Here is a 100,176-nt window from a genome sequence, read left to right on the forward strand (position 1 = left end):
CATGAAGGTGCTGCCCGCCCTCACCATCACCGACGAGCAGGTCGAGGAGGGGCTCGCCATCATCCGCGCGTCCGTCCGCGAGGTCCTCGGCTCCACGAGCGAGGAGCTCGCGGCCGACGAGGTGCCGCTGCCGGTGGTGGTCGGGAGCTGATCCGCTCCTCCGCAGCCTCGCTGTCACGATCTCGGCTGCTAGTGTCACTTCCACGCGACAAGTGTCAGTGTCTCGCGTCATGGTGACAGGAGCGAGACGATGCCGGAGTGGCCTCAGCACGAGAACCGCACGGTCCCCTGGCGGAGCACGGGACGACGCGGCCCGCGCGAGGATCGCGTCTTCTCAGAGGTCGCCGTGGCGCTCCCGCCCCATCTCGCCGACATCGCCGTCCCGCCGACGGCCCCGCGCGACCTCGTGCGCGCGCGGTATGAGACGGAGGAGCTCGAACGCGTGGCCGGCGACCTGTTGCAGCCGCTGGCGGGCTTCCTCATCCGGATGGAGTCCGTCGCGTCCTCGCGCATCGAGCAGGTCGAGGCCAGCACCACCGCCTTTGCCCGCGCCCTCGGAGGCGTGAAGGAGAACCCGTCGGCGATGTCCATGGTCTCCGCCGGCCGCGCCATCACCGCGCTCATCGACGCATCCGCGACATCCATCGACCTCGACGCGATCCTGCGAGCGCATGAGCTGCTGATGCAGGACGATCCCGGGGAGCGCGAGCACGCCGGGCGGGTCCGGGACGTGCAGAACTGGATCGGCGGATCGCAGCACACCCCGCGCGGGGCGCTGTACGTACCGCCACCCCCGGAGCTCGTGCAGGAGCTCCTCGTCGACCTGCTGTCGTTCGCGAACCGGGACGACGTGGATCCGATCGCCCAAGCCGCGATCGTGCACGCGCAGTTCGAGAGCATCCATCCGTTCACCGACGGGAACGGCCGGATCGGCCGCGCCCTCATCGGAGCGGTCCTCCGTCGTCGGGGGATCACGCCGAACACGGTGCTGCCGGTCGCGTCGGCCCTGGCCGCGGACACCGACCACTACTTCGGGCTGCTCACCGCCTACCGATCCGGTGACGTGCAGGCGATCATCACCGATGTGGCGCTGTGCGTCGAGGTCGCCGCACGAGAGGCCCGCGGGACGGCCCGGTCGTTCATCCTCTACTCCGACGTGTGGCGGCGGGAAGTCGGGATGCGCGCTGGCAGCGCGACGGACCAGGTGCTCGACATGCTGGTCGGCCTGCCGGTGTTCACCGCCGAGCAGCTGACCGCACGCGCCGGACTCGGGGACCGGGCTGCGTACCGGGCGATCGAGCAGCTCCAGGAGTCGGGGATCATCACCGAGGTCACGGAGCGCAAACGCGATCGCATCTACGCCGTCACGGACGTGCTGGACGAATTCGAGGATCTCGACGACCGCATCCGGTCCCGCATCACCCGGCTCCGCACGCCCGGCTGAGTCACGAACCCGCGAGCCTCGCCGCCGCGCGTCGCCTCGTGGGCGTTCGACTCAGCCCGCAGGCGAGGTGTCCTGCAGCGCGATCTCCGCGACCACGACGGCCGCCGATGTCGACATGGTCGGGTAGTAGTTCTCGCGGAGCTGCTCGGCGAAGAGGGCCATGTCCGTGCCCGGCGGCTGATGCGCGTCCTCCGGCGTGAGATCGGACAGCAGGTGACGCCGCACGGAGGTGACCCGACCGGCGAGCGGGACGGCGGTGGGGTGCTCGTCGAAGACGAACGTGGCCGGACCGACCCGCAGGTCCTCCTCGAAGCGCACGGTGGTGACCTTCTCGCCGCTGACGATCGCGTCGTGGTGCTTCCGGTGGAAGCGGATCACCTGGGCTGCTGCGTCGGGCATCCGTCGAGCCTACGGGCGGTGACGAGGGCGGGCGCCGCGAGCCGGCTCAGCCGCGCGGCCGCAGGATCCGGTAGCGGTGCTCCGGGCGGCCGGTGGATCCGTAGTTGAGCTGCACGTCGACCACGCGATCGCGGGCGAGGGCGCCGAGGTAGCGCTGCGCAGTGGCGCGGGAGACGCCCACGCGCTCGGCGATCTCGGGGGCGCTGAGCTCCTGGTCGGAGGCGGACAGCGCGTCGAGCACGGCCTGCTCCGTCGCCGGCCGCTCGCGCGTCGACACCCGGCCGGGCCGGAGGGCATGGATCGCGCGGTCGATGCCGGCCTGGTCCAGCGGACGGTCGCTCGCGAGCCCCGCGCGGAAGGCCGCGTACGCCGCGAGGCGCGCGGTGAGCAGCTCCGGCACGAACGGCTTCACCAGGTAGGAGACGGCGCCGCCGCGGAGGGCGCGGCGGACGGTGGCGGGGTCGTCGGCGGCCGTGACGAGGATCACGTCGGGTTCGATGCGGCGCACGAGGTCGACGCCGCTGCCGTCGGGCAGGTACGCGTCGAGGAGCACGAGGTCGGGGCGGGACGTGTCGAGCACCGCGAGCGCCGCCCGCACGCTGCCCGCGGTGCCGACGGCCCGGAAGCCCGGCGCCTGCTCCACGATGCCCTCGTGCAGGCGGGCGATGCGGAAGTCGTCGTCGACGATGAGGACGGTGAGGTCGTCGGTCATGCGCGGGCTCCGTCGGGGTCGGGGTCGGGGTCGGGGTCGGGGTCGGGGTCGGTCCGGGTGTCGTCGGTGGGTGCGGGGGCGGGCGGATCCTGGTCGGGCGGCTCGACCACGCCCGCGAGCCGCGCGCAGAACACCGCGCCGGCCTCCGCGTGGGGCGGCGGCCCTCCGGGATCCGCGACCCACACGTCGCCGCCGTCGCGCCGGGCGATGTCGCGCACCAGCGGCAGGCCGAATCCGAGCCCGTGCGCGGAGTCCGCTCCCCCGCGGCCGCCCGCGCCGGCGACGGATGCACCGCCCGCGGACGAGCCCTCGGACAGCAGCGCCTCCGCGGTGCCGCCCACGTCGTCCGCCCGCCGCTGGAACACGCGTCCGGCATCGGACGCCGCGAGCCCGTCGCCAGAGTCCGACACCGCGATGTGCAGGTCGGCGCCGTCGTCGAGCGCCTCCACCTCCACCCACCTGTCGGCGCGGGATCCGCGGACGGCCGCGTGCATGGCGTTGTCGACGAGGTTGCCGAGGACGGTGGTGACCTCCTCTGGCCGCACGAGGATCCCGCGGACGAGCGTGCCGGGCCCGACCCGGAGCGCCACGCCCCGCTCCTCCGCCTCCATGGCCTTCGCGCCGAGGAACGCCTGCAGGTAGGGCTCGTCGACGAGCCCCGCGTCGACCGTCGGGAACGCCACGGGCCCCTGCTCGAGCACGCCCGCGAGGTAGCTGTCGGCCTCGTCGACCCGGCCGGTCGCGACGAGGCCGCGCACGACGTGGAGGCGGTTCGCGAACTCGTGCCGCTGCACGCGCAGCGCGGTGGACATCGCGGTGACGGCGGTGAGGCGGCGGCTCATGGCCTCGATGTCCGTCTCGTCGCGCAGCACCATCACCGTGCCGAGGTCGCGTCCGTCGCGGTCGACGCGCGCGACGTCGACGAAGAGGAGCCGGTCGTCGACGACCGCGCGCAGCGACGGGGATCCGGCGGCGGCCCCGGCCTGCGCGCCCGCGACCGCGTCGCGTAGCACCGGCGCGACGCCGAGGTCGGCGAGCGTGCGGCCGACCGGATCCACGAGGCCGAGCAGCGCGGCGGCCCGCGGGTTGCAGACGGTCACCCGCCCGTCCGGGCCGATGCCGAGGACGCCCTCGCCGACGCCGGAGAGGACGGCCGCCTGGTCCTGCACGAGGCCCGCCAGCTCCGACGGCTGGAGGCCGAGGGTGAGGCGGGCGAGCCGCCGCGAGAGGATCCCGCTGGCCACCGCCCCGACGCCGAGCGCGAGCAGGGCGACGACCGCGATGGCCGCGACGTCGACGCCGATGGAGTCGCGCACCGTGGCCGCCGCGAAGCCGACGCTGACCTCGCCGACGACGCGCGCGTCGTCGCCAGGAGCGTCGTCGGGAGCGTCCGCGTCCGCCAGCGCCCGCACCGGCACCTTCGCCCGCGCGGACTCCCCGAGCGTGCCGGTGGCCCACGTCACCTCCTCGCGCCCCGCGAGCGCGACCGTCGGATCCGTGCTCACGCGCTGCCCGAGCTCGGACGCGTCCGGGTGCGCGAGCCGGAGCCCCCGGTCGTCTGTGACGACGACGAAGAGCGCGCCGGTCCGTTCGCGCACCGCCTCGGCCGTCAGCTGCACCGGCCCGTCGGCGAGAGTGGAGGCGGTGGCGACCCCGGGATCCGCGGTCTCGGCCGTGACGGCGGCCCGCAGCGCCGGATCCTCGGCGGCCGTGCGCGCGATCGCGAGCGCCGTCGCCTGCGCCTCATCGCGGTTCTCGGAGGAGCTCAGCAAGCCGTAGGCGATCGTCGCGATCCCCACCACCACGAGCACGACGAGCAGCTGGAGGACGAGGGTGCGGCGCGCGAAGTCGAGCCCCGCCCGTCGTCGCCCCGTCGCCTCTCCCACCCACTGAGAATAATGCGCAGAACGTCGTCTACGTGCACTATCGCGATGAAGCGGCACAAGCGCGACGGGACGCGGACGCCCACCTAGCGTGTGGTGTTCAGCCGGGCGTCCCGCCCACCGACGAAGGAGTCACGCGTGCTGGTATTCCTGGGCTTCGCCATGGTCCTCACCTTCATGGCCCTCATCATGACCAAGCGGCTGACGCCCATGGTCGCCCTCATCCTCGTGCCGACGATCTTCGGCCTCTTCGCGGGAGCCGGGCTCGGCATCGGCGACATGGTGATCGAGGCGCTCGGCGACCTTGCTCCCACGGCCGCGCTGCTGATGTTCGCCATCATCTACTTCGGCATCATGATCGACGTCGGCCTCTTCGACCCGCTGGTGCGCCTCATCCTCCGGCTCGCGGGCGGCGACCCGGCGAAGATCGTGCTCGGCACGGCGATCCTCGCGGCCGCGGTCTCCCTCGACGGCGACGGATCCACGACCTTCATCGTCACCACGGCGGCCATGCTGCCCATCTACCGCAAGCTCGGGATGAGCCCGGTGGTGCTCACCTGCACGGCCGGCCTCGCGAACGGCACGCTCAACATCGTCCCGTGGGGCGGCCCGACCGTCCGCGCGGCGGCGGCCCTCAAGGTCTCGCCGACCGACATCTTCGTGCCGATGATCCCGTCGCTCCTCGTGGGCATCGCGCTCGTCATGATCTTCGCCTGGACCATGGGCCTCCGCGAGCGCAGCCGCCTGGCCGCGCTCGGCGAGGCGCGGGCCGAGGGCGGCCTCGACGCCGCGGGCGGCAGCGGGTCCGGGTCCGGCACCGGCGGATCCACGGGCGGCTCGGGCTGGTGGCGCGCCGGTCGCGGTGCCCCCGCGACCCCGCGCGGCGGCCTCATCACGATGGCCCCGTCGCTCGTCCGCGCCGAGACGGCTGCCGTCTCCACGCTCGGCACGACCATGCTCGACCCCGACCGCGAGACCCTGCGCCCGCGCATGATCTGGTTCAACCTCGGCCTCACGATCGTGGTGCTCGCGCTGCTGATCATGGACCAGCTGCCCCTCGCCTACGTCTTCATGGTCGGCGCCGCCATCGCGCTGATCTTCAACTTCCGCGACCTCAAGCACCAGGGCGAGCGCATCGCGGCGCACGCGCCCAGCGTGGTCGGCGTGGTCTCGATGGTGCTGGCTGCCGGCGTCCTCATCGGCGTGCTCAACGGCACGGGCATGGTCTCGGCGATGTCCGCGTGGCTCGTCACGATCATCCCGGACGCGCTCGGCCCCGGCCTCGCGGTCATCACGGGCGTGCTCAGCATCCCGATGACCTTCTTCATGAGCAACGACGCCTTCTACTACGGCATGCTCCCGGTGCTCGCGGAGAGCGCCGCGAACTACGGCATCGACCCCGTCGAGATGGCGCGCGCGTCCATCACCGGTCAGCCCGTGCACCTGCAGAGCCCGCTCGTGCCGGCGATCCTGCTGCTCGTCTCGCTCGCGGACGTGAACCTCGGCGACCACCACCGCAAGGTGCTGTGGCGGGCGGTGCTCGTGTCGCTCGCGATGCTCGCCGTGGGCGTGCTCACGGCGGTGATCCCGATCTGATCGGGAGCGCTCCGCGAGGGGCGCGCGCACGCGGAGGCCGGGCGGCTCGGGGGAGCGCCCGGCCTCCGCGCGTGCGGCGGGTCCGCCCGTCCGACGGGAGCCGCCTGGATCCGCCCGTGCGTCCTACTGGGTGCGACGCGCCACCTGGTACCCGGCGTCGGCGTAGACGATCTCGTAGGTCGTGCCCGCCTGCGTCGCCTCGCCGTACTGGTCGGCGTTGAGGGCGCCCTGGCCGAGGCCGCCGCCGAGGCTGTCGATCACGACGTACTGCGGCGCCGGGTTGCCCGGGTTGCCGAGCCAGTAGACCTCGTGGTCGTCGACGAGGTACGACATGAGGCCGATGTCGCTGAGGACGCTCGCGCCCGCCGGCACCTGGTCGAGCGCGGCCTGCGCCTGCGCGGCCCGCGGCGCCGGCTGCCAGATGGCGGGCTTCGTCAGCTCGGCCATGGGCGAGCGGAAGAAGAGGAGGACGGCGGCGATCGCGAGCACCGGCACGGTCGCGCGCGACGCCATGGCGAGCCAGTGCTGCCGGCCCGCGCGGGCGCGCACGATGCCGTCGATCGCGGCGGCGAACACGATCGGCATGAGCACCGCGTCGTAGTGGTAGCCGGGCCCCCAGTAGGCCTCGGTCGGCGAGAGGAAGCGCCAGGCGAGCGTCGGCACCACGAGCAGCAGCAGCGGCGAGCGCAGGGCGATCAGCGCACCCGCGAGGATCAGGAAGGCCACCGTCTCGAGCTTCGGCGCGACGAAGAGCCCCGCGATGGTGCCGAAGGGATCCGCGAGCGCGCCGCCCGCGTCGAGCTTCGACGCGTAGTCCCAGCGGGCCTCGCGGTTGAAGGCCGGGAGGATCACGGTGGTCGCGAGCACGAACCACGCGACGCCCCAGCCGGCGAGCGCGACGCCGATGCGGCGGTCCATAGTGAGCGCGATGATCGCGCCGAGCACCGCGACAGTGAGGCCGAGGTCCTCCTTCACGAACACGAGCGGCACGGCCCACGCCGCGGCGGCCATCGCGCGGCGGGCGATCACGGCGTCGAGCGCGAAGGCCAGCAGCGGCAGGGCGAACGCGATCTCGTGGAACTGGAACGCGACCGCGCCCTGGATCCCCCAGCTCAGCCCGTACGCGGCCGCCACGACGATCGCGCCCCACCGGCCGACCACGCGACCGGCCATGCGCCCGACGCCGACCACCGAGATCCCGATGAGGACGGCCTGCACCACGAGCAGCGCGAACGCGTGCGGCCACACGGCGTAGACCGGGCCGAGCAGCACGAGGATCGGGTGGAAGTGGTCGCCCAGGAGGTTGAAGCCGTCGCCCTTGATGGACACGAGCGGCGCCTGGAGGCGCGAGTAGTCCTGCGCGAGCTGCGTGAAGATGCCGAGGTCCCACGACTTCACGGTGAAGCGGCGCCACTCGAGCGCCGAGTAGAGCACGTAGACGACGGTGACGAGCGCCGCGACGACGATGGAGCCGACCGTGCCGGGGACGCGGGATCCGGTGATCGGTGCGGGGACGGCCGTCGCGGGATCCGGCTCGGCGGATGCGTCGTCGGCGGCGTGGCGGCGGCGGGCCGTGTCGTTCGTGCGGGTCACGGCATCAGGGTCTCACGCGGGGCCGGGTCCGCGGCGGCGGGATCCCCGGCATCATCCGCTCAGGGCCGGTCGACCGGGGAACGCGAGAGCGCGCGGGGGATGCGGGTCGGCTCAGCGGCGCGCGCCGCCGGCACCGTCCTGGCGCTCGCGCTCGGCGGCCATGGCTGCGCGGCCGGCGTCGCGGTTCTTCACGCGGATCTGCTCCTCGCGCACCTCGGCCTGCGTCGCGCGCTCCTGCACGAGCCACTGCGGCGGGGCCTGCAGCAGCTCCTTGATCTGGGCGGTGGTGAGGGCCTCGTCGACGCCGCCGCGGGCGAGGCCGGCGATGGAGACGCCGAGCTTGCCGGCGATGACCTGGCGCGGGTGCGGGCCGTCGCGGAGCAGCGTGGCGAGCCACTCGGGCGGGTTCGCGGTCATCTCGGCGAGCTCCGCGCGGGACGGGGTCGACTCCTGGAACTCCACGGGGGTCGCCGGGAGGTGCACGCCCAGCTTCTTCGCCGCGGTCGCGGCCTTCATCGTCTGGCTGGATCCGGGGCTCGTCATGCCCCCAGGGTACCGTCGGGGCCCCGGGCGCCCTGCACTAGCCTGGATCCGACCCGCCGCCGCTCCGCGTGCCACCACCGTGCGGGCCATCGAGGGGACTCCCGTGGACGCCGACCCGACCGCCCTCCGGCACTTCGCCGCCGTCGCCGACGAGCTGCACTTCGCCCGCGCCGCGAAGGCCCTCAACGTCTCGCGCATCGCCGTGAGCCGCTCGATCCTCGACCTCGAGGCGCTCTGGGGCGTCGAGCTGTTCGTGCGCGACGACGGCCCCACGCGGCTCAGCCCCGCGGGCGAGGACCGGCTCGTCGAGGCCCGCGCCACGATCGCCGCGGACGACGCGCGCCTGGCCGAGGAGGCAGCAGCGCCGCCGCGCGGTCTCGTCGTCGCGATCGTGCCGGGCGTCACCGTCGCGAAGTGGACCCGCGCCTGGGACGAGCGCGTCGCCGACGTGCCGCTGCGGGTCGTGCCGCTCGCCGAGCCCGACGCGGCGCCCGCCCTGGTCGACGGATCCGCGGACGTCGCGTTCCTGCGCCTCCCCGTCGACGGCCGCGGCCTCACGATCGTGCCGCTCTACGGCGAGGTGCAGGTCGCGCTCCTGCCGAAGGACCACGCGCACGCCACGGCCGACGCGATCTCGATCGCCGACCTGGCGGATGACCTGCTCCTGCAGCCGGCCGAGCAGGTGCCGGGCTGGCCCGGGCGCACCGCGGGCGCGGATCCCGTGCCGATGCCCGAGGACGTCGCCGCGGCCGTCGAGCTGGTCGCCGCGGGCGTCGGCTTCGTGGTCGTGCCGCACGCGCTCGGCCGGCTGCACGCGCGCAAGGACGTCGTCGCGGTGCCCGTCCACGACCTGCCCGAGACGCGGATCGCCGTGGCCTGGCGCGAGGGCGACGCCTCCCCCGACATCGAGGAGCTCGTGGGCATCGTCCGCGGACGCACGGCCGCGAGCTCGCGTTCGCAGCGGGACGACGACGAGCGCGACCACAGGAAGCCGACAGCCGCGCAGAAGACCGCGCGCAAGGCCGCGGGGAAGCCGGGCACCGCGGGTGCCGCGGGCGCGAGGAAGCCGACCCCGAAGGGCGGCGGCAAGCGCACTCCCCCGCCGCGCGGCCAGCGGCGCGGGCGCTAGGGACACGAGCGGACGGATCCGCGGGGCGGCTCAGGCCCCGGCGCGCCCCGCCTGCAGGTCGGCGATCACGCGGCCCACGTGCTCGCCCCAGCGGCGGTACATGGAGGAGTAGCGGAACTCGCCGCCCTCGAAGTCGACCGGGCCCGCATCCGGCAGCGTCACCGACGTGACCTGCGGGAAGCGCGCGCAGACCTCGGCCTTGCGCTGCGACAGGTACATGGCGTGATCCCGGAACAGGCCCCGCACGAACGTGCCCGCCTGCACGTACTGCGACACCTGCGGCACGTCCGAGACGAGCACGATCGAGTTGTCGGCGGTCTGCTCCACGAGGTGGTCGAGCAGGTCCTCGAGGCGATGGACCCACGGCGTGATGCGGGCGAGCTCGAGCGCGTCGGCGACCCCGGGCATCACGAGCACGACGTCGTAGCGGTGCAGCTCGGTGATCTGGTGGACGGCCTCCTGCGTGGCCGTGATGTGCTGGTCGGCGAGCGGGACGGTGCGCCACTCGACGCCGCGGCCCGTGATCGCGGCGAGCGCCTTCGCCGACTGCGCAGCCACGCCCTCCGCGTGCGTGCGCAGCCCGACGCCGGATCCGCCGATGCCGCCGAGCGCGAGGACGCGGTCCGGATCCGGCCCCGGAACCACGCCGACGGGCGCGTCCGTGGGCACGGCCGCGGTCAACGGCGTGGGGATGCCGCCGCGCAGGCCGGCCGCCACGAAGGGGCGCACCGTCTGGTGCAGGAGGCGGATCGGCGGTGACATGGGCTCCAGGGGATCGCGGGGCGTCCGACCATCATGCGCCGACCGCTCGCGGACCGCGCGCAGACCAGGTCCCGACCACCCCCGTGTCGGACGCACAGCCTATCGTCGTCCACGAGCACGGCCGGGTGCTCGCGCCCCCGTCCTGACACCTGGAGCACCGATGACCCGCGAGCCCGAGCCCCTCATCCACCACCCGCACGCGCGCTACCACCAGGGCGCCTGGCGCGTGCAGGTCGCGTCGCAGCCCGTGCTCGGCTACGTCGTGCCGACCGCGCGCACGGCTGGTGCGGGTCCCGTCTTCGAGATCTACGCCGACGCGGTCGACGACTCGGGCCGCCGGGTCTGGGTCTCCACCGCGGTCACGCTCGAGGACGCCGTGGCGTGGATGCGCGAGCACGACATGGAGCTGCTCTCCTTCGCGGGCGAGCACGCGCGCCGCCGCCGAGAGCTCGCCATCGGCATGCTGCCGACGCACTACTGAGCGGGATCCGTCACCCGGCTCACGGCGCGGGCGGCGCGGGGAGCCGCCCGGTCCGCCGCGCGATGCCGGAGACCACCGGCTGCGCGAGGGCGAGCACCAGGCAGAGGGCGCCGAGCGCATCCCACGTGCCGGATGCGTGCAGCCGCGCGATGAGCTGCGTCCCGAGCAGCGGCCCCACCATCGCGGCGATGCCCCAGCTGATCCCGTAGGCCGACAGGTAGCGGCCGCGCGCGGAGGCGGGCGCGATGGCGGCGACGAGCGCGGTCGCGCGGCCCAGCAGGATCAGGTCGCCGATGCTCCAGACCACGGTCGCCGCGACGAGCCCGGGGAGGTCGGCCGCCTGCCCCACCAGCGCGAAGCCGGCGCCGAGGAGCACGAAGCCGGCCGACATCGCCGCCGTGCTCCCGAGGCGGGACACGGGACCGCGCGTCAGGAGGGGCTGTCCGAGCACGATCGTGAGGGCGGAGACGGCGAGCAGCACGCCGAGCGACGACGGGCCGATGCCCCGCTCGGTCAGCGTCAGCGGGAGGGCGACGTCGATCTGCAGGTAGAGCACCGCGAACCCGGTGCCGCTGGCGAGCATCGCGAGCAGCAGCGGGTCGCGCCACGGGCTGCGCGCGGCGGGCGCGGGCGCATCCGCCGTCGGCTCCGCGGCCACGGCGGTCGGGCGCCGCCGCAGCCCGACGAGCACGAGGGCGGCGCAGGCCAGACAGCTCACCGCGTCCGCGACGAACAGCAGGCGCAGGTCGACCCCGCCCAGGATCGCCGCGAGGACACCGGCGAGCACACCCGCCACCGCGAGCGCCGCACCGTACAGCCCGAACGCGGCCACCCGGTCGCGGTCTCCCGTCACGAGATCCGCGACGAGCGCCTGCGACGGCGGCTCGTACAGCTCGAACGCGAGGCCGAGCAGCACCGCCGCGACCGCGGCCGTCGCGACGCCCGGAGCCGCGGCCAGCATCAGCTGGAAGCAGGCGGTGAGCGTCAGGCCGATGACGATGGTGACCCGACGGCCGATGGCGTCGGCGAGGAGCCCGCCGAGGATCCGCGACGGGATCGTGGCGGCCCCGAACAGCGCGACCACGAGGCCGGCCATCGCGAGCGAGGCCCCGAGGTCGACGGTGAGCACGACCGTGAGGAACGGCAGCGTGAAGGCACCGAGCCGGTTGACGGCCCGGGCGAGGACGAGGATCCGCACCTCGGCGGGGAGGCGCCGCCAGGTCCCGACCCGGCCGCCGCCAGCCCTCGCGTCCACCCGCGCTCCCCCGCCGCCGTCGTCAGGGGTTCGTGAGCCAGTACGCGATGAGGAGCATCGTCACCACGAAGCCGGACAGGAAGTTGAGGCCGAGGAAGCGGCGCCAGCCGCGGTTCGCGTCGCCCGCGTCCTCGTCGCGGATCGACCAGAACGGCGCGGTGCTGAGGATGTACGGGATCACGAGCACGGCCGCGACGATCCCCGGGAACCCCGTGACGAGCATCGCGACCCCGGACGCCGCGTACGCGAGCACGGCGATCCGCACGGTGACGGCGCCACCGAGCACGGTCGCGATGGAGGAGATGCCGCCCTCGCGGTCGGCCACGATGTCCTGCACGGCGCCGAACGCGTGCGACGCGACCCCCCACAGGAAGAACGCGGCGAGGATCGCCCACAGCGCGGGCGTGAACACGCCACCCGCGAGCACGATGCCGTAGACCGCGGGAGAGGTGAAGTGCGTGCTCGACGTGAGCGAGTCGAGCACCGGCCGCTCCTTGAAGCGCAGGCCCTTGAGCGAGTACGCGACCACCGCGAAGACGCTCACGGCGAGCACGGCGACGCTGGCCGCGGATCCCACGGCCACGAGGTAGACGAGGAACGGCACGTTCGTGACGAGCACCGCGATGAGCACGGGCCGGTGCATGGCCCGCGCGAGCACCGCGCCCTCCACGCCGCCCTTCCGCGGGTTCCGCATGTCGGACTCGTAGTCGAAGACGTCGTTGATGCCGTACATCGCGAGGTTGTACGGGATGAGGAAGTAGATGGTGCCGAGGATCGCGGTGAGGTCGAGCTCGCGGGTGACCGTGAGGTACGCGGCCGCGAACGGGAAGGCCGTGTTCACCCACGAGAGCGGGCGCGACGAGAGCGCGATGGTGCGCAGCATCTCCGCGGCGCCCGGCCGGGCCCGCACGTCACTCATGCGCTTCGATGCCGGAGACGCTGCGGCGGCGACGCAGCAGGTACCAGACCGCGGGCAGCAGCACGAGCGCGGCGATCGCGTAGGCGAAGTCCTCGATGGGCGCGTAGCCGAGGATGAGGCCCACCAGCTTGTCGTCGTCGTAGCCGACGAGGCCCACCTTGATCATGATGTTGTCGAAGATCAGGGTCATGACGAGCACGATCACGATGGGCATCCGCCGGTACCAGTAGTACTCGGGGTAGTCGAAGCGGCTGGATCCGTAGGGCACGGCGTTCGCCTCGCGGAGCAGCAGGCGGCGGAACAGGAACCCGACGATCGCGACCGGGATCAGGAACAGCAGGTCGAGCACGAGGTAGCTCATCGGTTCGCGCGCTCCCTCGCCCGGGCGACGTGGTGGTCGGCGAGGCGGCTGAACCCGTTGACGAGGTTCATCGTGAGGTAGCAGAGCAGCGCGAGGAAGAAGACCTCCTCGAGCGGCAGCTCCGGGCCCACGAGGATCCCCGTCATGAACGGCGTCTCCCCGCGGAAGAAGATGCCCTGCGAGATGCCCGCGATGTCCCACAGCAGGAAGAACGCGACGCCGATGAGCAGGGTGCCCGCCGCCGCCGTGCGGTCGCGCCAGAAGAACAGGCGCCAGCGCCGGTCGATGAGCATCATGCAGCCGAGCGCTCCGAGCAGCAGCACCAGGTAGACGAGGCCCATCAGACCACCGGGCGGCCGACCGTGCGCACGAGCGGCACGGCTCCGGGGCCGGTCGACGTGTCGCCGCGGAGGCGCTTCACGAGGATCTCCGCGCTGATGAGGCACATGGGCAGGCCGATGCCGGGGATGGTGGATCCGCCGGCGTAGTGCAGCCCGTCGACCTTCTTGCTCGTGTTGCCGGCGCGGAACATGGCCGACTGCGTGAGCGTGTGGGCGGGACCGAGGATGGTGCCCTTCCACGAGTGCAGGTCGGCGGCGAAGTCGCCGGGACCCGAGGTGCGGCGGAGGACGATGCGCTCGGCAAGGTCGGGGATGCCGGCCCAGTCGCTGATCTGCTGGATGGCGCGGTCGGCGATCTCCTCGACGCGCGGGTCCCCGGCGCCGTCGATGCCGCCGCGGCCGATGGTCGGGTCGGCGGGGATGGGCACGAGGATGAAGACGTTCTCGTGGCCGTCTGGCGCGACGGAGCCGTCGGTGGCGCTGGGCTTGCAGACGTAGATGCTGGCGGGATCCGGCACCGAGGTCGTGCCGCCCTTGGGCGGGAAGATGCGGGAGAAGTTCTCGTCCCAGTCCTCCGTGAACAGCAGCGTGTGGTGGTGCAGCTCGGGCAGCTCGCCCTCCACGCCGAGGTACACGAGCACGGCGCCGGGGCCGGCGGTGGCCTTGTCCCAGTACGCCTGCGGGTAGGTGCGGAACGCCTCGGGGATGAGCTCGGTCTCGGTGTGGTGCAGGTCGGCGGTGGAGACGACCACGTCGGCCTGGAGCGTCTCGGTGCCGGCGGCTGTCGTGATCTGCACGCCACGTGCCCGCGCCCTGCCGGCCTTCGTCGGCTCGGTGAGGATGCGCGAGACGGGCGCGCCCGTGCGGATCTCGACGCCCTCGGCGCGCGCGACCCGCTCGATCGCGTCGATCACGGTGATGAGGCCGCCCTGCGGGTAGAGCACGCCGTCCTCGAGGTCGAGGTGGCTCATCAGGTGGTACATGCTCGGCGCGAGCTTGGGCGACGAGCCGAGGAAGACGGCCGGGTAGCCGAGGATCTGGCGGAGGCGCCGGTCCTTCACGTAGCGCGCGACGTGCGTCTCGAGCGGCGTGAGCAGCAGCTTCCCGAGCGTGCCCGTGCGGGTGACGACGTCGCGCTTCAGCAGCGGCCGGTAGTCGGCGAAGGTCGTGTAGAGGAACCGCTTCTTCGCGACCTCGTAGACGTCCTTCGCGGAGTCGAGGTAGCGGGCCATCGCGGGGCGGGATCCGGGCTCGACGCTCTCGAACAGGTCGAGGTTCGCCTCGCGGGAGTCGCGGATGTCGATGGGCTCGGGATCGCCCTCGAACAGCACGCGGTAGCCGGGGAGACGGACGAGGTCGAGCTGCTCGGCCGCGCTCGTGCCCAACAGACGGAAGAAGTGGTCGAACACCTCGGGCATGAGGTACCAGCTGGGGCCGAGGTCGAAGCGGAAGCCGTCCTTCTCCCAGGATCCGGCGCGGCCGCCGACCTCGTCGCGGCCCTCGACGAGGGTGACGCGGTAGCCGTCGCGGGCGAGGAGCGACGCGGAGGCGAGGCCGGCGATCCCGCCGCCGATCACGATGGCGGTGGGTGCGGTCATGGCGCTCTCCTGCTGCTCGGGGTCGGACGGGGCGGGCTGGGTCGGCGCGGGACGGGATGCGGGTGCCGGTCGGGCTGCGGGCGCCGGCCGGGCCGCGTGCGCGCGGGGTCCGCGGGAGCGGCGCACCAGGCGGCCGTCGACGCCGGACGGCTCGGCGCCCGACGCGGCGGCGAGCGCGATGCGGGCCTTGACGGGATCCGGCACCCGCACGCGCGTGCGCACGAGCTCGGACGCCGGGGTGTCGCGCAGGCGCACGGCGAGCTCCGCGAACAGGCCCTGCGCGAGCGCGACGGCGCGGCGGCTGGAGGCGGGGAGGTCGGGGATCACGGCGCCGGACATGCGGAGGTCGTGGTCGATGTCGTCGAGGATGCGCTCCTTGTCGGCCTCCGAGAAGGTCGCGACGTCGACGCCGGGGAAGTAGCTGCGGCCGAGCGCGCCGTGGTCGGCGGCGAGGTCGCGCAGGAAGTTGACCTTCTGGAACGCCGCGCCCAGGCGCTTGGCGCCCTCCTCGAAGCGGATCCGCTCCGGTCGCGTCGTGGCGTGGCCGACCAGGAACGCGCGCAGGCACATGAGGCCGACGACCTCGGCGGATCCGTAGACGTACTCGGTGAAGGACGCGGGCGTGTGCTCCATCCGACGCAGGTCCATGCGCATGGACGCGAAGAACGGCGCGGTCAGCTCGGCGCCGAAACCCGCGCGGCGGGCGGTGATCGCGAACGCGTGCACGACGAGGTTGGTGCTGTAGCCGCGGAGCATCGCGTCCTCGGTCTCCTGCTCCAGCGCATCCAGCAGGGCCTCGACGTGCGCGGGATCCACGCCCGCCCCGGCCGCGGCGCCGTCGACGATCTCGTCGGCCACGCGCACGAGCGCGTACACGTTCTCGATGTGCTGGCGGACGTCGGGGCCGAGCAGGCGCGACGCGAGCCCGAAGGAGGTGGAGTAGCGGCGGATCACGACCGAGGCCGTCTCCTGCGCCACGCGGTCGTACTTCTCGAGGCCCGTGGGCGCCTCGGGGGCGGCGGGCCGGCGGCCGGGCAGGCGACGCGTCATCGGATGCGCCCGAGCACGGACTCCGCGACGGGCGCGAGCTCCCGGCGGAGCGCCTCCGGCACGACCGGGTCGTCGAGGCGCGCGACGGCCGCGACCGCGAGGTCCCGCGCGACGCCCTCGGCGTAGGCGCGGGCGCCCGAGCTCTCCAGCACGGAGCGCACGAGCGCGGCCTCGCCGCGGGAGAGGTCGTCCTTGCCGACGAGCGCGCTGATCTCGCCCCACTCCGACGAGCGGACGGCGTGCGCGATGAGCACCGTGCGCTTGCCCTCGCGCAGGTCGCCGAGGTTGGTCTTGCCGGTCTCCTGCTCGTCGCCGAAGACGCCGAGCACGTCGTCGACCACCTGGTAGGCGATGCCGATGTCGCGGCCGAAGTCGCCGAGCGCCGCGACGATCTCCGGACGCGCGCCCGCGAGCACCGCGCCCGCCTGCAGCGGCGCCTCGAACGAGTAGACGGCGGTCTTCAGGCGCTCCATGCGGAGGATCTCGTCGACGCTCGGCACGTCCGCGGTGAGCGAGAACTCGACGTCGATGAGCTCGCCCGCGGCCGACGCGAACACGGCGTCGTCGAGGATCTCCATGAGGTGCGACCGCGTGAGGTCGCGCACGCCGCTCGCGTCGATCAGGCGGTAGGCGTTGACGAGGGCGAGATCCCCCGCGATGACGGCGGCCGACATGCCGCGGTGCTCGGCGAGCGGCTGGGGCAGGCCCTGCGTGGTGGCGATGTCGCGGTAGGCGCCGGAGACGTTGGGTCCGCCGCGCCTCGTGAAGTCGCGGTCGATGACGTCGTCGTGGACGATGAGCGCGGTGTGGAGCATCTCGAACGCGGCGCCGACGTGGGCCGCGGCCTTCGTGTCCTCGCCGCCGAGGCCGTCGTACGCGGCCATGACCATGCGGGGACGGAAGCGCTTGCCGCCGGCGGTGTTGGACTCGAGCGTGCGCCACAGCTTCACGTACTCGTCGCCCATGACCTCCGCGCGGACGAGCGAGCGGGCGAAGAACGCATCCAGCACGCCGTTCACATGGGCCTGCCTCGATGTGGAGACGGCAGCGAGGTTGGTGGCGTCCACGGATGAAACCTAACATCGTGGGGGTAACGGAAAGCAGGGAGCGCATGCCACAGCACACCGAGCTCGTCGTCCTCTTGGATGACGACGGCGAGACCATCGGGACGGCGCCGAAGGCGACGGTCCACACCCGCGACACCGCGCTGCACCTCGCGTTCTCGTGCCACGTCTTCGACGCGGAGGGTCGGATCCTCGTCACGCGCCGGGCGATCGGCAAGCTCACCTGGCCGGGCGTCTGGACCAACTCGTTCTGCGGCCACCCCGCACCCGACGAGGACATGCTCGAGGCCGTGCACCGCCGCGCCGAGCAGGAGCTGGGCCTGACGCTCTCGTCGGTCGAGCTCGTGCTGCCCGACTTCCGCTACCGCGCGACGGATGCCGCGGGCGTCGTCGAGAACGAGATCTGCCCCGTGTTCCGGGCGATCGCGGCCACGCCGGTGGATCCGCGGCCCGAGGAGGTCGGCGAGTACCAGTGGGTGGATCCCGAGGAGCTCATCCCCGCGGTCGCCCACACGCCGTGGGCCTTCAGCCCGTGGCTCACGCTGCAGCTGCCGCTGCTGTACCCGGAGCACGCGGCGCACGCGGGGCTCGCGGATGCGGACGCCGAGGCCGCGGTGCCCGCCGCCTGATCCGCCCGCATCCTCGGGGTCGGCACCGCACCGCTCGCTGTGGGCCACCGGCCCGAGGGCGCGGTCGTCGCCCGTAGCCTCCGCAAGTGGAATCCGAATCGGCGCGCAAGACCCGGGTCCGTCCCTTCTACGCGTCGCGGGCCGACGCCTACGACGCGATCGTGAGCACACCCGTTGAGGGCTGGATCGACGAGATCCGCGCGCATCGCGCGAGCGGCTCCCTGCTGGACGCGGGATGCGGCACCGGCCGCCATGCCGAAGCGCTTGCCCGGGCGGGATTCGAGGTCGAGCTGGCGGATGCCTCGCCGACCATCCTCGCGGTGGCGCGGACGCGCAACCCGGGGATCCGCGCGCACCTCGCGGACATCTGCACGATGGACCTGGGCCGGCGGTTCGACGTCGTCGCCTGCCGGGGCGTGCTGAACGACATGCTCGCGGATGCCGAGCGCTCCGCGGCCGTCGAGCGGCTCGCCGCCCACGTGGCGCCCGGCGGCGTGCTGGTGCTCGACGTGCGCGACCGCGACGCCACCCGCGATCGTGCAGGCAGCACGACCACATCGGAGGGCGCGCTGCCGGACGGACGCACCGTCCGGTTCCGCAGCAGCACGACCTGGGCGGATCCGCTGGTGCGCGTGACCGAGCTGCACGAGATCCTCACGCCCGGGGCGCCGACCGAGGCCGAGCCGTACGACTTCGCCATGCGTCCCTGGACGCGCCCGGAGCTCGTGGACGCGCTCGGCGCGGCGGGCCTGGTCGACGTCGCGATCGCCACGGCAGCGCATCGGCCGTCCGGCGATCGGCTGGTCGCCGTAGGACGTCGCCCGCTGACGCCGGAAGGCTGAGGGGCCCGGCCGCGATGCGCGGCCGGGCCCCTCGTCGTGGTACGGCGGGATCAGCCCCAGAAGGCGCGGATCTCGTCGGCGAGCCGCTCGCCCTGGCGGCGGCCCGCCTCGGCGGAGGCCTTCCGGGTCGAGAGCAGGAGCGAGTTCTCGCCGAACGCCGCCGTGCTCTCGGCGTCGGCCTGGATCACGAGCACGTCGGCCCGTCCGCGCAGCTGCTGCACGACGGTCGAGAGCGTCGGGCCCATGCCGCTCTGCGGGGCCTCGGGGCCGCACGCGATGACGAGGATCCGCTCGTGGTCGGCGACGACGTCGGCGTTCGTGCCGGAGCGCATGCCGCCGTCCATGTAGGGGCGGCCGTCGATGGTGACGGGCGGGAAGACGCCGGGCACGGCGCAGCTCGCGGCGGACGCGCGCACGAGGTCGGCGCCGGAGGCCTTGTCGAAGACGGTGAAGCGGCCGGTGCCGGCGTCGACGGCGGTGATGCGGAGATCCTGCTCGGGCCAGTCGCGGATGGGCAGCAGCTGGCCGATGCGCTCGACGCTCGCGGCGTCGTCCACCTCGGGGTCGTACTCCTCGAGCGCGAACTCGCCGATCTTCTGACGCGTGGGGATCTCGCCCGCGGTGCTCACGACGCCCTCGCCGATGACCTCGATCGTGCGGGAGAGGTCGCGGCTGCCCATCGGCTCCGCCATGCCGGCCACGTCGACGAAGTGCTCGTCGTAGGCGGCCTGGATGGCGCCCGCGCGCAGGTTGATCGCGACGACGGAACCGGCCGACGTGCCGACGACCGTGTCGGCCGCGCCCACGTCCACGCCCGCCGCGATGAGGCCCGAGAGGAGGCCGGTCTCCCATGCGATGCCGGCGACGCCGCCGCCGCCGAGCACCAGTCCCCGCGTCGGCGTGGTCGTGTCCCGCTCGGTGCCGGTCATGGTCCTCCTCTTCCGCGCGCCCGGAGGCACGCGTGCGCGTCGTGGTGGTGGTTGATGCGGCTCCATCATCCCCGAACACGGTGGACGCCGGCCGAGCGCGGGGTGCACGGGCGGTGGACGCGGTGAGGCTCAGCGCGCGGCGGGCGGATCCGCGACGGATGCGGACGCGACGTGGCCGGCGGGACCCGCTGCCGCCTCCCGGTAGACCTCGCGCACCTCCCCGAGGAACCGGGTCACGGCGGCGCGCTCCTCGGCGGTCAGGGCGTCGGCCGCGCGCGCGACGCCGCCGATCATGGGCATGAGCTCGGCCATGGCCCGGCCGACGGAGGCCGGCCGTGGGACCACGACGACGCGGCGGCGGTCGTGCGGGTGCGGGCGCCGGTCGACGTGGCCGACCTCGACGAGCCGGTCCACCACGAGCGTGGCCGCCGCGGTGGTGATCCCGAGGCGTCCCGCGAGCTCGGTGGGCGACAGCGATCCCTCCTGGATGAGGTGCTCCATCGCCTTCACGTCGGTGGGGTTGACCTCGAGCACACCGCCGAGCCGGCGCTCGAACCCGGCGGCGAGGCCCAGCACGTCGCGGAGGATCCGGCCGAGCTCGCCGGCCGCGCCCGCGTCCGCGGGGACGCCCGCGCCGGGGGCGGGCAGGGCCACGGCGGCCGCCGCCAGAGCGGCGGGCGCGTCCGCATGGGGGCGGGGACGGCGTCGGGGCATGAGGGCATCGTACGCTGCGGGTAGCTAAGCCACTTGACCATCAGTAGGCTGACGATCACCGCACCCCTGGAGGACCCGTGAGATCCATCGCCCGCTTCGTCAGCGCCCGCCGCACCGCCTGGATGGCGCTCGTCATCGCGGCCGCCGCCGTCGCCGCCCTGTTCGCCTTCCTGCCGAAGGGCGAGGCCGACGCCTTCCCGCCCTCCGGCCTGCCGGACTCGAGCCAGGCGAAGCAGGTGAGCGAGCTGCTCGAGCGGTTCCCGAGCGCCGACACGACCGTGGGGATCCTCGTCTTCAGCCGGGATGGCGCCGCGCTCACGGACGCCGACACCGCCGCGATCGCGCAGCGCGCCGCCGCCCTGGCCGCCGACTCGATCGCCCCGCAGGCCGTCGTCCCGCAGCTCAGCGATGACGGGCGCGCGGCGCTCGTCGCGGTGCCGCTCGACGCGTCGGAGGCCGCCGACGACGTCGCCGGGACGGCCGAGACGCTCCGCACCACGGCGGCGGACGGACTGCCGGACGGGCTCGTCGCGCAGCTCACCGGCCCGGTCGGCTTCCAGGCCGACATCTCGAACGCGTTCGCGGGCGCCGACTTCCGGCTCCTGCTCGTGACGGTGCTGGTGGTCGCGGTGCTGCTCATCGTCACGTACCGCAGCCCCGTGCTCTGGATCGTCCCGCTCGTCGTGGTCGGCGCGGCCGACGGACTCGCCCGCGTGGTCGTCACGGCGCTCGCGGATCCGCTCGGCATCACGATCGACGCCTCCATCGGCGGGATCCTCTCGGTGCTGGTCTTCGGCGCCGGCACGAACTACGCGCTGCTGCTCGTCGCGCGCTACCGCGAGGAGCTGACGCGCCAGGAGGACCGCCACGCGGCGATGCTCACGGCGGTCACGAGCGCGGGACCCGCCATAGCGGCGAGCGGCGGCACGGTCGCGCTCAGCCTGATCACGCTGCTGCTCGCCGAGCTCTCCGGCAACCGCGCGCTCGGGTTCGCGTGCGCGATCGGCGTGCTCATCGCGATCGCCGCCGCCCTGCTCGTGCTGCCCGCGGCCCTCGTGGTCTGCGGGCGCGGCCTCTTCTGGCCGTTCATCCCGCGCGCCGGGACCGACGCCGACCACGGCGGGAAGCCGGGCGTGTGGCGGCGGCTCGGCCTCGGGGTCCGGCGTCGCCCGGCGGTCGTGGCCGTCGTCGCCCTCGCCGGCGTCGGCGTGCTCGCGCTCGGCCTCGTCGGCGCGCGGGTCGGCCTCTCGCAGACGGACCAGCTTCTCGGCGACCCCGAGTCGGTCGCGGCCCAGGAGGTCGTCGACGCCTCGTTCTCCGCCGGCCTCACGGCGCAGACCGTCGTGCTCGCACCGGACGCGGTGGCCGACGACGCGGTCGCCACGGCCGAGTCCGTCCCCGGCGTCGCGGGCGCCCGGGCGGGCGAGTCGGCGGAGGGCCGCACGCGCATCGACGTGCAGCTCGACGCCGAGCCCGAGAGCGCCGCGGCCTTCGCGGCCGTGCAGGACCTCCGCGACGCCTACGCGGACGCGCCGGGCGCCGAGTCTACGACGCTCGTCGGCGGCAGCGACGCGACCGCGGCCGACACGGCCGCCTCCTCCGAGCGGGACCAGGGGCTGATCATCCCGATCATCCTGGCCATCGTGTTCGTGATCCTCGGCCTGCTCCTGCGTTCGCTGGTGGCCCCGGTGATCCTGATCGCGAGCGTGCTGGCGACGTTCTTCGCGAGCCTCGGCGCCGCGAACGTGCTGTTCCAGCAGGTGCTCGGCTTCCCCGCGTTCGACGCGAACGTGGTGCTGTTCGCGTTCCTCTTCCTGGTGGCGCTGGGCGTCGACTACAACATCTTCCTCGTCACCCGGGCGCGCGAGGAGCGGCGCCTGCACGGCACGCGCGAGGGCATGGTGCGGGCGCTCGCGTCGACCGGCGGCGTGATCACCAGCGCGGGCATCCTCCTCGCCGCGGTCTTCGCGGTGCTCGGCGTGCTGCCCGTGGTCGCGCTCACGCAGATCGGCGTCATCGTCTGCATCGGCGTGCTCCTCGACACGCTCGTGGTGCGGACGCTGCTCGTGCCGGCGCTGGTCTTCCTGCTGGGCGACCGGTTCTGGTGGCCGTCGCACCGAGGCGCGCGGCACCGTGAGACGGTGGACGCATGAGACTCGCCGAGGCGCTGATGGAACGGTCCGACCTGCAGAGGCGCATCGAGTCGTTGCGGAGCAGGATCCAGGCGTCGGCCCGGTACCAGGAGGGCGAGGATCCCGCGGAGGACGCCGCCGCGCTGCTCGCCGAGGCGGGCGAGACCGTCGACCGGCTCGCGGCGCTCGTGACGCGGATCAACCTCACCAACACGGCCGCCCGCCTCGACGACGGCACGGCCCTCACGGCGGCGCTCGCCCGGCGGGATGCGCTGCGGACGCAGCACGGGATCCTCACGGCCGCGGCCGATGCCGCCTCCGGTCGGGCAGGCGCGAGCGGCGCCGGCTACGCGCCGCGGCAGATGCGGAGCGAGCTGCGGCAGATCGCGGCGCTGCCGATCCGCGAGGTGCGCGACCGAGCCGACGACACGGCGCGCGAGCTCCGGGAGCTCGACGCCCGGATCCAGCGCGCGAACTGGGAGGTGGAGCTGGTCGAGGAGGTCGACGGGCAGGAGGTCGATGGGCAGGAGGCGTAGGGGCGAGTCGGTAGTCGTCCGGAGCGGGCACACCCCGGCGGATCAGCGGGCAACCTGATCCCCTGTGGCGCGGAGGGCAGCGCACCCGGCGAGAGCCGAGCACACGTCAGCCCCGCACCTCGCACCGGGAACGGTGCACGGGTACAGCTCACCACCACGTGCCGGTCGGACGACGAGGGCGGGTTCGGGGACCTCGCCCCCCATGATGCGGGCCCGGTGCGATGCGCGCCGGGCCCGTCGTCGTGCGATGCGCGATCCGTCGTGTCGGCGCGCGGTGTCAGCCAGCGGCCGCGCGCACCTCGGCGGCCGTCACGACGCACGCCGCGCGCGCGTTCGCGCCGCTCGACGTCTGCTCGGTGACGACGGCGCCGTCCACGAGGATCCGGCAGGTCAGGTCCCCCGCCTCGGCGCTTCCCGTGCCGACGAGGATCAGCCGCTCGTCGTCGAACTCGCTGCCGCCCGGGAGGACGACGTCGCGCGTGAACGGCAGCGGCTGATCTGCGGCCTCGTCCGCGCTGAAGACCTCGCCGAGGCGGTCGGACCACGCGGCGCTCACGGTCGGGACGGTGCCCGTCAGCTCGTAGGAGACGGTCACGTCGTCGGCGGTGGCCCCGTCGTCCGGCGACCCCGTGCCCTGCGGCTCGGGCATGGGCACCGGGCTCGCCGACGAGCGCGACTCCTCCACGGCGTCGCCGATGACCGAGGCGATGCCCACCGTGTAGACGATCGCGAGCACGATCGAGAGGATCAGCGCGACCACGCTGAGGATGAGGCCGCCGAGCGCCGTGCCCTTGGGCCGGTCCCTGAGGAGCAGGCCGATGATCCCGAGCACGATGCCGACCATCGCGAGGAACCCGGACGCGTAGTTGACGAGCGGGATGACCGACCCGACGAGCGACACGATGCCGACGATGAGCGCGGCCAGACCGACGCCGTTCGACGTCCTCCGCTCGCGCGGCGGGGTCGATTCGGGCTCGGGCGCGTAGCGGAAGGTCATGCATCGACCCTGCCAGGGAGGCGGGCGGATCCGGCCGTCGCGGGATCACGATCGCGCGACGGCCGGGCGCGCGTCAGGCGGCGAGCACCTCGGCGACCGGCGTGAGCGGCAGGTCGAGCGCCGCCGCGACGTGCGAGTTCGTCACGTGCCCGTCGTGCACGTTGAGGCCGAGGGCGAGCGCCGGATCCTCCGCGAGGGCCCGCTTCCAGCCCTTCTCGGCGAGCGCGATCACGTACGGCAGCGTCGCGTTCGTGAGCGCGCGCGTGGAGGTCTCCGGCACCGCGCCCGGCATGTTGGCGACGCAGTAGTAGACGCTGTCGTGCACCGCGAAGGTGGGGTCGTCGTGCGTGGTGGGGCGGGATCCCTCGAAGCAGCCGCCCTGGTCGATGGCGATGTCGACGAGCACGGACCCCTTCTTCATGGTCGCGACCATCGCGTCGGTCACGAGCTTCGGGGCCTGCGCGCCGGGGATGAGGACCGAGCCGATCACGAGGTCGGCGTCCTTCAGCTGCGCCGCGATCTCGTACGCCGAGGAGACGCGCGTCTGCACCTGCCCGCCGAAGCGGTTCTCGAGGTCGCGGAGGCGCGGGATGGAGAGGTCGATGATCGTGACGTCCGCGCCCATGCCGAGCGCGTTCGCGGCCGCGTGCTCGCCCGCGACGCCGCCGCCGATCACGACGACGCGCGCCTTCGGGGTGCCGGGCACGCCGCCGAGGAGGATCCCGCGCCCGCCGGCCGCGCGCATCAGGTGGTACGCGCCGACCTGGGTGGAGAGCCGGCCGGCGACCTCGCTCATCGGCTGGAGGAGCGGCAGCTGGCGGTTGGGGAGCTGCACCGTCTCGTAGGCGATGGCCGTGGTGCCGGAGGCGACGAGCGCGTCCGTGCAGGGCCGCGACGCGGCGAGGTGCAAGTACGTGAAGAGGGTCTGGCCCGGGCGCATGCGCGGGTACTCCTCGAGAATCGGCTCCTTGACCTTGAGCAGCAGGTCCGCCGCGCCCCACACCTCGTCGGCCGTCGCGACGATGGTCGCGCCCGCCTCGACGTAGTCGGCGTCGGTGATGCTGGATCCGAGCCCCGCGCCCTCCTGCACGAGCACCTCGTGGCCGCGGCGCACGAGCTCGTGCACGCCCGCGGGCGTCGCGGCGACCCGGTTCTCGTTGTTCTTGATCTCGGTGGGGATCCCGACCTTCATGCGCGTGCTCCGTCTCGTCTCCCCGCGAGGTGCGGCCGGCGGCAGCGATGCGGGAGGGCGAGACTCATGGTGGCCATCGTGCGTTTCGAGCGCGTGAAATCCGTAGGATCGTCGGCGACGGCCGCTCGATCCGCGTGATCGTGCGCCCACCAGCCGAGGAGGACCGGATGCCGACGAAGGAACTGCGGACGCCCGAGCCGCTCGACGCGATCGACCGGAAGCTCGTGGCCCTCCTCCGGGCCGACGCGCGCACCCCGAACAGCCGCCTCGCCGAGCAGGCGGGCATCGCGCCGTCGACGTGCGTGACCCGCGTGCGCGGCCTCGTGGAGCGCGGCGTGATCACCGGCTTCACCGCCACGATCGACGCGGATGCGGTGGGCGTGGGCCTGCAGGCGCTCATCAGCATCGCGATCCGCGCGGGCGCCCGCCACGAGATGGCCGCGTTCGCGTCCGAGATGCGCGAGCTCGCCGACGTCGTGCAGCTCTTCTTCCTCGGCGGATCCGAGGACTTCATCCTCCACATCGCCGTCCGCGACAGCGACCACCTCCGCGACTTCGTGCTGAAGCACCTCTCGGCGCACCCGGCGGTGGCCTCGACCCGCACGAGCGTGGTGTTCGACCACCACCATTCGGGTCCGGCGGTGGGGGATCCGGCGAGCTAGCGCGCTAGACGATCGGCGACGGCTCCGGCACATCCGCGGTAGGGCTTCCGCATCGGGCGCGGAGCTCGTCGACTATCGCCTGCTCTCGCGGGTTCACGGCCCCGTTGATGGAGGCGACGCGCTCAGCGACACCCAGGAGATCGGTGAGATCCCCTTCCTCGGCATCGATGCGACGCCACACGTCGGCTGGCTCGATCTCGACCAGCTGAGCGAGTTGTTCGTCGATGACGCCGTGGTCATCGCGGACGACCCGCACGAGGTGCTTCATGAGCAGCGCTTCATCATCAGCGATCTTCTTGTCCGCCATGATGACCAGCCAGGTCACCCAGAGAGCCAACTGAGGATGGCGGCTGCGCGCGCTCAGCCCGCCGGCCATCTCGATGACACGAGCCTCGTTCCGGAATACGGAGCGCGCGTGGCGCCCTGCGATCAAGGTCGAATAGCGGTTCAGCACCACCGCCACGGGAACGCCGATCAGCGGGATGCCGATCTTGATCACGTTGCGCTGCAGGAGGAACTTGCCGACGAACGGGAGCCCCTTGGCGGCATTGAGCACGCCCTTCGAGTAGAAGCGCTTGAGCACGGGCCGCACGAGGACAGGAACGCCCTTGGCGACGCCTTCTCGCAACGCTTCGCCGCCCTTGATCGTGAAGGCCACTCGAATGAGCTTCCAGAGGTCGGCGGGATCGGACAGATCCAGCGGGATTCGGTACAGCACGGCGACGTCGTAGGCCAAGCGCAGCTGCAGCTGAGTGAGAAACGCCACGTCGACCATCACGGTCACGATGGCGGCCGGTACGGTCGCAGGCGACGCGCCCCCGAGGGACCCGATCGTGGCGGCGATGGCTGCCGTATACGCGCTCGCCGAAAGCCCGCCCTCGAGTGCCGCATATCGCGACGCCATCTTGATGCGCTGGTCGACGATCCCGTCGGCGGGGACGCCCTGATACTTCTCCTGGAAGTACTGCCAGGTGGCCTTCTCCGTGTAGGAGCCCAAAGCGTGGGCAGCGAGCTTCTCGAACCAATTGCCGGACTTGATGTCGTCGCCACTCAGGCTTGTGACGAAGTCGCGCAGCTTGTCCTGTTCCTCCTGGACGTCGGCGCGGATCGCGGGGTCCGCGGGCTCCTCGGGGTCGAGCGCTTCGGTCGACGTATCGGCCATGACGGAGTCTCCTAGGGATCGGGTGTCCCGTCAGGCTGGCAGAGACGTGACCTCATTGATGCCCCTCGAACGGGACGGCAGCCTCAGCCGCAAGTGAGCGAGTGGCAGCCTCAGCTGTCTAGCGCGCTAGACGTCCGCACCGTCGCTCAGCGGATTCCGTGCCCCGGGTGCTCCACGTCATAGCGCTCGCGCGACTCCGCGATCCCCGCGCGCTCCGCGAGCGCCCAGTCGGCGAGGGCCTTGACGAGGTGCGTGAGCCGGCTGCCCGACGGCGTGAGCGCGTACGAGACCTGCGCGGGCACCGTCGGGAAGACCGTGCGGGTGACGAGGCCGTCGCGCTCGAGCCGCCGGAGCGTGAGCGTCAGCATGCGCTGCGAGATCCCCTCGACGGCACGCTGGAGCTCGCGGAACCGCCGCTCCCCCGACGCCAGCTCGACGACGACCATCACCGACCAGGTGTCGCCGACCCGGTCGAGCACGTCGCGGATCCCGCAGTCGGGGTGGTCCTCGCGGCCGCAGGGCTCGAGGTCGGCGGCCACCGCGGTGTGAGTGAGTGACACGGAAGTGCCTCCTTGTGAGAGATCGGGGGTCGCAGCACGCTCGGTGACGTCACCGAATCCGAACCACGAGAGGTGGATCCATGATCCTCGTCACCGGCGCCACGGGCCAGCTCGGCTCCGCCATCCTCCAGCACCTCCGCACGATGGGAACGGATGCGATCGGCAGCAGCCGCTCCGGTGCCGACGGGATGCGGCGGATCGACCTCGACGACCCCGCGACCGTCTCCTTCGCCGGCGTCGACACCCTGGTGCTCGTCTCGGCGGGCGAGGCCGAGGACGATGTCGTGACCGCGCGGCACGACGCCGCGATCACGGCGGCCGAGCGCGACGGCGTCAGCCACGTGATCTACACGAGCGTCGCGGCGGAGGGGGATCACCTCGCCTTCGCGCTCGCGCACCGCTGGACCGAGCGGCGCCTCGCCCGCACCCGCGTGCCGTCGACCGTGCTGCGGAACGGCCTGTACGCGGAGCTGTTCGGCGCGCTGCTGACCTGGCGCGGATCGCGGCTGGATTCGGCATTCGGGGACGGCGCCCTCGCGGCCGTCGCGCGCGGGGACCTCGCGGAGGCGGCGGCCGTGGTCGCCCGGGCTCCAGAAGCGCACGCGGGCCGCCGGTACGACCTCGTGGGGCCGGCGATCACGGCCGCCGAGGTGGCCGAACGCGTGGGTGTGCCGCTCGACCGTCTCGACTTCGCCGCCCGGCGCGCGTCCTACGTGGACGCCGGTCTGAAGCCGTTCCAGCCCGCGATGCTCATGTCGATCCATACGGCCGTGCGGCACGGGTTCCTCTCCGAGACGAGCGACGACCTGGCGATGCTGCTGGGCCGCGCGCCCATGGATGCGGTGCAGGTCGCGGCCGATGCGGCGTCTGCGGCGCGGCCTGCCTAGCAGCGCGACTCCGACCGAGCGACGACCACGGGCGACCCGCTGGACGGCCCGCCCGCATCCCGTGACACTGAGCGCATGCCCCTCGTCGCCGTCTCACCCCATCCGGACAGCGCATGGATCGCCTGGTCGTTCGCGCACTCCCCCGAGGCGGTGTGGGCGGCGCTCACGGAGCCGGAGGCGATCGCCCGGTGGCTCGGCGCCGTCGTGGAATGCGACGTCCGCCCCGGTGGGACGCTCGTCGTCGACCACGGCGAGGGCGTCAGATCCCGCAGCGCCGTGGTCGAGGCCGACCTGCCGCATCGACTGACGATGACATGGGACTTCCCGGACGAACCGGCGTCGCACGTGGAGATCACCCTGCGCGCGTCCGAGGATCGCACCGTGCTCGAGCTCGTGCACTCCGGGCTCGCGGAACTGGCGGAGTCCTACCGCATCGGCTGGATCACGCACCTCACCTATCTGGAGGCCGTAGCTGATGGAGTGCCGCTGCCCGCGTCGCAGTTCTGGTCGCTGCATGCGACGCTGCAGCGGGGGCTGACCGGAGGCTCTGCCGGACCCGCCCGGCCGCAGATCGTGTGCGTCTGCGGATCCATGCGCTTCCGCGACGAGATGCGGGAGGCGGCTCGCGACCTGGCCCTGGCGGGGGTGATCGTCGTAGCACCGGCCGAAGCGGACGGGTCGGTCGACGCCGATCAGAAGGCCGCGCTCGATGCCCTCCACCTCAGGAAGATCGACCTGGCGGATCGGGTGCTGGTCGTGAACCCGGGCGGTTACGTCGGGGAGTCCACGCGTCGCGAGATCGCCTACGCCCGAGCGGCGGGCAAGCCGGTCGCGTTCACCGACCCGACCTGAGCCGGCTGGAGAGGCCTACTCCCCCGACTGCCCCGCGTCGGTCACCGTCACGTCGGTGTGCACGAAGTTGAGGTGCGAGCGGGAGGCCGTGGGGCCGCGCTGGCCCTGGTAGCGGGAGGCGTACTCGCCGGATCCGTAGGGCTTCTCGGCGGGCGACGACAGGCGGAAGAAGCAGAGCTGGCCGATCTTCATCCCGGGCCAGAGCTTGATGGGCAGCGTCGCGACGTTCGACAGCTCGAGCGTGACGTGGCCGGAGAACCCGGGGTCGATGAAGCCGGCGGTGGAGTGCGTGAGGAGGCCGAGGCGGCCGAGCGAGCTCTTGCCCTCGAGGCGCGCGGCGACGTCGTCGGGCAGCGTGACCAGCTCGAACGTGGATCCGAGGACGAACTCGCCCGGGTGCAGGATGAACGGCTCCCCCGGCTTCGACTCGATGAGGCGGGTCAGCTCGGGCTGGTCTTCTGCGGGGTCGATGTAGGGGTACTTGTGGTTGTCGAACAGCCGGAAGAAGCGGTCGATGCGCACGTCGATGCTCGCGGGCTGCAGCATCCCGGGGTCGTACGGATCGAGGGCCACTCGTCCGGCGTCGAGCTCGGCGGTGATGTCACGGTCGGAGAGGAGCACGGCAGGAGCCTACCGGCGCGGGGTGGCGCCCGGCCGGACTCTTGCTAGGCTGTGGTCTCGACCCGGCCCCAGGCCGGTCGCGCGAGTGTAGTTCAATGGTAGAACTTCAGCTTCCCAAGCTGATAGCGCGGGTTCGATTCCCGTCACTCGCTCCAATACCAACACCGCGATGTTGTCGGCAACCGCCCCTCGGATTGCATTCAGCTCTTGAGGCACCCCTGAACGGGGGTTACGAATGCCCTTGCGCATTGCGTAAGGCCAGCTCAATATGAAGTATGGCCCTCTCAAATGTTTCTTTCTCAAGCACTACGTACGTTCCGATAATCAAGTCAAAAAAGGCAGAACTCGACGCTCTTTCCGGCTGCAACTCCCCTTCCCTTGTTCCTCTAATCGAAGTACTTGAACCAGTCACGGCAGCAGCTCAGGTAACCCAAGCCTGGAACCCAGACGACGTCGCCTGGGTGCAGGTTCTGAATCCCGACGGGACGGAGGACGCATATTTTGCAGCCTACGTGACCAACTTCTTCGCAGAGCTTCGATTTGCGGGCACCTACGTTCCCGTAATTACAGCGACTGAGGAGCCAGACACTTTGGCCTCAATTGCTGAAATCATGGAAATGGATGAGCGAGGTGTAGTCATCCGCATCGATGTGGAAGAGCTTATTGACGAGGGTATTGATAGCGTAGCGGATATTCTCGGCACCATCGATGCGCTAGGCACTGATCCGTCTCACGTGGATCTTGTCGTGGACGCTGGACTGCTTACCGGCACCGCGGTCGTACGAGCCGCCGTCGCCGGGCAGGCTGTTCAAAAACTACCCACAATCAGCGCCTGGAGAAACGTAGTCTTGGCGTTTTCTGCATTCCCGGCGCAACTGGGAGAAGTTGCCGCTCGCGAGACCGTCACGGCCATAGCCCGCGAGGACGCGGCCGCCTTCATCACCGTAAGACACACCATTGATCGTGATATTATATTTAGCGATTACACGGTCGGTGTCCCCACATACGGCAGCGCGCCATTCACGCCCATACCGAATATGAGATATGCTTCGGATACCGAATGGTACATCCATCGAGGCAAAGAGCGCAAAGGCCCTGCGGAGCAGTATCGGAAGTTAGCGTCCGATATCGTAGAATCAACGTACTACTCTGGCCCCGCCTACAGTCCCGGAGATAACCGGATCAGCGAGATTGCGGCAAAAACCTCCGGGCCAGGAAACGCGACGACACACCTGATGATTGCGGTGTCGCGTCACATTCACGTAGTTCTCGACCGTCTCGCCACCCTTGGCGAGCCGTGATCGCAGACGAAACGATCTTCCGCAGATCATCTCCCGTCGTTACTTCAGCAAGACGTTGCCACAGGACATCTCGAGGCTTGGAACGCAATCCCGTTGAATGACCGAGAGAGTCGAGAGCCTTAAGCGCCTCATCTCTCCAAAGCAGGCTAGCGAGGGGGACTGACTCGACTCGCGTCGTCAAAGTCGGCTTACGCACCCTCTTGTAGGAAAGACCTTCTCCCTCAATGCGACTAACAACCGACAGGCCCCAGCCGCGCCATAAGACCGCCCGTGCCGCTTTAAGATGGCGTGGAGTGATTACTAAAGTGCAGTAGTCAAAGATCTCGCTATATACTTTCATTTGCCGGGGCAGGCGAGATAGTGTATCCAAGTCGCTTTTTAATTCAAATCCTTGAAATCTTTCCCCGATCACAGCAAGGTCTATTCGACCTCGTTCTCCAAGAACAAATTCATCAACAAAGAGATGGTTGGACTGTACATTTGCATTCGCCATTTCGGACCGCACTGTAGCCCGCACGAGCTCTCGTAGCTCAGATTCCGTCACAGGTAACATAGTCCTACTAGCCTAGTTGTTTTCGATATCATTGAATTGCGTGCGTAACCCATTTACGACCCGACCGAAACGGATGCCAGAACCCGGGAACATCAACAATGGTGCTTAATTAATTAAAGTGGCGCTCTGGTGCGTAGCCAAAAAGCATGGCTGGGGAAACGGGTGGGGCAATTTTCTATTGTGTCGCGACCTAACCGCGACCTATTCTGGCGTATAGCCACACATGCCCGCCTTATAGTTTGAATGCCAACTATCAAAACATATGAATAAGATGATATTAAGCGTTCGCTCTGACCGAGCACGGTTGAAGTAACGGCCGGCTCTTTTAGCCATGTTGTCCCGAATGCTCCCGTACCACTTCAGTCAGCTGAGCCAGATCCTCCTGAGCTTTCACCAGCATGTCGTCAGCAGCCGGAAGGCAGTAGTTTTTGCCGTGCCCTTGAGAATCAAGAACGACAAGACAACCATCCCCAGGTTCGATCTGGTGAGCTTGAGCTCCCGTCTTGTGTCGCTGACAGATTCGCGGTCGGACTGCCACCTCATACGACAAGTGACTCATCACGGATTTGACTTGAGGCAAGACATGCTCCTTCGGCTGGCTGCACACATTTGACGTAGCTCTATAGAACCTTGTTCTAGCTCACATTACAGCACTGCCTGAAGCGCAAGCTAGACGTCGCTCGGTCAATTTTTTGACTGGTGGCAGGCCGTCCCAATTAAGCCCCGAGTGAGTTTGCTTCCGATCTCCCTTAGGTGGGCGGCACTGCATCTAACCGAAACATTTTCAGCATGCCTGTGCGTCAGGAAAGACTTCGATTGCAGGTGCACTAGCGAATCGCGCTACTGACCTCCGCCAACAACGACGCCATCCCCGCCTCCGCCGTCGCCGCATCCCCGTCGCGGATTGCGTGCGCCACCTGCTCATGTGTGTCCAGCGCATGCGGTCGCGGCGTCCGCGGCATCAGCCCCTGGTGCGTGCGACCGCTGAGAACCTCCGTGATCACCTCGCGGAGGGCGCAGAACATGTCGTTGCCGCTGGCCTCGAGGATCAGGTGGTGGAACTCGATGTCGGCGGCGAGGAAGTCGACGAGGGCGCCAGCCTCGCCGAGGCGGCGGAGATCCACCGCGAGCTCGGCGATGCGGGCGCGCTGAGCGGCGGTGGCGTTGCGCGCGGCCAGCGACGCGGCGACCGGCTCCACCGCGCGGCGCAGCTGGGTGAGGGAGCGGAACTGGTCCGAGCGGCCGGGGCCGGTGAGGCGCCAGCGGATGATGCGCGGGTCGTAGACGTTCCAGCGATCCGCGCCCTGCACCACGAGGCCGACGCGGCGCTTCGGCACGAGGAGCGCCATCGCCTCGAGCACGCGCACGCAGTCGCGCACCACCGTGCGGGAGACGCCGAAGCGCTGCTGGAGGTCCTCGATGGTGAGGCGGGTGCCCTTCGCGAGACGGGCGTCGACGATGTCGCGGCCGAGCTCCTCGATGATCCGCGTGGCCAGCACCGTGGCGGCGGGGACTGCGGCGACTGGAATCGAGACAGGGGCGGGAACGGGGTCCGGCGCCGATGCCGGGGTGGAGGGAGACCGCGTCGTCATGGACCTCTCCGGGTGTCGGCCGGCGGGCCGCCGACCGCTCCACCATAGGTCGGCGCGCGCCGCCCGCCGAACACCTGCCGCATGAAAGGTGTTACCTTTTCGGCACGGCGACCCGTCGCCGCCCGCATCGACCGACGAGGGAGTCCGCATGGCCGCACATCCGCGCCACGTCGTGGTGATGGGGATCTCCGGATCCGGCAAGACCACGATCGCCACCGCCCTCGCCGAGCGGCTCGGCTGGACCTTCGCGGAGGCGGACGAGTTCCACCCCGAGGCGAACATCGCGAAGATGTCGGCCGGCACGCCCCTCACCGACGGCGACCGCTGGCCATGGCTCGAGTCCATGCGTGACTGGATGGGCGGCGAGGCCCGCGCCGGACGCAGCACCGTCGTCACCTGCTCGGCCCTCAAGCGCTCGTACCGCGACCTGCTCGACAGCGCGGAGGGCGACGTGCGCTTCGTGCACCTCTCCGGCGACACCGAGCTGATCCGCGATCGGATGAAGACGCGCAGCGGCCACTTCATGCCGGCCTCACTGCTGCCGTCGCAGATCAGCACGCTCGAACCGCTCGACGCCGGCGAGCGCGGCCTCACGCTCGAGAACACCGGGACGCCCGACGAGGTCACGACCCGCATCGTCGACGAGCTCGGCCTCGTCGCGAGCTAGCGCGACCGTCCGCCACCCCGCACCACCACCGCACACCGCACGGTTCATCAACGGAGAGAACATGACCATCGAAGACTGGACGCAGACCCTCACCGCGGGTCCGCTCCTCCTGATCGCCGCGGGCGCCATCGCCGTCCTGCTGTTCCTGATCATCGCACTGCGCGTCCACGCGTTCGTGGCGCTGATCCTCGTGAGCCTCGCGACCGCGTTCGCCACCGGGATCCCGACCTCGCAGATCGTGACCGTGCTCGTCGGCAGCTTCGGCTCCACGCTCGGCACGGTCGCGCTGCTCGTCGGCCTCGGCGCGATGCTCGGCCGACTGGTCGAGACCAGCGGCGGCGCGAAGACGCTGGCCGACACCCTGATCCGCCTCTTCGGCGAGAAGCGCGCCCCCTTCGCGCTCGGCGTCGCATCGCTGCTGTTCGGGTTCCCGATCTTCTTCGACGCCGGCCTGGTCGTGATGCTGCCCATCGTCTTCTCGGTGGCCCGTCGCCTCGGCGGCGGCGTGCTCCGCTACGGCCTCCCCGCCGCCGGCGCCTTCTCGGTGATGCACATCTTCGTGCCGCCGCACCCCGGACCCGTCGCGGCGTCCGAGTTCTTCGGCGCGAACGTCGGCATCGTGATCATCGTGGGCCTCATCGCCGCGATCCCCACCTGGTACGTCACCGCCTACCTCTTCGGGCTCTGGGTCGGCAAGAAGTACGTGCTGCCGATCCCCTCGATCCTCGGCCAGGCCGACGAGCACGCCGAGTCGAACCCGCCGAAGTTCGGCACCGTGCTCTCCGTGCTGCTGCTCCCGCTGATCCTGATCTTCCTGAACACCGGCCTCAACGCCGCCTCGACCGGCGGGATCCTCCCCGAAGGCACCAGTGACGAGACCTGGTACCAGGTGCTCCGCACCATCGGCGAGACGCCCGTCGCGCTGCTGATCTCGCTGCTGTTCGCGGCGTTCCTCCTCGGCCGGCGCCGCGGGATCGACAAGAGCGCGCTCGAGAAGACGCTCGAGTCGGCGCTCGGCCCGGTCGCGTCCGTCATCCTGATCACCGGCGCCGGCGGCATGTTCGGCGGCGTCCTCCGCACCAGCGGCATCGGCGACGCCCTCGCCGACGTGCTCGGCGACCTCGGCATCCCGATCATCCTGGCGGGGTTCCTCATCGCGGCGATCCTCCGCATCGCGCAGGGATCCGCGACCGTCGCCCTCACCACCGCCGCGGGCCTCATCTCCCCGGCGATCCTGGCGGGCGACTACAACGCGTTCCAGGTCGCGGCGCTCGTCGTGGCGGTGGCGGGCGGATCCGTGGTCGCGAGCCACGTGAACGACTCCGGCTTCTGGCTCGTCGGCCGCTTCTTCGAGATGGACGTGAAGACGACCCTCAAGACCTGGACGGTGATGGAGACCACCATCGGCGTGATGGGCTTCGCGATCGCGACGGCGGTGTTCGGGGTGGCGTCGCTGGCGTAGCGACGCACATGCCGATGACACGAGGCCCGTCCCGCTCTCCGCGGGGCGGGCCTCCGTCGTCCCGTCGGGCTACTGTGCCCCCATGGACGACCAGCCCCAGACCGTGCCCGAGCTCGCCGACCGCATCGGCGTCGACCCGAAGCGGGTGCGCGCGTGGCTCCGTCGGCAAGGCTGGCGAACGCCGGGCGAGCACGGGATGCGCTGGGAGCTCGACGCCGAGCAGGTCCGCCAGGTGGAGGAGCGCTTCTCCCCGCGCTAGGTGCCGCCGTCGGTCGCCGGCTGGCACCGCGGGCACCACCACGCCCGCCGCCCGCGCTCGCTCGTGCTCCCCGGATCGTCGACGCCGAGCACGGTCGTCCCGCAGCGCAGGCACGGCCGGCCCGCGCGGCCGACGACCCAGTGCGTGCGGCCGCGGCGGGGATCGCCCGTCGTGATCTGGTACGCCGCCGGCACCGTCGCCGAGTGGCGCAGCGATCGGGCGGCGAGGTCGACGAGCGGTGGGAGGTCCACGTCTCGGACGCGCGTCGCCGGATGCACGCCGCGCAGGAAGCCGACCTCGTTGACCCACAGGTTGCCGAGGCCCGACATGGGGCGCTGGTCGAGGAGGGCGGCGCGGATCGTCTCGTCGGGCCGAGCTGCAAGGCGGGAGACGGCGAGCGCCGGATACCAGTCGTCGCGCAGCGGGTCCGGGCCGAGGTGCCCGATGACCGCGCGCTCGTCGCGGGTGGGGATCAGCTCGACCACCGGCAGGTCGATGCCCCAGAGGGTGCGGCCGTCGTCGAGGCGGAGGCGCACGCGCACCTGGTGCTGGATCCGCTCGGGCACCCGCTTGCCCGCGCCGGTGACCGTCCACGAGCCCTGCATGCGCAGGTGCGTGTGGAGGGTGGTGTCGTCGTCGAGCCGCATGAGCAGGTGCTTGCCGTGCGTGTCGAACCCGGTGATCCGCCGCCCGCCGAGCCGTGCACCCGCCCGCGCGCCGGACCGCAGCTCCCCGTCGGTGATGAGCGCGCCGCCGACCTGGCCGCGGAGGCGTGCGGCGAGGACGAAGACGGAGTCACCCTCGGGCATGGGTCGACGGTAGCGGGGGCCGCCGACAGGGGGTCAGGCGGGTCGGGTCAGGCGGGCGCGTGAGAGCGCGGGAGATCGCCGACCGTCGCCGCGTACCGCGACATGCGGCGGTGCTGGACGACCGCGAACGGCACCGTGGCGACGAGCATGACGAGGGCCACGAGGAAGAGGACGAGCAACCAGCCGGAGACGTCGCCGCGGAGCAGCGAGGGGACGAAGATCGAGACCAGCAGCAGCAGCGACTGACCCAGCTGGAACGGCTGCAGCGTGCGACTGTAGACGGCGAGGCGGGCGGCGCGCCATTCGAGCTCGGGATCGAGTTCTCGGCCCTTGCCTACGGCGCGCTGCCCGACCGCCTTGCGGTCCTCCTTGGACAGACCCGCTGTGATGGAGGATCCCGACAGCTGCGCCCCGACCGAGACGAACAGGCACGTGAGCGCCGGCGCGAGCAGCGAGAACTGGAGCACGAGGGCGACCGCCTGGGCAGTCTCCTGCGGCTCGAACCGATCGAGCAGCAGCGTCCCGCCGAGGGTGACGACGAGCGCGACCACGAACACCAGGCCGATGAGGCGCCACTTGCGCCGGGCCGTGTCCGCGGTCCAGTCGAGGTCGATCGACAGGGTCGGGGCGTCGGCGGCGAGGCGCGCGCCCAGACGGCGGACGGCGGCGGCCTGCGCGCGGAGCACCAGGATCCAGCTGGCGGCGGCAGTGGCGACGGCGGCCACCGCGAACCCGAGCACGACGAGCGGGGAGACGCCGCCGACCAGCGAGGCGACAGCGTGCACGACCACGGCGAGCGCGGTGATCCCGAGCCACACGATCACCCGCACCGGACGCCGGCGCGTCCCGGCGGATCGCTCGGGGTCCCGCCACGACTGCAGCTCCAGCAGGCCGAGCGCCGGGGCGAAGGCGAGCGCCAGGAGGCCGGCGATCAGCTGCGGGAGGACAGCGGCCGCGTCGACGTCGCCGACGACGGCTGCCTGGTACAGGCCGAAGCCGTAGAGCGTGCCGAGCCCGAGGATCAGCAACACCAGGACGATCAGCAGGGCGATCCGGGCGCCGAGGCTCCCGGCCCGCGCAGCGTCGGTCGGGGTGGATCCGGGGTCCGTGCCGTGTCCGCTCATCCCTCGAACGTATCGGCCGGACGCCACCCGCCCGTCCCGCCGCTGGCCCCCGTTCGAGCCCGGCCGCCCCTCCCCACGTGAACTCCCGCTGGATCCTCCGCGCATCCCCGCGCGCCCGCCGCCACCGCACGCGCGACGGGCCACACTCGACCCACGAACCCGAAGCCCGTCCCGACTGCCGCACGCCACCGCGGCGAAGGAGCCCCATGAAGATCACCGGCCGCACCGTCCTCATCACCGGCAGCACCTCCGGCATCGGGCGCGGGCTCGCCGAGCGGTTCCACGCCGCGGGCAACCGCGTCGTCATCGCGGGCCGCCGCCGGGAGCTGCTCGACGAGATCACCGCGCAGCACGACGGCATGGCCTCGGTCGTGCTCGACGTCGCCGACCCCGCCTCCATCACGGCCGCGCGCGACGAGCTCGCCGCGAGCCACCCCGACCTCGACGTCGTCATCACCACGGCCGGCATCATGCAGGCGGAGGACCTCCGGGATCCCGCGCACCAGGCCACCGCCGAGGCCATCGTCACGACGAACCTCCTCGGCACCATCCGCACGATCGACGCCTTCCTGCCCGGCCTGCTCGCCAGCGACGAGGCCACCCTGATGACCGTGTCGTCCGGCCTCGCCTTCGTGCCGCTGCCCGCCACGCCCACCTACTCCGCCACCAAGGCCGCCGTGCACTCGTACACGCAGAGCCTCCGCGCGCAGCTCGACGGCACGTCCGTCGAGGTGATCGAGCTGGTGCCGCCCAAGGTGCAGACCGCGCTCATGCCCGGCCAGGCCGAGGCGGCCGACGCGATGCCGCTCGAGGACTTCCTCGACGAGGTGATGGGGATCCTCCAGGCTCGCCCCGAGGACGAGGAGATCCTCGTGCAGGACGTCCACGGCCTCCGCTTCGCCGAGCGCGACTGCCGCCACGACGAGATGCTCGCACTGCTCAGCGGGCACTGATCCGCCGGGCCGACGGCCGGATCGGTCGGGCACGCACGCCCGCGCCTAGGCTCGATCCATGTCGACGACGATGCCGCCCGCCCCCGCCCGCACGCCCGACCCGGAGCCGACTGACGACCACGCCCGCCCCATCCGCTTCGGCATCGTCGGCGCCGCCGGCATCGCCGCCTCGGTCGTCCCCGACATGCTGCTGGTCCCCGGCGTCGAGGTCGTGGCCGTCCACTCCCGCACCCGCGCGAGCTCCGAGGCGCTGGCCGAGGCGCACGGCATCGCCCGGATCCACGACACCCTCGACGCGCTCCTCGCCGACCCCGAGGTGGACGCCGTCTACGTCGCCACCCCGCACACCCTCCACCGGTCGCAGGCCGAGGCCGCCCTCCGCGCCGGGAAGCACGTCGTCTGCGAGAAGCCCGCCACCACCACGGCGGAGGACACCCGCGCGCTCGTCGACCTCGCCCGCGCCGAGGGCCTGCTGTTCCTCGAGGCGCTCTGGATGGCGTTCTCCCCCGGCTGCCTCGCCGTCCACCAGGCGATCGCGGACAGTCGCATCGGGGATCCGCGCGCGATCTCCGTCGCCTTCGGATTCGTCACCGACGGGACGGGCCGACTCTGGGACCCGGAGGTCGGCGGCGGCACGCTCCTCGACATGGGCGTCTACCCGCTCGCCTTCGCGCACGGCCTGTTCGGCACGCCGTCGTCGGTGAATGCGGTCGGCACGGTGATCGACGGCGGCGTCGACACCGAGGTCGCGATCCTGCTCGGCTGGCCCGACGGCCGCCAGGCCACGCTCGCCTGCTCGCTCGTCGCGGCGCTCCCCACGGGCGCGACCGTCAGCGGCACGGCCGGCCGCATCGAGGTGGATCCGCTGTTCCTCGCCTCCCGCGCGCTCACGGTCGTGCCTGCCGACGGGGATCCGGAGCGGCAGGAGCACGCGATCGAGGGCCGCGGCTACGTCCCCATGTTCCGGGCGGCCCGGGACGCGATCCGCGCGGGTGCCGTCGAGTGCCCGGAGATGCCGCACGCGGAGTCGGTCGCCCTCGCGGAGCTGATGGACGGGATCCTCGCGGACATCGGCGCGCGCTGACCGGCGCCGGCAGGCGCACGTCCGGGGAGCCGTCAGAAGACGGTCGTTAGGGTCGATGGCGAGGCTCGCGCCTCCGCCCTGCGGCACGTCGACGGAGACGATCCGACCCGGAACGACCCCGAAGGAGAACACCATGACGCACGTCCTCGTGCTCGTCGGCAGCCTGCGCTCAGGCTCCACCAACCAGCAGATCGCCGAGGCGGCGGTGCGCCACGCCCCCGACGGCGTCACGCTCGACATCCACGCCGGCCTCGACCTGCTCCCCTTCTACAACGAGGACGTCGACGTCGAGGGATCCGTGCCCGCCGCCGCCGTGGCCTTCCGCGACGCGATCGCCGCCGCGGACGCCCTCCTCGTGGTCACCCCCGAGTACAACGGCACGATGCCCGCGGTGCTGAAGAACGCCATCGACTGGGCGTCGCGCCCCTTCGGCGCGTCCGCCCTCGCCGGGAAGCCGACCGCGGTGATCGGCAGCGCGTTCGGCCAGTACGGCGGCGTGTGGGCGCAGGACGAGGCCCGCAAGTCGCTCGGCATCGCCGGCGCGCACGTGCTCGAGGACGTCAAGATGGCCGTCCCCGAGTCGGTGATCCGCTTCGCCGAGCGCCACCCGGCGGACGACGCCGAGGTCGTGGCGCAGCTCCGCGAGGTGCTCGACGCCGTGCGCTCCTCGGCGACGGCCGCCTGAGCGCCGCACCACCGACAGGGCAGCACGCCCGCGCACGACGACGGCCGCGCCCCCGAGGGGACGCGGCCGTCGTCGTTCGAGCTCGGAGGCTACGGCTTCAGCACCACCTTGATGCAGCCGTCCTCCTTCTTCTGGAAGATCTCGTACATGTGCGCCGCCTCGCTGAGCGGCACGGAGTGCGTGACGAGGTCGAGGACGCCGAGCGGGTCGGACGGGTCCTCGACGAGGGGCAGCAGGTCCTCGATCCAGTACTGGACGTTGCACTGGCCCATGCGGATCGCGATCTGCTTGTCGAAGAGCGACTTCATGGGCAGCGGGTCGGCCTCGCCGCCGTAGACGCCCGAGATGGAGACGGTGCCGCCGCGGCGGACCGCGTCGAAGGCCGTGTGCAGAGCGGCGAGGCGGTCGACGCTCGCGACGTCCATGACCTTCTTCGCGATGCCGTCGGGCAGCAGGCCCGCGGCCTTCTGCGCGAAGGAGGCGGCGGGGCTGCCGTGCGCCTCCATGCCGACGGCCTCGACCATGGCGTCGGGCCCGCGGCCGTCGACCATCTCGCGCAGCTTGTCGGCCACGTCGTCGGTGAGGTCGAGGGTCTCGATGCCGTGGCGCTCGGCCATGGCGCGGCGCTCGGGGACGGGATCCACCGCGATGACGCGGTAGCCGAGGTGCTTGCCGATGCGGGCCGCGAACTGGCCGACCGGGCCGAGGCCCATGACCCCCAGCGTGCCGCCCTCGGGCACGTTCGCGTACTGCACGCCCTGCCAGGCGGTGGGGAGGATGTCGCTGAGGAAGAGGTAGCGCTCGTCGGGGAGCTCGGAGTTCACGACGATCGCGTTGACGTCGGCGAGCGGCATGCGGAGGCGCTCGGCCTGGCCGCCGGGGATGGATCCGTACATCTCGCTGAAGCCGTAGAGCGCGGCGCCGCTGCCCTGCGCCTTGACCTGCGTGGTCTCGCACTGCGTGAAGAGGCCGCGGTCGCACATGAAGCAGTCGTGGCACGCGATGACGAAGGGGACGACGACGCGGTCGCCGACCTTGAGCTTCGTGACGGCGCTGCCGACCTGCTCGACGACGCCCATGTTCTCGTGGCCGAGCACGTCGTCCTTCTCGAGGAACGGGCCGAAGACCTCGTAGAGGTGGAGGTCGGATCCGCAGATCGCGGTCGACGTGATGCGGATCACCGCGTCGGTGTCCTGCTCGATCACGGGGTCGGCGACCTCCTTGACCTCGACGTCGTGGATGCCCTGCCAGGTGAGTGCCTTCATCGTGCTCCTTCGTCTTCGGGCGCGGATCCTCGTGGGACGCGCGCTCCTCCACACAACGCCCTCGCGGGCTGTCCGCCAAGCGAAGGTCAGAAGTCGTCCAGGGAGCAGGGACGCCCGGGCGCGGCGGGCGGAGTGCGGCGAGCGCGAGGTCGACACGCGCTCAGACGATCCGCCCCGGGGAGTCGGTCGTCCACGACACGACCGCACCGGGGCGGATCTGAAGACCGGTGATGACGGTCCGGACTGCATAGGAGGACTCTCGACAACCCTCAAGCGCCCGAGCCCGCGACGGCCTCGTGCGGACAGTGTGCTCCCCACGCGAGGAAATGCACAGTCCCCCGTCATCACTCCCGGCGGATGCGCGGGAACGACGAGGTCAGACGTCCCAACCTCGGGCGCGCTGCACCTCGCGGAGGGCCTCGGCAGCCTCGTGATCGTCGTAGGGCAGGCGCTCCCAGCGGATGCCGGTCGGGGTGATCCAGCCGAGCTCGCCGAGCGCGATGGCGAGGTCCTCGATGTAGAGGGCGACGGCGGCGTCGGCGCCTCGGATGGTGTCGCCCGCTATGGACCAGCCGAAGTAGCCGGCCACGAAGCGGGCCTGCTCGGTGGGGCTGCGGCCCGGGCCCGCGGGTCGCACCGGAAGGGTCTCGCTCTCGGAGGACTGGACCAGATCACCCGCGTCATCGGTGCCGGTGTCCTGCATCGCGTCCCTCTCATCGGGCGACGCGCCCGCGTGGCCCGCTCTCACGATGCCAGGCGCCACGGATCCGCCCGAATGCGAAGCCGGGGGTTGACACGGGAAGGGGAGCCGGACTAACCGCGGGTACGCGGACCCACGCCGTCGTGCGGGATCAGCGCGCGTCGTCGCGCGGCTCGTCCTCGGGAGGCTCCCGCATGATGAGCAGGCCGCCGGGGCTGTTCGCCGTGGTCATGAGGGCGTCCACCCACTTGCGGTTGATGGGCGGCACGCGGCTGCCGTGGTACTTGAACACCAGCGGCAGGGAGTTGTGCATCCAGATGGTCGTGCGTCCGTCGCCCACCTCCACGTCGTCGCGCCAGGAGAAGTAGAAGTTCTCCCCGCGGCGCAGCTTCGCGCCGATGACGAGCTGCAGGTGGGCGAGAAGGCGGTCATCGAACTCCGCCGTCAGCGTCGAGTCGTACTTGAACGTCCCCATGATCGATCCCGTGTTCCCCTCATGAGCTCTCGGGCCCCGCGCCGACGGAGAGGGGGCCAGAGAGCGGCGCTGAGCTTCGGCCGTGCCCACCCACTATGCCAGCGTTGTCGGCTGGGATCGCCTCGTCCGGAAGGGGGATCCGCATGTGGTAATGGATCGCCGCTGGGGAGGGCGCCGTCGCCGACCTGCGCAGGGGTCGCGCGGATGCGGCCGGCCCGGTCGTCGCGCGCCGACGGTCGTAGGGTCGGACCATGACTGATTCGACGTACACCGCACAGCTGGTCGGCCCCGATGGCACGGAGGAGACCGAGGTCGAGCTCATCAACGGCGAGCCCGTGAAGAGCTTCGTCCGCGCCACCTCGCTCAGCGAGGAGGAGGTCGTGTGGGAGCTCGACGCCGACGCGGACGGCTACGTCTACCGTCCCGCCGGCATCCCGGGCGCCGACTACTCCTGATCCGCGGAGCCGTCGCGCTCCTCTAGCTCCAGACGATCGGCAGGCAGCAGAGCACGCTGACCGCGAGCGCACCGAGCGACGCGAGCGTCCACGGGCGGACGGGCTGGGCGAAGAGCCCGACCCTCCCGGTGCCGTGGGCGCGGATCCCCTTGATCGCGCCGATCACCTGGAGCACGATCCCCACGGCCAGGGCCGCGAGGGCCACGTACAGGAGCGCGGTGGTCGTGCCGTCGGAGATCACGCATCGACGCTACCGGCGCGGACCGTCGGCGGCTGACCCCCGTCCGGCCGGGCCGATCCGCACCCCCGCCGTAGGATCGAGGTCCCGCACGAGGTGAGGAATCCCGCATGAGCACCAGCCCGTCCACGCCCGCGACCGACACGGCCGCGATCGCCCGCATCATCGACCACACGCTCCTGAAGCCCGAGGCCACGCGCGACGAGGTCGCCGCGCTCGTCGCAGAGGCCGTCGAGCTCGGCACCTACTCCGTGTGCGTCTCGCCCTCGATGCTCCCGCTCGAGCTGCCCGCGGGATCCGACCTGAAGGTCGCCGTGGTCTGCGGCTTCCCGAGCGGCAAGCACCACAGCGAGGTCAAGGCCGCCGAGGCCGCGCTCTCGATCCGCCAGGGCGCCGACGAGGTCGACATGGTGATCGACGTGGGCGCCGCCCGCGAGGGCCGCTTCGCCGACGTCGAGGCCGACATCCGCGCCGTGCGCGACGCCGTCCCCACGCCGGCCGTGCTCAAGGTGATCATCGAGTCCGCGGCGCTCGACGACGACCAGATCGTCGCCGTCTGCCAGGCGGCCGTCGCCGCCGGGGCCGACTTCGTCAAGACCTCCACGGGCTTCCACCCCACCGGCGGCGCGACCGTCCATGCGGTCGAGCTGATGAGCCGCACGGTCGACGGCAGGGCCGGCGTCAAGGCGTCCGGCGGGATCCGCACCTACGAGACCGCCGTGCAGATGATCGAGGCCGGTGCCACGCGCCTCGGCGTCTCGGGCAGCGCGGTCGTGCTGGCGGGTCCGGTGCAGACGCCCGAGAACGGCGCGCTCGGATCGAGCGGCTACTGATGCCGGCCGATCGCCGCGCGCACCTCGCGGACCTCGGCCGCTTCATCCAGGCCTCCCCCTCCTCCTTCCACGCGGCCGAGGAGGGCGCGCGCCGCCTCGAGGCGGCGGGCTTCGCCCGACTCGACGAGCGCGACGCCTGGCCCACCGGCGCCGGCCGGCGGTTCATCGTCCGCGACGGCGCGCTCCTCGCGTGGATCCAGCCGGCCGGCGCGCACGCCATCACGCCCTTCCGCGTGCTCGGCGCCCACACCGACTCCCCCGGCTTCAAGCTGAAGCCGAAGCCCACCATCGGATCCGACGGATGGCTGCAGGCCGGCGTCGAGGTCTACGGCGGCCCGCTCCTCAACTCCTGGCTCGACCGCGACCTCGAGCTCGCCGGGCGCCTCGTGATGCGCGACGGTTCCCGCCACCTCGTCCGCACCGGCCCGCTCCTGCGCTTCCCGCAGCTCGCCGTGCACCTCGACCGCGGCGTCAACACGGACGGGCTGCGACTGGATCCGCAGCGCCACATGTCCCCGATCCTCGGCACGGGCTCCCCCGCCGACGCCGACGTCCTCGGACACCTGGCCGGGCTCGCGGGTGTCACTTCCGATGACGTGCTCGGCTACGACGTGGGCGTCGCGGACACGCAGGCGCCCGGATCCCTCGGCCTCGCGGGCGAGCTCTTCGCCGCCGGCCGCATGGACAACCTCAGCTCCGTGCACGCCGGCCTCGCCGCCCTGCTCGAGCTCGCCGCCGCCGCGGACGAGGACCCGGACGCGCCCATCGCGGTGCTCGCCGCCTTCGACCACGAGGAGGTCGGATCCGCGACCGCGTCGGGCGCCGCCGGCCCCATCCTCGAGGACGTGCTCGGCCGCGTCTCCGCCGGCCTCGGCGCCTCCTCGGAGGACCGCCGCCGTGCGTTCGCCTCCTCCTGGTGCCTCTCCGCCGACGCGGGCCACGCGGTGCACCCGAACTACCCCGACCGCCACGACCCGGCCAACCGGCCGGTGCCGAACGGGGGCCCGCTGCTGAAGATCAACGCGAACCAGCGCTACGCGACGGACGGCGTCGGCGCGCGCGAGTGGGCGCTGGCCTGCGAGCGCGCGGGCGTCCCTACCCAGGAGTTCGTCTCCAGCAACGCGGTGCCGTGCGGCTCGACCATCGGGCCGATCACGGCGACGCGGCTCGGGATCCGCACGGTCGACGTCGGGATCCCGCTGCTCTCGATGCACTCGGCTCGCGAGTTGTGCGGCGCCGACGACCCGGGGCACCTCGCCGCCGCAGCCGCCGCCTTCCTCCGCCCGGCCGCCTGACGCCCGAGCGGCACAGCGCACAGCGGCACCGCGGCACCGCGGCACCGCGACACGACACGACACGCCCGAGGGCCCGACGCGATCCGCGCCGGGCCCTCGCGTCGCGCACCGGAGGTCAGCCGCCGAACGACTCCAGCAGCGCGCGCATCTTCGTGAGCTGGTCGCCCTGGGCCGCCGCCATCGCGCCCGCCAGCTCGAGCGCCTCGGTCGACGTGCCGAGCTGCGCCTCCCCGTCGGCCAGATCGATCGCGGCCTGGTGCCGGGCGATCATCCCCTGCAGGAACAGCCGGCCGGCGTCCGTGCCGGTCGCCCGCTTGAGCACCTGCAGCTCGGAGTCGAACGCGACGTCGCTCATCGCCTCGGTGTCGGCTGCGGATGCGCCGCCGCTCGCGCCGCCGTCGGCGCTGCCGTCCTCGGATCCGCTGCCGGCCGAGACGCCGCCCGCCTCGTCGCGGTCCTCGGTGCCGGTGGCGCCGGATCCGCCCTCCTCGCCCGACCACTCCTCGGCGAGCTCCGCGAGCGTCCTGGCCTGCGGCCCCTGCTCGTCGCGGATCTGCGCGGCCAGCTCCTGCGCACCCGGCGGCAGGTCGCGCACCTGCAGCGCGGCCACGGCGAGCTCGACGGATCCCGCGGCGTGGTCGCCCATCTCCTCGGCGAAGGACAGGTCGGCGCGGTTCCAGCCCTGCGACTCCGTCTCGGAGGGAGCGGCCGCGTCGGCGCTGGGGCTGGCGGCGTCGTCGGTGGTGCGCGGCGGTGTGGAGCAGCCGGCGAGCGCTGCGGCGATGACGAGGGCGGTCGTGGCGGCGGCGATGCGGTTGCGGTATCCCATGCGACGATCCTCCTCCACGGCGCGGCGTCGGAGGGGCCGACGATAGGTTCTCCCCATGCCCGAGATCGTCGACCTGCCGCATCCCGGAGCCACCCTCGAATTCGGAGAACCCGGCAGCCCCGTGGTCGTGCTCGTCCACGACGACCACGGCCGCCTCCCCTGGCTCGACCAGTACGCGCTCGCGCTCGCCCGCGCCGGCTTCCACGTGCTCGTGCCCGACCTCTACGACGGCCGCGCCACCCTCGACGACGGCCTCGCCGCGGGCCTCGCCGCCGAGCTCGACGTCGGGTTCGCCCTCGGCACGATCCGCGACGGCATCGACTCGGCGCGCGCCCGCGGATCCCGGCACGTGGGACTCGTCGGCTTCGCGCCCGGCGGCTGGCTCGCGCTCCTCGAGGCGCAGGACGGCGGCGCCGACGCGGTCGTCGCCTACTGCGCGAGCCTCGGCCCCCAGGAGCACGGCGTCATCCCGTGCGCGGTGCTCCTCCACCTCGCCGAGCACGACGAGTGGATCGACGACCAGCGGCCCGAGGAGTTCATCGGCCGGCTCCGCGAGCACGGCACCCCCATCGCCTCGCACACCTACCCCGGCACGACCCCCGTGTTCCCCGATGCCAGCCTCCGCGACCGCTTCGACCCCGACGCCGCGGCCCTCGCCTACCGCCGTACTGAGACGTTCCTGCTCGAGCATCTCGGAAACCCGTGACCGATCAGTGTCACATCGGCACCAATCCGGTCGCTTACGCGGTACGAATGTAGGGAGCCTGGGAGAACCCCGGCTCTTCCCTACCAGTGGAGGCACCATCATGAGCTCATCCCCGAACCGCCTGCTCGGCACCGTCTTCGGCGCCGTCTACGTCCTCGTCGGCCTTCTCGGCTTCTTGTTCCCGCCGCAGAGCGGGGGCTTCTTCTCCTCCGACGGCGGCCTGCTGCTCGGGATCTTCATGGTGAACCCGTTCCACAACGTGGCCCACCTCCTCATCGGCGCGGCCCTCCTCATCGGCGGCCTCTCCAGCGTCGCGTCGGCCAAGGCCGTGAACTCCACCATCGGATTCGCGTACCTCGCCCTCGGCATCGTCGGCTTCTTCCTCGTGAACACCGACTTCAACATCCTCGCGCTCAACACCGCGGACCACTTCCTGCACCTCGGCAGCGCCGTCGTGCTGCTGATCGTGGGCCTCGGCGCCGAGAAGGGCGTGCGCAACCGCGCCGCCCGCGCCGCCTAGGCAGCGCACCCGCCGCGCCGCTGCACCGGGCGCGTCACGCAACGCATCACCAGCACCCGCACGACAGCACCACCGCACGACAGCACGCAGCACCGCACCACCCGCGGCGCCCGGGACGACGAAGGGACCAGCACGTGTCACTGCTCATCCGCCACTGGCTGGCCCTCGCCGCCCTGGGCGCCGCGCTCATCCACCTCGCCGTCGGCGCGGGATCACCGCCCGCGGCCATGGTGGCCCTCCTCCTCATCGGCCTCGCCGAGGGCGCGTGGGCCATCGCGGTCCTCCGCTCCGACCGCCTCCCGCTCCCGGGTTGGGCCGCCCTCGGCGCGCTCGTCCCGGTCGCCGGCTGGGCGCTCCTCGTGACCGCGGCGGTCGTCATGTCCGCCCCCGGCATCACGAGCGACCTGCCCGCGATCCCCATGCTCGCCGCCACCCTGCTCGACCTCGTGGTCGCCGCGGTCGTCGGCCGCCACCTGCGCTCCCGCGCCGAGTCCGAGGCCCAGGCCGCGTGCACGGCCGTCGAGGCCACGTTCCCGGCCGACGTCGCGCTCGTCGGATCCGGCGCCCCGCTCCCGTCCGCCGCCGCGTCGCCCGCCGTCGTGGCCTCCGCGCTGCCGACCGCCGCCAGCGCCGGGGACGCCTCCCCCATGGGTCCCGAGCCCGAGCGCACGGGCGGCCGCTACCTCGTCGGCGTGCTCGTGGGCGCCTTCGTCGTCGCGGGCCTCGTCACCCCGGCCCTCTCGCTCACGCGCGCCGGCGAGTTCGCCGTCCCGCACGGCCAGCACAGCTCCATCGACCTCGACGGCATCCAGGGCGAGCACTCCGGCCACTGAGCCGGCCCCCGCCAGCCATGGCCCTCGGGGTCAGCTCGCGGGCGCCACCGCCGGCGTCACGCGGATCCTGGTCGCCTCGCTCATGAACCGCCGCACGTTCTCGTCGACGATGATGTCGCCCGGGCGCAGCGGCCGCGTGAGGAACAGGCCGTCGATGTCGGTGATCCGGCTGAGCGCCACGTAGGTCTGCCCGGGGCTGAACACGCGCGCACCCAGATCCACGATCGCCCGGTCGTACGTCTTGCCCTGCGACTTGTGGATGGTGACCGCCCACGCGAGCCGCAGCGGGAACTGCGTGAAGTCGGCCACGACGTCGCGCCGCAGCTGCTTCGTCGTGGGCGAGTACGAGTACTTGTGCTTCTCCCACGTGACCGGCTCGACCTCGTGCACGACGCCGTCGAGCTCCACGTACACGTTGGTGTCGATGCGCGTGACCACGCCGACGGATCCGTTGACCCAGCGCTGGTCGACGTCGTTGCGGAGGAACATCACCTGCGCGCCGATCTTGAGGTCGAGCTTCTCGTCGGCCGGGTACGTGCGTCCGCCGAAGTCGCCCGTGACGTCGGCGGTGGCGGTGAGCGAGCGGCCGGGCAGGCGCTTGAGGGCCTCGGCGTTGATCCGGTTCACGGTGTCGTTGCGCGTGGCCAGCGTGATGGCGCCGTCGGTGGGGGCGGGACGCGCGCCCGCGGCGTTGAGGACGCCCGCGATCTCCGCCGTGACGCGACCGTGGCGCACGGCGTTGAGCATCTCCTTGAACGCCTCCTCGTGCTGCCGGTGGATCTCGGTGAGCTCGTAGATCCGCAGCTGCGCCTCCTCCCACACCTTCGCGTCGAAGAACCACATGGAGCGGTAGCGGTCGGCGAAGTAGGCGCGCTCGTCGCCGTCGCCCGGCACGGGGGCCAGCTGGTACGGATCCCCGAACAGCACGACCTGCACGCCGCCGAACGGCACGTCCTTCTTGTGGCGGGCCTGGCGGAGGCTGCGGTCGATGGCGTCGACGAGATCCGCGTTGACCATGGAGACCTCGTCGATGACGAGCGTGTCGATGGTGTTGAGGAGCTTCCGCAGCTCGCCGGTCTGCTCGATCTCCTCGTCGGCGATGACCCCGATGGGCAGCTTGAACAGCGAGTGGATGGTCTGGCCGCCGACGTTGAGCGCCGCGACGCCCGTGGGCGCGCAGATCACGATCTGCTTCTCGGTGTTCCACGACAGGTGCGTGAGGAGGGTCGACTTGCCGGTGCCTGCCCGGCCCGTGACGAAGATGTGGTCGCGCGTGCCCTCGATGGCCTGGAAGACCGCGGCCTGCTCCGGGGAGAGGGGGACCGTGCTCACGCGGGGCTCCTGGCGGGTCGAGGGTGGATGCCGCGCGGATCGACGGCGGCGGCGCGGCGCGGATGCGCACTCGAATCTACCCCGGCCCCGCGACGGGGAGGCGCGGATCCCCCGCCCGTAGGATGATCCGCATGCCGAGCCCCGCCGTCGACGCGCGCGGCGAGCTCCGTCGGGCCGTCGTCGTCTGGTCCCTCCTCGCGGCGCTCCTCGTCGGCGCGTTCCTCGGCACCGTCGCCGCGCTCAACCAGGGCACCTACAGCGCCCACGGCTTCGTGCGCTCCTACCTCGACGCGCTCGCCCGCGAGGACAGCCGCGACGCGCTCGCGACCCCCGGCGTCGTGCTGCCGGAGGACGGCAGCCGCGCCCTCCTCGACGCCCGTGCGATGTCCGGCCTCGCCGACGTGGAGCTGGTCTCGGACGAGCCCGCGGGCGGCGGCGAGCGCGCGGTCACGTACTCCTACACGCTGCCGTCGGGGCCCGGATCCACCGAGTTCCGCGTGCGCGAGACCCCCGCTGCACTCGGTCTCTTCGCGCGGTGGGAGTTCGCGACGAGCCCGGTCGCATCCGTCGACCTCGAGCTGCGGCACGCCTCCACGTTCACGGCCAACGGGGTCGCCGTCGCGGCGACTCCGGGCGGCGAGACGGCAGCGGGTGCCGGATCCACGTACCTCGTGCTCGCGCCCGCCTCCCTCGCGCTCGACCACGCGTCCGAGTACCTCCAGTCCGCGGACGCCGAGGTCGCGGTCACGGAGCCCGGCAGCGTCGTGCCGGCGCGCATCGACGCCGAGCCGACCGACGACCTCGTCGCCTCCGTGCAGTCCGAGGTCGAGGCGTACCTGACGGAGTGCACGACGCAGGCCGTGCTCTTCCCGTCGGGCTGCCCGTTCGGGAAGACGATCCGCGACCGGATCACCGCGCCGCCCGTGTGGAGCATGACGGCCATGCCGCAGATCACCCTGCAGCCGGCGAGCGACGACCCCGCGGACCTCGACTGGGTGGTGCCGTCGACCGTCGGCACCGCGCACATCCAGGTGCCCGTCCGCTCGCTCTACGACGGCAGCGTGAAGGACCTCGACGAGGACGTGCCGTTCAGCGTGGGGTGGCGCGTGAGCGTGGACGACACGTCGGGCGTGAAGATCCAGGGCCTGTAGCCGCCCACGGCACCCTCCCCCGGCGTCACGGTGCGGTGCGGGCACGGCAGGGCCAGGATCGGGACGCAACAGGGTCCGTGCGACCGCGGGGATCCGTCACCCGAGGAGCGCCCCCATGTCCGCGATCATGACCCCGTACCTGTCCTTCCGCGACCAGGCCGCCGACGCGCTCCGCTTCTACCAGGGGGTGTTCGGCGGCGAGCTCGCGATGACCACCTTCGGCGAGCAGGGCATGAGCCCGGACCCGGCGGAGGCCGACAAGGTCATGCACGGCCGGCTGGACTCGCGCGCGGGCTTCGTGCTCATGGCGTCGGACACCCCGGCGTCGATGGGCGTGCCGAGCGGATCCGCCATCACGCTCTCGCTCTCGGGCGACGACGCGGTCGTGCTCGACGGCTGGTGGGACGCGCTCACGGCTGACGGCACGATCGTGCTGCCGCTCGAGCTCGCGCCGTGGGGCGAGCGGTTCGGCATGTGCACGGACCGGTACGGGATCGACTGGATGGTGTCGATCGCGGAGGCCTCCCCGCCGGCCGCCTGATCCGGCCCGCGGGGTCCGGGGCTCAGGCCCAGCGGCCGCCGCGCGGCACGATGAGCGGCGTGTGCGAGACGGGGTCGTCGATCACCAGGCACGGGAGGCCGAAGACCTCCTCCACGAGCTCGGCCGTGACGATGTCGCGCGGGGCGCCGGAGGAGACGACGCGGCCGTCCTTCATCACGATGAGGTGGTCGGCGTAGCGGGCGGCGTGGTTGAGGTCGTGCAGCACGGCGACGATGGTGCTGCCGTCGCGATGCAGGTCGGCCAGGAGGTCGAGCAGCTCGATCTGGTGGGCGATGTCGAGGAACGTCGTCGGCTCGTCGAGGAGCAGCACGGGCGTCTGCTGCGCGAGCGCCATCGCGACCCACACCCGCTGGCGCTGGCCGCCGGACAGCTCGTCGACGTGGCGGGCCGCGAGGTCGGCGACGCCGGTGGCGGCCATGGCCTCCTGCACGGCGTCCTCGTCGGTCGGGGTCCATTGGCGGATGAGGTTCTGGTGCGGGAAGCGGCCGCGCGCCACGAGGTCGGCCACCGTGATCCCGTCGGGCGCGATGGCGCTCTGCGGGAGGAGGCCGACGATCCGCGCGACCTCCTTGGCCCGGTACGACGTCAGCGGCCGGTCGTCGAGGAGCACGCCGCCCGCGGTGGGCGCGAGCAGGCGCGACAGGGCGCGGAGCAGGGTCGACTTCCCGCACGCGTTCGGGCCGACGATCACCGTGAACGAGCGGTCGGGCACGGAGACATCGAGGTCCTCGGAGATCACCCGCCGGTCGTAGGACAGCGTGACGCCCTCGGCGCGGATGCGCGGGGCGGCGGGCGCTGCGGTGGCGGCCCGGGCGGTGTCGGTGGCGGTGTCGTCCACGGGTGGATCTCCCATCGGGTCGGGGGCGGCGGCGTCAGGCACGGCGGGATGCCTCGCGGATCAGCAGCGCGATCAGGTAGGCGCCGCCGACGACGACCGTGACGATGCCGACGGGCACCGTCCCGGGCAGCGCATGCTGGGCGGCGAAGTCGGCGGCGAGGAGCAGCAGGCCGCCCGTGAGCGCGGCCGGCGCGAGCGGCAGGCCGGCGCTCCGCGTCAGGCGGCGGGCGATCTGCGGGGCCGCGAGCGCGACGAACGCGATGGGGCCTGCGGCAGCGGTCACGATCGCCGTGAGGGCGACCCCGAGGATCAGCAGCGCCAGGCGCGTGGGCTCGGCCCGCACGCCGTGGGCTCGAGCGGCGTCGTCGCCGAGCTCGAGCTGCCGGAGCGGCGCGGACAGCAGCAGGATCGCCGGCGCGAGCAAGAGGACGGCGACGAAGGCCGGCAGCGCACGGTCCCAGCCGACGAGGGCGAGGGATCCGGCGCCCCAGATGGACGCGGCCATGGCGACCTCGGTGCCCGCCTTCAGCAGCAGGAACGTGTTGACCCCGTGCAGGACGGCCGTGACGGCGATGCCCGTGATGATCAGCCGGAACCCCTGCACGCCGCCACGGTATGCGAGCAGGTAGACGACGAGCGCCGTGCCGAGCCCGCCCGCGAGCGCGCCGACCGCCGTGGGCAGGAAGGCCGCGCCCGCCAGCGTCGTGACGATCAGCGCGCCCGTGTACGAGCCCGTCGAGAAGCCGATGATGTCCGGGGATCCGAGCGGGTTGCGCGTGAGCGACTGGAACACGGCGCCCGCGACCCCGAGCGCCGCGCCGAACGCGAGCGCGGCGAGCACGCGCGGCAGGCGCCACTCGAGGACGATGGTGGACGCGAAGGAGCCGTCGGGGAGCGCCATCGCGCGGATCACCTCGGGCACCGTGAGCGGGAAGTCGCCGGTGCCGAGCGCCACCAGCGCGAGGGCGACGGTCGCGACGGCGAGCGCCGCGCCGACGAGCACCTCGCGGCGCTGCAGGCGGATCCCCACCACGGGCAGGCGGATGGTGCCGGCCACCCCGGCGCCGGACCTGGCGGCGGCGGATCGGGTCGCGGACGGGCGGCGGCCGGCGCGGGCGGGCGCGCTCACAGCGCCGACGCCCTCTGCCGGCGGACGAGCAGGATCAGCACGGGTGCGCCCAGCACGGCCGTCACGATCCCGGCGGGCAGCTCGGCCGGCCGCAGCACGATCCGGCCCACGATGTCGGCCGCCAGCAGCAGCACCGGCGCCAGCACGATCGTGTACGCGAGGATCCAGCGCTGGTCGGGGCCGACGATCCAGCGCGCGATGTGCGGGATCATCAGCCCCACGAACGCGATCGGCCCGGCCATCGCGGTGGCGCCCCCCGCGAGCAGCGTCACGGCGACCACGGCAACGGCCCGCACCACGACGACGTTCGCCCCGAGGGAGCGCGCGAGGTCGTCGCCGAGCGCGACCGCGTCGAGGCTCCGGGCGATGAGGGCGGCGAGCAGCACGCCCGCCGCGAGGAACGGCGCGACCGGCGCGAGGGCGTCCCAGCCGCGGTCCTGCAGCGAGCCCGACTCCCACGCGCGCATCGCGCTGAAGCCCTGCGGGTCGGCCAGCAGCATCCCCGAGGTGATGCCCGCGAGCACCGCGCCGAGGGCGACGCCGGCCAGCGTGAGGCGCACCGGATCCCCGCCGCCGCGCCCCGCGGATCCCACGACGTAGACCACCACGGCCGCCACCAGCGCCCCGCCGAAGGCGAACCACAGGTAACCGCTCACGGCGGTCACGCCGAGCACGCCCGTCGCGATGGCGACCGCGAACGCCGAGCCGGCGGTGACGCCGAGGATGCCGGGATCCGCCAGCGGGTTCCGCGTGACGGCCTGGATGAGCGCGCCCGCGACCCCGAGCGCGAGGCCCGCGGCGAGGCCCGCGAGGGTGCGCGGGATGCGGAGGTCGGTGATCACGACGAGCTCGGCCGGGTCGCGCGGCCGGCCGGCGAGGGCGTCGACGACGGCGCCGAGCGGGATGTCCCGGGAGCCGATCGCGATGCTCGCGAGCGCCGCCAGCACGAGCACGCCGAGCGCCAGCAGCAGGCCCGCTGCGCGCGTCGGTCCGCTCCGCGCCCGGCCCTCTGGGGCGTCGGGAGCGGAGGCGCGCGCGAGGACCCGGAGCGACATGGCCCGATGATCCTACCGTGCCCTTAGGTTAGGCTGCCCTTGCCTGACGGGATCCACACCGGTCCGTCAGCCCGCACCCGAACACCCGAGAGGCCCCGCACCATGAGGTTCCCCACCACCGGCTCCGCGCTCGTCGCGCTCACCGTCGCGACGCTCGCCCTCACCGGATGCACCGCCTCCTCCGACCCGGGTGCCTCGGCTCCGCCCGCGTCCGGATCCGCCACCGGCGCCTTCCCCGCGACCGTCGACACCAAGTTCGGCGCGGTCACCGTGCCGAGCGAGCCGAAGCGCGTCGTCGCCCTCGGCTGGGGCGACGCGGAGACCGCGCTCGCGCTCGGCGTCCAGCCCGTCGGCGCGTCCGACTGGCTCGGCTTCGGCGCCGACGCGGACGGCGTCGGCCCGTGGGCGCAGGGCCTCTACACGCAGAAGCCGCAGATCATCGAGACGCTCGAGCCCTCATACGAGGCGATCGCGGCGCTCAAGCCCGACCTCATCCTCGACACCAAGGGCTCCGGCGACCAGGCCCGCTACGACCGCCTCTCGCAGATCGCGCCCACGATTGGCGTGCCCGAGGGCGCCGACAGCTACCTCACCGACATGGAGGACCAGGTCGACATGGTCGCCGAGGCCCTCGGCCGGGAGGACCAGGGCGACGCCCTCCTCGACGCCGTCGACCAGCGCTTCGACCAGGTCGAGGCCGCGCACCCGGACTGGAAGGGCAAGACGGCCACCGCCGCCACCAAGACCAGCGAGGGCTGGGGCGCCTACGCCGAGGGCAGCGAGCGCGTCGCGTTCCTCGAGCGCCTCGGCTTCGAGCAGAGCCCGACCATCGCGGGGATCCCCGTCAACGCCGGCGGCTTCTCCGTCGACATCTCGTCCGAGCAGCTCGACCTGCTCGACGCCGACGTGATCGTGGCGTTCCCGATCTTCATCGACAAGTCCGTCATCACCGACGACCCGCTGTGGCAGGCGATCCCCGCGGTCGCGGCCGGCCACTCCATCGTCCTCGACGGCGACGTCTCGTCGGCCTACTCGATCGGCACCACGCTCTCCACCGGCTACGCGCTCGACCAGCTCGTGCCGCTGCTGGAGACCGCCACGAGCTGATCCGGATCCGCATCTCCCCGAGGGCCCGTCGCGCACGCAGCGCGGCGGGCCCTCGGCGTCGCTACGGCCCCGCGCCTTTCGGACCTACGCGTCGAGCATCGCCGTGAGCGCCTGCCGGTAGTCCTCGAACGCGCGTCGGCCCACCGTGGTGAGCGCGAGGTAGGTCACCGGCTGCCGTCCCTCGTGCGTCTTCCGCACCTCGACGTACCCGGGGTCCTCGAGCTTCCTGAGGTGCGTCGACAGGTTGCCGGCCGTCATGTCGAGGATCTCCTGAAGCCGTGGGAAGGAGAGCGCCTCCCCCGCGTCCAGCGTCGCGAGCGACGCCACGATGCGGAGCCGGGCCTGCGCGTGGATCACGGGATCGAGGTCAGCCAAGGCGGGCTCGCAGCGAGCGGCGCGTGCGACCGGCGAGCAGGGCGGCCACGATCCCCGTCACGAGGTACGCCCCTCCGCCCACGACGGCCATCACGAGGTAGTTGCCCGGGTAACCGGCGAAGGGCGCCGCGAGCGCCGCGACCACGAGGATCGACCCGAGCAGCAGCGACGACCGCGAGTGGAACAGCGCGGCGGTCGACAGCAGCATGAGCCCGGCGACGAACGAGAAGCCCGACGTGTAGAAGATCGCGAGCAGGCGGTCCGGAGCGTCGTTGAACGCGAGGCCGATGCCGAGCACGTACACCGAGATCATCGCCACCGACCAGCTGATCCCGTAGACGCGCCCCTGCCAGCGTGCCTCGCCGGTGGTCGCGAGGCCCGGGGAGTTGCGGACGCCGAGCACGATGCCCGCGATGCTCGACAGAGCGATGAGCCCCGCGAAGATCCCGACGGCCACCGGCGACGGCAGGCTCACCGCATCCGACCCGTCGATGAGCCAGAGGGCGGTGTAGCCGAGGATCCACGCGACGCCCCAGCACACCTCCATCTTCCAGACGAACGCGGTCTGCGCGTCGACCGCGACCCGCCGCTGATCCTCCATGAGCGCGCGCATCTCGCGCGGGTCGGGCGCGGGCCCGTCGTCGTCGACCGCGTCCTGGTGCATCCTCGTGTCCATGTGCGCCTCTCCTCGGACGACCGTCGCCCGCCGGGCTCCCGCCCTCGCTACTTTGTAACGCAAAGTGCTTTGCCGTGTCAATGGGTGGCGGATGCGATCACCGGTCGGCGTCCGTCATCATCGATGAGACCGATCCTCCCCGGGTCCGGCGTCGAAGGAGACCCATGAGCACCCGCAGCGCCACCATCCCCGCGGCCGCCGGCATCGCCTGGATCGCCGCCGCCGCCGTCTACGTCGGCACCGAGGGCGTCGCCGCGTCCGCCTTCCCCGGTTACAGCTACTCGGCCAACTACATCAGCGACCTCGGCGTCCCCGACGTCGCCGTCTTCCAGGGCCGCGCCATCGACTCCCCGCTCTCCGCGGTGATGAACGCGGGCTTCATCCTGCAGGGCGTCCTCTACCTCCTGGCCGCCGTGATCGCCACCCGCGCCCTCCGCGCCGGCCCCCGCCGCACCTTCCTCGCCCTCGCCGTCGTGCACGCCGCCGGGATCACGGTGGTCGGCCTCATCCACGGCAGCGCCTCGAGCGACGCGAGCGGCATCGGCTGGATGCACGTGGTCGGCGCCGGGATGGCGATCATCGCGGGCAACGCCGCCTCGATCGTCGCCGGGCTCGGCTCCGGACGCATCGGCGCCGCACGCGCCTTCCGCGTCGCGAGCGTCACGCTGGGCGCCGTCGGCCTCCTCGCGCTCGCCCTGCTCCAGACGCTCGGCGGGTCGGACATCGACGGCATCTGGGAGCGCGGATCCGTCTACACCGTCACCGCGTGGGAGCTGATGACCGGGATCGCCGTGCTCGTCGCCGCCTCGCGCCGCCGCCGCGGGAGCCCGCGCGACTGACCGACGCCGCCCGGCGCCCGTCGCCTGCCGCCGGCGCGGATCAGCGCCGCTCGGCCGCCTGCAGCGCCTCGAGGTTGCGGTTGTACGCCTCGAGCTCGGCGTCGCCGTCGCGGTCGGCCTTGCGGTCGTAGCGCACGGAGTCCCGCTTGTCGCTCTTGCTCCACATGATGGCCGTGACGATCGCGAGGACCACCGTCGGGATCTCGCCGATGCTCCACGCGATGCCGCCGCCTGCCTGCTGGTCAGCCAGGGCCGACTCGCCCCACGGCCGCCCCATCGCGCCGAACCAGTCCGCGAGCAGCAGCCCGGTGCCGGTCATGAGCGAGAGCCCGAAGAACGCGTGGAACGCCATGGTCGCGAGCAGCAGCAGCAGGCGCATCGGGTAGGCGAGGCGCACCGGCATCGGATCCACGCCGATGAGGTTCTGCGTGAAGAGGTACCCGACGATGAGGAAGTGCACGATCATCCACTGGTGCCCGATGTGGTCGGTCGTGGCCCAGCTGAACAGCGGCGAGTAGTAGAAGACGAGGAGCGAGCCGGCGAACAGCACGGCCGCCACGATCGGGTGGCCCACGAACGACGCGAAGCGCGAGTGCACGGCCATGAGGATCCACTCGCGGCCGCCGCGGCTGCCGTCCTGCCGCTTGCGGATGGCCCGCATCGCGAGCGTGACCGGAGCGCCCGGCACGAGCAGCAGCGGGATGACCATGGCGAGCACCATGTGCGCCAGCATGTGCGAGCTGAAGAGGTACTTCTGGTAGACGTTCACGCCGCCGTTGGTGATGTAGAAGAGGCCGATCATGCCCGCGACCCAGAGGATCGAGCGGTGCAGGGGCCAGGCGTCGCCGCGCTTCCGGAGGCGGTGCACCCCGGCGAGGTAGAAGAAGATCCCGAACGCGCACAGCAGGATCCAGAGCAGGTCGAAGTTCCACTCGGTGAGGTAGCGCATGGGCGTCAGCTCGGGCGGCAGCGGCTCGCCGGTGAGGATCTGCGCGGGCGTCGGATCCGGCAGCTGCGTCGCGACGACCTGGCTCACGGGCGGCGCCGTGCGGGCGAGCGCCGCGGCCACGCCGGACGCGACGCCCATGAACGCGAGCTCGGCGGTGACGAGCCACCAGAACGGGCCGCGCGCCGCGGATCCGCGCTCCTCGAGCCGCCCGATGAGCACGCGCCGATAGGCCGCGCCGAACAGGCCGAGCGCGAGCAACGCCGCCACCTTGATCAGCACCAGCAGCCCGTACGCGGTCAGCAGCCGGTCGAGCGAGCCGACGCGGATCTCCGCGCTCACGTACCCGGACGCTGCCACGACCACGAAGCACACGAGCGCGACCGCCGAGTACCGGCGCAGCACCGGCACGAGCCGGTCGCCGTCGAGCTTCGACCGCAGCAGCACCATCGTGAGGAGGCCGCCCAGCCAGATCGCCGCGAACACGAGATGCAGCCCGAGCGCGTTGACCGCCGCGTCGTGGCCCTCGGTGCCGCCCGCGTGGCCCTGCTGCGCCATGGGCACGAGGCCGCCGACCGCGATCACGAGCACGAAGGCGATGGCGGTGTGGTTGCGCACCGCGAAGCACAGCACCGTGACGGTGGCGGCGATCAGCGTCGTCGCGAGCCAGGCCTGGCCCACGGAGATCTGCGTGAGCACCAGGCCGAGGCTCGTGCCGAACTCGGCGCTGAAGGAGAACGCGGTGCCCGAGACGCTGAGGAAGGTGAAGAACGCGGTGATCGCGGAGGCGACCGTCCAGAGGGCGGCGCCCGCGGCGGCGATGTCGAGCGCGCGGCCGTACTCGGGGCGCTGGCGCGACAGGGCGAACGCCGCGAGCAGCAGCGCGCCGATGGCCGTGGCCGCCGAGATGTTCACCATCATCTTCGCGGCGGGCAGGCCGTAGCGGACCACGGGCCCGGCGTCCTCGAGCAGCTGCGGGGCGGCGCCTCCACCGATGGCGAGGGCGGCCAGCAGGGAGAGGAACGCGACGATGAGGAGGGCGGCGGGCCCCGCGACGCGGAGGAGTCTGGGCATGAGGGGATCAGCCTAACTCGCCCGTCCTGACGGGCGGCTGGCGGCCGTCGGCACCCGCGCGACCGGCCGGGGACGACACAGCGGGGGCGCCGACCGGAGTCGGCGCCCCCGCTGGGCGTGTGGTGAGGAGGACTACTTGACGGCGGCCTTGAGCTTGCTGCCGGCGGAGACCTTGACGCCCTTGGACGCCTTGATCTCGAGGGGCTCACCCGTCTGCGGGTTGCGGCCGGTGCGCGCGGCGCGAGCCGTCTGCTCGAACGCGACCCAGCCCGGGATCGTGACCTTCACGCCGTCGGCGACGTTGGTCGAGACGATGGAGAAGAGCGAGTCCAGCACGCCGTTGACGGCGGCCTGGCTCTGGCCCGACTCCGCGGCGACGGCGGCAACGAGCTCGGTGCGGTTGAGTGACTTGTCAGCCATGGGTGTCCTCCTCGGACCTGGTGCCGTTCTTCGCGAGCGGCCGTGTGGTGGATGGGATCTGTCTACGTCAGCGGACCGTGCGAGCCGAAGAGGCCATCAGCGGTCCGTTCGGCCGTACGGCCGCTTGGAACCTACCAGCTGGACTTCGTGATGCCAGGAAGCTCGCCGCGGTGGGCCATGTCACGGAAGCGCACGCGGGAGATGCCGAACTTCGACAGGTTGCCGCGGGGGCGACCGTCGATGCCGTCGCGGTTGCGGACGCGGATGGGCGAGGCGTCGCGCGGGAGGCGCTGGATGCCGGCGCGGGCAGCCTCGCGGCTCTCGTCGGTGCCGTTCGGGTCCACGAGGGCCTTCTTCAGCTCGAGGCGCTTCGCGGCGTACCGCTCGACGATGACCTTGCGCTGCTCGTTGCGGGCGATCTTGCTCTTCTTGGCCATGTTTAGCGCTCCTCGCGGAAGTCGACGTGCTTGCGGACGACCGGGTCGTACTTCTTCAGCACGAGGCGGTCGGGGTTGTTGCGGCGGTTCTTGCGGGTCACGTAGGTGTACCCGGTGCCAGCCGTCGAGCGGAGCTTGATGATCGGACGGACGTCCTGCTGCTTGGCCATTAGATCTTCACCCCACGAGCGAGGATGTCCTTGACGACGGACTCGATGCCGCGGGCGTCGATGACCTTGATGCCCTTCGCGGAGAGCGTGAGCTTGACGTTGCGACGCAGCGAGGGGACGTAGTACGTCTTCTTCTGCACGTTCGGGTCGAAGCGGCGCTTGGTGCGCCGGTGCGAGTGCGAGATGTTGTGTCCGAAGCCGGGGACGGCGCCGGTCACCTGGCAGGTTGCTGCCATGGTTTCCTCCGTAGGTACCGTAGGGCGAGACCGCCCTACCCAAGATTTCTTGTCGGCACGCCCGTCCCCGGATCTCGAGAGAGGGGGTCCTGCCCCTCGGGAGGGGCAGCGGGCGCACATGCGAGCGGATGAGCCGCTCGGCCAAAGATCGAGATTACGCGACGACACGCCCGGGCGCAAGCCGAGGGCCCGGGATCATGCGGATGCGGGGGCTTCCGAGGCACTGCCGGCCGGTGCCCCCGACGCCTCGGCCGCGCGGCGCGTGCACTCGGCGCAGAGGCCGAAGACGTCGACCACGTGGCTCGGGGCAGTGAAGCCGTTGCGCGCGGCGACGTCGTGCGCCCACGACTCGACCTCGTCGGCGGCGATCTCCACCGTCGTGCCGCAGACGCGGCAGATGAGGTGGTGGTGGTGGCCGCCGGTGGCGCACGTGCGGTAGAGGGCCTCGCCGTCCGGCGACTGCAGCGAGTCGGCGTCGCCCTCGGCGGCGAGGTCGCCGAGCGCGCGGTAGACGGTGGCCAGGCCGATCGGGGATCCCGCGTCGTGCAGGCGCGCGTGCAGCCGCTGCGCGCTCACGAACTCCGTCGATGCGTCCAGCGCCTGCCGGACGGCCTCGCGCTGCCACGTGTTCCGCTTCATGCCCGTGCCCTCCCGGCGGGCGATCCTCCCCGCCCCGTCAGGGTACGCGTCCCACCCGACGTGCCGCTGCGCGTGCGGAGGGCGTCGACGCCGCGGCAGACCAGGTAGATCGTGAACGAGATGGTCGTGACGTATGGGCTGATGGGGATGCTGCTGCCGAGCGCGAGCATGATGCCCCCCACGATGCTCGCGAGCGCGAACAGGACGCTGAGCGAGACGACCACGCGCGGCGTCGACGAGACGCGCATGGCGGCGGCCGCGGGCGTCACCAGCAGCGAGAGCACGAGCAGCGCGCCGACGATCTGGATGGAGACCGCCGTGCCGAGCCCGAGCAGGATCATGAAGACGATGGAGAGCAGGCGCACGGGCACGCCGCGGGCGGCGGCCACGTCGGGGTCGACGCTCGCGAACATCAGCGGCCGCCAGACCACGGCGAGGCCGACGATGACGACGGCGCTGATCGCCACGAGGTAGCCGAGCTGCGGGTTGTCGACCGAGACGATCTGCCCGGTGAGCAGGCCGAACTTGTTGCTGGCGCGGCCGTCGTACAGGGCGAGGAACAGGATCCCGAGGCCCAGGCCGAACGGCATGATCACGGCGATGATCGAGTTGCGGTCCTTCGCGCGCGTGCCGAGCACGCCGATGGCGATCGCCGCGATGAGGGAGCCGACCAGGGATCCGCCGACCACGTTCACCCCGAGCAGCAGCGCCGCCGCCGCGCCGGCGAACGACAGCTCGCTCACCCCGTGGACCGCGAAGGCGAGGTCGCGCGTCATGACGAAGACGCCGATGAGGCCGCCCACGACGCCGAGCACGGCGCCCGCGATGATGCTGTTCCGCAGCAGCGCGACGAGCGCGCCGTAGTCGGAGAAGTCGAACAGGCGCGACCAGACGTCGCCCGCGTCGGCGAGCAGGTGGATCACGCGGCCCTCCCGTCGGCGGGGGCGGCCTCGTGCACGCCGTGCGGCCCGTGGTCGCCGTGCTCCTCGTGGTCCTCGTCGTCGTGCGAGTGGTGGCCATGCGGATCGTCGGTGGCGCCGACCACGACGACGCGGCCGCGCACGCGCACCACGTCGACGGGCGTGCCGTAGAGGGAGCTCAGCACCTCGGAGTCGAGGACCTCGTCGGGCGTGCCGATGCGGAAGCGGCCACCCACGAGGTAGAGCACCCGGTCGACCATGTCGAGCACCGGGTTGACGTCGTGGGTGACGAACACGACCGCCGCGTCGGTCTCCCTGCGGTGCCGGTCGATCAGCTCGCTGACCACGCGCTGGTGGCCGAGGTCGAGGCTGAGGAGCGGCTCGTCGCACAGGAGGAGCCGCGGATCCGACGCCAGGGCCTGGGCCACGCGCAGCCGCTGCTGCTCGCCGCCGGAGAGGGTGGCGACCGGCGCGTCCGCGTAGGCGGCGGCGCCCACGGCGTCGAGCAGCTCGTCGACCCGGGCCCGCTCGGCCCGCCGGCTGATCGGCAGCCCCCAGCGGTGGCCGGTGACGCCGAAGCCGACGAGGTCGCGCGCCCGGACGGGCGTGGCCGCGGTGATGAGCTTCTGCTGCGGGATGTAGCCGATGCGCCGTGCACCGCGGCGCACCGGCTCGTCGAGGAAGCGCATCTCCCCCGACGTGAGGCGCTGGGCGCCGAGGACGGACTTGAGGAAGCTGGTCTTGCCGGATCCGTTCGGGCCGAGCACCGCGACGAACTCGCCGGGTGCCACGTCGAGGTCGAGTCCGCTCCAGAGGGTGCGCGAGCCGAACGCGAGCGTCGCGTCGCGGAGGCTCAGGACGGGTGCGCCGGTCACGATCCCCGGATCGCGGAGGCCACGGCGTCGACGTTCTCGGTCATCCACTCAACGTACCCGCTGCCCGCGGGCAGGTCGGCGGGGAGCGTCTCTGTCACGGGCACGACCGGGATGCCAGCGGCCTTCGCGGCGGCGACGACCTGGTCGGTCGTGGCCCCCGTCGTCTGCGAGTTGTACACGAGCGCCGCGACCTTCTTATCGGCGAAGAGCGCGAGCGTCTCCTTGAGCACGTCGGCGGGCACGTCGGTGCCCTCCTCGACGGCCTCGCTGAACTCGTCGGGCGTGCGGTTCTCGAGACCCATGGCGCTCGTCATGTACAGCGGCACGGGCTCGGTGATCGCGACGCCCTTGCCGGTGCCGGCCGGCTTCGCCGCGGCCTCGGCCGCGGCGATGCCGTCGAGCTTCGCGGTGAAGGCCTGCTCGTTCGCCTCGAACGTGGCGGCACCGGCGCTGTCGGCCTTCGAGAACGCCTGCTCGATCTCCTCGGCGAGCTTCTTCATCGTGGGCATGTCGTACCAGACGTGCTCGTTGAGCTCGCCCTCGGCCGGCTTCTGGTCGAAGCCGGAGATGTCGACCGCGTTCAGGAGGACGGGGCTCTTGCCGCCGGGGAGCGCCTTGATCATGGTGTCGACGAAGTCGTCGTAGCCGCCGCCGTTCTGGATCACGACGTCCGCCGTGGAGAGGGCCAGCTGGTCGCGCGAGGTGGCCTGGTACTCGTGCGGGTCCTTGTCCGGGCTGTCGATGATCGACGTCACCTTCACGTCGTCGCCGCCGATCTGCTGCGCGATGTCGCCGTAGACGTCGGTCGAGGCGACGACCTCGAGCGTGCCGCCGCCGGACGCGGAGGACGACGCGTCCGCGGCGGGGGTGGCGGATCCGGAGGCGCAGCCCGCGAGCGGGACGGCGAGCAGCGAGACGGCGAGCAGGGCGGTGAGGGGGCGACGGTTCATGGATCCGACGATACGGTATTGATAACCAGTCTCAGTACCATCACTCCCTGGCTGTGGAGTGCGGGCGCGTCACTCCAGGAGCAGCGCCGGCTCCTCGATGATGCTCGCCACGTCGGCCAGGAAGCGGCTCGCGACGTCGCCGTCGACGACCCGGTGGTCGAAGCTCGCGCCGATGGTGGTGACGAAGCGCGGGCGCACCTCGCCGTCGACGACCCACGGCTTCTGCTTGATCGTGCCGAGCGCGACGATCGCCACCTCGCCCGGGTTCAGGATCGGCGTGCCGGTGTCCATCCCGAAGACGCCGATGTTGGTGATCGTGATGGTGCCCTGGCTCATGTCCGACGGGCTCGTCTTGCCGTCGCGCGCCGTGAGGGTGAGCTGCTCGAGCGCGCGGGCGAGCTCCAGCAGCGACATGGCCTGCGCCTCCTTGACGTTCGGCACCACGAGTCCGCGCGGCGTCGCGGCGGCGACGCCGAGGTTCACGTAGTGGCGGACGATGATCTCCTGGTCGGTCCACGAGGAGTTGACGGTGGGATTCCGTCGGACGGCCCAGATCATCGCCTTCGCCATGATGAGCAGCGGCGAGACCTTGACGCCCGCGAAGTCGGTGGACGCCTTGAGGCGCTTGACGAACTCCATCGTGCGGGTGGCGTCGACATCGACGAACAGGCTCACGTGCGGCGCCTGGAACGCGCTCTGCACCATGGCCGCGGCGATGACCTTGCGGACGCCCTTCACGGGGATCCGGTCCTCGCGCGCATCCGGCCACTCGGGCGTCTCGATGTTCTTGAAGACGCTCGCCTGCTGCGCGGTGCGGATGACGTCCTCGCGCGTGATCTCGCCGACGAGCCCGGTGGCCTCGACCTCCGCCAGGTCGACCTCGAGGTCCTTCGCGAGCTTGCGGATGGGGGGCTTGGCGATGATCGGCACGGCGGACGCGGCGGGCACCGAGTCGGGTCGCGGGGCGCGGGCGACCGGGGCGCCGGCCTGCGCGCCGGGGCGCACGGCATGGCGGGCGGCCGGAGCGGCGTCGCCCGGCTCGGCGCGACGGCGTCGGCTCGCGACCTTGCCCACCGTGCCGTAGCCCACGAGCACGGCGCCGGAGGTCTCCTCGGGCGCGGGCGCGGGGGCCGGCTCGCGGTTCTCGATGGCCGTGTCGTCCTGGATCACGGTCTCGCCCGGCAGCGCCATCTGGGCGGGCGTCTCGGCCGGCGCGGACAGGCTCGGCGAGCCCTGCGCGATCGCGATGATGGGGGTGCCCACCTCGACCGTCTGGCCCTCCTGCACGAGCAGGCCGGAGACGGTGCCCTCGAACGGGCTGGGCAGCTCGACGAGCGACTTCGCGGTCTCGATCTCGACGATCACCTGGTTGAGCGCCACCTGGTCGCCCGGCTGCACGCGCCACGAGACGATCTCGGCGTCGATGAGGCCCTCGCCCACGTCGGGCAGGGTGAACTCGGAATCAGCCATCGTGCGGTCCTCTTCTCCGTGCCGCGGGGGCGGCGGGCGTCTAGTAGGCGAGCGAGCGGTCGACGGCCTCGAGGATGCGGTCGGCATCCGGGAGGTAGAGCGTCTCGAGCTTCGCGGGAGGGAACGGGGCGTCGAATCCGGAGACCCGGATCACCGGCGCCTCGAGCGAGTAGAACGCGCGCTCGGTGACGGTCGCCGCGATCTCGGAGCCGACCGACACGTGGCCGGGCGCCTCCTGCGCGACGACCAGGCGGCCGGTGCGCTGGACGGACTCGAGGATGGGGCCGTAGTCGACGGGCGACAGCGAGCGCAGGTCGACGACCTCGACGCTCGTTCCCTCCTCGGCCGCGAGCTCGGCGGCCTGGAGGAGCATCGCGACCATGGCGCCGTGCCCGACGAGCGTGACATCGGTGCCGGAGCGGACGACCCGGCTCTCGTGCAGGCCGATCCCGGGAGCGGAGAAGTCCACATCGCCCTTCGGCCGGTAGCGCGCCTTGGGCTCGAAGAACATGACCGGGTCGTCCGACTTGATGGCCTCCTGGATCATCCAGTAGGCGTCGTGCGGGGTGCTCGGGCTCACGACGCGGAGGCCGGGCGTGTGCGCGAAGTACGCCTCGGGGCTCTCCTGGTGGTGCTCGATGGCGCCGATGTGGCCGCCGTAGGGCACGCGGATCACGACGGGCATGCGCATGGCACCCTCGTGCCTGTTGGTGATCTTGGCGAGCTGGCTCGTGATCTGGTCGAAGGCCGGGTAGATGAAGCCGTCGAACTGGATCTCGCACACAGGCCGGTAGCCGCGCATCGCGAGGCCGATGGCCGTGCCGACGATGCCGGACTCGGCGAGCGGGGTGTCGATGACGCGGCGGTCGCCGAAGTCCCGCTGCAGGTGCTCGGTGATGCGGAAGACGCCGCCGAGCGGGCCGATGTCCTCGCCCATGAGCAGGACCTTGTCGTCCTCCTCGAGCGCGCGGCGGAGGCCCGCGTTGAGGGCCTTGGCCATGGGCATGCTCTCGATGCCGGCGGGGGCTCCGGTGCCGCTCGTCGCGGCGTCGTCGGATCCGGCGGGGGAGGCCGCGCGGTCGATGGTGTCGGTCATCGGTTCCCCTCCAGGGAGGCCTCGTAGCGCTCGAGCCACTCGCGCTGCTCCGTCGTGACAGGGTGCGGCTCCGAGTAGACGTGGTCGAAGATGCCGGGCAGCGCCGGGCTCGTCAGCTCGATGGTGCGGCGGCGGACGTCGGCAGCCAGGTCCTTGGCCTCCTCGTCGATCCCGTCGAAGAGCGACTGCGGCGCGCCCTGCGCCCGGAGGTACGCCTCGAGCCGGGCGATCGGGTCCTTCGCGACCCAGCCCTGCAGCTCGTCGTCGGTGCGGTACTTCGTGGGGTCGTCGCTCGAGGTGTGGGCGCCGACGCGGTAGGTGAGCGCCTCGATGAAGGAGGGGCCGCCGCCGTTGCGCGCGTCGTCGAGGTGCTTGGCCGTGACCGCGTAGCTCGCGAAGACGTCGTTGCCGTCGACCTGCGTGCTCGGCACGCCGAAGCCGCGCGAGCGGAGGTAGAGCGGCGTCCGCGACTGCGTGCTGACGGGGACCGAGATCGCCCAGTGGTTGTTCTGCAGGAAGAAGACCTGCGGGGTCCGGAAGCTCGCGGCGAAGACGAACGCCTCGCTCACGTCGCCCTGGCTGGTGGCGCCGTCGCCGTAGTAGGCGATCACGGCGGTGTCGCGGTCGGGATCCCCGGTGGCGACGTCGCCGTCGAACGCGACGCCCATCGCGTAGCCCGTGGCGTGCAGCGCCTGCGACCCGATGACCAGCGTGTAGAGGTGGAAGTTCGCCACCGCCGGATCCCAGCCGCCGTGCGTGACGCCGCGCATGAGGCGCACGATGTCGACGGGGTCGATGCCGCGGATGAGCGCGACGCCGTGCTCGCGGTAGGCGGGGAACACGTGGTCCTGCGGGCGCGTGGCCCGACCGGATCCCACCTGCGCCGCCTCCTGCCCGGTGCTCGGCGCCCAGAGGCCGAGGTGGCCCTGGCGCTGGAGGTTCGTGGCCTCGAGGTCGAACGCCCGCGTGAGGCGCATGTCGCGGAGGAAGCCGCGGTGGTCGTCCTCCGTGAGTCGCTCGAAGTACGGGAGGAACTCCTCGGCGGAGTCGCTCGGTGCGAGCTCGCCCGCGGGGGTCAGGAGCTGGACCGTCACATCGCTTTCCGGCATCGTCCCAACCTACCGGCGCGCCGGGTGGCCCTCCGGCAGCCCCCGGACAATTCCCGCCGACGCGTTCAGTAGCTTCCGGACAGAGGCCGGCTCGCCGATGGTGACGCGGATCCCCTCGCCCGCGAACGCGCGCACCACGAGCCCGGCGGCCGCGAGCTGCGCCTCCACCTCGGCGGTCTCGGCGCCCGTGGCCAGCCAGACGAAGTTGCCGTGGGGTCGCGGGACCGCCCAGCCCTGCTCGGTGAGCGCGCGCCAGGCCTCGTCGCGGTCGCGCGCGAGGACGGCCACGCGCTCCAGGAGCTCGTCCTCGTGCTCGAGCGATGCCAGCGCCGCGTGCTGCGCGTGGCCGGTGACGGAGAGCGGGATGGCGGCGGAGCGGGCCGCGTCGAGGATGCGCGGGTGACCCACTGCGTACCCGATGCGGAGCCCCGCGAGGCCGTACGCCTTGGAGAAGGTGCGGAGGACGACGAGGTTCGGGTGGGCCGCGAGCAGGCGCATGCCGTCGAGGGCATGCTCCGGGCCGACGAACTCGCCGTACGCCTCGTCGAGCAGCACGAGCACGTCGCGCGGGACGGCCGCGAGCAGGCGCTCGAGGTCGGCCTCCGTGACGAGCGTGCCGGTGGGGTTGTTCGGCGTGCAGACGATGACGACGCGCGTGCGGTCGGTGAGCGCGGCGATCATGCCGTCCACGTCGTGCGAGTGGTCCGGCAGGTTCGGGACGGGGACGCCCGTCGCCCCCGCGACCGTGATGAGCGTGGGGTACGCCTCGAACGAGCGCCACGCGTGGACGACCTCGTCGCCCGGGCCCGCGGCCGCCGTGATGAGCTGCGAGAGGATCGCCACGGATCCGGCTCCCGCGTGGACGTGGTCGACCGTGACGCCGAAGCGCTCGGCGAGCGCGGTGCGCAGCAGGGTCGCGCCCGCGTCGGGGTAGCGGTTCACGTCGCGCACCTGGTCGATGCGGGCGAGCACCGACGGCAGCGGGTCGAACGGGTTCTCGTTGCTGGACAGCTTGAAGTCGTCCTCGCCGGCGGGCTTGCCCTGGCGGTAGGCGACCATGGCCGCGATGGCGGGACGGAGCCTCACGGGGGCGGCGGCGTCGAGGGGCGCGGGTTCGGGGATCACCGGGCGATTCTACGGGCGGGTCGCCGCCCGGCCCATGGTCCGCGGGGGCGGCGTCTGCGAGGATCGCAGCATGCCCCGATTCCTCGTCCGCGTGGTCGTCAACGCCGTCGCGCTCTGGCTCACCACGCTCATCGTCTCCGGCACCATCGTGACCGCCTACGAGCCGGGCGACACCACGGCCACCGTGCTCACCTACCTCCTGCTCGGCGCGATCTTCGGCGTCGTGAACGGCGTCATCGGCACGGCCATCCGGATCGTGGCGTTCCCCCTCTACATCCTCACGCTCGGCCTCATCGCGCTCATCGTCAACGGGCTGCTCTTCCTCCTGGTGGCCGCCATCTCCGACGCGCTCGGCTTCGGCCTCACGGTCGAGGGGTTCTGGTGGGGCGTGCTCGGGGCGCTGCTCATGGCGTTCTTCAGCTGGCTGGTGGGGCTCGTGCTCCGACCGGTGACGTCGAGGGCCTGACCCGCGCGTCACATCCCACCGCCCGATCCGCCCGGCGGGGTGAGCGGGGCCCGCTCCGCCCGGTAGAGGTGGGACGCGATCGGCGTGGCCCCGTCGAGGAACCCGTGGAGCTCGTCGCGCGCCCGCTCCAGGAGCGGGGAGCGCGAGGCGTCCATCTGGGTCGCCGTCGCCCGATAGGTGCTCAGGTCGTGCGCGTCCAGGACGCCAGCGTGCGCCGTCGGCGCGAAGGCCGGCGCGCGCACCACGACGTCGTCGCCCGCGTCGCCGTCGGACGGGCGCACGCCCCCGAGCGCCGGGACGGGGTCGTCCGTGTGCTCCACGGCCACGCCGTCGATCCCCTGGCGGATCGGCAGCTGCCCGACCGGGGACCCGAACGTGAGCTCGTGGGTGACGTGGAGGCCCGGGGCATCGCCCACCGCTCGCGCGAGGATCCCGCCCATCGAGTATCCGACGACGTAGACCTCGTCGTCCGCGGTCGCGCCGGCCTCGCGGAGCGCCGTCTCGGCCGCGTGCACGGCGGACCCGCCCTCGGTGGCGAGCGCGGCCGCCGCCGAGGCCGGTCCGAAGTCCTCGCGGCCGGTGCCCGGATCCAGGGTGACCATGCCGCCCAGGTAGGCGACGAAGCGGCGGCGTCCGTCCGGTGCCCGGTACTCCTCGACGCGCATCTGCGGGGTGCCGGGGACCGGGTCGGGGATCCGGTCGGCCAGGTCCTCCAGGCTCGCCGGCGCCGGGCGGACGGCGTCAGGGCGGATGTGGACGGCGGCGGGCGCGTCGCGCAGGACGCCGAGGGCTCCCAGCGCCGCGAGGAGGCCCGCGGTCGTCTCCCGCACGCCGTCGTCGCCGGCCGGGCGGTCCGGGAGGAAGCGCGCGGCCGCGGCCGCGATGTCCGAGACCACGTCCCGGACGGCGGAGGGCAGCAGGATCCGGAGGGCCCCGCTCGGAGAGGAAGGAGCCGCATCCGTCGCACCGCCGTCCGCCGAGGCGGATCGCACGCAGCGGTCGACGTCCCGCTCCCCGTCCGCGTACTCGGCGGCGGCGCGACGCAGGTCGGCGGCGAGCGCCCGCGCGTCGTGGGCGGCGGACGACAGGAGACCGCGCGGGGCGTCGAGGCTCGCATCGTGATCGCCCGTGATCGTGGCCACGAGCGGCGGCAGGGCCAGCGCACGGGCATGGTCGTCGAGCCGCCCCGCCTCGTCGTCGAGCCGCCCGGCGATGCGCGTGAGGTGGTCCGTCTCGACCTCGGTGCCGCCTCCCTCGGTGACCGTGAGCCCCGCGACCGCGGTCACAGATGCGCTCCGGGGCAGCCGGGCGCCGAGCCGGCGGCCGGATGCGCGTCGTGGAGCAGGGTCCCGGCGAGCGCGACGCGACCGGCGAGGTCGTCGAGGGCACGGACGAATGCGTCGTGCGCGCGTCCGGACCACGACGGGTCGTCCCGGCAGGACGCGATGCCTCGGTGCGTCTCCGCCACCGCCTCGGCGATGGCGGCGAGCGCATGCGCGCGCGTCAGCGCCTCGGCGCGGAGCTGGCCCGGCGTGCTGCCGCTCTCCCGACCCGTCCCTCCGAGGGGATCTCCCCCGCCCGCGCCCCATCCACCCGGCTGCTCCTGCATCGCGTCCCGTCCTCTCCCGTCCGCCCGCATCGTGCGCCGCAGCGAGGGCAGCGGGCCGTCGGATGCCGCGTCCGGGGGACGGAGGAGGGATACGGGGATGTGGGGAGGGATCGCAGCCGACAGAATGAGCGCATGGGAGCCCCCGACTCTCCGGCCGCGACGGCTCCACCCGTCTTCCGGATCGCCTTCGTCTGCACCGGCAACATCTGCCGCTCCCCGATGGCGGAGGTCGTCTTCCGGGACCTCGTGCAGCGCGCCGGGCACGCCGACCGCGTCTCCGTGACGAGCGCCGGGACGGGCGACTGGCACGTGGGCGAGCAGGCGGACGCGCGCACCCTCGCCGCGCTCGAGCGCCGCGGCCTGTCGGGATCCGCGCATCGCGCGAAGCAGTTCGACCCGGACACACTGCCCGACCTCGACCTGGTGGTCGTGTTCGACCGCGGCCAGGAGCGGACGCTGCGGCAGTGGGCGCGGACGGAGGCGGACCGGGCGAAGATCCACCTGCTGCTGTCGTTCGATCCTCCACAGGCCCACCTGCGGGACGTGCCCGACCCGTACTACACGGACGCGGCGATGTTCGATCGGGTTCTTGGGATGATAGAGCGAGCCGCCCGGGCCCTCCTCGCGCAGGTGGAGCCCGGCATCCGTCCCCCCAGCTAGGAGATCCCCCCGCATGAGCCCGTTGCCCCCGCAGGTGCTGAGCCCCCTCGACGGCCGCTACGCCCCCGTCGTCACCGAGCTCGGCGAGCACCTCTCGGAGGCGGGCCTCAACCGGGCGCGCATCCACGTCGAGATCGAGTGGCTCATCCACCTCACCGACCGGTCGCTCCTCTCCTCCTCGCCGTTCACGGACGCGCAGAAGGCGGCGCTGCGCGAGGTCGTCGCGGGCTTCGGGCAGGAGCAGATCGACGCGCTCGCCCGCGTCGAGGCCGTCACCCGGCACGACGTGAAGGCCGTCGAGTACTTCGTGCGCGACCGCCTCGAGGAGCTCGGCCTCGCGCACGTCGCCGAGCTCACGCACTTCGCGTGCACGAGCGAGGACATCAACAACCTCTCCTACGCGCTCGTCATCGACCGGGCCGTGCGCGAGGTCTGGCTGCCGAAGCTGGTCTCCGTCATCGGCGCGCTCCGCGAGCGGGCCCTCCTCTTCCGCGACGACGCCATGCTGTCGCGCACGCACGGGCAGCCGGCCACGCCCACGACCCTCGGCAAGGAGCTCGCGGTGTTCGTGCACCGGCTCGAGCGCCTCCGGGCCGATGTGGAGGACGTCGAGGTGCTCGGCAAGTTCAGCGGCGCCACGGGCACGTTCGCGGCGCACCTCGCCGCCGACGCGGACGTCGACTGGCCCGCCGAGTCCCGCGCGTTCGTCACGTCGCTCGGGCTCGTGTGGAACCCGCTCACCACGCAGATCGAGTCGCACGACTGGCAGGCCGAGCTGTACACGCGCATCGCCCACGTCAACCGGGTCCTGCACAACCTCTGCACGGACGTGTGGACCTACATCTCCATGGGGTACTTCCGGCAGATCCCGCAGGCGGGCGCGACCGGCTCGTCGACGATGCCGCACAAGATCAACCCCATCCGCTTCGAGAACGCGGAGGCGAACCTCGAGCTGTCGGATGCGCTGCTCGACTCGCTCGCGTCCACGCTCGTGACGTCCCGGCTCCAGCGGGACCTCACGGACTCGACGACGCAGCGCAACGTCGGCGTCGCGCTCGGGCACTCGCTGCTGGCGCTCGACAACATCGGGCGGGGTCTCCTCGAGATCGACGTCGACCGCGCGCTGCTCGCGGCCGACCTCGACGCCAACTGGGAGATCCTCGGCGAGGCCATCCAGACGGTCATCCGCGCGGAGATCGTCGCGGGGCGCAGCTCCATCAGCGACCCGTACGCGGTGCTCAAGGAGCTCACGCGCGGCAAGCGCGTCGGCCGCGACGAGATGCGCGCGTTCGTCTCCGGGCTCGACATCGGGGACCAGGCGAAGGCGCGACTGCTCGAGCTGACCCCGGCCGGGTACGCCGGGCTGGCGTCGCAGCTGGTCGACCACATCCTCTGAGCCGGTCGATCGGGACCCTCGTCACGGCGGGGGTCCCGACGCACGTCAGCGGACGCGGTTCCAGCCGGAGCGGATCCCCGCGGCTCAGTGCCGGGTCGGACGATCCGGGTGGTCCTGCTCGTCCATGTCCTGCAGCTCGTCGCGGTTCGGCTTGAACGACAGGGCGAGCATCGCGAGCATCACGAGGGCGCCGATGAACGCGACGCCCGTGAAGACGACCACGACCGTCCAGCCCTGGGCGTCGGCGGGCCTGGTGCTGAGCCCCACGATGAGGCCCACGAACGCGGCGAGGGCCGCGGCGATGCCGAGCAGCTCGGCGGGGCGCATGCGGTCCTTGCGGATGTTGGAAGTCACGGTCAGCTCGCGCTCTCGGTGGTCCGGGGGGCGTCCGCCGCGGAGGTCGCGGTGGGTGTGGAGGTGCCCCATTTCATGCTCAGGGCGGCGATGACCAGGAAGACCCCGACGATCGCCGCGTAGGCGCCCAGGAGGCCGACGGCCACGACGGGCGCGGTGAGCTGCCCCTCGCGCTGCTCGACCCCGCCGTACTGGACCACGAGGTCAGGCGGCACCAGGAGGAAGGCGACGGCGAGCACGACGGTGAGCGCACCGGCGGTGATCGCGTCGGTGGCGCCCGGCACGCGGCCGCGCGAGCGCAGGCCGGCGACGAGCTCCAGGAACCCGGTGACGACGGCCCAGACGCTGACGGCGTAGAGGAGGACGAGGACGCCCCCGTCGCGGGCCAGGAGGGCGGCGATGCCCGCCACCACGGTGATCGCACCCTGGGCGACGGCGCTCGTGCGGAGGCGCGCGGCGGGACCGCGGAGGGTCCGGGCGCCGAGGCCCGCGGTGATCAGGCCGGAGAGGATCGCGAAGACGCCGAACGCCACGAGGCCGAGTGACGGCGAGTGGTCGGTCGAGAAGGTGATGAACGCGGCGAGCGCTAGGGCGGGCAGTGCGCGCAGGAGGAGCACGGGCCAGTACGCCGCCCGGAACGTCAGCTCGTCCTCGGACACGGCAGCCTCTCTCTCCATCCGGGCCAGCCTACTCGGTGGGTTCCTGGGCGGATGCTCGGCCGGGGCCCGCGATGGCGGCCCCGGCGAGCTGGCCTAGGCTCGACACGTGACGAGTCCCCTCCCCCGTCTGGCCGCTGCGGCGGCCGGCGCGGTCGTCGGGCTCGCGGTCGTCTGCGCCGTGGGCGTGGCCTGCGGGATCGTCTACGCGAACCGGGCGTTCTGAGCCGCGGCGGTCCCGCGGCCGACGGCCCGGGATACGCGGGTCGTTTCCGCCCGATCCGCGCCCGTCCGCCGCGCACCCGCGCAACCGGCGCCCCGCAACCTGCGAGGCGCGAACCGCAACCGAGAGGCCCCGCCGTGCCCCAGCCCGAGACCGCGCCGCGGCCCGCCTCCGAGAGCGGCCGGGCCACCGGCGGGTTCATCCCCGTCGACCGCGCCGTCGTCGCCGCCCCCGAGGGCGCAGCTGAGGCCCTGGCCCGACGCGACCGGCTGGCCCTCGGCATCGACATCGGCGGCACGACGCTCAAGGCCGGGATCGTCGACGTCACCACGGGGATCCGGCTCACCGAGCGCATGACCGTGGCCAAGCCCGTCGGCGGCGAGCCCGAGGACATCGCGGACGTGATCGCCGAGATCGTGCTCGAGCTCACGCCCGACGAGGACCTGCCCGTGGGCGTCGGCGTGCCCGGCATCGTGCGGGACGGCATCGTGCGCTCCTCCGCGCACATCTCCGACCGCTGGCTCGGCATGGACGCGCGCACCGCCATCCGCGAGCGCAGCGGGATCGACGTGCTCACCGTCAACGACGCCGACGCCGCCGGGATGGCGGAGCTCGAGTACGGCGTGCTGCAGGGCCGCGGCGGCCTGGTGATCCTCACGACGCTCGGCACCGGCATCGGCACGGCGCTGCTGCACGACGGCACGCTCATCCCGAACAGCGAGCTCGGCCACGTCCACATCGACGGCGGCGACTACGAGATGCAGGCGGCCTTCTCCGCCGTGCGCCGCGAGGGGCTGACGTTCGAGGCGTGGGCGGCGCGACTGGAGCGGTACTACCGGCACCTCGAGTCGATCATGTCGCCCGACCTCATCGTGGTGGGCGGAGCGGCGGCGCACGAGTTCGCGCGCTTCTCGGGGTTCCTGCACCTCGACACCGAGATCATCGCGGCCAGCCGCGGCAACGACGCCGGACTGGTCGGCGCCGCGCTGCTCGCGCACCGGGCGGGCGTCGCGCCGGACTGATCCGGCGCGGCCGCGTCCGATCGGGTCCGCCGCGTCCGCATCCGCGCCGGTCCGCCGCGTGGCTCCGGCCGCGTCCGGCAGACTGGCGCCATGAGCACCGTCGCTCCCCGACCGCTGCGCGTCGTCATGTCCCCCGACTCGCTCACCGGATCCGCCACCGCCGTCGAGGCCGCTGGATCCCTCCGCCGCGGCTGGCTGCGCGCCCGGCCCGACGACGACGTGGCGATCGCGCCCATGGCCGACGGCGGGCAGGGCACCCTCGACGTGCTCGCGGCGGCCGTCCCGGGAGCGCGCCGCATGCCCGTCCGCGTCCCGGGACCCGACGACCGGCCCGTCGACGCGCACTGGCTCCTGCTGCCCGACGGCACGGGCGTGGTCGAGGTCGCGTCCACGAGCGGGATCACGCTGCTGGATCCGCTCCGCCCGCTCACCGCCCACACCCGCGGATTCGGACGCGCGATCGGGGCGGCGCTCGACGCGGGCGTGCCGCGCCTGCTGCTCGCGCTCGGCGGCAGCTCGTCCACGGACGGCGGCGTCGGCGCGCTCCGCGAACTCGGGGCGCGGGCCCTCCGCGCGGACGGATCACCGGCTGGCGACGGCGGCGGCGGGCTCGCGGACATCGCGACGCTCGACCTCACCGCGCTCCGGGCGCTGCCGGAGGGCGGGGCCCTGGTCCTCGGCGACGTCACCGCTCCCCTCACCGGGCCCGCGGGCGCCGCCGCCGTCTACGGTCCGCAGAAGGGCGCGACGCCCGCGGACGTGAACGTGCTCGACTCGGGCCTGGCCCACCTCGCCGGCCTGCTCCACGTCGGTCCGGCCACCCCGGGCGCGGGCGCGGCGGGCGGCACCGCGGCGGGCCTCGTCGCGTGGGGCGCGGTCGTGGGATCCGGATCCGCCGGCGTGGCCGACGCGATCGGCCTGGCCGACCTCGTCGCGGACGCCGACGTCGTGATCACGGGCGAGGGCCGCTTCGACGCGCAGTCGCGGACGGGCAAGGTCGCCTCGCACGTGCTCGACCTGGCGCGGGCGCACGGGACCGCGGCGATCCTCGTGGCCGGCGCCATCGCCGCCCCCACCGACGGGTTCGCCGCCGCGCGCTCCCTCACCGACCTCGCCGGATCCGCCGACGCCGCACGCGCGGACGCCGTCACCTGGCTCGAGCGCGCCGCGGAGGACGTGGCACGCGGACGGGAGTGGCGCGACTGAGGCCGAGCGGACCGGCTCAGTCCCGGGCGCCCGCCGCCGGATCCGCGCCAGACGCGCAACCCGCGCCACCCGCCGCGCTCCGCGTCCGCAGCGCCCGGTACTCCTCCGCCACGTCCGCCGCCGCGACGTCCCACGTGCGCCTGGCCGCGTGCTCCCGGGCCGACGCCGAGAGCCTCGCGAGGGCGGGCCGGTCGGCGAGCAGGTCGCGGATCGCCCGGGCCCAGTCGGCGGGATCCCGCGTGGGCACGAACACGCCGCTCACGCCGTCCCGCACCGAGTCGACCAGCCCCTCCGTCCGCGCCGCGACGACGGGCGTGCCGCACGCGGCCGCCTCGAGGGCCACGAGACCGTAGGTCTCGGCCGCCGACGGCATGAGCGCGAGGTGCGCGCCGGCGAGGACGCGGGCGGTCGCCGCCCGATCGAGCGCGCCCGCGAAGACGACGTCGTCCTCGAGGCCGAGCGACCGCACGAGCGCGTGCAGGCTCGCCGCGTACGCATCCCGGCCGGGCGAGACCCCGCCGGCGATCACGAGCAGGGGCCGGGTCGCGGGATCCAGCAGGGCGAGGGCCCGCAGCGCGACGTCCTGCCCCTTGAGCGGCTGGATCCGCCCGAGCAGCACGATCCGCACCCGCCCCGCGCCATCGCGGCCCGACGGCTCCCGCAGGAACGCCTCCTCCACACCAGGCGCCACGACGTGCACCGCCGCGGGATCCGCGTCGTAGGCCTCCACGAGCAGCCGCTTCTCCGACTCCGCGGACGCGACCACGAGGTCAGACGCGCGCACGAGCCGCCCCTCGTCCGCGAGCCGCGAGGCCGGCTCCGGGGTGTCCCCCGCCACGAGCCGGCGGTTCTTGCCCGCGGAGACCGAGTGCAGCGTCAGCACGTGCGGCACGCCCCATGCGCGCGCGACGGGAAGCGCGGCCACGGCCGACAACCAGTAGTGCGCGTGCACGACATCGGCCGGCGGCAGCGCGGCGAGCGCGTCGGCGAAGGCGTCCGTGATCCCGGGCAGCTCCTCCTTCGCGAGCGGGCCGACCGGCCCCGCCCGGAGCGCCCGCAGCTCGACGCCCGGCGCGACGGGGAGCACGGCCGGGTCGGCCGGATCCGTGGCGCGCGTGATCAGCTGCACCTCGTGCCCCTGCCGCCCGAGGCTCCGTGCGAGCTCCAGGAGGTAGACGTTGAGCCCGCCGGCGTCGCCGGTGCTGGGTGTCTGGATCGGCGACGTGTGCAGCGAGACGAATGCGATCCTCATGCGCCCGATCCTACGAGCGACGCCGAGCGACGCCGACGCGGCTCCGCGCGCACGCCCTGTCCCGACCGCGACGCCATGCGGACCCCGGAGGTGCCGCGCGCCAGGATCGGGGACAATGGTCGGATGCGGTCGCCCGTCCGCAACCCGTCCACCCTCCCTCGCCCGGGGAGGACCCGTCTGGAGGCCCGCATGACGCGACCTGCCGGCCCCGCGACCATGCAGATCGGCGAGCTCGCCGAGCGCACCGGCATGTCCCACCGCACGCTCCGCCATTACGACGAGACCGGCCTCCTGCGCCCGTCCGGCCGATCGGAGGGCGGCTTCCGCCTCTACACGGCCGACGACCTGGAGCGCCTCCTCCTCATCCGCCGGATGAAGCCGCTCGGCTTCTCGCTCGAGGAGATGGTGCGCCTGCTCGAGGTCACGGACGCCCTCGACGCCGCCGGGCCGGATGACGACATCGCCTCCCTGCGCGCGGACCTCGCCGCCTTCGTCGCCGACGCGGAGGAGCGCCGCCGTCGCCTGGCCGAGCACCTCGCCATGGCCGACGAGTTCCTCGACCGCCTCCGCGCCCGCTGACCCGGCCACCCGACCGCGCGGATCCCCCGCCCGACACCGCCTCGTACCATGGGGAGGTGTCGACCATCACCCCTCCCCGCGCGCCCGCCTCGGCCTCCGCCTCCCCCGTGCTGCGCGAGGCGTCCCGCCGTCGCACCTTCGCCGTCATCTCCCACCCCGACGCGGGCAAGTCCACGCTCACGGAGGCACTGCTGCTGCACGCGCACGCCATCGGATCCGCGGGCGCGGTGCACGGCAAGCAGGGCCGGAAGTCCACGGTCTCCGACTGGATGGACATGGAGAAGGAGCGCGGCATCTCGGTGAGCTCCGCCGCGATCCAGTTCACCCACCGCGACACCGTCATGAACGTCGTCGACACCCCCGGCCACGCCGACTTCTCCGAGGACACCTACCGCGTCCTCTCCGCGGTGGACGCCGCGATCATGCTGGTCGACGCCTCCCGCGGGCTCGAGACCCAGACCATGAAGCTGTTCGAGGTGTGCCGCCAGCGCCGCATCCCGATCATCACCGTCATCAACAAGTGGGACCGCCCGGGCCGCGAGCCGCTCGACCTCATGGACGAGATCAAGGAGCGCACGGGCCTCCTCCCCACCCCGCTCACGTGGCCGGTCGGCGAGTCCGGCGCGTTCTTCGGCGTGGTCGACCGCTCCAGCGGCGAGTGCGTGCACTTCACGCGCACGGCCGGCGGCGCGAGCATCGCCCCCGAGACCCGCATGTCGCCCGACGAGGCGCTGGCCGCGGCCGGACCCGCCTGGACGAACGCGGTCGAGGAGAGCGAGCTCCTGCACGAGGAGGGCCAGGACCACGACGAGGAGTCGTTCCTCGCCCGGCGCACCACGCCCGTGCTCTTCGCGGCCGCCGTCCTCAACTTCGGCGTCACCCACATCCTCGATGCGCTCGACGCCATCGCCCCAGCCGCTCAGCCCCGGCCGGACGAGCAGGACCGCACGCGCCCCGTCGAGGAGGACTTCTCCGGCTTCGTCTTCAAGGTGCAGTCCGGGATGAACACCGCGCACCGCGACCGCCTCGCCTTCATGCGGATCTGCTCGGGCGTCTTCCACCGCGGCATGACCGTCACGCACGCCCAGACCGGCCGCCCCTTCGTCACCAAGTACGCGCAGCAGCTCTTCGGCCGCGAGCGCTCCACCGTCGACGACGCGTATCCGGGCGACGTCGTCGGCCTCGTGAACGCGTCCAACATCCGCGTGGGCGACACGCTCTTCGACGGCGCACCCGTCACGTTCCCGCGCCTCCCGCAGTTCGCGCCCGAGCTCTTCCGCGTCGTGCGTTCGAAGGACACGAGCACGCACAAGCAGTTCCGCAAGGGCATCGAGCAGCTGGATCACGAGGGTGTAATCCAGGTGATGCGCTCCGACCTCCGCGGCGACCAGGCCCCCGTCCTCGGCGCGGTCGGCCCCATGCAGTTCGAGGTCGTCGTCGAGCGCATGACGAACGAGTTCCGCGCGCCGCTGCGCATGGAGCCGCTCGAGTACCAGGTGGCCCGGATCACCGACGCCGCCTCGGCGCCGGCCCTCGCGAAGACCATCGGCGTCGAGGTGCTCGTGCGCTCCGACGGCACGCACATCGCCCTCATCACCACCCCGTGGCGCTTGAAGGCGATCCAGCGCGACAGCCCCGAGCTCACCCTCGTCGACGCGGCGACGGCCCTCCCGGACGCGTGATCTCGAGGATTCGCGCGTGACCCCCTCACCCGGTCACGGGCCTTCGCTTGGCTCCTCCGGCACTGCAGCCGTGACCACCTTGGCCGATCACCGCACCTCCGTCGAGGCCGCTCCCGTCGGCGGACCGGCGATGGAGTCCCCTGCCATCCCCCGGGACACGACCACGGACGTCGATGCCGTCGTCGTCCGCGGCCCGGCGATCGACGCCGAGACCCGCTGCGTCCACTACGGCTCCGCGCTCGACGTGGTCGCCCTCCGCGCTCCGTGCTGCGACGCGTGGTACCCGTGCCACCTCTGCCACGCGGACGTCGCCGACCACCCGCTGGAAGTGATCCTCCGCTCGGCCCACCACCTGCCGGCCGCGCTCTGCGGCGTCTGCCGCGCCACGATGTCCGTGCCCGAGTACCTCGCGGCGGACGCCTGCCCGAGCTGCGGCGCCGCGTTCAACCCCGGCTGTGCTGCGCACGCTCACCTCTACTTCGCGCCCTGACTGGGACCCGCGCCGGAGCCGCGCCTCGATCCGTCGGTCCGCGCGGTCGCTCGCCAGGGGCGCCGGTTGCACCGCCGCGCGCCGGACGAGCGGCACCTCCGCGGGCGTCTCCGCCCGACGTGGTAGCCCTCCGGCTACCCGCCCGCCGGCATGTCCGCGAAGCGCGAGAAGTGCCCGTGGAACCCGACCGTGATGGTGCCGGTCGGGCCGTTGCGGTGCTTGGCGACGATGAAGTCGGCCTCGCCCGCACGCGGGTTGTCCTTCTCGTAGGCGCTCTCGCGGTGCAGCAGGATGACCATGTCGGCGTCCTGCTCGAGCGAGCCGGACTCGCGGAGGTCGGAGATGGCCGGCATCTTGTCGGCGCGCTGCTCGGGCCCGCGGTTCAGCTGCGACAGCGCGATGACCGGCACCTGCAGCTCCTTCGCCATGAGCTTGAGCGCACGCGAGAACTCCGAGACCTCCTGCTGGCGCGACTCGACCTTCTTGCCGCTCGTCATGAGCTGCAGGTAGTCGATGACGACCAGCTTCAGCCCGACCTTCTGCTTGAGCCGACGGCACTTCGCGCGGATCTCGACGAGCGTCATGTTGGGGCTGTCGTCGATGTAGAGCGGCGCGTCGTTGATGCGGCCGCGCGTCTGCGCGATGGTCGTCCAGTCCCTGGCGTCCACGGTGCCCTTGCGCATGCTCTGGAGCGGCACGGACGCCTCGGCGGACAGCAGGCGCATCGCGATCTCGCTGCGCCCCATCTCGAGGCTGAAGAAGATGGACGGCATGTCGTACTTGATGCTCGCCGCCCGCGCGAAGTCGAGCGCCAGGGTCGACTTCCCGAGCGCGGGGCGCGCGGCGACGATGATGAGCTGGCCGGGGTGCAGGCCGTTGGTGAGCGCGTCGAGGTCGGCGAAGCCCGTGGGCACGCCGGTCATCTGGCCGTCCTTGCCCTTCGCCGCCTCGATCTCGTCGATGGCGACCGTGACCGCGTCCGTGAGCGGCACGTAGTCCTCCGCCTCGACGCCGCCCGTGACGCCGTAGATCTCCGCCTGCGCGTTGTTCACGAGGTCGACGACCTCGCCCTCGCTGGCGTAGCCCATCTGCACGATGCGGGTGCCGGCCTCGACCAGGCGCCGCAGCACCGCCTTCTCGGCGACGATGGACGCGTAGAACCCGGCGTTGGCTGCCGTGGGGACGACGCTCGTGAGGGTGTGGAGGTAGTCGGCGCCGCCCGCACGGCTCAGCTCGCCGAGCTTGGTGAGCTCGTCGGTGACCGCGATGACGTCCGTGGGCTCGCCGTGCGAGTACAGCGACAGGATGGCGTCGAAGATGATCTCGTGCTTGGGGATGTAGAAGTCGATCGCCCGCACCTGCTCGACCGCGTCGGCGACCGCGTCCTTGCTGAGGAGCATGCCGCCGATGGCGCTCTGCTCGGCGAGGAGGTCGTGCGGCGGCGTGCGCTCGTGGCCGGCGCGCTTGTCGCGCTCGTCCCGTTCGCCGGCGAGACCCAGATGGGCGATGGACACGTGCGGCTCCCCTCGGTCGGCTGGGCGGATGCGCCCGCACGACCGTTCTAGCTCGGACCTCCGACACCGCTCAGACGACGTCGGCCGGACCGCTGACGGGTCCTCCGCGACCCGTTGGACGGGCGCTGCCCCACGATATGGATCCGGTCCGGCCAGGACCAAATGCCCCTGTGGACGAGACTGTGGACAAAGTGGGCGAAACGCCGGGGATCGTGTGGACTACCTGGGGACAAGCCTGTGCACTACTGAGTTTTTTCTGGTCTGAATCCCGTGCTGACCAGGCCTGGAGTTCTCCCCCACCGATGTGGGAAAACTAGTCTGCACCAGGGCTTGAGAGTTCGTCTGCTAGAGCCGGGCCTGTGGATGGGACTGGGGATCCAGAGGCCTCTGACCGGCTGGTTAACCGTCGATGGCGGTGGGCTCCATGAGCCCACCGCCATCGATCTCGTGCTGCGTTACTTCGCGGCGACGACCTGCAGGCTGATCGTGGCGACGATGTCGTCACGGAGCCGGATCGTGGCCTCGTGGTTCCCCGTGGCCTTGATGGCGTTGGGGATCTCGATCTTGCGCTTGTCGACCTGGCCGATGCCGGACTCCTCGACCGCCTTGGCGATGTCGGACGTCTTGACGGAGCCGAAGAGGCGCCCGCCCTGACCGGCCTTGACGGTGAGCTTGACGATCTTGGCCTCGAGGCGGCTCTTGAGGTCCTGCGCCTCCTCGATGGTCGCGTGCTCGCGAGCGGCACGCGCTGCCTTGATCTGCTCGATCTGCTTCTCGCCGCCGCGGCTCCAGATGACCGCGAAGCCCTGGGGCACGAGGTAGTTGCGGGAGAACCCGTTCTTGACCTCGACGACGTCTCCGGGGGAACCGAGGCCGGAGACCTCGGTCGTGAGGATCACTTTCGACATTCCATTACCCCTTAACGGCCAGAGCCGGCGTAGGGGAGAAGTGCCATCTCGCGCGCGTTCTTGACTGCGCGCGCGATGAGGCGCTGCTCCTGCACCGAGACACCGGTGATGCGACGAGCGCGGATCTTTCCCCGCTCGGAGATGAACTTGCGGAGGGTGGCGACATCCTTGTAGTCGATGACGCCGACGCGGATGGACTTCGCCGGGGCGGCGTTCTTGCCGCCCTTGGCTCCGCGGAGAGGCTTGCGGCGGTCGCCGCTGCTCTTTCCAGCCATGATTCTTCCTGTCTTTCGTACGTAGTGCGACGAGCCCTAGAAGGGCGTCTCGTCGTTGAAGTTGCCGGGGTTGGACCAGCCGCCGTCGCCGCCGCCGGAGTTGCCGCCCGAGCTCGCGGGTGTGCCCCACGGCTCCTCGGCCACCTGCTGCTGCTGGGGCTGTCCGCCGCCGAACTGGCCACGGCCACCGCCGCCGGAGTTGCCCCCGCCGCCGTTGCCGCCGCCGCCGGCCGCGCGCGTGACCTGAGCGGTCGCGTAGCGGAGCGAGGGGCCGATCTCGTCGACCTCGAGCTCGATGGAGGTGCGCTTCTCGCCCTCCTTCGTCTCGTACGACCGCTGCTTGAGGCGGCCGGTCGCGACGACACGCGAGCCCTTGGTGAGCGAGGACGCCACGTGCTCGGCGAACTCGCGCCACACGCTCGCACGGAGGAAGAGGGCGTCGCCGTCCTTCCAGTCGTTGCTCGCGCGGTCGAAGGACCTCGGCGTGGAGGCGATGGTGAAGTTGGCTACCGCCAGCCCGTTCTGCGTGTAACGCAGCTCCGGATCACTGGTGAGGTTGCCCACGACCGTGATGATGGTTTCGCCGGCCATCGACTACTCCCCGGTCTTCTCGCTGGAAGCAGCCTGCGCTGCCGGCTTGCCGGGCGTCGCCGGAGCGGCGTCCGTGGCGGGCGCCTGGGGCGCGGCGTCTGCGGCCTTGGACGTGGCGGCTGCCTTGCGGGCGGCCTTCTCGTCGGCGAGCTTGCGAGCGGACGCGACCATGGCCATGGCCTCCTCGGCACGCAGCACCTTGGTGCGCATGACGGCCTCGGACAGACCCAGCTGGCGGTCGAGCTCCTGCGTGGCCTCGCTCGTGGCGGTGAGCTGGACGACGGCGTAGATGCCCTCGTTCTTCTTGTTGATCTCGTACGCCAGTCGACGACGGCCCCAGACGTCGACGTTGTCGACGGTGCCACCGCTGGTGCGGATGACGTTGAGGAACTTGTCGAGACTGGGAGCGACGGTGCGCTCATCGATCTCGGGATCCAGGATCACCATGAGTTCGTACTGATGCGTCACTAACCCACCTCCTTCGGACTTGAACGGTCGCAGACGATCTGCGACAGGAGGGTATGTGCATCTGTCCGCGCGGGGCAGGGGAATCCCGTTGCCGGGCGGACAACCTCGCAAGACTACCGGATGGGGAGGAGTCGCACCAGGCCGCGGGTCGGGGCCGAGCGGATCAGCCCTGCTCGGCCGCCCACCACGCGACGAGGCGGCGCTCGGCCTCCTCCGCGGGGAGGGGGCCCTCGTCGAGGCGCAGCTCGAGCAGGAAGCGGTAGGCCCGGCCGACGACCGGTCCGGGCGGCACGTCGAGGATCCGCATGATGGCCTCGCCGTCGAGGTCGGGGCGCACCGCCGCCATCTCCTCCTGCTCGGCGAGCTCGGCGATGCGGGTCTCGAGGTCGTCGTAGGCGAATCCGAGGCGGTCGGCCTTGCGGCGGTTCTGCGTCGTGACGTCGGCGCGGGTCAGCATGTGCAGCCGCTCGAGCTCGGGACCCGCGTCGCGCACGTAGCGACGGACGGCCGAGTCGGTCCAGCCGCCCTCGGTGTAGCCGAAGAAGCGGAGGTGCAGCTCGATGAGGCGCGCGACCGACGCGATCGTGTCGTTGTCGAAGCGGAGCGCGCGGAGCCGGCGCTTGGCCATCTTGGATCCGACGACGTCGTGGTGGTGGAAGGTGACGACCCCGCCCGGCTCTAGCCGGCGCGTGGACGGCTTGCCGATGTCGTGGAGGAGCGCGGCGAGGCGGAGGACGAGATCCGGCGCGTCGCCCGGGTGGCGGGAGCGCTCGTGGTCGATGGCCTGGTCGAGCACCTGGAGGGAGTGCTGGTAGACGTCCTTGTGACGGTGGTGCTCGTCCGCCTCCAGCTTCATCGCCGGCAGCTCGGGGAGCACGTGGTCGGCCAGGCCGCCCTCGACGAGCAGGTCGAGGCCGGCGCGCGGCTCGGGGGTGCGCAGCAGCTTGGAGAGCTCGTCGCTCACGCGCTCGACGGAGATGTCGAGGATCCGCGGGGCCATGTCGCGGATGGCGGCGAGCGCGGCGTCGTCGAGCCGGAAGCCGAGCTGCGAGGCGAAGCGGACGGCGCGCATCATGCGGAGCGGGTCGTCGCCGAACGAGACCTCGGGGGCGACGGGCGTGCGGAGCACCTGGGCGAGGAGGTCGTCGATGCCACCGGACGGATCCACCAGCACCACCTGCGGCAGGCGCACGGCGAGCGCGTTCACCGTGAAGTCGCGGCGCACGAGGTCCTCCTCGAGCGACGAGCCGAACTCGACCTCGGGCTTCCGGGAGACGCCGTCGTACTGGTCGGTGCGGTAGGTCGTGATCTCGACCTGCTCCCCCTTGATGCGCGCGCCGATGGTCCCGAAGGCGCGGCCGATGTCCCAGTGGGCGTCGGCGACGGGCTTCACGATCTCGAGGATGCGATCCGGGCGCGCGTCCGTGGTGAGGTCGAGGTCGGTCGCGTCGCGGCCGAGGAACGCGTCGCGCACGGGGCCGCCGACGAGGGCGAGCTCGTGACCCGCCTCGTGGAAGGCGCGCGCGAGCACGGCGACCGGGGGCGATGCGGCCAGCTCGCGGAGACGCTCGAGGGCCTGTGCGACGCTGTGCATGGTCGGACAGTCTACGGCGGGACGACGCCGGGCTTCCGGCGTCCACGGCGAGCGCACACGGGCCGCGCGGGGCCAGCCATTTAGAATCGCCAGATGCACGCCGCGCCTCGACACGACGCCGGCCACACCCGCACGGACAGAGCCCTCCGGCTGATCCGGCGATCCGCTCGACGCACGATCTCCACCCTCGTGTGCGTCACGGTCGCCGCCGGGACGCTCGCCGCCGGGACGGTCGCGGGTCCGTCGACCCCGGCGCACGCGGCCACCGACGGCGTCACGCTCACCGTCACGCCCGCGGCCGAGGGGATCCTCACGCCCGGCCAGGACCTCGCCGTCACAGTGTCCGTCGTCAACGCGACGGAGGCCGCGGTGCCGTCCGGGCGCATCGACCTCGACCTCAACCGCACCGTCCTCGACACCCGCACGAAGATCGACGGCTGGCTCGACACCGCGTCGACCGAGGCGAACTCGCGCACCGGCCCGCGGATCGGCCGCGCCGACACCCCGGAGGTGCCCGCGGGCGGCACGGTCGACGTGGCCATCACGGTGCCGTCGGCGACCGTGGCCCTGCAGGGCAGCCGGGGCGGGTTCGGGCCGCGCGGGCTCACGGCGGAGCTCGATGCCGGCGGCGCTGACGTCGCGACGGGACGCGGTGCGGTCGTCTGGAGCCCCGGCGCGGATCCGGCGCCCACGCCCGTCGCGGCCGTCATGCCGCTCACCGTCCCCCCGAGCGCGTCGGACTTCATCGACGCCGAGGCCCTCGCGACCTACACGGCGGCGGGCGGCACTCTCACGCGCCAGCTCGACGCGGTCTACGGCCGGCCCGTCGCGGTGGGCATCGACCCGCGGATCATCGCGTCCATCCGGATCCTCGGCGCCGACGCCCCCGCGTCCGCCGTCGAGTGGCTGCAGCGCCTCCGCGAGATCCCGAACGAGACCTTCGCGCTGGCATGGGCGGACGCCGACGTCGCCGTGCAGGCGCAGGCGGGGGCCGCGACGCTCCTCGCGCCCACGGACGCCTCCTACGCCGTGCGGGCGAGCCGGTTCGCGGCGCCGGGCTCGACGCCCGCGCCGTCCCCGAGCTCGACGCCCAGCGAGACCCCCACGGCCGCGGAGTCCCCCGCCGCCAGCGGCATGCGCGGTGGATCCGCCATCGCCGGCGCCGCGACCGCCGCCCCCGCCGAGACGCCCGCTCCCTCCTCCAGTCCCGAGCCGAGCCCCACGCCATCGGCGCCGGTGCTGGCCCCCGCGCCGAGCCTCGCCGACCTGACCGCCTGGGACCACACGATCTCCGGCGTCTCCTGGCCGGCCGCGGGCACCGTGACCTCGGGCGACCTCGGGGTTCTCGCCGCCAGCGGCACCACCACGGCGATCCTCGGGAGCGGCGACGTGCAGTCCACGGGATCCGCGTCCGTCGCCGCGACCGGGACGATCGGCGACACGACCGTGCTCGTGACCGACGCCCGTGTCTCCGCCCTCGTCGACCAGGCGCTCTCCGCGGAGACGGACGAGGCCTTCGGGATCGCGCTGGCCCAGCTCTCGGCGACCCTCGCGGCCGACGCGCGCGCGGCCGACGGCCACGTGGTCGTGGCGGGTCTCGAGCGCGGCTGGGCGGCCTCCGGCGGACGGCTGGGACAGCTGCTCGACGCGATCCAGGGACTCCCCTTCAGCGACACCGCGCAGCTGGGCGCCGCCTTCGCCACCGCGCCCGTGCCGCTGCAGGTCGTGGATCACCCGGAGGACGCCACGCGGGTCCAGCGCGTCGCCGACGCGATGTCGCTCGAGGCGCAGGTCGACGCGTTCGCCAAGGCGGTCGAACGCCCCGAGCTCATCACCGGCCAGCAGCGGATGCTGCTCCTCGCGACGCTCTCGAACCGCTGGCGCGACGACCCGGATGGACTGGTGACCATCCAAGACGGTTACACGGCGCAGGCGGACGCGCTGCTGGGTTCGGTCGCCATCACCACCCGTCAGAACACCGTCATCAGCGACACGACGAGCCTCCTCGTCAACGTCAGCAACGAGCTCGACCAGCCCGTCACGGTGCGGCTGTCGATCATCGCCGGCAGCGGCCGGATCCGCGTCGACGGCTCCGCGCTCGTCACGGTCCCGGCGCACGGCAGCGCATCGGCCCGCCCGCCCATCACCTCCATCTCCAACGGCGACGTCGTGGTCACCGCGCGGCTGACCACCCAAGACGGTTCCGTCCAGATCGGCGAGAGCGCGCCCGTCGAGCTCTTCATCCGGGCCGGGTTCGAGGCCGTCGTCACGACGCTGTTCGTCGCCGCCGTCGCGCTCCTGTTCGGCTTCGGCCTGTTCCGCAGCATCCGCAAGCGCCGCCGCGCCCGTGCCCGGCAGCTCGCCGGCCTGCCCGAGGAGATCGATGACTGACCGGATCGCGCCGCCCGCCCCCGGATCGGACCCGGCATGACCGCGTCCCCCGCTCCCCGCGGCGGCATCGGCCGTGCGTCCGCCCTGCTCGCCTCGGGCACGTTCGTCTCGCGGATCCTCGGCTTCGTCAAGGCCATCGTGCTGCTGCAGACCATCGGCGCCACCCTCGGCAGCTCCAACGCGTTCTCCAACGCGAACCAGCTGCCGAACAACATCTACGTGATCATCGCGGGCGGCGTCCTCAACGCCGTCCTCGTGCCGCAGGTCGTGCGCGCCGCAAAGCACGCCGACGGCGGCGCCGGATACATCAACAAGCTCGTCACCATCGCGATCGTCGTCCTCGGCGGGGTCACGATCCTCGCGACCGTGGGCGCTCCCGTCGTCTCGCGCCTCTACGCCGCCACCCTGCCGCCGGACGTCTTCGCGCTCGTCGTCGCGTTCGCCTACTGGTGCCTGCCGCAGATCCTCTTCTACGGGCTCTACGCCGTGCTCGGCGAGGTCCTGAACGCCCGGGGATCCTTCGGGCCCTTCACGTGGGCGCCCGTCCTCAACAACGTGGTCGCCATCGCCGGCCTCCTCGTCTTCCAGGCCATGTTCGGCTCCGGCAGCCGCCCCGTCGACGACTGGAGCCTCGACAAGATCGTCGTGCTCGCCGGATCCGCGACCCTCGGCGTCGTCGCCCAGGCGCTCATCCTCTTCGTGTTCTGGCGCCGCGTGGGCCTGCGCTTCCGGTTCGACTTCGCGTGGCGGGGCGTGGGCCTCGGCACCGCCGGCCGCCTCGCGGGCTGGACGTTCGGCATGCTCGTCGTGACGCAGCTCGCCGGGATCGCGCAGTCGAACGTGGCGAACATCGCCGCCACCTCGGACAGCCCCTCGAGCACGATCCTGCTCAACGCGTGGCTCTTCTTCATGCTGCCGCACTCGATCTTCGCGGTCTCCATCGCCACCGCGTACTTCACCCGGATGAGCACGCACGCGGGCGAGGGCGACCACGACAGCATGCGCGCGGACCTCTCCTCGGCCGTGCGGCTCGTCGCGCTCATGACGGTGCTCTCCACCGCGCTCATCGCCGTGCTGGCAGGACCCGTGGCGCGCGTGATGGTGTCGGGCGACATCGGCGAGGTCCGCGGCTACGGCATCGTCCTGATCGCCTTCATCCTCGGCCTGCCGGCGTTCAGCACCCTCTTCGTGCTGCAGCGCGCCTTCTACGCCCTGTCGGACACGCGCACGCCGTTCCTCATCCAGTGCGCGCAGGTCGTGCTGTTCATCGTCGGAGCGCTGGTCATCTCGCAGCAGCCCGTCGAGCTGATCGGCGTCGGGCTCGCCCTGCTCCAGACCGTCACGGTCACCGTCCAGGCCGTCCTGACCGCGGTGCTCCTCCGCCGCCGCATCGGCCGCGTCGACGGGCGTCGGATCCTCCGCAGCGTGGTCCGCTTCGTCGTCGCCGCAGTGCCGACCGCGCTCGTCGGCATCGCGCTCCTCGCCCTCGTCTCGGGCGGCGCGTTCGAGGGAGTGGGCGTCGCGTCGAAGGGCCAGGCGCTCCTCGTCGGGATCCCCCTGGCCGCCGTCATGACGGCCGTGTACGTCGCCGCGCTGGCCGCCATGCGCTCCTCCGAGCTGCAGCAGCTCGCGGGCCCCGTGATGCGCCGCATCCGCCGCCGCTGACCCCGCGCGCCGCCGTCGGCTCGACCGGCCAGGGGGCGTGTCCGCGCACGCGCCCCCGCCCGGTGGAGCCGCAGGAATAGCCGCTACCGTGGGTCTGTTGCAGAGGTGAGCGGGCGCCGGGAAGGTGCCCCGCCGAGCAGTGGAGGAGAAGCCGTCGTGCGTCAGATCATCATCATCGGTTCGGGTCCGGCCGGGTACACGGCCGCCATCTACGCCGCGCGCGCCAACCTCACGCCCCTCCTCATCGCGAGCTCGGTCGAGGCCGGCGGCGAGCTCATGAACACCACCGAGGTGGAGAACTACCCCGGCTTCACCGACGGCATCCAGGGCCCCGACCTCATGATGGCGATGCAGGCGCAGGCCGAGCGCTTCGGCACCGAGGTCGTCCTCGACGACGTCACGTCGGTCGAGCTCACGGGCGACGTCAAGCGCGTCACCCTCGGCAACGGCGACGTTCACGAGGCCCTCGCCGTCATCGCCGCCACCGGATCCGCGTACCGCAAGCTCGGCCTCCCCGCGGAGGACCGCTTCAGCGGCCACGGCGTCTCCTGGTGCGCCACGTGCGACGGCTTCTTCTTCCGTCAGAAGACCATCGCCGTCGTCGGCGGCGGCGACAGCGCGATGGAGGAGGCCACCTTCCTCACGCGCTTCGCGGAGAAGGTCTACGTCATCCACCGCAAGGACACCCTGCGCGCCTCGAAGATCATGCAGGACCGCGCGTTCGAGAACCCCAAGATCGAGTTCGTCTGGAACGCGCAGGTGGTCGACATCACGGGCGGCGAGAAGGTCGACGGCGTCGTGCTCGAGGACACCGTCACCGGCGAGCAGCGCCCGCTCGCGCTCGACGGCCTCTTCATCGCCATCGGCAACGACCCGCGCACGCACCTCTTCCACCAGCAGCTCGAGCTCACCACCGAGGGCACCATCGCCGTCGAGGGCCGGTCCTCGCGCACCAACCTGCCGGGCGTGTTCGCGGCCGGCGACGTGATCGACCCGACCTACCGCCAGGCCGTCACGGCAGCCGCGTCGGGCACGGTCGCGGCGCTCGACGCGGAGCACTTCCTCGCATCGCTGCCGGACACCCTGCTCGACGCCGCATCCGACGGACCGGACGGCCCCGCGGGCCACGGCGCTCCGGCTGCCGGCAGCGCGGTGGATCCCGACGGCGAGCTCGTCGGCGCCGACCACCAGTAGCGGCACCCCTCATCACGACCCGATCCGGCATCCGCTCGGATCCACGAGAACCACACGAAGGAGAACCCATGTCCCACTCCCGCGACGTCACCGACGCCAGCTTCCAGGCCGACGTCCTCGACGCCGAGAAGACCGTCATCGTCGACTTCTGGGCGCCCTGGTGCGGCCCGTGCAAGGCCGTCTCCCCCGTCCTCGACCAGATCGCCGCCGAGAACCCCGGCATCGAGCTCGTCAAGATCGACGTGGACGACAACCCCGAGATCGCGATGAAGTACAAGATCACGTCGATCCCGGCCATGAAGGTCTTCCAGAAGGGCGAGGTCGTCAAGACCGTCATCGGCGCCAAGCCGAAGCCGGCCCTCGAGCAGGAGTTCGCCGACTTCCTCAAGTAGCCGTCTCTCGCGCCGGACAGGCTGCGAGGACATCCGGAGGGCCCGGCACCGCGAGGTGCCGGGCCCTCCGTCGTCCGCCCACGCCGTCGTCCGCCCACGCCGTCGCCGGCCACCGCCGCTGGACCGGGGGTCGCGGCCCGCCGCCCGTTAGGCTGGACGGCAATCGGACAGTGAGAGACGTGACGTGACACCTGCAGGCATCCCCCGCGAATCCGCGGGCACCAACCTCGACCCCTGGTTCCCCCACTACGCGGAGAGGACCTCCGGCCTCAGCGCCTCCGAGGTCCGCGCCCTCTTCGCCGTGGCCAGCCGACCCGAGGTCGTCTCGCTCGCCGGCGGCATGCCGTTCGTCTCCGCCCTCCCCCAGGAGCTCATCGTCACGGCGATGGAGAAGGTCATGCGCGAGCGCGGGCCGGTGGCGCTCCAGTACGGCGGCGGCCAGGGCACGCCCGAGCTCCGCGAGGACATCCTCGAGATCATGGCGCTCGAGGGCATCCGCGGCAGCGTCGACGACATCGTCACCACCACGGGCTCGCAGCAGGCGCTGGATCTCGTCACGAAGCTCTTCATCGACCCGGGCGACGTGATCCTCGCGGAGGCCCCCAGCTACGTCGGCGCGATCGGCGTCTTCCGCAGCTACCAGGCCGTCGTCGAGCACGTCGTCATGGACGACGACGGGCTCGTCCCCGAGGCGCTGCGCGAGGCCATCGCCCGGATCCGCGGCGAGGGACGCACCATCAAGTTCCTCTACACGGTCCCCAACTTCCACAACCCGGCCGGGGTCACCATGTCGGCTGCCCGCCGACCGGAGATCCTCGAGATCTGCCGTTCGAACGACATCCTCGTGCTCGAGGACAACCCCTACGGTCTCCTCTGGTTCGACCGACCGGCGCCGGACGCCATGCGCAGCCTCGACGACGAGGGGGTCATCTACCTCGGCTCGTTCTCCAAGACCCTCGCCCCCGGCTTCCGGGTCGGCTGGGCGCTCGCGCCGCACGCCATCCGCGAGAAGCTCATCCTCGCCCAGGAGTCGGCGGTGCTATCCCCCAGCTCCTTCAGCCAGCTGATCATCTCCGAGTACCTGCACGCCTCGGACTGGAAGGGCCAGATCGACACCTTCCGCGGCGTGTACCGAGAGCGACGCGACGCCACGCTGTCCGCCCTCCAGGAGCACCTGCCTGGCCTGTCCTGGACCGTGCCCAACGGCGGCTTCTACGTATGGCTGAAGCTCCCCGAGCAGCTCGACTCCAAGCAGATGCTCCCCCGGGCCGTGACCGCCCTGGTCGCCTACACGCCCGGCACCGCGTTCTACGCCGACGGCCGCGGACGCGACGCCATCCGACTGTCGTTCTGCTACCCGACGCCTGACCGCATCCGGGAAGGCATCCGCCGCATGGCGGGCGTGATCGACGACGAGCTGGATCTGCTCACCACGTTCTCCGGCACGGGCGCGCTCTCGTCACGCCCCACGACGTCCGTCGTCACGCCCCCGCCGGACCTCGACTGACCATCCGCGTCCACGAACACCGACCGCAACCGGATCGAGCATCATGACCGCACACGAGCCCCTCTCCGTCCTCGTCCTCGCGGGCGGGATCTCCCATGAGCGCGACGTGTCGCTCCGCAGCGGTCGCCGCGTGGCAGATGCCCTGCGCGCAGCCGGTGTCCACGCGTCCCTGCGCGATCCCGACGCCACCCTCCTCGACTTCCTCCGGGACACGCCTCCCGCCGTCGTCTGGCCGGTCCTCCACGGGGCCAGCGGTGAGGACGGCGCGCTCCTCGGCCTGCTCGAGCTCGCGGGCGTCCCCTATGTGGGCTCCTCGGCACGTTCCGCGCGGCTCGCATGGGACAAGCCGACCGCGAAGGCGATCGCCGAGTCCGCGGGCATCCGCACGCCGCGATCCGTGACCCTCCCCAAGGACACGTTCCGTGAGCTCGGCGCGGCTGCCGTCCTGCGCCTCGTCACCGAGTCCGTGCCCGCCCCCTATGCCGTCAAGCCGGCCCGCGGCGGGTCGGCGCAGGGGGTCACGATCGTGACCGATGCCGATGCCCTGCCGCGTGCGATGGTGGACGCCTACACATACGGCGACGTCGCCCTCATCGAGCAGCTCGTCGTGGGGACCGAGGTGGCGATCGGCGTCCTCGACACCGGCGACGGTCCCGAAGCGCTGCCGGCGACCGAGATCGTGCCGACGTCCGGCGTGTACGGCTACGAGGCGCGCTACAACGCGGGTCTCACGCGCTTCTTCACCCCCGCGCGCATCTCCCCCGAGGCGACCGCCGCAGCGTCCGCCGCTGCCATCGGGATCCACCGCGCCCTCGGCATCGGACAGATGTCGCGAGTGGACATCATCATCGACGCCGCGGGCGAGCCCTGGTTCATCGAGGTCAACGTCATCCCCGGTCTCACCGAGACGTCGTTGCTCCCGCAGGGACTCGCCGCTGCCGGGGTCGAGGTGGGCGATCTCTACCGCCGCCTCGCCGAGGCCGCGCGGGGAGCCTCCTCCGCCCCCTGACTCCGCAGGTTCGTGAACGGGAGGCGACCTCACTGAGGTCGCCTCCCGTCGTGTCAGCTGGGGTCGCCGTCAGGGACACCCATCTCCTGGGCGATGCGGGTCAGATCCCCCACCGTCGCGAAGTCGATGACGATCTGGCCCTTCTGGGCCGACATGGTCACGCGCACGCTCGTGTTGAGGTGGTCCCCGATGCGCTGGGCCGTGTCGTCCAGATGCGCGTTGCGCGCCGAGCTCGCGGTCTTGCGCGGCTTGTTGGTCCGCTGCCCCCGTTGCGCAGCAGCCTCCGCCGCCCGCACGGAGAGATCCTCGTTGACGATCTTCTCGGCGAGGTGGCGCATGGCGTCCTCGTCCCCGGACGACAGGATCGCGCGCGCGTGCCCAGCGGACAGGACGCCGGCCGCGACGCGATGCTGGACGTCCTCGGGTAGACGGAGCAGGCGGATCGTGTTGGTGATCTGCGGCCGCGACCGCCCGAGGCGCTGGGCGAGCTCGTCCTGGGTGATGGCGAAGTCGGCCAGCAGCTGCTGATAGGCGCTCGCCTCCTCGAGGGGGTTCAGCTCCGACCGGTGCAGATTCTCGAGTAGCGCGTCCCGGAGCATCGACTCGTCGGCGGTGTCCTTGATGACGGCCGGGATGGTGCCCAAGCCGAGCTCCTTGGTGGCCCGCAGGCGACGCTCCCCCATCACGAGCTCGTAGCGGGCGCGGCCATCCCCGTCAGCACCGAGCGGGCGCACCACGATCGGCTGGAGCACCCCGTACTCCCGGATGGACACCATCAGCTCCTGGAGCTCTTCCTGGCGGAAGTCAGTGCGCGGCTGCTGCGCGTTCGGGGTGATGTCCGCGGGATCGAGGTTGGCCAGCCGCGCGCCTGGCACGGCCACGAGCTCCGGCTCCCCCTTCCCCCGCGACTCCCCCTGAACGCCGCTCGGTGCACCGGCGCCGATGCTGTCCGGGAAGAAGACGTCGACAGGTCTGCTGCGCTCGTCGGAGGTGGGGATGAGCGCGCCGATGCCGCGACCCAGGCCGGTTCTCTTGGTTGCCATTACTTCTGGGCTCCTCGGTGTGCGATCTCGGCTGCCGCCTCCAGGTAGGAGAGCGCGCCAGGTGAATTGGGGTCGTAGCTGATGACGCTCTGGCCGTAGCTGGGCGCCTCGCTGATGCGGACGGACCGCGGGATAAGCGTCGTGAGCGTCTGCTGAGGGAAGTGCTCTCGTACCTCGGCCGCGACCTGTTGGGCCAGATTCGTGCGTCCGTCGTACATGGTCAGCAGGATGGTGGACATCGCCAGATCAGGGTTGAGGTGCTGCGCGATCAGTTCGATGTTCGAGAGCAGCTGGCTGAGGCCCTCGAGCGCGTAGTACTCGCACTGGATGGGGATCAGCACCTCCCTGGCGGCGCTGAACGCGTTGATCGTGAGCAGCCCGAGCGACGGTGGGCAGTCGATCAGGACATAGTCGAAGTCGCGCCCGCTGTCCGACGCCAAGAAGGCGTCGAGGGCCTTCCGGAGCCGACGTTCACGGTGCGGCAGATTCACGAGCTCGATCTCGGCCCCCGCGAGATGGATCGTCGCAGGAACGCAGAAGAGGGTGTCGAATTCCGGGCTCCTCTGCACGGCCTTCTCCACGGCGACGTCATTGACGAGCACGTCGTAGACGCTCATGAGGTCACTGGCACGGTCTGCACCGAGCGCCGTCGAGGCGTTGCCCTGCGGATCGAGGTCTATGACCAGCGTCCGGGAGCCGGCCTTCGCGAGCGCCGCGGCGAGATTCACGGTGGACGTGGTCTTCCCCACCCCGCCCTTCTGATTGGCGATGGTGAAGACCCGAGTGCGTGTCGGACGTGGCAGAACGAGACCGGCGAGAGCTTTGCGTCGTCGGCTCGTCTCGGAGAGCTCGCGAGCTATTGGACTCAGGTCGTCATCCATGGACTGCTCCCGATCGGTCGAAGTGGGCGATGGGGACATGGGGTGTATTGGCATGTTTCACGTGCAACATTCGGACCGCGTCGGCGCAGCGATTGCCCTGTAATCCCTGCTGGATCAGGGCTTCTATCGGAAACGACCGTCGATGGTGGCTCATGCGACTCGCGCCCGGATCACTCTCGTGACCTCGTCGACCTGCCCATGGCCGAGCACGACCACCTCGACGTCTTCCAAGTGGTACTTCCGAATGGCTTTGCTCGCCGCCTCGACCTCGCGCTCCGCGTTTGACCCCTTCATCAGCACCAGCTCTCCCCCGGTCTTCACGAGCGGGACGGTGAGAGGTATCAGCTTCGCGAATGCACTCACGGCCCTTGCGGTCACCTGGTCGAGACTGAACTCCTGCGCCACCTCTTCAGCACGAGCTCGTCGTACCGATACGTTGGCCATGGCCAGATGTGCCACCTGCTCTTCCAACCAGGCGACACGGCGCTCCATGGGCTCGATGAGGACGAACTCGACGTCTGGTCGGGCGATGGCGAGAACCAGTCCCGGCAGCCCCGCCCCGGTTCCGATGTCGCCGACGAGTCCAGGACGTAGAAGCGGCGCGACCAGCACGGAGTTGATGATGTGTCGTGACCAGAGTCGTGGGGGCTCGAGCGGGCCGATGAGGCCGAGCTCCTCTCCCCGCTGACCGAGCTGGGACGCGAATTCGCGCGCAACATCAAGGCGGTCCCCGAATAGCGACGCCGCCACCGTCGGCTCCGACTCAATGATGATCTGCTCGGGCATCGCGTATCCATCCTGTTTTCGGCGGCTGTGTCAGCTCGACCATGTGCGCGACCGGTCTCAGCATCGCGCGTTCGTTACGACTGTGGCGAGGCGTGTCCTGCGAGTTTAGCGTTCAGTGATGTTGAGCGACGACCGGCCCTACCCGGTGCTCGGTCCGTCATCCGCGCACTTCGCCCTGCGCTCATGTTTCACGTGAAACTACCGGCTCAGCGTATGGTGGTCTCGCGCTCCAGGGACCCAAGCGCAGTGAGCAACAACCGTCCTCTGCGGGGTCGGCGCACGTTTCACGTGAAACACGTCGCACGACGCCTGGGCTCACAGTCGAAGGATCGACTATCACTCTGCGGGCCTCGGAATAGTAGCGTCGATCATCCGAAACGCCTAGCTCTGCTCAGTCCCGTCTCCACGACTTCCGCGTCACAGCCACCCATATCCCAGCACTCGTTGGTGACACGTATGTGCTACTTAGGCGCCGTCCCGTGGCTGCGTTCGAAGACGAGAGAGGCCCGATCCGCCGGACCGGGCCTCTCCATTCACGCCGCGGGATTCACGCCTTCGTGATCACCGTGTGACGGTCGCGCCCCTCACCCTCGGACTCCGAGGTGTAACCCCGCTCGGCCACGATGTCGTGTACGAGCTTCCGCTCATACGACGACATGGGCGGGAGCGACGCAGTCGCAGATCCAGCGGAGATGCGCTCGATAGCGCGGTCGACGAGCTGGGCGAGCTCGACCTGACGCGCATCTCGAGAGCCGCCGACATCGAGGATCAGACGGCTGAACACGCCCGTCCTGTTCTGGACCGCGAGCCGCGTCAACTCCTGGAGGGCCGTGACGGTCTCCGGGTTCGACAGCAGGCGCAGGTCCTGGGAGTCCGCCGCGTCGACGGAGACGTATGCACGCCCTCCGCGCTGATCGATGTCGATGTCGCCGTCCAGGTCGCAGATGTCGAGGAGCTCCTCGATGTAATCAGCCGCAATGTCGCCCTCGTCGACGCCATCAGCGCCGACGGCCACCGCGGCCTGCTCGATCTCGGAGTCCTCCGCCACACCGTCAACACCACGACCACGTGCCGTGGGCACGAGCACCGGCTCGCTCTCTACGTCGGTCATCGGCTCTTGGATCCCGCCTGCTTCTTGGCGCGGTTCTTACTCACCGGCTGCTGACGCTGTGCCGGCTTGCGCTCCTCCACCACGATGGTCGACGACTCCGACGCCGTCTCAGGGGCGACCAGCTTGCCCTTGCGCGCCAGCCGAGCCTCACGGGCGCGCGCGGCCTCGCTACCCGGAGTCGGCATGTTGCGGATGACGAGGAACTGCTGCCCCATCGTCCAGAAGTTCGAGACCAGCCAGTAGAACATCACGCCGAGGGGGAAGGCGATGCCGGACACGGCGAACACCAGCGGGAGGATGTACAGCAGGATGCGCTGCTGCTTGAACATCGGGCTGGCCTTGGTCTCCTCGGACATGTTCTTGGCCATGATCTGCAGCTGCGTGATGAACTGCGACGCGCTCATGAGGATGACCATCGTGGTCGCGATGACGATGACGGTGACGTTGCCGTTGGCCGTCGAGATCGCCGACTGCAGGGGAGCGCCGAGGAACGACGACTCGCCGAACGAACGGGAGAGCTGCTCGTTCAGGAGACCGATGCCCGGCAGCTCCTCCACCGCGGCACGGTGGAGCACCGAGTAGAGCGAGAAGAAGATCGGCATCTGCAGGAGCAGGGGGAGGCAGCTGCTCAGCGGGTTGGTGCCGGTGTCCTTGTACAGGGCCATGGTCTCGCGGGACATGGCCTCGCGGGAGAACTGGTCGCGCTTGCCCTTGTACTTGTCCTGGATCTTCTTCAGCTGCGGCGCGACCTCCATCATGCGGCGCTGGTTCTTGATCTGGCGCACGAAGATCGGGATGAGCGCAGCACGGACCACGAGCACGAGGCCCACGATCGAGAGCACCCAGGTGGCGCCGTTGTCGGGATCCAGCCCGAGGGTGGTCCACAGCGTGTGGAAGCCGACCAGGATGAGTTCGATGACCCACTTGATCGGCCACAGGATCGTTCCGAGGAAGTCCATGAGGTGGTCGTTAGCCCTTTCCGTGGCTGGGTGCGACGACGAATCCGAGCCTCGTGCGCCGGTACTGCTGGACCCGACGAGCGGGGACGTCGTCGATGCCGCCCGCCGCCCAAGGGTGGCACCGGCACACGCGCCACGCGGCGAGGAGGCCGCCGTGGACGATCCCGTGCTCCTGCACGGCCTCGAGGCCGTAGGCCGAGCACGACGGGTAGTACCTGCACACGTCCCCGTACAGAGGGGATACGACGCGCCGATAGAGGCCGATCACGGCGATGGTTGCGTTCCGAGGCGCTAGGACGACGGAGGTCAGTGCCCTCTTCATATCGTCCTCACGACCCGCGTCACGGCTGACGCGATCTCCTCATGCAGGGTATCCCACGGTGTCTGCTCCATGCCTGGCAGTACTCGGATCACGATGGAGGTGCCCGCGGGTACCGTGGGGAGCACATCGGCCGACACGGCCTTGAGGCGCCTGCGGACGAGGTTTCGGGTCACGGCGTTGCCGACCTTCTTCGAGACGATGAACCCGAAGCGGGCAGGCGCATCACGGGGTCCGGCCAGTGCGGACACGACCGCGGTCCCCGTGGTGGTCCGGCGTCCTCGCCTGACGATGGTGCGGTAGTCCGCACCGCTCGTCACGCGATTCCGCCGAGCGAGCACGTGCTACGCGGAGAGCTCGGTGCGTCCCTTGCCACGACGGGCGGCGAGGATGGCACGGCCGGCACGGGTGCGCATGCGGAGGCGGAAGCCGTGCTTCTTGGCCTTCTTGCGGTTGTTCGGCTGGAAGGTGCGCTTGCTCACGATGAGTCTCCACTCAGGTTGGTCCACGGGGCCGACGAGTGCGGCTGGGAAGATGGGGCAGCCTCGAGGGGCTGGGTCAACTGCCTAAATCTACGGGCCGGGCGGGCTGCGGTCAAACCCGGGAGCCGGATCGTGATTATCCACACAGACCGGCCATCGGCCGGTATCGACATGCCGCCGTCGATAGGGTCGATTTGTCCTGATCTCCGACAGTGGCTACCGTGTGGCGTGGCCGCGACGCGTCGGGGATCGCCCGCGCGGTGCTGACGGCCCGTTCGCACACAGGGTGGATAACCCTGTGAGTAACTATGCTGTCCGCGGTCGCGGTACCCGGATGGTCCGCACCCTCGGAGCCTCCGGGGACGGACGCCGCACGAACGACCGCGACGCCCTTCCAGCGTCGACAGCAGTCCGCGCACCGCGTGGCGGCCCCGGCACCAGCCGCGGGACCGAGCCTGGTGACGGCAGATGGGGAAAC

Annotated in this window: 108 protein-coding genes, 1 tRNA gene and 1 pseudogene (1 of these 110 running past the window's edge); 44 read left to right on the forward strand and 66 right to left on the reverse strand. The window is 72.0% G+C overall.

Annotated elements, in window-relative coordinates; translation table 11 throughout:
* Together ectB and KYT88_RS15060 are read left to right on the forward strand one after the other, a co-directional pair.
* Positions 1-151, forward strand: partial view of a diaminobutyrate--2-oxoglutarate transaminase gene (gene ectB / locus KYT88_RS15055; protein ID WP_200871132.1) — the 3' end only. 1,184 nt of this gene lie to the left of the window's left edge; the window shows 151 of its 1,335 coding nt (coding positions 1,185-1,335); its start codon lies off the left edge, out of view; it ends in the stop codon at positions 149-151.
* A gap of 99 nt (positions 152-250) precedes the next feature.
* Complete coding sequence (locus KYT88_RS15060) at positions 251-1,444, forward strand: Fic family protein (RefSeq protein ID WP_043583784.1); 1,194 nt, start codon at positions 251-253, stop codon at positions 1,442-1,444.
* 51 nt (positions 1,445-1,495) lie between these two features.
* Here the strand turns inward: KYT88_RS15060 and KYT88_RS15065 are convergent, their stop codons facing one another.
* Genes KYT88_RS15065 through KYT88_RS15075 form a run of 3 tightly spaced genes read right to left on the reverse strand, consistent with a single transcriptional unit; the run spans position 1,496 to position 4,441 of the window.
* Positions 1,496-1,843: an ASCH domain-containing protein gene (locus KYT88_RS15065; RefSeq protein ID WP_043583782.1), complete on the reverse strand. Its 348-nt coding sequence runs from the start codon at positions 1,841-1,843 to the stop codon at positions 1,496-1,498.
* 46 nt (positions 1,844-1,889) lie between these two features.
* Positions 1,890-2,555, reverse strand: coding sequence for a response regulator transcription factor (locus KYT88_RS15070; protein WP_043583779.1), 666 nt, complete (start codon positions 2,553-2,555; stop codon positions 1,890-1,892).
* Positions 2,552-4,441 (reverse strand): sensor histidine kinase, encoded by a 1,890-nt coding sequence (locus tag KYT88_RS15075; RefSeq protein WP_043583777.1) that lies wholly within the window; start codon positions 4,439-4,441, stop codon positions 2,552-2,554. The genes KYT88_RS15070 and KYT88_RS15075 overlap by 4 nt, the downstream gene beginning before the upstream one ends.
* 159 nt (positions 4,442-4,600) lie before the next feature.
* On the opposite strand from KYT88_RS15075, the gene KYT88_RS15080 reads away from it, so the two are divergent.
* Positions 4,601-6,034: a CitMHS family transporter gene (locus KYT88_RS15080; RefSeq protein ID WP_370644842.1), complete on the forward strand. Its 1,434-nt coding sequence runs from the start codon at positions 4,601-4,603 to the stop codon at positions 6,032-6,034.
* Between the two features lie 123 nt (positions 6,035-6,157).
* On the opposite strand, the gene KYT88_RS15085 is transcribed toward KYT88_RS15080, so the two are convergent.
* Together KYT88_RS15085 and KYT88_RS15090 are read right to left on the reverse strand one after the other, a co-directional pair.
* Entirely contained in the window at positions 6,158-7,627 is a 1,470-nt protein-coding gene (locus KYT88_RS15085; protein ID WP_043583773.1) for a DUF2079 domain-containing protein, read from the reverse strand.
* Positions 7,628-7,738: 111 nt separating this feature from the next.
* Positions 7,739-8,170 carry a DUF5997 family protein gene (locus KYT88_RS15090; protein ID WP_043583771.1) on the reverse strand — a complete coding sequence of 144 codons (432 nt, stop codon included), beginning with the start codon at positions 8,168-8,170 and terminating at the stop codon, positions 7,739-7,741.
* A gap of 103 nt (positions 8,171-8,273) precedes the next feature.
* Between KYT88_RS15090 and KYT88_RS15095 the strand changes: the two genes are divergently transcribed.
* The gene (locus tag KYT88_RS15095) at positions 8,274-9,299 is read left to right on the forward strand and encodes a LysR family transcriptional regulator (RefSeq protein WP_043584164.1); all 1,026 of its coding nucleotides are present in this window, start codon (positions 8,274-8,276) and stop codon (positions 9,297-9,299) included.
* A gap of 30 nt (positions 9,300-9,329) precedes the next feature.
* Here the strand turns inward: KYT88_RS15095 and KYT88_RS15100 are convergent, their stop codons facing one another.
* A complete protein-coding gene (locus tag KYT88_RS15100; RefSeq protein WP_043583769.1) occupies positions 9,330-10,061 on the reverse strand; it encodes an SGNH/GDSL hydrolase family protein in 732 nt (243 codons plus the stop codon).
* Between the two features lie 160 nt (positions 10,062-10,221).
* Here KYT88_RS15100 and KYT88_RS15105 point away from each other — a divergent pair, with 160 nt between their 5' ends.
* Positions 10,222-10,542 (forward strand): hypothetical protein, encoded by a 321-nt coding sequence (locus KYT88_RS15105; protein ID WP_043583768.1) that lies wholly within the window; start codon positions 10,222-10,224, stop codon positions 10,540-10,542.
* Between the two features lie 19 nt (positions 10,543-10,561).
* Here the strand turns inward: KYT88_RS15105 and KYT88_RS15110 are convergent, their stop codons facing one another.
* From KYT88_RS15110 to KYT88_RS15140, 6 genes are read right to left on the reverse strand one after another with little or no spacing between them, the layout of a single operon-like run.
* Positions 10,562-11,797: an MFS transporter gene (locus KYT88_RS15110; protein ID WP_200871131.1), complete on the reverse strand. Its 1,236-nt coding sequence runs from the start codon at positions 11,795-11,797 to the stop codon at positions 10,562-10,564.
* 22 nt (positions 11,798-11,819) lie between these two features.
* Positions 11,820-12,716 (reverse strand): prenyltransferase, encoded by an 897-nt coding sequence (locus KYT88_RS15115; protein WP_043583767.1) that lies wholly within the window; start codon positions 12,714-12,716, stop codon positions 11,820-11,822.
* The gene (locus KYT88_RS15120) at positions 12,709-13,077 is read right to left on the reverse strand and encodes a lycopene cyclase domain-containing protein (RefSeq protein ID WP_043583765.1); all 369 of its coding nucleotides are present in this window, start codon (positions 13,075-13,077) and stop codon (positions 12,709-12,711) included. Before KYT88_RS15120 ends, KYT88_RS15115 begins: the two co-directional genes overlap by 8 nt.
* Positions 13,074-13,418 (reverse strand): lycopene cyclase domain-containing protein, encoded by a 345-nt coding sequence (locus tag KYT88_RS15125; RefSeq protein WP_043583763.1) that lies wholly within the window; start codon positions 13,416-13,418, stop codon positions 13,074-13,076. Before KYT88_RS15125 ends, KYT88_RS15120 begins: the two co-directional genes overlap by 4 nt.
* Positions 13,418-16,066 carry a phytoene desaturase family protein gene (crtI, locus tag KYT88_RS15995; RefSeq protein WP_043583761.1) on the reverse strand — a complete coding sequence of 883 codons (2,649 nt, stop codon included), beginning with the start codon at positions 16,064-16,066 and terminating at the stop codon, positions 13,418-13,420. Before crtI ends, KYT88_RS15125 begins: the two co-directional genes overlap by 1 nt.
* Positions 16,063-17,133: a polyprenyl synthetase family protein gene (locus KYT88_RS15140; protein WP_237583704.1), complete on the reverse strand. Its 1,071-nt coding sequence runs from the start codon at positions 17,131-17,133 to the stop codon at positions 16,063-16,065. Before KYT88_RS15140 ends, crtI begins: the two co-directional genes overlap by 4 nt.
* A gap of 44 nt (positions 17,134-17,177) precedes the next feature.
* Between KYT88_RS15140 and idi the strand changes: the two genes are divergently transcribed.
* Together idi and KYT88_RS15150 are read left to right on the forward strand one after the other, a co-directional pair.
* Positions 17,178-17,759, forward strand: coding sequence for an isopentenyl-diphosphate Delta-isomerase (idi, locus tag KYT88_RS15145; RefSeq protein WP_043583760.1), 582 nt, complete (start codon positions 17,178-17,180; stop codon positions 17,757-17,759).
* Positions 17,760-17,845: 86 nt separating this feature from the next.
* Positions 17,846-18,601 carry a class I SAM-dependent methyltransferase gene (locus tag KYT88_RS15150; RefSeq protein WP_051629207.1) on the forward strand — a complete coding sequence of 252 codons (756 nt, stop codon included), beginning with the start codon at positions 17,846-17,848 and terminating at the stop codon, positions 18,599-18,601.
* Positions 18,602-18,651: 50 nt separating this feature from the next.
* On the opposite strand, the gene KYT88_RS15155 is transcribed toward KYT88_RS15150, so the two are convergent.
* Together KYT88_RS15155 and KYT88_RS15160 are read right to left on the reverse strand one after the other, a co-directional pair.
* Positions 18,652-19,530, reverse strand: a complete 879-nt coding sequence (locus KYT88_RS15155) for a patatin-like phospholipase family protein (RefSeq protein WP_043583758.1) — start codon at positions 19,528-19,530, stop codon at positions 18,652-18,654.
* A gap of 129 nt (positions 19,531-19,659) precedes the next feature.
* Entirely contained in the window at positions 19,660-20,244 is a 585-nt protein-coding gene (locus tag KYT88_RS15160; RefSeq protein ID WP_237583705.1) for a MarR family transcriptional regulator, read from the reverse strand.
* Between the two features lie 77 nt (positions 20,245-20,321).
* Here KYT88_RS15160 and KYT88_RS15165 point away from each other — a divergent pair, with 77 nt between their 5' ends.
* Both KYT88_RS15165 and KYT88_RS15170 read left to right on the forward strand, forming a co-directional pair.
* Positions 20,322-22,397 (forward strand): MMPL family transporter, encoded by a 2,076-nt coding sequence (locus KYT88_RS15165; protein WP_051629206.1) that lies wholly within the window; start codon positions 20,322-20,324, stop codon positions 22,395-22,397.
* A complete protein-coding gene (locus KYT88_RS15170; RefSeq protein WP_051629205.1) occupies positions 22,394-22,912 on the forward strand; it encodes a DIP1984 family protein in 519 nt (172 codons plus the stop codon). The genes KYT88_RS15165 and KYT88_RS15170 overlap by 4 nt, the downstream gene beginning before the upstream one ends.
* Positions 22,913-23,189: 277 nt before the next feature.
* On the opposite strand, the gene KYT88_RS15175 is transcribed toward KYT88_RS15170, so the two are convergent.
* Both KYT88_RS15175 and ald read right to left on the reverse strand, forming a co-directional pair.
* Positions 23,190-23,909: an MmpS family transport accessory protein gene (locus tag KYT88_RS15175; RefSeq protein ID WP_043583756.1), complete on the reverse strand. Its 720-nt coding sequence runs from the start codon at positions 23,907-23,909 to the stop codon at positions 23,190-23,192.
* Between the two features lie 73 nt (positions 23,910-23,982).
* Positions 23,983-25,101: an alanine dehydrogenase gene (ald, locus tag KYT88_RS15180; RefSeq protein ID WP_043583753.1), complete on the reverse strand. Its 1,119-nt coding sequence runs from the start codon at positions 25,099-25,101 to the stop codon at positions 23,983-23,985.
* A gap of 167 nt (positions 25,102-25,268) precedes the next feature.
* On the opposite strand from ald, the gene KYT88_RS15185 reads away from it, so the two are divergent.
* Positions 25,269-25,763, forward strand: a complete 495-nt coding sequence (locus KYT88_RS15185) for an Lrp/AsnC family transcriptional regulator (RefSeq protein WP_043583751.1) — start codon at positions 25,269-25,271, stop codon at positions 25,761-25,763.
* A 4-nt stretch (positions 25,764-25,767) separates the two neighbouring features.
* Here the strand turns inward: KYT88_RS15185 and KYT88_RS15190 are convergent, their stop codons facing one another.
* A complete protein-coding gene (locus KYT88_RS15190; protein ID WP_051629204.1) occupies positions 25,768-26,925 on the reverse strand; it encodes a hypothetical protein in 1,158 nt (385 codons plus the stop codon).
* 146 nt (positions 26,926-27,071) lie between these two features.
* Complete coding sequence (locus tag KYT88_RS15195) at positions 27,072-27,485, reverse strand: winged helix-turn-helix transcriptional regulator (RefSeq protein WP_043583749.1); 414 nt, start codon at positions 27,483-27,485, stop codon at positions 27,072-27,074.
* Between the two features lie 80 nt (positions 27,486-27,565).
* Here KYT88_RS15195 and KYT88_RS15200 point away from each other — a divergent pair, with 80 nt between their 5' ends.
* The gene (locus KYT88_RS15200; RefSeq protein ID WP_043583747.1) at positions 27,566-28,372 is read left to right on the forward strand and encodes an NAD-dependent epimerase/dehydratase family protein; all 807 of its coding nucleotides are present in this window, start codon (positions 27,566-27,568) and stop codon (positions 28,370-28,372) included.
* Between the two features lie 75 nt (positions 28,373-28,447).
* Positions 28,448-29,224: an SRPBCC domain-containing protein gene (locus tag KYT88_RS16015; RefSeq protein ID WP_081840888.1), complete on the forward strand. Its 777-nt coding sequence runs from the start codon at positions 28,448-28,450 to the stop codon at positions 29,222-29,224.
* A gap of 15 nt (positions 29,225-29,239) precedes the next feature.
* Here KYT88_RS16015 and dcd read toward each other — a convergent pair whose 3' ends face one another.
* Positions 29,240-29,845, reverse strand: a complete 606-nt coding sequence (dcd, locus tag KYT88_RS15215) for a dCTP deaminase (protein WP_043583745.1) — start codon at positions 29,843-29,845, stop codon at positions 29,240-29,242.
* Between the two features lie 81 nt (positions 29,846-29,926).
* On the opposite strand from dcd, the gene KYT88_RS15220 reads away from it, so the two are divergent.
* Positions 29,927-30,000, forward strand: a tRNA-Gly gene (locus KYT88_RS15220).
* A 120-nt stretch (positions 30,001-30,120) separates the two neighbouring features.
* Complete coding sequence (locus KYT88_RS15225) at positions 30,121-31,146, forward strand: beta family protein (protein WP_081840887.1); 1,026 nt, start codon at positions 30,121-30,123, stop codon at positions 31,144-31,146.
* Here the strand turns inward: KYT88_RS15225 and KYT88_RS16000 are convergent.
* Positions 31,028-31,699: a sce7726 family protein gene (locus KYT88_RS16000; protein ID WP_147362300.1), complete on the reverse strand. Its 672-nt coding sequence runs from the start codon at positions 31,697-31,699 to the stop codon at positions 31,028-31,030. The genes KYT88_RS15225 and KYT88_RS16000 overlap by 119 nt on opposite strands.
* An 827-nt stretch (positions 31,700-32,526) precedes the next feature.
* Entirely contained in the window at positions 32,527-33,291 is a 765-nt protein-coding gene (locus tag KYT88_RS15230; protein ID WP_200871130.1) for a FadR/GntR family transcriptional regulator, read from the reverse strand.
* Between the two features lie 148 nt (positions 33,292-33,439).
* Here KYT88_RS15230 and KYT88_RS15235 point away from each other — a divergent pair, with 148 nt between their 5' ends.
* From KYT88_RS15235 to KYT88_RS15245, 3 genes are all read left to right on the forward strand, one after another.
* Positions 33,440-33,958 (forward strand): gluconokinase, encoded by a 519-nt coding sequence (locus tag KYT88_RS15235; RefSeq protein WP_043583742.1) that lies wholly within the window; start codon positions 33,440-33,442, stop codon positions 33,956-33,958.
* A gap of 61 nt (positions 33,959-34,019) precedes the next feature.
* Positions 34,020-35,420: a GntP family permease gene (locus tag KYT88_RS15240; RefSeq protein WP_043583741.1), complete on the forward strand. Its 1,401-nt coding sequence runs from the start codon at positions 34,020-34,022 to the stop codon at positions 35,418-35,420.
* 82 nt (positions 35,421-35,502) lie between these two features.
* Positions 35,503-35,679 (forward strand): hypothetical protein, encoded by a 177-nt coding sequence (locus tag KYT88_RS15245; RefSeq protein WP_156032173.1) that lies wholly within the window; start codon positions 35,503-35,505, stop codon positions 35,677-35,679.
* On the opposite strand, the gene KYT88_RS15250 is transcribed toward KYT88_RS15245, so the two are convergent.
* Together KYT88_RS15250 and KYT88_RS15255 are read right to left on the reverse strand one after the other, a co-directional pair.
* Positions 35,676-36,488 (reverse strand): DNA-formamidopyrimidine glycosylase family protein, encoded by an 813-nt coding sequence (locus KYT88_RS15250; protein WP_043583740.1) that lies wholly within the window; start codon positions 36,486-36,488, stop codon positions 35,676-35,678. The two genes, KYT88_RS15245 and KYT88_RS15250, sit on opposite strands and share 4 nt — an antisense overlap.
* A 47-nt stretch (positions 36,489-36,535) precedes the next feature.
* Positions 36,536-37,612: a hypothetical protein gene (locus tag KYT88_RS15255; RefSeq protein WP_043583739.1), complete on the reverse strand. Its 1,077-nt coding sequence runs from the start codon at positions 37,610-37,612 to the stop codon at positions 36,536-36,538.
* Between the two features lie 206 nt (positions 37,613-37,818).
* Between KYT88_RS15255 and KYT88_RS15260 the strand changes: the two genes are divergently transcribed.
* From KYT88_RS15260 to KYT88_RS15270, 3 genes are all read left to right on the forward strand, one after another.
* The gene (locus KYT88_RS15260; RefSeq protein ID WP_043583737.1) at positions 37,819-38,565 is read left to right on the forward strand and encodes an SDR family oxidoreductase; all 747 of its coding nucleotides are present in this window, start codon (positions 37,819-37,821) and stop codon (positions 38,563-38,565) included.
* A 58-nt stretch (positions 38,566-38,623) separates the two neighbouring features.
* Positions 38,624-39,649 carry a Gfo/Idh/MocA family protein gene (locus KYT88_RS15265; RefSeq protein WP_043583735.1) on the forward strand — a complete coding sequence of 342 codons (1,026 nt, stop codon included), beginning with the start codon at positions 38,624-38,626 and terminating at the stop codon, positions 39,647-39,649.
* A 133-nt stretch (positions 39,650-39,782) separates the two neighbouring features.
* Positions 39,783-40,334, forward strand: coding sequence for an NAD(P)H-dependent oxidoreductase (locus KYT88_RS15270; RefSeq protein ID WP_043583733.1), 552 nt, complete (start codon positions 39,783-39,785; stop codon positions 40,332-40,334).
* A gap of 89 nt (positions 40,335-40,423) precedes the next feature.
* Here the strand turns inward: KYT88_RS15270 and KYT88_RS15275 are convergent, their stop codons facing one another.
* The 3 genes from KYT88_RS15275 to KYT88_RS15285 all read right to left on the reverse strand — a co-directional run bounded on the left by KYT88_RS15275 (position 40,424) and on the right by KYT88_RS15285 (position 42,774).
* Positions 40,424-41,599, reverse strand: coding sequence for a zinc-dependent alcohol dehydrogenase (locus tag KYT88_RS15275; RefSeq protein ID WP_043583731.1), 1,176 nt, complete (start codon positions 41,597-41,599; stop codon positions 40,424-40,426).
* 376 nt (positions 41,600-41,975) lie between these two features.
* Positions 41,976-42,302: a hypothetical protein gene (locus KYT88_RS15280; protein WP_043583729.1), complete on the reverse strand. Its 327-nt coding sequence runs from the start codon at positions 42,300-42,302 to the stop codon at positions 41,976-41,978.
* 148 nt (positions 42,303-42,450) lie between these two features.
* Entirely contained in the window at positions 42,451-42,774 is a 324-nt protein-coding gene (locus tag KYT88_RS15285; RefSeq protein ID WP_012039605.1) for a DUF7882 family protein, read from the reverse strand.
* 251 nt (positions 42,775-43,025) lie between these two features.
* Between KYT88_RS15285 and KYT88_RS15290 the strand changes: the two genes are divergently transcribed.
* Entirely contained in the window at positions 43,026-43,229 is a 204-nt protein-coding gene (locus KYT88_RS15290; RefSeq protein WP_043583726.1) for a hypothetical protein, read from the forward strand.
* Positions 43,230-43,251: 22 nt separating this feature from the next.
* On the opposite strand, the gene KYT88_RS15295 is transcribed toward KYT88_RS15290, so the two are convergent.
* Positions 43,252-43,470 (reverse strand): hypothetical protein, encoded by a 219-nt coding sequence (locus KYT88_RS15295; protein ID WP_043583721.1) that lies wholly within the window; start codon positions 43,468-43,470, stop codon positions 43,252-43,254.
* A 107-nt stretch (positions 43,471-43,577) separates the two neighbouring features.
* Between KYT88_RS15295 and deoC the strand changes: the two genes are divergently transcribed.
* Together deoC and KYT88_RS15305 are read left to right on the forward strand one after the other, a co-directional pair.
* The gene (deoC, locus tag KYT88_RS15300; RefSeq protein WP_043583720.1) at positions 43,578-44,300 is read left to right on the forward strand and encodes a deoxyribose-phosphate aldolase; all 723 of its coding nucleotides are present in this window, start codon (positions 43,578-43,580) and stop codon (positions 44,298-44,300) included.
* Positions 44,300-45,595, forward strand: a complete 1,296-nt coding sequence (locus tag KYT88_RS15305; RefSeq protein WP_043583718.1) for a M18 family aminopeptidase — start codon at positions 44,300-44,302, stop codon at positions 45,593-45,595. The genes deoC and KYT88_RS15305 overlap by 1 nt, the downstream gene beginning before the upstream one ends.
* Positions 45,596-45,710: 115 nt before the next feature.
* Here KYT88_RS15305 and KYT88_RS15310 read toward each other — a convergent pair whose 3' ends face one another.
* Complete coding sequence (locus KYT88_RS15310) at positions 45,711-46,424, reverse strand: DUF305 domain-containing protein (protein WP_043583716.1); 714 nt, start codon at positions 46,422-46,424, stop codon at positions 45,711-45,713.
* A 55-nt stretch (positions 46,425-46,479) separates the two neighbouring features.
* On the opposite strand from KYT88_RS15310, the gene KYT88_RS15315 reads away from it, so the two are divergent.
* The 3 genes from KYT88_RS15315 to KYT88_RS15325 all read left to right on the forward strand — a co-directional run bounded on the left by KYT88_RS15315 (position 46,480) and on the right by KYT88_RS15325 (position 48,483).
* Positions 46,480-47,130 carry a dienelactone hydrolase family protein gene (locus tag KYT88_RS15315; protein WP_043583714.1) on the forward strand — a complete coding sequence of 217 codons (651 nt, stop codon included), beginning with the start codon at positions 46,480-46,482 and terminating at the stop codon, positions 47,128-47,130.
* A gap of 100 nt (positions 47,131-47,230) precedes the next feature.
* Complete coding sequence (locus KYT88_RS15320; RefSeq protein ID WP_043583712.1) at positions 47,231-47,650, forward strand: DUF4383 domain-containing protein; 420 nt, start codon at positions 47,231-47,233, stop codon at positions 47,648-47,650.
* 134 nt (positions 47,651-47,784) lie between these two features.
* The gene (locus KYT88_RS15325; RefSeq protein ID WP_043583710.1) at positions 47,785-48,483 is read left to right on the forward strand and encodes a hypothetical protein; all 699 of its coding nucleotides are present in this window, start codon (positions 47,785-47,787) and stop codon (positions 48,481-48,483) included.
* A gap of 30 nt (positions 48,484-48,513) precedes the next feature.
* Here KYT88_RS15325 and KYT88_RS15330 read toward each other — a convergent pair whose 3' ends face one another.
* Complete coding sequence (locus tag KYT88_RS15330; RefSeq protein WP_012039613.1) at positions 48,514-49,815, reverse strand: ATP-dependent DNA helicase; 1,302 nt, start codon at positions 49,813-49,815, stop codon at positions 48,514-48,516.
* Positions 49,816-49,946: 131 nt separating this feature from the next.
* Here KYT88_RS15330 and KYT88_RS15335 point away from each other — a divergent pair, with 131 nt between their 5' ends.
* Entirely contained in the window at positions 49,947-50,966 is a 1,020-nt protein-coding gene (locus tag KYT88_RS15335; RefSeq protein WP_043584144.1) for a hypothetical protein, read from the forward strand.
* Positions 50,967-51,081: 115 nt separating this feature from the next.
* Positions 51,082-51,507 carry a VOC family protein gene (locus tag KYT88_RS15340; protein ID WP_043583708.1) on the forward strand — a complete coding sequence of 142 codons (426 nt, stop codon included), beginning with the start codon at positions 51,082-51,084 and terminating at the stop codon, positions 51,505-51,507.
* A 22-nt stretch (positions 51,508-51,529) separates the two neighbouring features.
* Here the strand turns inward: KYT88_RS15340 and KYT88_RS15345 are convergent, their stop codons facing one another.
* Genes KYT88_RS15345 through KYT88_RS15355 form a run of 3 tightly spaced genes read right to left on the reverse strand, consistent with a single transcriptional unit; the run spans position 51,530 to position 54,550 of the window.
* A complete protein-coding gene (locus KYT88_RS15345) occupies positions 51,530-52,381 on the reverse strand; it encodes an ABC transporter ATP-binding protein (RefSeq protein WP_043584142.1) in 852 nt (283 codons plus the stop codon).
* Positions 52,382-52,400: 19 nt separating this feature from the next.
* Positions 52,401-53,495 (reverse strand): FecCD family ABC transporter permease, encoded by a 1,095-nt coding sequence (locus tag KYT88_RS15350; RefSeq protein WP_043583707.1) that lies wholly within the window; start codon positions 53,493-53,495, stop codon positions 52,401-52,403.
* A complete protein-coding gene (locus KYT88_RS15355) occupies positions 53,492-54,550 on the reverse strand; it encodes a FecCD family ABC transporter permease (protein WP_051629202.1) in 1,059 nt (352 codons plus the stop codon). Before KYT88_RS15355 ends, KYT88_RS15350 begins: the two co-directional genes overlap by 4 nt.
* A gap of 102 nt (positions 54,551-54,652) precedes the next feature.
* On the opposite strand from KYT88_RS15355, the gene KYT88_RS15360 reads away from it, so the two are divergent.
* Complete coding sequence (locus tag KYT88_RS15360) at positions 54,653-55,657, forward strand: iron-siderophore ABC transporter substrate-binding protein (protein ID WP_043583705.1); 1,005 nt, start codon at positions 54,653-54,655, stop codon at positions 55,655-55,657.
* Between the two features lie 84 nt (positions 55,658-55,741).
* Here KYT88_RS15360 and KYT88_RS15365 read toward each other — a convergent pair whose 3' ends face one another.
* Both KYT88_RS15365 and KYT88_RS15370 read right to left on the reverse strand, forming a co-directional pair.
* Positions 55,742-56,032 carry a transcriptional regulator gene (locus tag KYT88_RS15365; RefSeq protein WP_043583703.1) on the reverse strand — a complete coding sequence of 97 codons (291 nt, stop codon included), beginning with the start codon at positions 56,030-56,032 and terminating at the stop codon, positions 55,742-55,744.
* The gene (locus KYT88_RS15370; RefSeq protein ID WP_043583701.1) at positions 56,025-56,708 is read right to left on the reverse strand and encodes a hypothetical protein; all 684 of its coding nucleotides are present in this window, start codon (positions 56,706-56,708) and stop codon (positions 56,025-56,027) included. The genes KYT88_RS15365 and KYT88_RS15370 overlap by 8 nt, the downstream gene beginning before the upstream one ends.
* Before the next feature lie 164 nt (positions 56,709-56,872).
* On the opposite strand from KYT88_RS15370, the gene KYT88_RS15375 reads away from it, so the two are divergent.
* Positions 56,873-57,547, forward strand: a complete 675-nt coding sequence (locus tag KYT88_RS15375) for a DUF998 domain-containing protein (RefSeq protein WP_043583699.1) — start codon at positions 56,873-56,875, stop codon at positions 57,545-57,547.
* A gap of 40 nt (positions 57,548-57,587) precedes the next feature.
* On the opposite strand, the gene KYT88_RS15380 is transcribed toward KYT88_RS15375, so the two are convergent.
* From KYT88_RS15380 to KYT88_RS15440, 13 genes are all read right to left on the reverse strand, one after another.
* Positions 57,588-59,567 carry a bifunctional copper resistance protein CopD/cytochrome c oxidase assembly protein gene (locus KYT88_RS15380; RefSeq protein WP_043583697.1) on the reverse strand — a complete coding sequence of 660 codons (1,980 nt, stop codon included), beginning with the start codon at positions 59,565-59,567 and terminating at the stop codon, positions 57,588-57,590.
* Between the two features lie 132 nt (positions 59,568-59,699).
* A complete protein-coding gene (locus KYT88_RS15385) occupies positions 59,700-59,987 on the reverse strand; it encodes an HU family DNA-binding protein (RefSeq protein WP_043583695.1) in 288 nt (95 codons plus the stop codon).
* A 131-nt stretch (positions 59,988-60,118) separates the two neighbouring features.
* A complete protein-coding gene (gene rpsN / locus KYT88_RS15390; protein ID WP_012039623.1) occupies positions 60,119-60,424 on the reverse strand; it encodes a 30S ribosomal protein S14 in 306 nt (101 codons plus the stop codon).
* Positions 60,425-60,426: 2 nt separating this feature from the next.
* Positions 60,427-60,594, reverse strand: a complete 168-nt coding sequence (gene rpmG, locus KYT88_RS15395; protein ID WP_011187086.1) for a 50S ribosomal protein L33 — start codon at positions 60,592-60,594, stop codon at positions 60,427-60,429.
* Entirely contained in the window at positions 60,594-60,830 is a 237-nt protein-coding gene (gene rpmB, locus KYT88_RS15400; RefSeq protein ID WP_012039624.1) for a 50S ribosomal protein L28, read from the reverse strand. The genes rpmG and rpmB overlap by 1 nt, the downstream gene beginning before the upstream one ends.
* A gap of 195 nt (positions 60,831-61,025) precedes the next feature.
* Positions 61,026-61,469: a Fur family transcriptional regulator gene (locus KYT88_RS15405; protein WP_043583693.1), complete on the reverse strand. Its 444-nt coding sequence runs from the start codon at positions 61,467-61,469 to the stop codon at positions 61,026-61,028.
* A complete protein-coding gene (locus KYT88_RS15410) occupies positions 61,466-62,392 on the reverse strand; it encodes a metal ABC transporter permease (protein ID WP_043583691.1) in 927 nt (308 codons plus the stop codon). Before KYT88_RS15410 ends, KYT88_RS15405 begins: the two co-directional genes overlap by 4 nt.
* Positions 62,389-63,264: a metal ABC transporter ATP-binding protein gene (locus KYT88_RS15415; protein ID WP_043583689.1), complete on the reverse strand. Its 876-nt coding sequence runs from the start codon at positions 63,262-63,264 to the stop codon at positions 62,389-62,391. Before KYT88_RS15415 ends, KYT88_RS15410 begins: the two co-directional genes overlap by 4 nt.
* Entirely contained in the window at positions 63,261-64,214 is a 954-nt protein-coding gene (locus KYT88_RS15420; RefSeq protein WP_043583687.1) for a metal ABC transporter solute-binding protein, Zn/Mn family, read from the reverse strand. The genes KYT88_RS15415 and KYT88_RS15420 overlap by 4 nt, the downstream gene beginning before the upstream one ends.
* Before the next feature lie 69 nt (positions 64,215-64,283).
* Positions 64,284-65,684 (reverse strand): dihydrolipoamide acetyltransferase family protein, encoded by a 1,401-nt coding sequence (locus tag KYT88_RS15425; RefSeq protein WP_043583685.1) that lies wholly within the window; start codon positions 65,682-65,684, stop codon positions 64,284-64,286.
* A 40-nt stretch (positions 65,685-65,724) separates the two neighbouring features.
* On the reverse strand, positions 65,725-66,690 hold the full coding sequence (locus KYT88_RS15430) for an alpha-ketoacid dehydrogenase subunit beta (protein WP_043584138.1): 966 nt from the start codon (positions 66,688-66,690) through the stop codon (positions 65,725-65,727).
* Between the two features lie 86 nt (positions 66,691-66,776).
* The gene (locus KYT88_RS15435; protein ID WP_043583683.1) at positions 66,777-67,889 is read right to left on the reverse strand and encodes a thiamine pyrophosphate-dependent dehydrogenase E1 component subunit alpha; all 1,113 of its coding nucleotides are present in this window, start codon (positions 67,887-67,889) and stop codon (positions 66,777-66,779) included.
* A gap of 9 nt (positions 67,890-67,898) precedes the next feature.
* The gene (locus KYT88_RS15440) at positions 67,899-69,014 is read right to left on the reverse strand and encodes a pyridoxal phosphate-dependent aminotransferase (protein ID WP_043583681.1); all 1,116 of its coding nucleotides are present in this window, start codon (positions 69,012-69,014) and stop codon (positions 67,899-67,901) included.
* A gap of 70 nt (positions 69,015-69,084) precedes the next feature.
* Here KYT88_RS15440 and KYT88_RS15445 point away from each other — a divergent pair, with 70 nt between their 5' ends.
* Positions 69,085-69,480: a phage holin family protein gene (locus KYT88_RS15445; protein ID WP_043583679.1), complete on the forward strand. Its 396-nt coding sequence runs from the start codon at positions 69,085-69,087 to the stop codon at positions 69,478-69,480.
* Positions 69,481-69,488: 8 nt separating this feature from the next.
* On the opposite strand, the gene KYT88_RS15450 is transcribed toward KYT88_RS15445, so the two are convergent.
* Positions 69,489-70,766, reverse strand: a complete 1,278-nt coding sequence (locus tag KYT88_RS15450; protein WP_043583678.1) for a hypothetical protein — start codon at positions 70,764-70,766, stop codon at positions 69,489-69,491.
* Positions 70,763-71,089, reverse strand: coding sequence for a hypothetical protein (locus tag KYT88_RS15455; RefSeq protein ID WP_043583676.1), 327 nt, complete (start codon positions 71,087-71,089; stop codon positions 70,763-70,765). The genes KYT88_RS15450 and KYT88_RS15455 overlap by 4 nt, the downstream gene beginning before the upstream one ends.
* Positions 71,090-71,221: 132 nt before the next feature.
* Here KYT88_RS15455 and KYT88_RS15460 point away from each other — a divergent pair, with 132 nt between their 5' ends.
* Together KYT88_RS15460 and purB are read left to right on the forward strand one after the other, a co-directional pair.
* Positions 71,222-71,749, forward strand: coding sequence for a low molecular weight protein-tyrosine-phosphatase (locus tag KYT88_RS15460; RefSeq protein ID WP_012039636.1), 528 nt, complete (start codon positions 71,222-71,224; stop codon positions 71,747-71,749).
* Between the two features lie 13 nt (positions 71,750-71,762).
* On the forward strand, positions 71,763-73,145 hold the full coding sequence (gene purB / locus KYT88_RS15465) for an adenylosuccinate lyase (protein WP_043583675.1): 1,383 nt from the start codon (positions 71,763-71,765) through the stop codon (positions 73,143-73,145).
* An 84-nt stretch (positions 73,146-73,229) separates the two neighbouring features.
* Here the strand turns inward: purB and KYT88_RS15470 are convergent, their stop codons facing one another.
* Both KYT88_RS15470 and KYT88_RS15475 read right to left on the reverse strand, forming a co-directional pair.
* A complete protein-coding gene (locus tag KYT88_RS15470) occupies positions 73,230-73,499 on the reverse strand; it encodes a hypothetical protein (RefSeq protein WP_012039638.1) in 270 nt (89 codons plus the stop codon).
* Positions 73,500-73,501: 2 nt separating this feature from the next.
* Positions 73,502-74,176 carry an HdeD family acid-resistance protein gene (locus KYT88_RS15475; RefSeq protein ID WP_237583706.1) on the reverse strand — a complete coding sequence of 225 codons (675 nt, stop codon included), beginning with the start codon at positions 74,174-74,176 and terminating at the stop codon, positions 73,502-73,504.
* 339 nt (positions 74,177-74,515) lie between these two features.
* Here KYT88_RS15475 and ppgK point away from each other — a divergent pair, with 339 nt between their 5' ends.
* Positions 74,516-75,400 carry a polyphosphate--glucose phosphotransferase gene (gene ppgK, locus KYT88_RS15480; RefSeq protein WP_081840886.1) on the forward strand — a complete coding sequence of 295 codons (885 nt, stop codon included), beginning with the start codon at positions 74,516-74,518 and terminating at the stop codon, positions 75,398-75,400.
* A 90-nt stretch (positions 75,401-75,490) separates the two neighbouring features.
* Positions 75,491-76,606 (forward strand): glycerate kinase, encoded by a 1,116-nt coding sequence (locus KYT88_RS15485; RefSeq protein ID WP_043583673.1) that lies wholly within the window; start codon positions 75,491-75,493, stop codon positions 76,604-76,606.
* Positions 76,607-76,622: 16 nt separating this feature from the next.
* Here KYT88_RS15485 and KYT88_RS15490 read toward each other — a convergent pair whose 3' ends face one another.
* On the reverse strand, positions 76,623-77,858 hold the full coding sequence (locus tag KYT88_RS15490) for a glycosyltransferase (protein ID WP_043583671.1): 1,236 nt from the start codon (positions 77,856-77,858) through the stop codon (positions 76,623-76,625).
* A 189-nt stretch (positions 77,859-78,047) separates the two neighbouring features.
* Here KYT88_RS15490 and KYT88_RS15495 point away from each other — a divergent pair, with 189 nt between their 5' ends.
* The 3 genes from KYT88_RS15495 (at position 78,048) to KYT88_RS15505 (ending at position 80,609) form a co-directional block, all read left to right on the forward strand.
* A complete protein-coding gene (locus tag KYT88_RS15495) occupies positions 78,048-78,437 on the forward strand; it encodes a MerR family transcriptional regulator (protein WP_043583669.1) in 390 nt (129 codons plus the stop codon).
* A 56-nt stretch (positions 78,438-78,493) separates the two neighbouring features.
* Entirely contained in the window at positions 78,494-80,119 is a 1,626-nt protein-coding gene (locus KYT88_RS15500) for a peptide chain release factor 3 (RefSeq protein ID WP_043583667.1), read from the forward strand.
* 70 nt (positions 80,120-80,189) lie between these two features.
* On the forward strand, positions 80,190-80,609 hold the full coding sequence (locus KYT88_RS15505) for a CHY zinc finger protein (RefSeq protein WP_043583665.1): 420 nt from the start codon (positions 80,190-80,192) through the stop codon (positions 80,607-80,609).
* Positions 80,610-80,743: 134 nt separating this feature from the next.
* On the opposite strand, the gene dnaB is transcribed toward KYT88_RS15505, so the two are convergent.
* From dnaB to KYT88_RS15535, 6 genes and pseudogenes are all read right to left on the reverse strand, one after another.
* The gene (gene dnaB / locus KYT88_RS15510) at positions 80,744-82,123 is read right to left on the reverse strand and encodes a replicative DNA helicase (protein ID WP_012039646.1); all 1,380 of its coding nucleotides are present in this window, start codon (positions 82,121-82,123) and stop codon (positions 80,744-80,746) included.
* Positions 82,124-82,578: 455 nt separating this feature from the next.
* Complete coding sequence (gene rplI / locus KYT88_RS15515) at positions 82,579-83,031, reverse strand: 50S ribosomal protein L9 (RefSeq protein ID WP_012039647.1); 453 nt, start codon at positions 83,029-83,031, stop codon at positions 82,579-82,581.
* Between the two features lie 11 nt (positions 83,032-83,042).
* Positions 83,043-83,306, reverse strand: a complete 264-nt coding sequence (gene rpsR, locus KYT88_RS15520) for a 30S ribosomal protein S18 (protein ID WP_012039648.1) — start codon at positions 83,304-83,306, stop codon at positions 83,043-83,045.
* A gap of 36 nt (positions 83,307-83,342) precedes the next feature.
* Positions 83,343-83,897 (reverse strand): single-stranded DNA-binding protein, encoded by a 555-nt coding sequence (locus tag KYT88_RS15525; protein WP_043583663.1) that lies wholly within the window; start codon positions 83,895-83,897, stop codon positions 83,343-83,345.
* Positions 83,898-83,999: 102 nt separating this feature from the next.
* A pseudogene (gene rpsF / locus KYT88_RS15530) lies at positions 84,000-84,344 on the reverse strand (30S ribosomal protein S6); the annotation flags it as partial.
* 184 nt (positions 84,345-84,528) lie between these two features.
* Complete coding sequence (locus KYT88_RS15535; protein WP_043583660.1) at positions 84,529-85,959, reverse strand: CCA tRNA nucleotidyltransferase; 1,431 nt, start codon at positions 85,957-85,959, stop codon at positions 84,529-84,531.
* 93 nt (positions 85,960-86,052) lie between these two features.
* Between KYT88_RS15535 and KYT88_RS15540 the strand changes: the two genes are divergently transcribed.
* From KYT88_RS15540 to KYT88_RS15565, 6 genes are all read left to right on the forward strand, one after another.
* A complete protein-coding gene (locus KYT88_RS15540; RefSeq protein WP_043583658.1) occupies positions 86,053-88,350 on the forward strand; it encodes a DUF6049 family protein in 2,298 nt (765 codons plus the stop codon).
* Between the two features lie 36 nt (positions 88,351-88,386).
* A complete protein-coding gene (gene murJ / locus KYT88_RS15545; protein WP_043583656.1) occupies positions 88,387-90,015 on the forward strand; it encodes a murein biosynthesis integral membrane protein MurJ in 1,629 nt (542 codons plus the stop codon).
* Between the two features lie 156 nt (positions 90,016-90,171).
* Positions 90,172-91,209: a thioredoxin-disulfide reductase gene (gene trxB / locus KYT88_RS15550; RefSeq protein ID WP_043583654.1), complete on the forward strand. Its 1,038-nt coding sequence runs from the start codon at positions 90,172-90,174 to the stop codon at positions 91,207-91,209.
* A 68-nt stretch (positions 91,210-91,277) separates the two neighbouring features.
* Positions 91,278-91,601 (forward strand): thioredoxin, encoded by a 324-nt coding sequence (trxA, locus tag KYT88_RS15555; RefSeq protein WP_012039655.1) that lies wholly within the window; start codon positions 91,278-91,280, stop codon positions 91,599-91,601.
* A gap of 184 nt (positions 91,602-91,785) precedes the next feature.
* Complete coding sequence (locus KYT88_RS15560; RefSeq protein WP_043583652.1) at positions 91,786-93,108, forward strand: aminotransferase-like domain-containing protein; 1,323 nt, start codon at positions 91,786-91,788, stop codon at positions 93,106-93,108.
* Positions 93,109-93,151: 43 nt separating this feature from the next.
* Positions 93,152-94,117 carry a D-alanine--D-alanine ligase family protein gene (locus tag KYT88_RS15565; RefSeq protein ID WP_043583650.1) on the forward strand — a complete coding sequence of 322 codons (966 nt, stop codon included), beginning with the start codon at positions 93,152-93,154 and terminating at the stop codon, positions 94,115-94,117.
* Between the two features lie 53 nt (positions 94,118-94,170).
* Here KYT88_RS15565 and KYT88_RS15570 read toward each other — a convergent pair whose 3' ends face one another.
* From KYT88_RS15570 to rpmH, 8 genes are all read right to left on the reverse strand, one after another.
* Entirely contained in the window at positions 94,171-95,160 is a 990-nt protein-coding gene (locus KYT88_RS15570; RefSeq protein ID WP_043583648.1) for a ParB/RepB/Spo0J family partition protein, read from the reverse strand.
* A complete protein-coding gene (locus tag KYT88_RS15575) occupies positions 95,160-96,041 on the reverse strand; it encodes a ParA family protein (protein ID WP_081840885.1) in 882 nt (293 codons plus the stop codon). The genes KYT88_RS15570 and KYT88_RS15575 overlap by 1 nt, the downstream gene beginning before the upstream one ends.
* A gap of 150 nt (positions 96,042-96,191) precedes the next feature.
* Entirely contained in the window at positions 96,192-96,827 is a 636-nt protein-coding gene (rsmG, locus tag KYT88_RS15580) for a 16S rRNA (guanine(527)-N(7))-methyltransferase RsmG (protein WP_043583647.1), read from the reverse strand.
* 547 nt (positions 96,828-97,374) lie between these two features.
* Positions 97,375-97,938 (reverse strand): Jag family protein, encoded by a 564-nt coding sequence (locus tag KYT88_RS15585; RefSeq protein ID WP_043583645.1) that lies wholly within the window; start codon positions 97,936-97,938, stop codon positions 97,375-97,377.
* Positions 97,935-98,897, reverse strand: coding sequence for a membrane protein insertase YidC (gene yidC, locus KYT88_RS15590; protein WP_043583643.1), 963 nt, complete (start codon positions 98,895-98,897; stop codon positions 97,935-97,937). Before yidC ends, KYT88_RS15585 begins: the two co-directional genes overlap by 4 nt.
* Before the next feature lie 10 nt (positions 98,898-98,907).
* Positions 98,908-99,219 (reverse strand): membrane protein insertion efficiency factor YidD, encoded by a 312-nt coding sequence (gene yidD, locus KYT88_RS15595; protein WP_043583641.1) that lies wholly within the window; start codon positions 99,217-99,219, stop codon positions 98,908-98,910.
* Complete coding sequence (gene rnpA, locus KYT88_RS15600; RefSeq protein ID WP_081840884.1) at positions 99,216-99,557, reverse strand: ribonuclease P protein component; 342 nt, start codon at positions 99,555-99,557, stop codon at positions 99,216-99,218. The genes yidD and rnpA overlap by 4 nt, the downstream gene beginning before the upstream one ends.
* A 3-nt stretch (positions 99,558-99,560) precedes the next feature.
* Entirely contained in the window at positions 99,561-99,698 is a 138-nt protein-coding gene (gene rpmH, locus KYT88_RS15605) for a 50S ribosomal protein L34 (protein WP_012039665.1), read from the reverse strand.
* Positions 99,699-100,176 lie beyond the last annotated feature (478 nt).

The sequence above is a fragment of the Clavibacter sp. A6099 genome (assembly GCF_021919125.1).
Taxonomy (GTDB): Bacteria; Actinomycetota; Actinomycetes; order Actinomycetales; family Microbacteriaceae; genus Clavibacter; species Clavibacter seminis.

What these genes read in the sequence shown, in the direction of transcription:
- trxA (WP_012039655.1), top strand. Translation starts at nt 91,278, where the DNA reads ATGTCCCACTCCCGCGACGTCACCGACGCCAGCTTCCAGGCCGACGTC.
- KYT88_RS15115 (WP_043583767.1), bottom strand. Translation starts at nt 12,716, where the DNA reads ATGAGTGACGTGCGGGCCCGGCCGGGCGCCGCGGAGATGCTGCGCACC.
- idi (WP_043583760.1), top strand. Translation starts at nt 17,178, where the DNA reads ATGCCACAGCACACCGAGCTCGTCGTCCTCTTGGATGACGACGGCGAG.
- KYT88_RS15285 (WP_012039605.1), bottom strand. Translation starts at nt 42,774, where the DNA reads ATGGGGACGTTCAAGTACGACTCGACGCTGACGGCGGAGTTCGATGAC.
- KYT88_RS15080 (WP_370644842.1), top strand. Translation starts at nt 4,601, where the DNA reads ATGGTCCTCACCTTCATGGCCCTCATCATGACCAAGCGGCTGACGCCC.
- KYT88_RS15255 (WP_043583739.1), bottom strand. Translation starts at nt 37,612, where the DNA reads ATGAGCGGACACGGCACGGACCCCGGATCCACCCCGACCGACGCTGCG.
- KYT88_RS15305 (WP_043583718.1), top strand. Translation starts at nt 44,300, where the DNA reads ATGCCGGCCGATCGCCGCGCGCACCTCGCGGACCTCGGCCGCTTCATC.
- KYT88_RS15065 (WP_043583782.1), bottom strand. Translation starts at nt 1,843, where the DNA reads ATGCCCGACGCAGCAGCCCAGGTGATCCGCTTCCACCGGAAGCACCAC.
- KYT88_RS15345 (WP_043584142.1), bottom strand. Translation starts at nt 52,381, where the DNA reads ATGGGAGATCCACCCGTGGACGACACCGCCACCGACACCGCCCGGGCC.
- KYT88_RS15475 (WP_237583706.1), bottom strand. Translation starts at nt 74,176, where the DNA reads ATGGAGAGAGAGGCTGCCGTGTCCGAGGACGAGCTGACGTTCCGGGCG.
- rsmG (WP_043583647.1), bottom strand. Translation starts at nt 96,827, where the DNA reads ATGCCCGAGCAGATCATCATTGAGTCGGAGCCGACGGTGGCGGCGTCG.
- rpsN (WP_012039623.1), bottom strand. Translation starts at nt 60,424, where the DNA reads ATGGCCAAGAAGAGCAAGATCGCCCGCAACGAGCAGCGCAAGGTCATC.
- KYT88_RS15430 (WP_043584138.1), bottom strand. Translation starts at nt 66,690, where the DNA reads ATGCCCATGGCCAAGGCCCTCAACGCGGGCCTCCGCCGCGCGCTCGAG.
- KYT88_RS15575 (WP_081840885.1), bottom strand. Translation starts at nt 96,041, where the DNA reads ATGGATGACGACCTGAGTCCAATAGCTCGCGAGCTCTCCGAGACGAGC.
- murJ (WP_043583656.1), top strand. Translation starts at nt 88,387, where the DNA reads ATGACCGCGTCCCCCGCTCCCCGCGGCGGCATCGGCCGTGCGTCCGCC.
- KYT88_RS15355 (WP_051629202.1), bottom strand. Translation starts at nt 54,550, where the DNA reads ATGTCGCTCCGGGTCCTCGCGCGCGCCTCCGCTCCCGACGCCCCAGAG.
- yidD (WP_043583641.1), bottom strand. Translation starts at nt 99,219, where the DNA reads ATGAAGAGGGCACTGACCTCCGTCGTCCTAGCGCCTCGGAACGCAACC.
- KYT88_RS15485 (WP_043583673.1), top strand. Translation starts at nt 75,491, where the DNA reads ATGAGCACCGTCGCTCCCCGACCGCTGCGCGTCGTCATGTCCCCCGAC.
- KYT88_RS15240 (WP_043583741.1), top strand. Translation starts at nt 34,020, where the DNA reads ATGACCATCGAAGACTGGACGCAGACCCTCACCGCGGGTCCGCTCCTC.
- KYT88_RS15190 (WP_051629204.1), bottom strand. Translation starts at nt 26,925, where the DNA reads ATGGCCGATACGTCGACCGAAGCGCTCGACCCCGAGGAGCCCGCGGAC.
- KYT88_RS15275 (WP_043583731.1), bottom strand. Translation starts at nt 41,599, where the DNA reads ATGAAGGCACTCACCTGGCAGGGCATCCACGACGTCGAGGTCAAGGAG.
- KYT88_RS15185 (WP_043583751.1), top strand. Translation starts at nt 25,269, where the DNA reads ATGCCGACGAAGGAACTGCGGACGCCCGAGCCGCTCGACGCGATCGAC.
- KYT88_RS15490 (WP_043583671.1), bottom strand. Translation starts at nt 77,858, where the DNA reads ATGAGGATCGCATTCGTCTCGCTGCACACGTCGCCGATCCAGACACCC.
- KYT88_RS15455 (WP_043583676.1), bottom strand. Translation starts at nt 71,089, where the DNA reads ATGCAGGAGCAGCCGGGTGGATGGGGCGCGGGCGGGGGAGATCCCCTC.
- KYT88_RS15535 (WP_043583660.1), bottom strand. Translation starts at nt 85,959, where the DNA reads ATGCACAGCGTCGCACAGGCCCTCGAGCGTCTCCGCGAGCTGGCCGCA.
- KYT88_RS15265 (WP_043583735.1), top strand. Translation starts at nt 38,624, where the DNA reads ATGTCGACGACGATGCCGCCCGCCCCCGCCCGCACGCCCGACCCGGAG.
- KYT88_RS15420 (WP_043583687.1), bottom strand. Translation starts at nt 64,214, where the DNA reads ATGAACCGTCGCCCCCTCACCGCCCTGCTCGCCGTCTCGCTGCTCGCC.
- KYT88_RS15100 (WP_043583769.1), bottom strand. Translation starts at nt 10,061, where the DNA reads ATGTCACCGCCGATCCGCCTCCTGCACCAGACGGTGCGCCCCTTCGTG.
- KYT88_RS15335 (WP_043584144.1), top strand. Translation starts at nt 49,947, where the DNA reads ATGCCGAGCCCCGCCGTCGACGCGCGCGGCGAGCTCCGTCGGGCCGTC.
- KYT88_RS15125 (WP_043583763.1), bottom strand. Translation starts at nt 13,418, where the DNA reads ATGGGCCTCGTCTACCTGGTGCTGCTGCTCGGAGCGCTCGGCTGCATG.
- KYT88_RS15230 (WP_200871130.1), bottom strand. Translation starts at nt 33,291, where the DNA reads ATGACGACGCGGTCTCCCTCCACCCCGGCATCGGCGCCGGACCCCGTT.
- KYT88_RS15435 (WP_043583683.1), bottom strand. Translation starts at nt 67,889, where the DNA reads ATGCCGGAAAGCGATGTGACGGTCCAGCTCCTGACCCCCGCGGGCGAG.
- KYT88_RS15565 (WP_043583650.1), top strand. Translation starts at nt 93,152, where the DNA reads ATGACCGCACACGAGCCCCTCTCCGTCCTCGTCCTCGCGGGCGGGATC.
- KYT88_RS15315 (WP_043583714.1), top strand. Translation starts at nt 46,480, where the DNA reads ATGCCCGAGATCGTCGACCTGCCGCATCCCGGAGCCACCCTCGAATTC.
- crtI (WP_043583761.1), bottom strand. Translation starts at nt 16,066, where the DNA reads ATGACGCGTCGCCTGCCCGGCCGCCGGCCCGCCGCCCCCGAGGCGCCC.
- KYT88_RS15540 (WP_043583658.1), top strand. Translation starts at nt 86,053, where the DNA reads ATGCACGCCGCGCCTCGACACGACGCCGGCCACACCCGCACGGACAGA.
- KYT88_RS16000 (WP_147362300.1), bottom strand. Translation starts at nt 31,699, where the DNA reads ATGTTACCTGTGACGGAATCTGAGCTACGAGAGCTCGTGCGGGCTACA.
- KYT88_RS15070 (WP_043583779.1), bottom strand. Translation starts at nt 2,555, where the DNA reads ATGACCGACGACCTCACCGTCCTCATCGTCGACGACGACTTCCGCATC.
- KYT88_RS15310 (WP_043583716.1), bottom strand. Translation starts at nt 46,424, where the DNA reads ATGGGATACCGCAACCGCATCGCCGCCGCCACGACCGCCCTCGTCATC.
- rpsR (WP_012039648.1), bottom strand. Translation starts at nt 83,306, where the DNA reads ATGGCTGGAAAGAGCAGCGGCGACCGCCGCAAGCCTCTCCGCGGAGCC.
- KYT88_RS15170 (WP_051629205.1), top strand. Translation starts at nt 22,394, where the DNA reads ATGAGACTCGCCGAGGCGCTGATGGAACGGTCCGACCTGCAGAGGCGC.
- deoC (WP_043583720.1), top strand. Translation starts at nt 43,578, where the DNA reads ATGAGCACCAGCCCGTCCACGCCCGCGACCGACACGGCCGCGATCGCC.
- KYT88_RS15525 (WP_043583663.1), bottom strand. Translation starts at nt 83,897, where the DNA reads ATGGCCGGCGAAACCATCATCACGGTCGTGGGCAACCTCACCAGTGAT.
- purB (WP_043583675.1), top strand. Translation starts at nt 71,763, where the DNA reads ATGAGCCCGTTGCCCCCGCAGGTGCTGAGCCCCCTCGACGGCCGCTAC.
- KYT88_RS15200 (WP_043583747.1), top strand. Translation starts at nt 27,566, where the DNA reads ATGATCCTCGTCACCGGCGCCACGGGCCAGCTCGGCTCCGCCATCCTC.
- rpmB (WP_012039624.1), bottom strand. Translation starts at nt 60,830, where the DNA reads ATGGCAGCAACCTGCCAGGTGACCGGCGCCGTCCCCGGCTTCGGACAC.
- rpmG (WP_011187086.1), bottom strand. Translation starts at nt 60,594, where the DNA reads ATGGCCAAGCAGCAGGACGTCCGTCCGATCATCAAGCTCCGCTCGACG.
- KYT88_RS15585 (WP_043583645.1), bottom strand. Translation starts at nt 97,938, where the DNA reads ATGACCGACGTAGAGAGCGAGCCGGTGCTCGTGCCCACGGCACGTGGT.
- KYT88_RS15385 (WP_043583695.1), bottom strand. Translation starts at nt 59,987, where the DNA reads ATGGCTGACAAGTCACTCAACCGCACCGAGCTCGTTGCCGCCGTCGCC.
- KYT88_RS15160 (WP_237583705.1), bottom strand. Translation starts at nt 20,244, where the DNA reads ATGCCCCGACGCCGTCCCCGCCCCCATGCGGACGCGCCCGCCGCTCTG.
- KYT88_RS15260 (WP_043583737.1), top strand. Translation starts at nt 37,819, where the DNA reads ATGAAGATCACCGGCCGCACCGTCCTCATCACCGGCAGCACCTCCGGC.
- KYT88_RS15370 (WP_043583701.1), bottom strand. Translation starts at nt 56,708, where the DNA reads ATGGACACGAGGATGCACCAGGACGCGGTCGACGACGACGGGCCCGCG.
- KYT88_RS15090 (WP_043583771.1), bottom strand. Translation starts at nt 8,170, where the DNA reads ATGACGAGCCCCGGATCCAGCCAGACGATGAAGGCCGCGACCGCGGCG.
- KYT88_RS15120 (WP_043583765.1), bottom strand. Translation starts at nt 13,077, where the DNA reads ATGAGCTACCTCGTGCTCGACCTGCTGTTCCTGATCCCGGTCGCGATC.
- KYT88_RS15175 (WP_043583756.1), bottom strand. Translation starts at nt 23,909, where the DNA reads ATGACCTTCCGCTACGCGCCCGAGCCCGAATCGACCCCGCCGCGCGAG.
- KYT88_RS15225 (WP_081840887.1), top strand. Translation starts at nt 30,121, where the DNA reads ATGGCCCTCTCAAATGTTTCTTTCTCAAGCACTACGTACGTTCCGATA.
- KYT88_RS15060 (WP_043583784.1), top strand. Translation starts at nt 251, where the DNA reads ATGCCGGAGTGGCCTCAGCACGAGAACCGCACGGTCCCCTGGCGGAGC.
- KYT88_RS15280 (WP_043583729.1), bottom strand. Translation starts at nt 42,302, where the DNA reads ATGCAGGACACCGGCACCGATGACGCGGGTGATCTGGTCCAGTCCTCC.
- KYT88_RS15375 (WP_043583699.1), top strand. Translation starts at nt 56,873, where the DNA reads ATGAGCACCCGCAGCGCCACCATCCCCGCGGCCGCCGGCATCGCCTGG.
- rplI (WP_012039647.1), bottom strand. Translation starts at nt 83,031, where the DNA reads ATGTCGAAAGTGATCCTCACGACCGAGGTCTCCGGCCTCGGTTCCCCC.
- KYT88_RS15460 (WP_012039636.1), top strand. Translation starts at nt 71,222, where the DNA reads ATGGGAGCCCCCGACTCTCCGGCCGCGACGGCTCCACCCGTCTTCCGG.
- KYT88_RS15320 (WP_043583712.1), top strand. Translation starts at nt 47,231, where the DNA reads ATGAGCTCATCCCCGAACCGCCTGCTCGGCACCGTCTTCGGCGCCGTC.
- KYT88_RS15250 (WP_043583740.1), bottom strand. Translation starts at nt 36,488, where the DNA reads ATGCCCGAGGGTGACTCCGTCTTCGTCCTCGCCGCACGCCTCCGCGGC.
- KYT88_RS15235 (WP_043583742.1), top strand. Translation starts at nt 33,440, where the DNA reads ATGGCCGCACATCCGCGCCACGTCGTGGTGATGGGGATCTCCGGATCC.
- KYT88_RS15495 (WP_043583669.1), top strand. Translation starts at nt 78,048, where the DNA reads ATGACGCGACCTGCCGGCCCCGCGACCATGCAGATCGGCGAGCTCGCC.
- KYT88_RS15340 (WP_043583708.1), top strand. Translation starts at nt 51,082, where the DNA reads ATGTCCGCGATCATGACCCCGTACCTGTCCTTCCGCGACCAGGCCGCC.
- KYT88_RS15290 (WP_043583726.1), top strand. Translation starts at nt 43,026, where the DNA reads ATGACTGATTCGACGTACACCGCACAGCTGGTCGGCCCCGATGGCACG.
- KYT88_RS15445 (WP_043583679.1), top strand. Translation starts at nt 69,085, where the DNA reads ATGCCCCGATTCCTCGTCCGCGTGGTCGTCAACGCCGTCGCGCTCTGG.
- ald (WP_043583753.1), bottom strand. Translation starts at nt 25,101, where the DNA reads ATGAAGGTCGGGATCCCCACCGAGATCAAGAACAACGAGAACCGGGTC.
- KYT88_RS15380 (WP_043583697.1), bottom strand. Translation starts at nt 59,567, where the DNA reads ATGCCCAGACTCCTCCGCGTCGCGGGGCCCGCCGCCCTCCTCATCGTC.
- KYT88_RS15270 (WP_043583733.1), top strand. Translation starts at nt 39,783, where the DNA reads ATGACGCACGTCCTCGTGCTCGTCGGCAGCCTGCGCTCAGGCTCCACC.
- yidC (WP_043583643.1), bottom strand. Translation starts at nt 98,897, where the DNA reads ATGGACTTCCTCGGAACGATCCTGTGGCCGATCAAGTGGGTCATCGAA.
- KYT88_RS15155 (WP_043583758.1), bottom strand. Translation starts at nt 19,530, where the DNA reads ATGACCGGCACCGAGCGGGACACGACCACGCCGACGCGGGGACTGGTG.
- KYT88_RS15425 (WP_043583685.1), bottom strand. Translation starts at nt 65,684, where the DNA reads ATGGCTGATTCCGAGTTCACCCTGCCCGACGTGGGCGAGGGCCTCATC.
- KYT88_RS15360 (WP_043583705.1), top strand. Translation starts at nt 54,653, where the DNA reads ATGAGGTTCCCCACCACCGGCTCCGCGCTCGTCGCGCTCACCGTCGCG.
- KYT88_RS16015 (WP_081840888.1), top strand. Translation starts at nt 28,448, where the DNA reads ATGCCCCTCGTCGCCGTCTCACCCCATCCGGACAGCGCATGGATCGCC.
- KYT88_RS15405 (WP_043583693.1), bottom strand. Translation starts at nt 61,469, where the DNA reads ATGAAGCGGAACACGTGGCAGCGCGAGGCCGTCCGGCAGGCGCTGGAC.
- KYT88_RS15105 (WP_043583768.1), top strand. Translation starts at nt 10,222, where the DNA reads ATGACCCGCGAGCCCGAGCCCCTCATCCACCACCCGCACGCGCGCTAC.
- KYT88_RS15245 (WP_156032173.1), top strand. Translation starts at nt 35,503, where the DNA reads ATGGACGACCAGCCCCAGACCGTGCCCGAGCTCGCCGACCGCATCGGC.
- KYT88_RS15570 (WP_043583648.1), bottom strand. Translation starts at nt 95,160, where the DNA reads ATGGCAACCAAGAGAACCGGCCTGGGTCGCGGCATCGGCGCGCTCATC.